This window comes from Microbacterium sp. NPDC058389, from assembly GCF_042722305.1.
In the GTDB taxonomy this organism is placed as follows: domain Bacteria; phylum Actinomycetota; class Actinomycetes; order Actinomycetales; family Microbacteriaceae; genus Microbacterium.
Map to the genome: position 1 here is coordinate 203,626 of NZ_JBHXJQ010000003.1, position 113,894 is coordinate 317,519.

Annotated in this window: 93 protein-coding genes and 1 riboswitch (1 of these 94 running past the window's edge); of the genes, 56 read left to right on the forward strand and 37 right to left on the reverse strand. The window is 72.3% G+C overall.

Annotated elements, in window-relative coordinates; translation table 11 throughout:
* Positions 1-121 precede the first annotated feature (121 nt).
* Complete coding sequence (locus tag ACFWJ8_RS06155) at positions 122-1,726, reverse strand: peptide MFS transporter (RefSeq protein ID WP_378809882.1); 1,605 nt, start codon at positions 1,724-1,726, stop codon at positions 122-124.
* Between the two features lie 115 nt (positions 1,727-1,841).
* On the opposite strand from ACFWJ8_RS06155, the gene ACFWJ8_RS06160 reads away from it, so the two are divergent.
* The gene (locus ACFWJ8_RS06160) at positions 1,842-3,104 is read left to right on the forward strand and encodes an FAD-dependent oxidoreductase (RefSeq protein ID WP_378809883.1); all 1,263 of its coding nucleotides are present in this window, start codon (positions 1,842-1,844) and stop codon (positions 3,102-3,104) included.
* Between the two features lie 121 nt (positions 3,105-3,225).
* Here the strand turns inward: ACFWJ8_RS06160 and ACFWJ8_RS06165 are convergent, their stop codons facing one another.
* A complete protein-coding gene (locus ACFWJ8_RS06165; protein ID WP_378810086.1) occupies positions 3,226-4,626 on the reverse strand; it encodes an MFS transporter in 1,401 nt (466 codons plus the stop codon).
* Positions 4,627-4,749: 123 nt separating this feature from the next.
* Between ACFWJ8_RS06165 and ACFWJ8_RS06170 the strand changes: the two genes are divergently transcribed.
* The 6 genes from ACFWJ8_RS06170 (at position 4,750) to ACFWJ8_RS06195 (ending at position 9,539) form a co-directional block, all read left to right on the forward strand.
* Entirely contained in the window at positions 4,750-5,463 is a 714-nt protein-coding gene (locus ACFWJ8_RS06170; protein ID WP_378809885.1) for a GNAT family N-acetyltransferase, read from the forward strand.
* Positions 5,464-5,565: 102 nt separating this feature from the next.
* Positions 5,566-6,495, forward strand: a complete 930-nt coding sequence (locus tag ACFWJ8_RS06175; RefSeq protein WP_378809886.1) for a cyclase family protein — start codon at positions 5,566-5,568, stop codon at positions 6,493-6,495.
* Positions 6,496-6,528: 33 nt separating this feature from the next.
* Positions 6,529-7,218 (forward strand): hypothetical protein, encoded by a 690-nt coding sequence (locus ACFWJ8_RS06180; protein ID WP_378809887.1) that lies wholly within the window; start codon positions 6,529-6,531, stop codon positions 7,216-7,218.
* A gap of 124 nt (positions 7,219-7,342) precedes the next feature.
* Complete coding sequence (locus ACFWJ8_RS06185) at positions 7,343-7,507, forward strand: hypothetical protein (protein WP_378809888.1); 165 nt, start codon at positions 7,343-7,345, stop codon at positions 7,505-7,507.
* A gap of 39 nt (positions 7,508-7,546) precedes the next feature.
* Complete coding sequence (gene menC, locus ACFWJ8_RS06190) at positions 7,547-8,680, forward strand: o-succinylbenzoate synthase (protein WP_378809889.1); 1,134 nt, start codon at positions 7,547-7,549, stop codon at positions 8,678-8,680.
* A 1-nt stretch (position 8,681) separates the two neighbouring features.
* On the forward strand, positions 8,682-9,539 hold the full coding sequence (locus ACFWJ8_RS06195) for a hypothetical protein (protein ID WP_378809891.1): 858 nt from the start codon (positions 8,682-8,684) through the stop codon (positions 9,537-9,539).
* Between the two features lie 60 nt (positions 9,540-9,599).
* Here the strand turns inward: ACFWJ8_RS06195 and ACFWJ8_RS06200 are convergent, their stop codons facing one another.
* Entirely contained in the window at positions 9,600-15,908 is a 6,309-nt protein-coding gene (locus tag ACFWJ8_RS06200; protein WP_378810088.1) for a fibronectin type III domain-containing protein, read from the reverse strand.
* Positions 15,909-16,269: 361 nt separating this feature from the next.
* On the opposite strand from ACFWJ8_RS06200, the gene ACFWJ8_RS06205 reads away from it, so the two are divergent.
* Both ACFWJ8_RS06205 and ACFWJ8_RS06210 read left to right on the forward strand, forming a co-directional pair.
* Positions 16,270-17,619 carry an alpha-hydroxy-acid oxidizing protein gene (locus ACFWJ8_RS06205; protein ID WP_378809893.1) on the forward strand — a complete coding sequence of 450 codons (1,350 nt, stop codon included), beginning with the start codon at positions 16,270-16,272 and terminating at the stop codon, positions 17,617-17,619.
* Positions 17,620-17,701: 82 nt separating this feature from the next.
* On the forward strand, positions 17,702-18,025 hold the full coding sequence (locus ACFWJ8_RS06210; RefSeq protein WP_378810089.1) for a DUF4870 domain-containing protein: 324 nt from the start codon (positions 17,702-17,704) through the stop codon (positions 18,023-18,025).
* Between the two features lie 9 nt (positions 18,026-18,034).
* Here ACFWJ8_RS06210 and ACFWJ8_RS06215 read toward each other — a convergent pair whose 3' ends face one another.
* The gene (locus ACFWJ8_RS06215) at positions 18,035-18,688 is read right to left on the reverse strand and encodes a hypothetical protein (RefSeq protein ID WP_378809894.1); all 654 of its coding nucleotides are present in this window, start codon (positions 18,686-18,688) and stop codon (positions 18,035-18,037) included.
* Positions 18,689-18,860: 172 nt separating this feature from the next.
* Here ACFWJ8_RS06215 and ACFWJ8_RS06220 point away from each other — a divergent pair, with 172 nt between their 5' ends.
* Together ACFWJ8_RS06220 and ACFWJ8_RS06225 are read left to right on the forward strand one after the other, a co-directional pair.
* Entirely contained in the window at positions 18,861-20,246 is a 1,386-nt protein-coding gene (locus ACFWJ8_RS06220) for a glycine--tRNA ligase (protein WP_378809895.1), read from the forward strand.
* Between the two features lie 111 nt (positions 20,247-20,357).
* On the forward strand, positions 20,358-21,140 hold the full coding sequence (locus ACFWJ8_RS06225) for an SDR family NAD(P)-dependent oxidoreductase (RefSeq protein WP_378809897.1): 783 nt from the start codon (positions 20,358-20,360) through the stop codon (positions 21,138-21,140).
* A gap of 78 nt (positions 21,141-21,218) precedes the next feature.
* Here ACFWJ8_RS06225 and ACFWJ8_RS06230 read toward each other — a convergent pair whose 3' ends face one another.
* The 3 genes from ACFWJ8_RS06230 to ACFWJ8_RS06240 all read right to left on the reverse strand — a co-directional run bounded on the left by ACFWJ8_RS06230 (position 21,219) and on the right by ACFWJ8_RS06240 (position 25,329).
* Positions 21,219-22,742 (reverse strand): flotillin family protein, encoded by a 1,524-nt coding sequence (locus tag ACFWJ8_RS06230; protein ID WP_378809899.1) that lies wholly within the window; start codon positions 22,740-22,742, stop codon positions 21,219-21,221.
* 53 nt (positions 22,743-22,795) lie between these two features.
* Positions 22,796-23,263: an NfeD family protein gene (locus ACFWJ8_RS06235; RefSeq protein ID WP_378809900.1), complete on the reverse strand. Its 468-nt coding sequence runs from the start codon at positions 23,261-23,263 to the stop codon at positions 22,796-22,798.
* A gap of 215 nt (positions 23,264-23,478) precedes the next feature.
* Positions 23,479-25,329, reverse strand: a complete 1,851-nt coding sequence (locus ACFWJ8_RS06240; protein WP_378809901.1) for a choice-of-anchor K domain-containing protein — start codon at positions 25,327-25,329, stop codon at positions 23,479-23,481.
* Positions 25,330-25,572: 243 nt separating this feature from the next.
* On the opposite strand from ACFWJ8_RS06240, the gene ACFWJ8_RS06245 reads away from it, so the two are divergent.
* Both ACFWJ8_RS06245 and ACFWJ8_RS06250 read left to right on the forward strand, forming a co-directional pair.
* The gene (locus ACFWJ8_RS06245; protein ID WP_378809902.1) at positions 25,573-26,589 is read left to right on the forward strand and encodes an ATP-binding cassette domain-containing protein; all 1,017 of its coding nucleotides are present in this window, start codon (positions 25,573-25,575) and stop codon (positions 26,587-26,589) included.
* A complete protein-coding gene (locus ACFWJ8_RS06250) occupies positions 26,586-27,407 on the forward strand; it encodes an ABC transporter permease (RefSeq protein ID WP_378809904.1) in 822 nt (273 codons plus the stop codon). Before ACFWJ8_RS06245 ends, ACFWJ8_RS06250 begins: the two co-directional genes overlap by 4 nt.
* 79 nt (positions 27,408-27,486) lie before the next feature.
* Here the strand turns inward: ACFWJ8_RS06250 and ACFWJ8_RS06255 are convergent, their stop codons facing one another.
* Positions 27,487-30,459, reverse strand: coding sequence for an ATP-binding protein (locus tag ACFWJ8_RS06255; RefSeq protein WP_378809906.1), 2,973 nt, complete (start codon positions 30,457-30,459; stop codon positions 27,487-27,489).
* 561 nt (positions 30,460-31,020) lie between these two features.
* Between ACFWJ8_RS06255 and ACFWJ8_RS06260 the strand changes: the two genes are divergently transcribed.
* Positions 31,021-31,308 carry a GIY-YIG nuclease family protein gene (locus ACFWJ8_RS06260; protein WP_378809908.1) on the forward strand — a complete coding sequence of 96 codons (288 nt, stop codon included), beginning with the start codon at positions 31,021-31,023 and terminating at the stop codon, positions 31,306-31,308.
* Between the two features lie 192 nt (positions 31,309-31,500).
* On the opposite strand, the gene ACFWJ8_RS06265 is transcribed toward ACFWJ8_RS06260, so the two are convergent.
* Both ACFWJ8_RS06265 and ACFWJ8_RS06270 read right to left on the reverse strand, forming a co-directional pair.
* Positions 31,501-31,923 carry a DUF1801 domain-containing protein gene (locus tag ACFWJ8_RS06265; RefSeq protein ID WP_378809909.1) on the reverse strand — a complete coding sequence of 141 codons (423 nt, stop codon included), beginning with the start codon at positions 31,921-31,923 and terminating at the stop codon, positions 31,501-31,503.
* Between the two features lie 4 nt (positions 31,924-31,927).
* Entirely contained in the window at positions 31,928-32,494 is a 567-nt protein-coding gene (locus tag ACFWJ8_RS06270) for an HhH-GPD-type base excision DNA repair protein (RefSeq protein WP_378809911.1), read from the reverse strand.
* A gap of 192 nt (positions 32,495-32,686) precedes the next feature.
* Between ACFWJ8_RS06270 and ACFWJ8_RS06275 the strand changes: the two genes are divergently transcribed.
* The 11 genes from ACFWJ8_RS06275 (at position 32,687) to ACFWJ8_RS06325 (ending at position 45,336) form a co-directional block, all read left to right on the forward strand.
* Positions 32,687-35,065, forward strand: coding sequence for an FtsX-like permease family protein (locus ACFWJ8_RS06275; RefSeq protein ID WP_378809912.1), 2,379 nt, complete (start codon positions 32,687-32,689; stop codon positions 35,063-35,065).
* Entirely contained in the window at positions 35,062-37,812 is a 2,751-nt protein-coding gene (locus ACFWJ8_RS06280) for an FtsX-like permease family protein (RefSeq protein ID WP_378809913.1), read from the forward strand. The genes ACFWJ8_RS06275 and ACFWJ8_RS06280 overlap by 4 nt, the downstream gene beginning before the upstream one ends.
* A 4-nt stretch (positions 37,813-37,816) precedes the next feature.
* The gene (locus ACFWJ8_RS06285; protein WP_378809915.1) at positions 37,817-38,923 is read left to right on the forward strand and encodes an ABC transporter ATP-binding protein; all 1,107 of its coding nucleotides are present in this window, start codon (positions 37,817-37,819) and stop codon (positions 38,921-38,923) included.
* A complete protein-coding gene (locus ACFWJ8_RS06290) occupies positions 38,920-39,705 on the forward strand; it encodes an ABC transporter ATP-binding protein (protein ID WP_378809917.1) in 786 nt (261 codons plus the stop codon). The genes ACFWJ8_RS06285 and ACFWJ8_RS06290 overlap by 4 nt, the downstream gene beginning before the upstream one ends.
* A gap of 156 nt (positions 39,706-39,861) precedes the next feature.
* Positions 39,862-41,412: a protoporphyrinogen/coproporphyrinogen oxidase gene (locus ACFWJ8_RS06295; protein WP_378809918.1), complete on the forward strand. Its 1,551-nt coding sequence runs from the start codon at positions 39,862-39,864 to the stop codon at positions 41,410-41,412.
* Positions 41,413-41,499: 87 nt separating this feature from the next.
* Entirely contained in the window at positions 41,500-41,883 is a 384-nt protein-coding gene (locus tag ACFWJ8_RS06300) for a hypothetical protein (protein ID WP_378809920.1), read from the forward strand.
* Between the two features lies 1 nt (position 41,884).
* Positions 41,885-42,289, forward strand: a complete 405-nt coding sequence (locus tag ACFWJ8_RS06305; RefSeq protein WP_378809921.1) for a phage holin family protein — start codon at positions 41,885-41,887, stop codon at positions 42,287-42,289.
* Positions 42,279-42,557, forward strand: a complete 279-nt coding sequence (locus ACFWJ8_RS06310) for a hypothetical protein (RefSeq protein WP_378809923.1) — start codon at positions 42,279-42,281, stop codon at positions 42,555-42,557. Before ACFWJ8_RS06305 ends, ACFWJ8_RS06310 begins: the two co-directional genes overlap by 11 nt.
* Before the next feature lie 179 nt (positions 42,558-42,736).
* A complete protein-coding gene (locus tag ACFWJ8_RS06315) occupies positions 42,737-43,582 on the forward strand; it encodes a uroporphyrinogen-III synthase (protein ID WP_378809925.1) in 846 nt (281 codons plus the stop codon).
* Positions 43,583-43,588: 6 nt separating this feature from the next.
* On the forward strand, positions 43,589-44,587 hold the full coding sequence (cofD, locus tag ACFWJ8_RS06320) for a 2-phospho-L-lactate transferase (protein WP_378809927.1): 999 nt from the start codon (positions 43,589-43,591) through the stop codon (positions 44,585-44,587).
* Positions 44,587-45,336: a sulfite exporter TauE/SafE family protein gene (locus ACFWJ8_RS06325; RefSeq protein ID WP_378810091.1), complete on the forward strand. Its 750-nt coding sequence runs from the start codon at positions 44,587-44,589 to the stop codon at positions 45,334-45,336. The genes cofD and ACFWJ8_RS06325 overlap by 1 nt, the downstream gene beginning before the upstream one ends.
* 7 nt (positions 45,337-45,343) lie before the next feature.
* On the opposite strand, the gene ACFWJ8_RS06330 is transcribed toward ACFWJ8_RS06325, so the two are convergent.
* Positions 45,344-45,958, reverse strand: a complete 615-nt coding sequence (locus tag ACFWJ8_RS06330; RefSeq protein WP_378809928.1) for a class I SAM-dependent methyltransferase — start codon at positions 45,956-45,958, stop codon at positions 45,344-45,346.
* The gene (locus ACFWJ8_RS06335; protein WP_378809930.1) at positions 45,949-46,380 is read right to left on the reverse strand and encodes a cupin domain-containing protein; all 432 of its coding nucleotides are present in this window, start codon (positions 46,378-46,380) and stop codon (positions 45,949-45,951) included. Before ACFWJ8_RS06335 ends, ACFWJ8_RS06330 begins: the two co-directional genes overlap by 10 nt.
* 93 nt (positions 46,381-46,473) lie before the next feature.
* On the opposite strand from ACFWJ8_RS06335, the gene ACFWJ8_RS06340 reads away from it, so the two are divergent.
* The gene (locus ACFWJ8_RS06340) at positions 46,474-46,911 is read left to right on the forward strand and encodes a hypothetical protein (RefSeq protein ID WP_378809931.1); all 438 of its coding nucleotides are present in this window, start codon (positions 46,474-46,476) and stop codon (positions 46,909-46,911) included.
* Here ACFWJ8_RS06340 and cofC read toward each other — a convergent pair whose 3' ends face one another.
* The 4 genes from cofC to cofG form a co-directional block, all read right to left on the reverse strand.
* On the reverse strand, positions 46,912-47,544 hold the full coding sequence (gene cofC / locus ACFWJ8_RS06345; protein WP_378809933.1) for a 2-phospho-L-lactate guanylyltransferase: 633 nt from the start codon (positions 47,542-47,544) through the stop codon (positions 46,912-46,914).
* A gap of 98 nt (positions 47,545-47,642) precedes the next feature.
* On the reverse strand, positions 47,643-48,653 hold the full coding sequence (gene fgd / locus ACFWJ8_RS06350; RefSeq protein ID WP_378809935.1) for a glucose-6-phosphate dehydrogenase (coenzyme-F420): 1,011 nt from the start codon (positions 48,651-48,653) through the stop codon (positions 47,643-47,645).
* On the reverse strand, positions 48,650-50,146 hold the full coding sequence (locus ACFWJ8_RS06355; RefSeq protein ID WP_378809937.1) for a flavin-containing monooxygenase: 1,497 nt from the start codon (positions 50,144-50,146) through the stop codon (positions 48,650-48,652). The genes fgd and ACFWJ8_RS06355 overlap by 4 nt, the downstream gene beginning before the upstream one ends.
* Positions 50,143-52,509 (reverse strand): 7,8-didemethyl-8-hydroxy-5-deazariboflavin synthase CofG, encoded by a 2,367-nt coding sequence (cofG, locus tag ACFWJ8_RS06360; RefSeq protein ID WP_378809939.1) that lies wholly within the window; start codon positions 52,507-52,509, stop codon positions 50,143-50,145. Before cofG ends, ACFWJ8_RS06355 begins: the two co-directional genes overlap by 4 nt.
* A 103-nt stretch (positions 52,510-52,612) precedes the next feature.
* Here cofG and ACFWJ8_RS06365 point away from each other — a divergent pair, with 103 nt between their 5' ends.
* Positions 52,613-53,077, forward strand: a complete 465-nt coding sequence (locus ACFWJ8_RS06365; protein WP_378809941.1) for a hypothetical protein — start codon at positions 52,613-52,615, stop codon at positions 53,075-53,077.
* 41 nt (positions 53,078-53,118) lie between these two features.
* On the opposite strand, the gene ACFWJ8_RS06370 is transcribed toward ACFWJ8_RS06365, so the two are convergent.
* Positions 53,119-53,949: an ABC transporter permease gene (locus ACFWJ8_RS06370; protein ID WP_378809942.1), complete on the reverse strand. Its 831-nt coding sequence runs from the start codon at positions 53,947-53,949 to the stop codon at positions 53,119-53,121.
* Entirely contained in the window at positions 53,946-56,063 is a 2,118-nt protein-coding gene (locus tag ACFWJ8_RS06375) for an ATP-binding cassette domain-containing protein (protein ID WP_378809944.1), read from the reverse strand. Before ACFWJ8_RS06375 ends, ACFWJ8_RS06370 begins: the two co-directional genes overlap by 4 nt.
* A 133-nt stretch (positions 56,064-56,196) precedes the next feature.
* Between ACFWJ8_RS06375 and ACFWJ8_RS06380 the strand changes: the two genes are divergently transcribed.
* The 7 genes from ACFWJ8_RS06380 (at position 56,197) to ACFWJ8_RS06410 (ending at position 63,879) form a co-directional block, all read left to right on the forward strand.
* The gene (locus ACFWJ8_RS06380; protein WP_378809946.1) at positions 56,197-57,264 is read left to right on the forward strand and encodes an enoyl-CoA hydratase/isomerase family protein; all 1,068 of its coding nucleotides are present in this window, start codon (positions 56,197-56,199) and stop codon (positions 57,262-57,264) included.
* Positions 57,265-57,275: 11 nt separating this feature from the next.
* On the forward strand, positions 57,276-58,094 hold the full coding sequence (locus ACFWJ8_RS06385; protein ID WP_378809948.1) for an LssY C-terminal domain-containing protein: 819 nt from the start codon (positions 57,276-57,278) through the stop codon (positions 58,092-58,094).
* Positions 58,091-58,708, forward strand: coding sequence for a hypothetical protein (locus ACFWJ8_RS06390; RefSeq protein ID WP_378809950.1), 618 nt, complete (start codon positions 58,091-58,093; stop codon positions 58,706-58,708). The genes ACFWJ8_RS06385 and ACFWJ8_RS06390 overlap by 4 nt, the downstream gene beginning before the upstream one ends.
* A 70-nt stretch (positions 58,709-58,778) precedes the next feature.
* Positions 58,779-59,705 carry a DnaJ domain-containing protein gene (locus ACFWJ8_RS06395; RefSeq protein WP_378809951.1) on the forward strand — a complete coding sequence of 309 codons (927 nt, stop codon included), beginning with the start codon at positions 58,779-58,781 and terminating at the stop codon, positions 59,703-59,705.
* Between the two features lie 99 nt (positions 59,706-59,804).
* Positions 59,805-60,662: an ABC transporter ATP-binding protein gene (locus ACFWJ8_RS06400; RefSeq protein ID WP_378809953.1), complete on the forward strand. Its 858-nt coding sequence runs from the start codon at positions 59,805-59,807 to the stop codon at positions 60,660-60,662.
* Positions 60,663-60,742: 80 nt separating this feature from the next.
* Complete coding sequence (locus ACFWJ8_RS06405) at positions 60,743-61,771, forward strand: ABC transporter substrate-binding protein (RefSeq protein ID WP_378809955.1); 1,029 nt, start codon at positions 60,743-60,745, stop codon at positions 61,769-61,771.
* Positions 61,772-61,782: 11 nt separating this feature from the next.
* Complete coding sequence (locus tag ACFWJ8_RS06410) at positions 61,783-63,879, forward strand: iron ABC transporter permease (RefSeq protein ID WP_378809956.1); 2,097 nt, start codon at positions 61,783-61,785, stop codon at positions 63,877-63,879.
* A 65-nt stretch (positions 63,880-63,944) separates the two neighbouring features.
* Here ACFWJ8_RS06410 and ACFWJ8_RS06415 read toward each other — a convergent pair whose 3' ends face one another.
* On the reverse strand, positions 63,945-64,625 hold the full coding sequence (locus ACFWJ8_RS06415) for a FadR/GntR family transcriptional regulator (RefSeq protein ID WP_378809957.1): 681 nt from the start codon (positions 64,623-64,625) through the stop codon (positions 63,945-63,947).
* Between the two features lie 37 nt (positions 64,626-64,662).
* On the opposite strand from ACFWJ8_RS06415, the gene ACFWJ8_RS06420 reads away from it, so the two are divergent.
* Entirely contained in the window at positions 64,663-65,502 is an 840-nt protein-coding gene (locus ACFWJ8_RS06420; RefSeq protein WP_378809958.1) for an amidohydrolase family protein, read from the forward strand.
* Positions 65,503-65,583: 81 nt separating this feature from the next.
* Here the strand turns inward: ACFWJ8_RS06420 and ACFWJ8_RS06425 are convergent, their stop codons facing one another.
* Both ACFWJ8_RS06425 and ACFWJ8_RS06430 read right to left on the reverse strand, forming a co-directional pair.
* On the reverse strand, positions 65,584-66,345 hold the full coding sequence (locus ACFWJ8_RS06425; RefSeq protein ID WP_378809959.1) for an SDR family NAD(P)-dependent oxidoreductase: 762 nt from the start codon (positions 66,343-66,345) through the stop codon (positions 65,584-65,586).
* Complete coding sequence (locus ACFWJ8_RS06430; protein ID WP_378809961.1) at positions 66,342-67,202, reverse strand: fumarylacetoacetate hydrolase family protein; 861 nt, start codon at positions 67,200-67,202, stop codon at positions 66,342-66,344. The genes ACFWJ8_RS06425 and ACFWJ8_RS06430 overlap by 4 nt, the downstream gene beginning before the upstream one ends.
* A 119-nt stretch (positions 67,203-67,321) precedes the next feature.
* Between ACFWJ8_RS06430 and ACFWJ8_RS06435 the strand changes: the two genes are divergently transcribed.
* The gene (locus ACFWJ8_RS06435) at positions 67,322-68,617 is read left to right on the forward strand and encodes an enolase C-terminal domain-like protein (protein WP_378809963.1); all 1,296 of its coding nucleotides are present in this window, start codon (positions 67,322-67,324) and stop codon (positions 68,615-68,617) included.
* Positions 68,604-69,566: an aldo/keto reductase gene (locus ACFWJ8_RS06440; RefSeq protein WP_378809965.1), complete on the forward strand. Its 963-nt coding sequence runs from the start codon at positions 68,604-68,606 to the stop codon at positions 69,564-69,566. The genes ACFWJ8_RS06435 and ACFWJ8_RS06440 overlap by 14 nt, the downstream gene beginning before the upstream one ends.
* Positions 69,567-69,582: 16 nt before the next feature.
* Here ACFWJ8_RS06440 and ACFWJ8_RS06445 read toward each other — a convergent pair whose 3' ends face one another.
* On the reverse strand, positions 69,583-71,298 hold the full coding sequence (locus ACFWJ8_RS06445) for a D-alanyl-D-alanine carboxypeptidase family protein (RefSeq protein ID WP_378809966.1): 1,716 nt from the start codon (positions 71,296-71,298) through the stop codon (positions 69,583-69,585).
* A 38-nt stretch (positions 71,299-71,336) separates the two neighbouring features.
* Positions 71,337-71,446, forward strand: a riboswitch (TPP riboswitch).
* Between ACFWJ8_RS06445 and ACFWJ8_RS06450 the strand changes: the two genes are divergently transcribed.
* The 3 genes from ACFWJ8_RS06450 to ACFWJ8_RS06460 all read left to right on the forward strand — a co-directional run bounded on the left by ACFWJ8_RS06450 (position 71,439) and on the right by ACFWJ8_RS06460 (position 74,372).
* Positions 71,439-72,083 carry an ECF transporter S component gene (locus tag ACFWJ8_RS06450; protein ID WP_378809968.1) on the forward strand — a complete coding sequence of 215 codons (645 nt, stop codon included), beginning with the start codon at positions 71,439-71,441 and terminating at the stop codon, positions 72,081-72,083. Its footprint overlaps the riboswitch before it by 8 nt.
* A gap of 1 nt (position 72,084) precedes the next feature.
* On the forward strand, positions 72,085-73,578 hold the full coding sequence (locus tag ACFWJ8_RS06455) for an ABC transporter ATP-binding protein (protein WP_378809969.1): 1,494 nt from the start codon (positions 72,085-72,087) through the stop codon (positions 73,576-73,578).
* Positions 73,575-74,372: an energy-coupling factor transporter transmembrane component T family protein gene (locus ACFWJ8_RS06460; protein ID WP_378809971.1), complete on the forward strand. Its 798-nt coding sequence runs from the start codon at positions 73,575-73,577 to the stop codon at positions 74,370-74,372. The genes ACFWJ8_RS06455 and ACFWJ8_RS06460 overlap by 4 nt, the downstream gene beginning before the upstream one ends.
* 22 nt (positions 74,373-74,394) lie before the next feature.
* Here the strand turns inward: ACFWJ8_RS06460 and ACFWJ8_RS06465 are convergent, their stop codons facing one another.
* The 3 genes from ACFWJ8_RS06465 to ACFWJ8_RS06475 all read right to left on the reverse strand — a co-directional run bounded on the left by ACFWJ8_RS06465 (position 74,395) and on the right by ACFWJ8_RS06475 (position 76,467).
* On the reverse strand, positions 74,395-74,901 hold the full coding sequence (locus ACFWJ8_RS06465) for an SRPBCC domain-containing protein (protein ID WP_378809973.1): 507 nt from the start codon (positions 74,899-74,901) through the stop codon (positions 74,395-74,397).
* The gene (locus ACFWJ8_RS06470) at positions 74,898-75,623 is read right to left on the reverse strand and encodes a phosphotransferase (protein WP_378809975.1); all 726 of its coding nucleotides are present in this window, start codon (positions 75,621-75,623) and stop codon (positions 74,898-74,900) included. The genes ACFWJ8_RS06465 and ACFWJ8_RS06470 overlap by 4 nt, the downstream gene beginning before the upstream one ends.
* A 493-nt stretch (positions 75,624-76,116) precedes the next feature.
* A complete protein-coding gene (locus ACFWJ8_RS06475; RefSeq protein ID WP_378809976.1) occupies positions 76,117-76,467 on the reverse strand; it encodes a DUF488 domain-containing protein in 351 nt (116 codons plus the stop codon).
* 57 nt (positions 76,468-76,524) lie between these two features.
* Here ACFWJ8_RS06475 and ACFWJ8_RS06480 point away from each other — a divergent pair, with 57 nt between their 5' ends.
* The 5 genes from ACFWJ8_RS06480 (at position 76,525) to ACFWJ8_RS06500 (ending at position 79,993) form a co-directional block, all read left to right on the forward strand.
* Complete coding sequence (locus ACFWJ8_RS06480; protein ID WP_378809977.1) at positions 76,525-77,040, forward strand: hypothetical protein; 516 nt, start codon at positions 76,525-76,527, stop codon at positions 77,038-77,040.
* A gap of 120 nt (positions 77,041-77,160) precedes the next feature.
* The gene (locus ACFWJ8_RS06485) at positions 77,161-77,922 is read left to right on the forward strand and encodes an SDR family NAD(P)-dependent oxidoreductase (RefSeq protein WP_378809979.1); all 762 of its coding nucleotides are present in this window, start codon (positions 77,161-77,163) and stop codon (positions 77,920-77,922) included.
* Positions 77,923-77,951: 29 nt separating this feature from the next.
* A complete protein-coding gene (locus ACFWJ8_RS06490; protein ID WP_378809980.1) occupies positions 77,952-78,728 on the forward strand; it encodes an enoyl-CoA hydratase/isomerase family protein in 777 nt (258 codons plus the stop codon).
* Positions 78,729-78,743: 15 nt separating this feature from the next.
* A complete protein-coding gene (locus ACFWJ8_RS06495; RefSeq protein WP_378809982.1) occupies positions 78,744-79,583 on the forward strand; it encodes an SDR family oxidoreductase in 840 nt (279 codons plus the stop codon).
* Positions 79,584-79,606: 23 nt separating this feature from the next.
* Positions 79,607-79,993, forward strand: coding sequence for a VOC family protein (locus ACFWJ8_RS06500; protein WP_378809984.1), 387 nt, complete (start codon positions 79,607-79,609; stop codon positions 79,991-79,993).
* Positions 79,994-80,001: 8 nt separating this feature from the next.
* Here ACFWJ8_RS06500 and ACFWJ8_RS06505 read toward each other — a convergent pair whose 3' ends face one another.
* The 5 genes from ACFWJ8_RS06505 to ACFWJ8_RS06525 all read right to left on the reverse strand — a co-directional run bounded on the left by ACFWJ8_RS06505 (position 80,002) and on the right by ACFWJ8_RS06525 (position 92,746).
* Positions 80,002-80,865 carry a Cof-type HAD-IIB family hydrolase gene (locus ACFWJ8_RS06505; RefSeq protein WP_378809985.1) on the reverse strand — a complete coding sequence of 288 codons (864 nt, stop codon included), beginning with the start codon at positions 80,863-80,865 and terminating at the stop codon, positions 80,002-80,004.
* A 68-nt stretch (positions 80,866-80,933) separates the two neighbouring features.
* Positions 80,934-81,572, reverse strand: coding sequence for a LysE family translocator (locus ACFWJ8_RS06510; protein ID WP_378809987.1), 639 nt, complete (start codon positions 81,570-81,572; stop codon positions 80,934-80,936).
* 55 nt (positions 81,573-81,627) lie between these two features.
* A complete protein-coding gene (locus ACFWJ8_RS06515; protein ID WP_378809988.1) occupies positions 81,628-82,137 on the reverse strand; it encodes a Pycsar system effector family protein in 510 nt (169 codons plus the stop codon).
* Positions 82,137-89,072, reverse strand: a complete 6,936-nt coding sequence (locus ACFWJ8_RS06520) for a hypothetical protein (RefSeq protein WP_378809989.1) — start codon at positions 89,070-89,072, stop codon at positions 82,137-82,139. The genes ACFWJ8_RS06515 and ACFWJ8_RS06520 overlap by 1 nt, the downstream gene beginning before the upstream one ends.
* Positions 89,073-89,083: 11 nt before the next feature.
* Positions 89,084-92,746, reverse strand: coding sequence for an AAA family ATPase (locus ACFWJ8_RS06525; protein ID WP_378809990.1), 3,663 nt, complete (start codon positions 92,744-92,746; stop codon positions 89,084-89,086).
* A 219-nt stretch (positions 92,747-92,965) separates the two neighbouring features.
* On the opposite strand from ACFWJ8_RS06525, the gene rlmN reads away from it, so the two are divergent.
* Both rlmN and ACFWJ8_RS06535 read left to right on the forward strand, forming a co-directional pair.
* On the forward strand, positions 92,966-94,210 hold the full coding sequence (gene rlmN / locus ACFWJ8_RS06530; RefSeq protein WP_378809991.1) for a 23S rRNA (adenine(2503)-C(2))-methyltransferase RlmN: 1,245 nt from the start codon (positions 92,966-92,968) through the stop codon (positions 94,208-94,210).
* A 105-nt stretch (positions 94,211-94,315) separates the two neighbouring features.
* Positions 94,316-95,950 (forward strand): DUF4407 domain-containing protein, encoded by a 1,635-nt coding sequence (locus ACFWJ8_RS06535; protein ID WP_378809992.1) that lies wholly within the window; start codon positions 94,316-94,318, stop codon positions 95,948-95,950.
* Positions 95,951-96,012: 62 nt separating this feature from the next.
* Here the strand turns inward: ACFWJ8_RS06535 and ACFWJ8_RS06540 are convergent, their stop codons facing one another.
* A complete protein-coding gene (locus ACFWJ8_RS06540; protein WP_378809993.1) occupies positions 96,013-96,495 on the reverse strand; it encodes an RrF2 family transcriptional regulator in 483 nt (160 codons plus the stop codon).
* 82 nt (positions 96,496-96,577) lie between these two features.
* On the opposite strand from ACFWJ8_RS06540, the gene ACFWJ8_RS06545 reads away from it, so the two are divergent.
* The 5 genes from ACFWJ8_RS06545 to ACFWJ8_RS06565 all read left to right on the forward strand — a co-directional run bounded on the left by ACFWJ8_RS06545 (position 96,578) and on the right by ACFWJ8_RS06565 (position 102,976).
* Entirely contained in the window at positions 96,578-97,324 is a 747-nt protein-coding gene (locus ACFWJ8_RS06545) for an SDR family oxidoreductase (protein WP_378809994.1), read from the forward strand.
* Positions 97,325-97,567: 243 nt separating this feature from the next.
* Complete coding sequence (locus ACFWJ8_RS06550; RefSeq protein WP_378809995.1) at positions 97,568-99,301, forward strand: ABC transporter ATP-binding protein; 1,734 nt, start codon at positions 97,568-97,570, stop codon at positions 99,299-99,301.
* On the forward strand, positions 99,298-101,406 hold the full coding sequence (locus ACFWJ8_RS06555; protein WP_378809996.1) for an ABC transporter ATP-binding protein: 2,109 nt from the start codon (positions 99,298-99,300) through the stop codon (positions 101,404-101,406). Before ACFWJ8_RS06550 ends, ACFWJ8_RS06555 begins: the two co-directional genes overlap by 4 nt.
* Positions 101,407-101,469: 63 nt before the next feature.
* Positions 101,470-102,483 (forward strand): aldo/keto reductase family protein, encoded by a 1,014-nt coding sequence (locus tag ACFWJ8_RS06560; protein WP_378809997.1) that lies wholly within the window; start codon positions 101,470-101,472, stop codon positions 102,481-102,483.
* 13 nt (positions 102,484-102,496) lie between these two features.
* Complete coding sequence (locus tag ACFWJ8_RS06565) at positions 102,497-102,976, forward strand: NUDIX domain-containing protein (RefSeq protein ID WP_378809999.1); 480 nt, start codon at positions 102,497-102,499, stop codon at positions 102,974-102,976.
* Positions 102,977-103,004: 28 nt separating this feature from the next.
* Here ACFWJ8_RS06565 and ACFWJ8_RS06570 read toward each other — a convergent pair whose 3' ends face one another.
* The 4 genes from ACFWJ8_RS06570 to ACFWJ8_RS06585 form a co-directional block, all read right to left on the reverse strand.
* Positions 103,005-104,732 carry a glycoside hydrolase family 9 protein gene (locus ACFWJ8_RS06570; protein ID WP_378810001.1) on the reverse strand — a complete coding sequence of 576 codons (1,728 nt, stop codon included), beginning with the start codon at positions 104,730-104,732 and terminating at the stop codon, positions 103,005-103,007.
* Between the two features lie 2 nt (positions 104,733-104,734).
* Complete coding sequence (locus tag ACFWJ8_RS06575; RefSeq protein ID WP_378810002.1) at positions 104,735-105,658, reverse strand: carbohydrate ABC transporter permease; 924 nt, start codon at positions 105,656-105,658, stop codon at positions 104,735-104,737.
* 10 nt (positions 105,659-105,668) lie between these two features.
* Positions 105,669-106,607: a carbohydrate ABC transporter permease gene (locus tag ACFWJ8_RS06580; protein ID WP_378810003.1), complete on the reverse strand. Its 939-nt coding sequence runs from the start codon at positions 106,605-106,607 to the stop codon at positions 105,669-105,671.
* Between the two features lie 67 nt (positions 106,608-106,674).
* On the reverse strand, positions 106,675-107,958 hold the full coding sequence (locus tag ACFWJ8_RS06585; protein WP_378810005.1) for an ABC transporter substrate-binding protein: 1,284 nt from the start codon (positions 107,956-107,958) through the stop codon (positions 106,675-106,677).
* Between the two features lie 164 nt (positions 107,959-108,122).
* On the opposite strand from ACFWJ8_RS06585, the gene ACFWJ8_RS06590 reads away from it, so the two are divergent.
* The 3 genes from ACFWJ8_RS06590 (at position 108,123) to ACFWJ8_RS06600 (ending at position 110,850) form a co-directional block, all read left to right on the forward strand.
* Positions 108,123-108,869: a sugar phosphate isomerase/epimerase family protein gene (locus ACFWJ8_RS06590; RefSeq protein WP_378810006.1), complete on the forward strand. Its 747-nt coding sequence runs from the start codon at positions 108,123-108,125 to the stop codon at positions 108,867-108,869.
* A 97-nt stretch (positions 108,870-108,966) separates the two neighbouring features.
* Complete coding sequence (locus tag ACFWJ8_RS06595) at positions 108,967-109,740, forward strand: GntR family transcriptional regulator (RefSeq protein ID WP_378810008.1); 774 nt, start codon at positions 108,967-108,969, stop codon at positions 109,738-109,740.
* A gap of 54 nt (positions 109,741-109,794) precedes the next feature.
* Positions 109,795-110,850, forward strand: coding sequence for a Gfo/Idh/MocA family protein (locus ACFWJ8_RS06600; RefSeq protein ID WP_378810009.1), 1,056 nt, complete (start codon positions 109,795-109,797; stop codon positions 110,848-110,850).
* Between the two features lie 57 nt (positions 110,851-110,907).
* Here the strand turns inward: ACFWJ8_RS06600 and ACFWJ8_RS06605 are convergent, their stop codons facing one another.
* Both ACFWJ8_RS06605 and ACFWJ8_RS06610 read right to left on the reverse strand, forming a co-directional pair.
* A complete protein-coding gene (locus ACFWJ8_RS06605) occupies positions 110,908-111,798 on the reverse strand; it encodes a BadF/BadG/BcrA/BcrD ATPase family protein (protein ID WP_378810011.1) in 891 nt (296 codons plus the stop codon).
* Positions 111,795-112,811: an SIS domain-containing protein gene (locus ACFWJ8_RS06610; RefSeq protein WP_378810012.1), complete on the reverse strand. Its 1,017-nt coding sequence runs from the start codon at positions 112,809-112,811 to the stop codon at positions 111,795-111,797. Before ACFWJ8_RS06610 ends, ACFWJ8_RS06605 begins: the two co-directional genes overlap by 4 nt.
* A 169-nt stretch (positions 112,812-112,980) precedes the next feature.
* Here ACFWJ8_RS06610 and ACFWJ8_RS06615 point away from each other — a divergent pair, with 169 nt between their 5' ends.
* Positions 112,981-113,894, forward strand: the 5' portion of a protein-coding gene (locus ACFWJ8_RS06615) for an ABC transporter substrate-binding protein (protein ID WP_378810014.1). 364 nt of this gene lie beyond the right edge of the window; only the first 914 of its 1,278 coding nucleotides appear in the window; the start codon lies at positions 112,981-112,983; its stop codon lies beyond the right edge, outside the window.

Here is a 113,894-nt window from a genome sequence, read left to right on the forward strand (position 1 = left end):
CGGGGGGGGGCGGGGGGGGGGGGGGGGGGGGGGGGGGGGGGGGGGGGGGGGGGGGCGGGGGGGGGGGGGGGGGGGGGGGGGGGGGGGGGGGGGGCCCCCCCCCCCCCCCCACGTCCCTCGGTCAGCGCACGCCGCGCATGAGCGCGAGCACCGGCTTCACGGCGGCCAGCAGGGCGAGGCCGAGGACGATCGCGATGCCGCCGAGGATCGTGAAGTACGGGATCTCGTTCTTCGGGTCGTAGAACTGGGCGAGCCAGCCGGCGATGGCGGTGCCGAGTGCGATCGACAGGAAGTACAGCGCCACCATCTGCGTGTGGAAGCGCTCGGGCGCCAGCTTGGTCGTCACCGACAGCCCCGGGGGAGAGATGAACAGCTCGGCCACCGTGAACACGAACAGGATCAGCACGATGGCCAGCAGCGGCGTCGAGTTGGGCGCACCGTTCGCCCACGGCAGGAACAGCAGGAACGCCAGGCCCATGATCATCGCTCCGAGCGAGAACTTCACCGGGGCGGACGGGGCGCGGTCGCCCAGCTTCGTCCAGATCACGGCGAAGACGCCCGACAGGATGATCACGAAGATCGGATTGATGGAGTTGACCCACGGGATCGGCATCTCCCAGCCGAAGATCGTCCGGTTCAGCCGCTCGTCGGAGTAGATCGTCAGCACCGTGAACTGCTGCTGGTACAGCGACCAGAAGCCGACGTTCACGATGAACAGCGGGATGAAGCCGATCACGCGCGAGCGCGCGTCGGCGCTGATCTGGCGCGAGCCGATGATGACCGCGAAGTACGCGATCGCCGCCGCCAGCGTGACGAGGATCACCACGCCGGCGAGGTTGTCGGCGCGGATGACGCCAGTCAGCACGAGCACGACGATGACGAGGAGCCCCGCGACGGCGACGCCGATCATGAGACCGCGACGGTTCGCGGGGAGCGGGTTGGCCACGACGCGGGATGCCGCCGGCAGCTGCTTGCGGCCGAACGAGTACTGGATGAGGCCGAGCGCCATTCCGACGGCCGCGGCGGCGAAGCCCCAGTGGAAGCCGAGACTGCTCTGCAGCGCGCCGGTCACGATCGGACCGAGGAACGCGCCGAGGTTGATGCCGAGATAGAACAGCGAGAAGCCGGCGTCGCGCCGGGCGTCCTTGGGCGAGTACAGCGTGCCGACCACGGCGGTCGCGTTCGCCTTGAGTCCGCCGGAGCCGACGGCCACGAGGACCAGGCCCACGCCCAGGCCCCACACGTTCGGCAGCAGTGCCAGGGCGATGTGGCCCGCCATGATGACCCAGGCGCTGAAGAACAGCACCCGCTCCGAACCGAGGAGGCGGTCGGCCACCCAGGCGCCGAGGATCGTCGACAGATAGACGGTGCCGCCGTAGGCGCCGACGATGCCGGTCGCGGTGGCCTGGTCGATGCCCAGGCCGCCTTCTGCGACCGAGTAGTACATGTAGATGAGCAGGATGCCCTGCATGCCGTAGAAGCTGAACCGCTCCCACATCTCGACGCCGAAGATGTGGGCGAGCGACCAGGGCTGACCGAAGAAGCGGGTGTCGTGGTCGGAGCCGTCGTCGGCCGCGAGCGACGTGGCGGCCGAGGCCGCGGCGGCCGAGACGGGAGCCGCGGCTGCCACCGCGCCGTCCGGCGGTCCTACCGGGTCCTGCTCGGGCAGCCTGCCCGCGGGGGAGTCGCGCTCGTCACCCTGAAATCCCTGATCACGCCCGTCCATGCGTTCGCTCCCGTCGCCCCCCGGATGAGGTCAGGCTAGCGACGACCCGCACGCGGGCGATAGCCCCCGTGCCGCGGTGGCGGCTCCGCGGCGATGCAGGCGGTACGGTGCGGGAATGCGCATCGGGATCATCGGGGGAGGGGCCGCCGGCCTCGCGACGGCCTGGCTGCTGGAGCAGCATCACGACGTCACGCTGTTCGAGAAGGACGAGCGCTTCGGCGGCCACGCGCACACGGTCGACATCGAGGTGGACGGACAGACGCTGAGCATCGACGCCGGGTTCCAGTTCTTCGCGCGCACCGCGGCGTATGCGACCTTCAACCGGCTGCTCGACGCGCTCGACGTGCCGCGCACCGTCTACCCCGCGACGCTCACCGTCGCACGCGCCGACGGCACCCGGCCTGTCGCGATGCCGCCGGTGCGAGGGTGGCGTCCGGTGTGGGCCTCGCTCACGCCGCGCGCGATCGTCGATCTGCTGCGGTTCCGGTCCTTCCTCTCGGGCATCCCCGCCTTCCTCGCCGAGCACGACACGACGACGACGATCGCGGAGTACGTGGAGCGACGCCGGCTGCCGAAGCGGTTCGTCGACGACTTCCTGTTCCCGCTGCTGCTGGCGTTCTGGTGCGTCGACCTCGACGAGTTCCGCGGGTTCGCGGCCTACAACGCGCTGTACTACCTGGGGGCCAACCTCCCGAAGGGCATCACGCCGCCCGCGCAGAGCGAGATCCCCGGCGGCCTGCGCGTCTACGTCGACGCCCTGGTCGCATCGCTGGGCCGGGCGAGCCTGCACTCCGGCGCACCGGTCGAGGCCCTCACCCGGGACGCCGACGGCTCGCTGGTGGTCGCGGCGGCCGGGGTGCGGCATCCCTTCGACCACGTCGTGCTCGCGTGCGACGCCAGCACGGCGCACCAGCTGCTCGCAGGGCTGCCCGAGACCGCCGAGATGCGGACGCAGCTCGCCCGGTTCCGCTACTTCGACACCACCATCGCCATCCACGGAGATCCCCGGCTCATGCCGCGGGACCGGGCGGCATGGTCGGTCGTGAACGTGCGCACCGACGGGGCGCACAGCCAGCTGTCGATCTGGAACCCGGCCCGCGGCATCCCGGTGTTCAAGAGCTGGGTGACGTACGACGACGAGCTTCCGCAGCCTCTGTACGCCACCGCCGCGTACCGGCACGGGCTCATCGACACGACGTACTTCGACGCGCAGCGACGGCTGCGGCCGCTGCAGGGTGCGCACGGCATCTCGCTCGCGGGCCTGTACACCGCCGACGCCGACTCGCACGAGAGCGCGATCCTCTCGGCGGTCGCGGTCGCCGAGCGCCTCGCCCCCGACGCGCCGCGGCTCCGGGCGCTGAAGCCCGCCGCCCGCTGAGCCGTCGGTCGCCGAGCCTGTCGGTCGCTGAGCCTGTCGGTCACTGAGCCCGTCGGTCGCTGAGCCTGTCGAAGCGCGCCCTTCGACAGGCTCAGGACCGGGTGCACCTGCCTGCCGAGGGCTACTCGGGGAGGGAGGGATGCCGTTCCTCCGGCGCGTGATGGCGCGGGATGAACAGCGCCACGACGAGGGCCACGATCGCCGCCGCACCGCCGAGCAGGAACGACGCGTGGAACGCGGCAGGACCCGGCACGGGCGTGCCGTCGAGGTCGATCGCGTAGGTGGCGAGCACGGCGCCGACGACGGCGGCCGCGGTGCTCGTGCCGAGCGAGCGGAACAGCGCGTTGAGGCCGTTCGAGGCGCCGGTCTCGGACTGCGGCACCGAGCGCATGATGAGCATCGGCATCGCGGCGTACCCGAAGCCGATGCCGAAGCCGATGCCGATGTTGGCGACGAGGATCTGCCACACCTCGCTCGCGAACACGAGCGTGAAGCCGTACGTGATGACGAGGGCGAAGGCGCCGAGGACGAGCAGCAGCTTGGGGCCGACGGTGCGGGCGAGCTGTCCCGAGAACGGCGAGATCACCATCATCACGAGGCCGGCGGGCATCACGATGAGGCTCGCGGCCACGAGCGACAGCCCGAAGCCGCCCGCCGCGGTCGGCTGCTCGAGCAGCTGGGGATAGACGACGTTCGACGCGAACAGCGAGAACCCGAACGCGATCGACGCGAGGTTCGTGAGCAGCACCGGCCGGCGCGCCGCGACCCGGAGGTCGAGGAGCGGATCGGTCGTGCGCAGCTCGTACCATCCCCACACCAGCAGCACGACGATGCCGCCGAGTCCGCACGCGAGCACGGCCGGAGAGTCCCAGCCCCACTCGTTGCCGCGCGAGACGGCCAGGAGCACGCCGATGAGACCGATCGCGAGGCCGGCGGTGCCGACATAGTCGAACCGGCCGCCGGTGCGCAGGGCGCTCACCGGCACGATCCACAGCACGAGCGCGAACACGATGACGCCGAGGGCCGCGGCGACCCAGAACAGCACATGCCAGTCGCTGCGCTCGGTGATGAGCGCGCTGATGGGCAGGCCGAGCGCGCCGCCGACACCGAGCGTGGCGCTGATGAGCGCGATGGCGGAGTCGATGCGGTCCTCGTGCAGCACGTCGCGCAGGATCGAGATGCCGAGCGGGATCACTCCGGTCACCGCTCCCTGCAGCGTGCGCCCGACGATGACGCCGACGATGCCGGGGGATGCCGCGGCGATGACGGACCCCGCCACCATGACCGCCAGGAGCACGAGCACGATGCGCCGCTTGCCGTACATGTCGCCGAGGCGCCCGGCGATCGGGGTCATCACCGCGGCCGCCAGCAGGGTGGACGTCACGACCCAGGCGGTGTCCTCGCGGCTGGCGTTCAGCAGCTCGGGAAGCTTCGACTGGATCGGCACGACCAGCGTGAACATGAACGACGACGCCAGGCCGGCGATCGCCAGCACCGCCACGATGGCGCCCTGGCGAGGCATCCGGGTCAGTCGTCGTCTCTCGTCGTCCTCACCGGTGCCCATCGGTTCAGGCTATCGGCGCTCGGAGACACCGGCTCCGGCGGGCGCCTCGCGAGTGGACGCAGGCGGGTGCAGACTGGGGGCATGGCCGAGACCGCCACCCCGCCCGGCATCGACATCCGCCCGCTCGACACGGTCGACGAGGTCCACCGTGCGTCGGCGGTCCTCGCCGAGGTGTGGGGCGGCGACCGTGGGGGCATGCCGCCGAACCTGCTGCGCGCGCTCGCGCACTCCGGCAACTACGCGGTGGGCCTGTACGACGGCGAGCGGATGGTCGGGGCATCCGTCGCGTTCTTCGCCGCGCCGGCCGCGCGGTCGATGCACAGCCACATCACCGGCGTGCTGCCCGACCATCAGTCGCAGGGACTCGGGCGCGTCCTCAAGCAGCACCAGCGCGAGTGGGCGCTCGCGCGCGATGTGGGGCACATCACGTGGACGTTCGACCCGCTCGTCGCACGCAATGCGCACTTCAACCTGCGGGTGCTGGGCACACGCGCGACCGAGTACCTCGTGAACCACTACGGCCCGATGGACGACGGTGTGAACCGCGGCGACGAGACCGATCGCATCATGGTGTCGTGGGCGCTCGCCGCACCGCCCGCGCCCACCCCCGACGACGCCGCGGTGGTCGCGTCGGTCGTCGTCCCGCACGACATCGAGTCGCTGCGTCGCGATTCCGCCGTGGATGCCGCCGCCTGGCGCGTGCGCGTGCGTGACGAGCTCGTGGCGCATCTGGCCGCGGGCCTTGTGATCGGCGGCTTCGACGACGAGCGCGGGTACCTGCTCGTCCGGCGCTGAACCACCCGTCGAACGGAGCGATCCTGCCGTGACGGCGGGCTCGTCTGCCATTTCGCCCGGGGCGCGGGGACCCGGTGGATGCCGCGCCCGTAGGCTCGCGGCATGCCCGACTACCGCGCCCATTTCGACTTCGACCTGCGCTTCGCGAACGGAGGCGGGCTGTCCGGCGTCGGCTTCCGGCTCGACCTGCCCTCGGCCGAGGTGTCGGAGGACGAACTCGGCCGCCTGCTCATCGCGCACCTGGGCCTCGCGCTCGTCGACGAGGTCGAGCTGCGCGGAGTGCGGATCGTCGAGGAGCCGCACCGGGGCAGCCGCGGCGTCGAGGTGACGGCATCCCCCTCCGCGACGCGGATCGTCGACCTGAGCCACCCGATCCGGGCGGGCCTCGTGACCTACCCGGGCCTGCCGGCGCCGAGCATCACGCCGCACCTGACCCGCGAGGACTCCCGTGCCCGCTACGCCCCGGGCACCGAGTTCGCGATGGATGTCATCCACATGATCGGCAACACCGGCACGTACCTCGACTCGCCGTTCCATCGCTACGCGGACGGCAGCGACCTCGCCGGCCTCGAGCTCGCCTCGCTCGTCGGGCTGCGCGCCGAGGTGTTCCACCTGGAGGACGCGTGGGATGCCGGGCGCCGCGGCATCCGTCCCGCGACGCTCGCCGACCGCGACGTGCGGGGCGCGGCCGTGCTGCTGCACACCGGGTGGGATCGCTGGTTCGGTGCGCCGGAGTACGGCACAGGCGCGCCGTTCCTCACCGGCGAGGCCGCCCAGTGGCTCATCGACGCGGGCGCCGTGCTCGTGGGCATCGACTCGCTGAACATCGACGACGCGGACCCTTCGACAGGCTCGGGGGGCGGCGAACGGCCCGCGCACTCGCTGCTGCTGGGTGCCGGCGTGCACGTCGTCGAGCACCTCACGAACCTCGGATCGCTCCCGCCGCACGGCGCGCGGTTCACGGCGGCGCCGCCTGCCGTCGAGGGCTTCGGCACCTTCCCGGTGCGCGCGTTCGCCGAGCTGCCCGCATGAGCAGAGCCCGTCGGGGACCGATAGCGTCGCGGTATGAGTGACATGCCGCCGATCGAGGTGCCCGGATTCCTCGAACGGCGGCCGCCGGTCGAGCTGGATGCCGCGACGCGGGCCGCGTTCGATCGCGAGTTCGACGAGGCCGTGGCCGCGGGACGCGCGATCGACGTCGGCCGTGCGGCGCCCGTCTGGCAGTTCCTGGCGTACATCGTGGACACGAGGGAGGTCCTCGTGCACGGCTCGTCCGACCCGGGCATCGCGGAGTTCGAGCCGCGACAGCCGGACGATACGACGCAGTTCGGCAACCAGCTGGCCGTGTACGCCGCGTCGGACGCGCTCTGGGCGATGTACTTCGCGATCCTCGACCGAGGGGGTCACCCCATGTCGCTGATCAACGCCGCGGTGCGGTTCGAGGGTCCGCACGGGCTGGGCGATCCCCACTACTTCTTCTCGATCAGCAGCGCCGCCCGCGAGGCGGACGCCTTCTCGCCGGGGACCGTCTACCTCGTGCCGCGGGACGGCTTCGTCCAGGAGCCCGCACGCGAGTTCGGCGGGAACGTCGTCCGCTCCGAGCAGTGGGCGAGCCTCACGCCGGCGCGACCGCTGACGAGGGCCGCGGTCGCCCCCACGGACTTCCCGCTGCTCGATCGCATCCGCGGGCACGACGACGAGACCACCTTCGCCCGTGCGCAGGTCGATCCCGACGGGTTCCCCTGGCTCGAGTGAGGTCGCCGCGGCTCCGACGATGTCGGACCCCCCTCGTACCGTGAAGGCATGAACACGCGGCGCAGCTCCTGAGCCGACGTATCAGGACAGGCGACCGCGGCTCTTCGGTGAGGAAGGAGGAGCCATGCACGAGCACATCGAGTCCCTGATCATCGCCGCGAGCGACGCGTTGCGGCGCGCGGAGCGGCGCCTGACCGAGAACGAGCCGCGCCGGCGCCGTCCGCGGGCCGCACGCTCGACCTACGTCCCGGTCCGCCGCGACGCCGCCACGCTGCGCCTCGCCCACTGAGCCCCGTGCCCAGCCGGCACCCGGGCGTACGCTGAGCGCATGCCCATCGCCCGGTCTGCGGCATCCGTCGCCCTCGAAGGCTTCGAGCTGCGCGTGCTGCACCTGCCGCTCGTGTCGCCGTTCACCACGTCCTTCGGCACCGAGACGGTGCGCGAGGTCATCGTCGTGCGGGCGCTGACCGCCGGCGGCGACGGGTGGGGCGAGATCGTCACGCAGGCCGACCCGCTGTACTCGAGCGAGTACACGCAGGGTGCGTGGGACGTCGCACTGCGGTTCCTCGCGCCTGCGCTGCTGGACCGGCGGACCCTCGCGCCCGAGGACGTCGCCGGCGTGCTCGAGCCGTTCAAGGGCCATCGCATGGCGAAGGCGGGGCTCGAGCTCGCCGTGCTGGACGCCGCCCTCCGCGCCGAGGGACGGCCGCTCGGCGAGTACCTCGGCGCCGTGCGCGACCGTGTGCCCAGCGGGGTGTCGGTGGGGATCCAGCGCGACCCGGCGGCGCTCGTCGACACCGTCGCGGGCTACCTCGACGAGGGGTACGTGCGCATCAAGCTCAAGATCCGGCCCGGGCGCGACGTCGGCGACACCGCCGCCGTGCGCGACGCCTTCGGCACGATTCCGCTGCAGGTCGACGCCAACTCGGCATACACGCTCGCCGACGCCGACACGCTCGCCGAGCTCGACCGGTTCGACCTGCTGCTCATCGAACAGCCGCTGCAGGAGGACGACATCGTCGACCATGCGACGCTGGCCCGGCGACTGCGCACGCCGGTGTGCCTGGACGAATCGATCGTGTCGGACAAGGCGGCGGCCGATGCGCTCGCGCTGGGTGCGGCATCCATCGTCAACATCAAGGCCGGACGCGTCGGCGGCTACCTCGAAGCGGTGCGCATCCACGACCGCTGCGCGGCGGCCGGCGTCCCGGTGTGGTGCGGCGGCATGCTCGAGACCGGCATCGGCCGCGCTGCGAACACCGCTCTGGCCGCCCTGCCGGGCTTCACGCTGCCGGGCGACGTCTCAGCATCCAGCCGCTTCTATACGCGCGACATCGTGACCGAGCCGGCGGTGCTCGAGCACGGCCACGTGCGCGTGCCGACCGGTCCGGGGCTGGGCGTCGTGATCGATCCGGTGGCGCTCGACGAGGTCACCGTCGCGCGCGAGACTCTCACCCGCTGACATGCGCACGCGAGTCGTCGTCGGTGGGGCGCTCGTGCTGCTGGCGGCTCTGTCCGGCTGCGCGGCCATGCCCGCACCGACGCCCACACTGCCGTCCCGGGTCGCGGTCGAGCTGCAGCAGCTGCGCTCGGACGTCGCCGCGCGGCAGGTGGAGGTCCACCTCACCAACGGCACGGACGCGCCGCTCACGGTGGGGGAGGTGCGCATCGACGACCCGAGGTTCGACGGCCCGTCCTCCCGGGCGATCGCCGACCGCGTGAGCACGATCCCCGCCGGTGGCACCGTCGACGTCCGCGTCCAGCTGGCCGCCGTCGACTGCGATGCCCCGCACGACGGCACGGCGACGGTGGTGCTGGAGCTGGTGGGCGACGACGGAACCACCGAGGTCGAGGCATCCGCTCCCGATCCGGTCGGATTCCTCGCGCCGCTGCACGCGCGCGAGTGCCTCCAGGAGCAGCTGACGCAGGCCGCGACCGTCGACTTCACGGGCTTCAGCGCCTCGCCTCCCGGCGAGCCCGCCTCGCTGGAGCTCACCGTCACCCCGACGGGCTCGGGATCGGCGACCGTCACCGGGATCGAGAGGACGAACCTCATCGACTTCGCGGTGCCCGGCGACGACGAGGTCTACCCGCTCGACGTCGACGTGAGCGCCGGCGACACCGAGCCCGTCGTCATCGAGGTTCCCCTCGTGCCCTTCCGGTGCGACCCGCACGCGGTGCAGGAGGACAAGCGCGGCACGATCTTCGACGTCGAGATCGCCCTCGACGGCGAGCCGGGCGAGATCGAACTGTTCGTCGGCGACGAACTCCGCGGCCGCATCCTCACGTGGGTCGGCCAGTGGTGCGGGTTCGGCGGCTGATCCGAGAAGGCCGACGGCCGGCCACCCGTAGGTGACCGGCCGCCGGCATCCGCGCTCCCGCTACTTCTTGACGGTCACCGTCATGGCCTTCGACGAGGTCGTCCCCGCCGCGTTGGCGAACTCGGCGACGTACGTATACGTGCCCGGTGCGCGTCCGGCGACGGCCGTCGCGGCCCGCTGCGCGTTCGGGGATGCCGCCACGAGCGTCTGCTCGTCGATCAGCGTCCCGTTCTCGTACAGCCGGTACGACGTGGCGTTGGTGCCCCACCACAGGTCGGCGGTGACGGTGTAGTTGCCGTCCTTGTCGTAGTTGTCGTGCGAGAGCACCGGGACGCCGGGTGCGGCATCCTTCACCTTCACCGTGACCGAGGAGGTCGCGGTCGTGCCCTTCGCGTTGATCAGCTCACCCGTGTACACGTAGGTGCCGTTGGGCTTGCCGGTCACGTCGACCGTGGCCAGCTGCGCGTTCGGCGAATTCGCGTCGAGCAGCTTCGTCGCGATCAGGGCGTCGTTCTCGTACAGCTTGTAGACGGCGCCGTTGACCCCCGACCACAGGTTCATCGACACGGTGTAGCGGCCGTCGCTGAGCCCGCTCTCCCATCCGGAGTCGGACGACAGGATGCCGCGGCCCGGCGCCTTGGCGGCGCCTTCGTCGTCGAACACCAGCAGCTGCACCGACGCCTGGGCCACCAGGCCGTCGTGGTTCACGGCGTTGACCGTGAGCGTGTGCACGCCGACCTTGTCCTTCAACGCGATCGCGGCACCGGGTGCGACGGGCTCGCCGTCGAACGCGATGTCGAGGTTGCGCACGCCCGACTCGGGGTCCTCCGCCGCCACGGCGACGGTGAACGTGCCGGTGCTCGGCAGCAGCGTGCCGTCGGCCGGGACGCCCGAGAGCACCGGGGCCGTGGCATCCACCGCTCCGTTCGGGTCGCCGGTGACGGCGATCCGCGGGGCGGCCGGCTGCGTGAACCCGTCGCCGAGGAAGAAGCTCGTCTGCGGGGGCTGGTTGTAGCCGGTGTTCTGCCATGCCACCGAGAGCCGGTAGACCGGGTCGTGCATGAGGGTGCGCAGCCGGATCGACGTCTCGTCGGTGGTGGAGTAGATCCGCAGCTCGGTCGAGTCCGCCGAACGCCACGCGATCTCTTCGCGCCAGTCGCCGAACAGATCCGCCTGCAGGTTGGGCGTGCCCTTGGTGCCGTTGTTGGAGCGGGCTCCGTCGGCCTTGAGGATCACGTCGGTCGTCTCGGTCTCCCAGTTCCACTTGCCGATCGTCGGCACGCCCTCGGACGTGTCGGCGTTCCAGTCGTGGTCGACGATCTCGCGCAGCGGGTCGCCGTCGAACCATGCCAGGAAGTTCGCCGCGGGGATCTCGGTCGAGATCAGCTCACCCGTCGACGACATCAGCTGCCCGACGGGGGAGTTCCAGGCGGCGTCGCCGCCGACGGCCCAGCCCTCGGCGCCCTCGTGGCGCGGGTCGATGTCACCGGACGCGGCGCGCCCGGTGTCGACCGTCGCCGGGATCGACCACAGGATCTTGCCCGTGCGCGCATCGCGCATGGTGGCCCCGCGGTTGCCCGAGGCGTGCATCTCCTCGTGCGCGGCGAACACCTCCAGCCCGGGGTTGGACGGCACGAGGTCCGACACGTGGATCGCGTCGCCGTGGCCGAGGCCCGTCGAATAGAGCAGCGAGCCGTCGTCGTCGACCGTGGCCGAGCCGTAGACGATCTCGTCCTTCGCGTCGCCGTCCACGTCGGCCACCGACAGGTTGTGGTTGCCCATTCCGTAGAAGCCCTCGTTGCCCTCGTCGTTCGAGTCGAGCACCCAGCGCTGGTGCAGCTTCGAGCCGTCGAAGTCGTACGCGGCCATCACCGCGCGGGTGTAGTACCCGCGGCTGAAGATCGCGCTCGGGTGCTCGCCGTCGAGGTAGGCGGTCGCCGCGAGGAACCGGTCGACCCGGTTGCCGTACGTGTCGCCCCATGCCCCGACGTCGCCGCGCGGCGGCACGTAGTCGATCGTGTCGACCGCGGCACCGGTGAGGCCGTCGAACACCGTGAGGTACTCCGGACCGCTCAGGATGTAGCCCGAGCTGTTGCGGTAGTCGGCGCTGGCGTTGCCGATCGGCTGCCCGACGCCGTCGACGGTGCCGTCGCCGGTCTTCATCATGACCTCCGCGCGGCCGTCGCCGTCGTAGTCGTACACCTGGAACTGCGTGTAATGCGCGCCGGCCCGGATGTTGACACCGAGGTCGATGCGCCACAGCCGCGTGCCGTCGAGCCGGTAGGCGTCCAGCAGCACGTTGCCGTTGTACCCCGCCTGCGAGTTGTCGTGCGAGCGGGCGTCCCACTTCACGATCAGCTCGTACTGCCCGTCGCCGTCCACGTCGCCGACGCTCGTGTCGTTCGCCGAGTACGTGTAGGGCTGGCCGTCCTTCGTGTAGCCGTCAGCGGGCTTGTCGAGCGGCACCGACAGGTAGTCGCCGTCCTGCACGCCGAAGGTGTCGGTCTCGGTGGTCTCGACCCCGTCCAGCACCTTCGTGACGAAGTAGGTGGATGCCGCCGTCCCGGTCTCGTCGAGGTAGTTCGTCGAGTCCGTGATCGGGGTCTTCGTCAGGCGCTTGCCGTCCCGGTAGACGTGGAACGCGACGCTGTCGGGGTCGGTGCCCAGCATGCGCCACGACACCAGCGTGCCGGCATCCGTCGACACCGCCGCCGGAGCCCGGTCGAGATATTCGGCCTGCCGCTGCAGCACCGTCACCGCGTCGGTCTTCAGCTGGGCGGAGGCCGCACCCGCACCGCCCGCGTTCACCGCGACGACCGTGTAGAAGTACGGGATCGTGGTGAGCACCGACGTGTCGGTGTAGCGGTTCGCGTCGGCGATGCCGACGAGGTCGCCGCGCTCGCCGCCGACCTCGGAGCGGAACACCAGGTAGTACAGCGCGTTCAACGGCTGCGCCCACGAGAGTTCGAGCGACCGCTTGTCGATGCTCTCGATGGAGAGGCCCGTAGGAGCCGCCGGCGGGGCGACCGAAGCGTCGACGAACGACACCTCGACCGTCTTGGACGGCACCGACTCGAGCTTCGTCTGGTCGACCGCGGTCACGTGGTACGCGTAATCGAGTCCGACGCGCGCCGACGTGTCGACGAACGAGGGCTCGGCGACGGATGCCACGAGCACAGGCTTCGCGTCGAACGGCGACTGGCGGTAGACGTTCCACGTCAGGCCGCTCTCGCCGTTCCACGCCAGCGACACACTGGGCGCCGCCGGGTCGGCGTTGACGTCGGTGACCTGCAGGCCCACCGGTCCGAGGAGGATCGGAGTGATCTCCAGACCGTTCAGACGCGTGCCGGCCGCGGCGCCGTACGCCTCGATGTTCAGCTGGCCGTCGGTGACGAGGTACGGGCCGCGCAGGGTCTCGTTGACAGCGCCCTTGCCGGCGTTGCCGCTGCCCGCTTCCTTGCCCTCGACGCGGAAGCTCGTCTTGGTCGACCCGATCCAGTCGCCCGAGTACGTCTTCACCGAGTACGTGCCGTCGGGCACGTCCAGGGCGAACGTCGACGTGTCGCCGGGCAGCACGAAGTCCCGCAGCAGGTCGTTCGAACCGTCGGCGGCTCCGCGATCACGTCCGGCCGACGCGGGCAGGGTGTTGGTGAAGCCGTAGCCGCGCTCTGCGGTGTACGCGGTGTCGGGGTTCACCTCGGTGTACCCCGCCATGAGCGGATTGCCCTTCAGCTGGAAGTCGTACTTGTACAGCGCCTGCTTGGTCGTGAACGTCACGACGGCACTGGGCGCAGACTCGCCGCGACCGTTCACCGCCACGACCTGGTACCGGTACCCGGTGCCCTCGGCCAGTCCCTGAACGATCGAGCTGGTCTGGGTCACCATGCCGACGAGCGCCCACGTGGGCTCGGGGTCGGCGACGGCCTGCCGGTAGATCTTGTAGATGTCGGCGGTGGGCGACGCATCCCACTGGAGCGTGGCGCCGCCGTTGCTGATGGCGCCGGCGACGACGTTCTGCGGTGCGACCGGCACGTCGGCCGGCGGCTCGACATCGGTCACCTTCGCGGCGAGCGGGTCGTCGAGCGCCTTGACGTCCTGGGCGACGAGGCGAGCCATTTGGATCGCGCCGTACTCCTGGAAGTGCGTGTCGTCGGCGATGCCGGCGGGTCGCTGCGGGAAGACGCCCGGATCGGCGTAGAGGAACACGGCCTTCGCCGCGTCGGGACCGATCTGGTCGAGGTACGCGCGGCTGGAGGCCGACAGGTCGACCAGCAGCACGTCCTCCTCGGTCGCGAGCTCCTTCATCTTGTCGACGTATTCGGGGAAGCTGACGTTGAACAGGCCCGTGTCGGCGTTGAACGAGCGGCGCGAGACCGGCGTCACGAGGATCGGGGTGGCGCCGCGCTGGCGGGCCCCCTCGACGTAGACGCGCAGGTACTCCTTGTAGTCCGCGGGGCTCGCGTAGCGGTCGTCGACGCCCTGCGTGGCGTCGTTGTGCCCGAACTGCACCATCAGGTAGTCGCCCGGGCGCACGGCGCGCAGGATGTCGTCGAGGCGGCCCTGGCTGATGAAGTTCTTCGACGAGCGGCCGCCGATCGCCTGGTTCGAGAACGCGACGTCCGACGCGAAGAAGCGATCGATCATCTGGCCCCAGCCGGCCTGCGGCGCGTAGGCGACGGGGTCGTAGGTCTGCACCGTCGAGTCGCCTGCGATGTACGCGGTGGGGATGGCGCCCGCCACGCGCGCCGGCAGGCGCGTGATCGTCAGCGCGTTGACCACCGGCACGTCGCCGCCGAAGGCCAGCGTCAGGGTGCCGTCGACGAGCGCGATCGTGAACGTCATGTCGAGGTACGAGCCCGCGGCCTGCGGATTCTCGAGCACCTTGGCGATGCTCTCGGCGGTGATCGTCGTGGTCGTCGCCGCTTGGGCGTCGCCCGAGACGAGCCGCACCGAGTAGTCGCCCGCACCGAGCGCGACCTCGAAGGTCGATCCCGCCGCCGCCACGAAGTCGCCGCGCAGCGCGTCGGCGCCGCCGCGGTCGATGTCGGGTGTCGCCGCGGTGGGCGCGGTCGAGAAGCCGTAGCCCCACTCCGCGCTGTAGGCCGTCGAGCTCGTCACCGACAGGGCGCCGTCGGCCACCTGCCCGGGACCGAAGTCGAAGGTCACGACGTCACCCGCGGGCAGCGGCGCGGGTGCTGTGTAGATCGCCGAGGTGACGGGGGCGGACGCGGCCGACGAACCGGCCTGGTTGCCGGCGATCACGCGGTAGGTCCACTGCTGCGCCGTGTCGACGGCATCCGTGTATCCGGGTGCAGTGACGGTCGCGACCGTCGAGAAGACGCCGTCGGCTCCGGCGCGCTCGACGACGTACTGGTCGCCGTTCGCGACGGCCGACCATGACAGCACGACGGCGTCGCGGGTCACCTGCGCGACCGCGAGGTCCGTCGGGGCGCCGGGTGCGACGAGCGCCGGGATCGTGCCCGAGCGCACCTCGGCCGACTGCGGAGACACGCGGTCGTACGCGTCGACCGCGGCGACGGCGTAGGCGTACGAGCCGCCCTCGGCGGTGGAGGAGTCGGTGTACGCGGCATCCGTCACGTCGGCGATCGCCGCGAACGCGCCGGTGGTGCCTCCGGTGACGTCGGCGCGCAGCACGCGGTACTTCGCGGCACCGTCGACAGCCGACCAGGCGAGGTCGACGCCGTTCCAGGCCACGCGGGTGGTGGCGAGCCCGGCGGGCGTGGCGGGCAGCGCGGGGGCGATGACCAGGCCGTTCACGTACGCGCCGAGGCCCGAGCCGGCGAAGCCGATCGTCAGCTGGCCGTCGGTCACGACGGCGGTGTACGTCGCGGTCGCGTTGACGCCCTTGCCCGAGGTCAGCCGGGTCTGTGCGACGCCTTCGAGGGTCACCGTGGCGTTGGTCCCGGATGCCGTGCTCAGCCCGTCGCCGATGGTGACGGTGACCGCGTACGAGCCCGCGGGCACGCCGTCGAGCTGGAAGCCCCAGTTCGTGCCGGCGACGAAGTCGTCCTCCATGGCGCCGGCGGGGGAGCCGTCGGTGCTGCGGTCGCGGTCGAAGAGCGTCGCGCCGTCGGGCAGCGTGATGCCCCAGCCCGTCTCGGCGGTGTAGCGCGACGACGTCAGCACCTGCTGGAAGCCCGGGGCGACCGCGCTCGTCGCGGTGCCGAAGTCGAAGCGCCAGGCTCCGTCGTCGGCGGGGGCGAGCAGCGCCGCGGCAGGGGTCGCGGTGATGAGCGCCGCGACCACGGCGGTGGCGCCGGCGATCGCGGTGAGTCGCAGCCCGCGACGGACGCGGGGTGCGGGGGCGTGTTCTGCGGGTCGCTTCGCGCCGTCGGCGCGTGCGGACACGTGGGGCACGGTTCCTCCTGTTGTCAGCATCGGCAAAGGATGACGGTGCCGTCGCCGCGGCGTCGCGGTGACGGGTTCGTCGTGAACCGGGCACGTACGGACTCGGGCCCTGTCCGGTCTTGATTTGTTGCGAACACCGCGGAAAGCGTATTCCCGTTGCGTCCGTCCGGCAGTCTGGCACGGGTGGACGTGCCTGGCAAGCATTTCTTGAAACGTTTTTGCACGCGAGCGCCGCGCGCTTGTGCGCGGTCCCAGTTCTGGTCTATCGTCGCCGGCGAACGCTTTCCCACACCCCCGTCGCCGGGCCGCATACGGACCGCGCCGGCGACGGGCCCCTCGCGCCCTCTCTAGGCTGGGCGGCATGGCTCAGAGCATCGACGCTCCCGACGACCCGGCCGCGGCCTCGCGCGGCATCTCCCGCCGCACGCAGTCCGACATCTACCGCGCCGGCATCAGCGGCACCCGCCCGCGCGTGCCGGTCGACGTCGACGCGCTCGAGACGGCGGCGCGCAAAGCACTCAGTGCCGAGGCGTTCGCCTACATCGCCGGGGGAGCGGGCGCCGAGCGCACCGTCGCCGCGAACCGGGCCGCCTTCGGCCGCTGGCAGGTGTGGCCGCGCCCGCTGCGCGACGTGTCGAGCCGCGACCTGTCGATCGAGTTCCTCGGCTCGCGGCGTCCGACGCCGCTGGTGCTCGCCCCGCTCGGCGTCATGGAGATGGCGCACGACGAGGCCGACCTGGCGGTGGCGCGGGCCGCGGCATCCCTCGGAGTCCCGTACACGCTCTCGAACCAGGCGTCGTTCGCGATGGAGGACGTGAGGGATGCCGCACCCGCCGGCTCCCGCCTGTTCCAGCTCTACTGGTCGGCGTCCGACGAGCTCAACGCGTCGCTGCTGCGCCGTGCCGAGGCTTCCGGCTGCGAGGCCGTCGTGGTGACCCTCGACACGCACCTGCTGGGCTGGCGCACGCGTGACCTCGACCTCGCCTACCTGCCGTTCACGCGCGCGATGGGCATCGCCCAGTATTCGAGCGACCCCGTCTTCCAGCAGCTCGTGCGCGAACGGGTGCGCGCGTCGACAGGCTCAGCGGTCGATGCTGCGGAGTCGGCACCTCCCGTCCGGGTGACGCCGCGGGCCGTCGCGGCCGGGCTGCGCATCGCGCGGAAGGGCGCCGCCGTGACCGGATCGTCGAGCGTGCGCGAGAACCTGCGCTCGCCGCTGCCGCGGGCGGCCGTCGAGACGTTCCTCGACGTGTTCTCGACGCCCGCCCTCACCTGGGAAGACCTCGCCAAGGCCCGGCAGTGGACGTCGCTGCCGATCATCCTCAAGGGCATCGTGCACCCGGACGACGCGATCCGCGCGCTCGACGCCGGTGTCGACGGCATCTGGATCTCGAACCACGGCGGGCGCCAGATCGACCAGTCCGTGCCGACGCTCGAGGTGCTGCCGACCATCGCGGAACGGGTCGCCGGGCGCGTGCCGATCGTCTTCGACTCGGGCGTGCGGCAGGGCTCCGACGTGTTCATCGCGCTCGCCCTCGGAGCGACCGCGGTGGCACTGGGCCGCCCCTACGCCTACGGACTCGGCGTTGCCGGCGAAGCCGGCGTCGCCGAGGTGGTGCGCAACGTCCTCGCCGAGCTCGACATCACGCTGGGACTCGCCGGTCTCACCTCGATCGCCGGCGTCGACCGTCACGCGCTGCGCGAGGCGTGAGGAGCGGCACTGCCCCTAGTCTGGGGCGGTGACCACACCCCCTCCTCCCCAGTACCCGTACGCCGCGCCGCAGCCGCAGCCGATGAGTCCCGCCGATGAGAAGCTGTGGGCGACGCTCGTCCACGTGGGCGGCCTGTTCTTCGGGCCGCTGCCCGCGCTGATCGGCTACCTCGTCCTCAAGGACCGCGGACCCTTCGTGCGCGCCCACACCGCCACGGCGCTGAACTTCCAGCTCACGCTGCTCATCGCCTACATCGTCGGCAGCATCCTCAGCATCGTGGTCATCGGCATCTTCATCCTGATCGCGGCGTACGTGCTCAACATCGTGTTCAGCATCATCGCGGCCGTGAAGGCGAACCGCGGCGAGTGGTACACCTACCCGCTGACCATCAAGTTCCTCAGCTGAGGTCGAGCCTCAGCGCGGGTGCCCGTCCTCGGTGAAGCCGAAGACGGGCACCGCGCCCGGCGGCTCGGACGCCGGGAGCGGATCGTGCGCGACCGGATCGTCCGGCCAGCCCGGGTACAGGACGGCCATCAGCTCGTCGGCGTCGCCCGCGAAGCACGTGGTCGTCGCGCGCACGCCGATCGCGTCGGCGGATGCCTCACCATCGCGGATCTCGATCGTGAGGGTCGCGATCCCGAAGCCCTCGACCGATGCGTGCACCTCGACGGTGCCCTCCGCGTCGGCGGCGGCATCCCGAGCCGTCCAGCCCCGATCGGTGAGCCAGCGTGCGACGCGATGCCCGAGGGTCGGCGCGTCGACCTGCGCGTCACCGTCGAGCGTCCACCCCTCGGGCGTGGTGCGACCCAGCTCGAAGCCGTAGCCGTCGCCGCAGGAGACGGGGGCGTCGCCGTACTCCTGCACCTGCCAGTCGCCGTCGTACAGGTGCGTCAGGACGGTGGCGACGGTCTGCCGGAACAGCAGGTTCTGCTGCCGTGCCGACGTGTACAGGGCGTCGTCCTGCGCGGCACCGCCCGTGCAGCCGGCAAGGCAGGCGACACAGACCGCGGCCGTCGCGAGCGCCGCTGCCCGCCGCCACGCCGTGCGCATGCCTCCGATCCCGCCCACGCGGCCTCCCCTCGCTGCTTCAGGCTAGGCCGGTCGGCCCGCGAGCTGAACGGGGTGTGCGATCCGCACCCGGCCGTCGGGGTGCCGGGTGGGGGCGACTAGAATCGACGGATGCCGGATTCCCCGGCGTCCGCACACTCGTGCATCCCCCTTCCCGACCATTGGAGCCACCGTGGCCGAGCAGTCTCGCCTCGACAAAGTCATCGCCCTCGCCCGTCACCGCGGGTTCGTGTTCCAAGCGGGTGAGATCTACGGCGGATCCCGGTCGGCGTGGGACTACGGGCCCCTCGGCACGGAGCTCAAGGAGAACATCCGTCGCCAGTGGTGGCAGACGTTCGTGCGCGGCCGCGGCGACATGGTCGGCCTCGACTCGTCGATCATCCTGCCCAAGCGCGTGTGGGAGGCCTCCGGGCACGTCGCGACCTTCACCGACCCGCTGGTGGAGTGCCTGCAGTGCCACAAGCGCTTCCGCGCCGACAACCTCATCGAGGACTTCGAGGCGCGCAAGGGCCGCAAGGCCGAGAACGGTCTGGCCGACGTGCCGTGCCCGAACTGCGGCACCAAGGGGCAGTACACCGAGCCCAAGGCGTTCTCGGGCCTCGTGAAGACCTATCTCGGCGTCGTCGACGACGAGTCGGGCCTGTACTACCTGCGCCCCGAGACCGCGCAGGGCATCTTCGTGAACTTCTCGAACGTGCTCACCGCCAGCCGCAAGAAGCCGCCGTTCGGCATCGGCCAGGTCGGCAAGGCGTTCCGCAACGAGATCACGCCCGGAAACTTCATCTTCCGCACGCGCGAGTTCGAGCAGATGGAGATCGAGTACTTCGTTCCTCCGGCCGACGCGCAGGAGTGGTTCGAGCACTGGGTGGACGAGTGCTGGGACTGGTTCGTGGGCCTCGGCATCGACCCCGACAACATGCGTCGGTTCGACGTGCCCGAAGAGGATCGCGCGCACTACTCGGACGGCACGATCGACGTCGAGTACCGCTTCGGGTTCGCGGGCAAGGAGTGGGGCGAACTGATGGGCGTCGCCAACCGCACCGACTACGACCTGAGCAGCCACACCGAGGCGTCCGGCCAGAGCCTCACCTACTTCGACCAGGCGTCGGGCGAGAAGTACACCCCGTATGTCATCGAGCCGTCGTTCGGTCTCACGCGCGCCATGATGGCGTTCCTCGTCGACGCGTACCACGAGGAGGAGGCGCCGAACGCGAAGGGCGGCACCGACACCCGTACGGTGCTCAAGCTCGATCCGCGCCTCGCACCGGTCAAGGCGGCCGTCCTGCCGCTCAGCCGCAACGAGCAGCTGTCGCCGATCGCCCGCGAGGTGGCCGAGAGCCTCCGCGGCGACTGGAACATCGACTTCGACGACGCCGGTGCGATCGGCCGTCGCTATCGCCGCCAGGACGAGATCGGCACGCCGTTCTGCATCACGGTCGACTTCGACTCGCTCGACGACCGTGCCGTCACCGTCCGTGACCGCGACACGATGGGCCAGGAGCGCGTGCCGCTCGAGGGCCTGCACGCCTACCTGGCGGAGCGCCTGCGCGGCGCGTGACCCCGTCGGCGCCCGACGCCTGAACGAGTGGATGCCGCGACCCCCGGGTCGCGGCATCCACTGTTCTCGGGGGGAGTTCCCGTCGCGGCGACGGGTGCCTACCCTGACCTCATGGCCAGGGACTATCGCGGCACCACCGCACTCATCACCGGCGCGAGCGCCGGACTCGGCGTCGAGTACGCGACGCAGCTCGCCCGGCGCGGAGCCGACGTCGTCCTCGTCGCCCGCCGTGAGGACCGCCTGCGCGACCTCGCGGAGAGACTGGCCCGCGAGCACGGCGTGCGTGCGACGCCCATCGCCCTCGACCTGACGCGTGCGGATGCCGCCGCCGTGCTGCGACGAGAGCTCGATGCGCGGGGAACCCGCGTGCAGAGCCTGGTCAACAACGCCGGCTTCGGCATGAAGGGCGCCTTCGCCGAGGCCGACCCCGCGAGGATCGGCGAGATGGTGCAGGTCAACGTCGCCGCGCTGGTCGCGATCACGCGGGAGCTCCTGCCGGAGATGGCCGCCGACGGGCGCGGTGTGCTCGTGGGCATCGCGAGCACCGGTGCATACCAGCCGTGCCCGAACATGGCCGTCTACGGCGCGACCAAGGCGTTCGTGCTGAGCTTCACCGAAGCGCTCGCATACGAGACGAAGGGCAGCGGGCTCGGCGTCATCGCGGTGAGCCCCGGGGCGACGCGCACCGAGTTCTTCGACATCACCGGTGCCGACGCGGCGGTCGGGCGCTTCCAGCTCCCGGCGCAGGTCGTCGAGCTCACGCTGCGCCGGCTCGACCGTGACGACGTGCCGCCGAGCGTGGTGTCGGGGCGGGCGAACGCGTTCAGCGCGTGGGCGGCGCGGGTCATGCCGCGGCGGCTGACGCTCGCGGTCAGCGGCCGGGTGCTGCGGTAGGAGCCCGGGTCGGACGCGCGGTCGAGGAACGACGGGGCGCCCGGCCCCGGGGGCCGAGCGCTCCGTCGAAGCCGCGTGTCAGCCGATTCTGCCGACCGCTGCGGCGGCGTCCTTGGCGGCGGCCTTCGCGCCCGCGCTCGCGGCGTTGAGCGCTGCAGCGGCCTCCGGCCCGGCGGACTTGATGGCGTACGCCTGCAGGATCGAGTTGAGGTCGAGGCCGGTGAGGCCCTTGACGACCTCGGTGCCCTCGCTCAGCACCTTGCCGACGGTCTTGGTCATCTCGGACGCGCCGTCGGTCGAGACGACCGTGAGCTTGTCGATCGAGGCGATCGGCTCGGCGGCCGCTCGCACGATCTCGGGCAGGCGCGAGATGATCTCCTGCGCCAGGGCGGCCTCGCCGTACTTCTGCAGCGCGAGCGCCTTGGCGTCGGTCGCGGCGGCCTCGGCCAGACCCTCGGCCTGGATCGCGGAGGCGCGTGCCTCGCCCTCGGCCTTGATACCGGCGGCCAGCGCCACCTGCTTGTCGCGCTCGGCCTCACCGGCGACGCGCACGGCCGTGGCCGACGCCTCGGCGTCCTGCACGGCGGCGACCTTGTTGGCCTCGGCGATGCGCGTGCGCTTGAACGCGTCCGCCTCCGTCGCCGCGTTGGCGGCGTCGCGCAGCGCGGTCGCCCGCTGTACCTCGGCGTAGGCCTGCGCCTCGGCCGGCTTGCGGACCTCGATGTCGAGACGCTCCTGCGTCACGAGCGCCTGCTCGGTGAGCGCCTCGCGCTCCTGCACCGCCACGAGCTTGTCCTGCTCGGCGGTCGCGAGCTGGCCCGAAGCCTGTGCCTCGGCATTGGCGCGATCGGTCTCGGCCTTGATGCCCGCCTGCTTGAGGGCGAGGGCCTTCTGGCGCTCGGCGATCTGCTCGGCTGCCTCGATGCGCGCGAACTCGCTGGCGCGGGATGCCTCGGCCTCGCTGATCTCGGCGACCTGACGGGCGCGCGCGGCCTCGGCGCGACCGAGGTTGGCGAGGTAGTCGCTGCCGGGCGTGGAGATGTCGCTGATGTTGAGCAGGTCGACCTGGAGGCCCTGCTCGACGAGGTCGGTCTTCGTCTCGGCGACCACGCGGTCCGACAGGCTCTTGCGGTCGGAGATGATCTGCTCGATCGTCATGTCGCCGACGATGGAGCGGAGCGACCCCTCGAGCGATTCCTTGATGATGTCGGTGAGCGCGCCCTGCTGCGAGAGGAAGCGCTGGGCGGCACGGCGCACGCCGTCCTCGGTGCCCGACACCTTGAAGTTGATCGACGCCTTGATCGCGATCTTGATGCGGTTCTTGTCGACGCCCTCCACGGTGATGCCGATCTGGCGCTGCTCGAGCGAGATCGAGAAGCCCTGCTGCAGGATCGGCCACACGAACGTGCGCCCGCCGATGACGACGCGCTGGCCGGAGCCGGACTCGCCGGGGGCGGGCTTGCCGGCGCCGCGGCCGACGATGACGAGAGCCTCGTTCGGGGGCACGCGGCGGATGCGGCGGGCGATGAAGGTGATGAGGCCGAGCACCGCGACGATCAGGGCGACGATCGCGATGACCTGGATGAGGGTCGAGTCGAGCATGGGTTCCTTCGTGTCTGGCAGGCGTGTGGCGGGGAGGGGGCGAGGGGATGCCGCTACTCGGCGACGACCTTGACGCGGGTGCCCGCGTGCTCGATCACGCGGACGCGGACGCCCTCGGCGATGGGTGCGTCGGAGTAGGCGAGGCGGCGCTCGACCTCGGACGGGCCGTCGAGGCTCACCTCGCCGCCGGCGGGGGTGATGTCGGAGCGCGAGACGCCCGAGAGCCCGAGGGCGGACGCCGGGACGCCGTCCGAGCTCTTGGTGAGCCGCTTCACGAACAGCACCGCGACCAGGTAGGCGACCACCGCGAGCACCGCGGCGAGCACATACGCCCACACGGTGTCGAGGCCGGCGGTGTAGGTGATGACGCCGGACGCGCCGAACACGACGGCGGCGATGCCGAGCGCGGTGCCGGAGATGGCGCCGTCGCCGATGTCGAAGTGGTCGAAGATGTCGCCGATCAGGAGCGAGATCAGCAGCACGGCGAGGCCGACGCCTCCGACGATGAGGAAAGGCAGCATGGTGTCTCCGTGTCGGGGGGACAGGGGCGGGTCCCCCCACCCTAGTGGGTGCCCGGGCCCGCCCGTCGGACGACTGTGGACAACTCGACATCCCAGGTCAGCAGGCGGAAACAGTGGATGCCGCGACCCGATGGGTCGCGGCATCCACTGTCCTTCGCAGGAAGCGGGCGCGGCCGGCTGGAATTGGGGAACGACCCCCGACCGCGCCCGCGGTCTCAGTCCTGCGCCTTGCGTCGGCGCAGCAGCAGCGCGACCAGCGCGCCCGCGGCCATGAGGCCCGCGCCGGTGAGCGCGAACGGCAGCACCGGTCCGGCTCCGGTCAGGGCGAGTCCGCCGGTCGGGCCGTCGGCCGTCGGCGGTGCCGGCGGTGTCGAGTCACCCGGCGGAGTCACGGGCGGGGTCACCGGAGGCGTGGTCTCGGTGGGCGGCGTCGGGGTCGGCGTGGGCGTCGGCGCGGGCTCGTCGCGCACGAAGCGGTTGTCGACGGTCAGCGTCGCAGCGGCGTCCGTCGTCACGACGACGGCCGCGGCCGACACCGTGTAGCCGTCCCACGCGAAGGTGTCGTCGGCGAAGTCGCCCGTCGCAGCCGAGACGTCCTCACCGGTGACCGCGCACTCGGCGCCGGCGGGCAGGCCCGTCACGGTCGCCGGCGTGCTCGTCGTGACCGGCGCGGTGCCGTGGGCGACCGTCGTGCCGTCGAGCGTGCACGCGTAGGCGATGTCGAACGAGCGCGTGTCACCGCCCGTGAACCCGGCGGCGGGGGTGCCGTCGCGCGGCGTCACGGTCTTGGCGATCACGAGGTCGCCCCGGGGGTCGTACGTGTTCGTGTACGTGCAGGTGATCGGGGCGGCTGCGGCATCCGACGCCGCCAGGTCGCCGGCGATCCGGATCTGCCCGCCCGACGTGAGAGGCAGCACGGCGCCGGTGCCGTCGACGCACACGAGGCTCGTGAACGACCACGGCCCGGCGGTCGGGTCCTCGGCGATCGTCAGGGTCTCGCCCACCACGACGTCACGCGTGACGGATGCCGCGCCCTCGGCGCCGACGCCGGTCGGGGCGAGCGCGAAGTCGTCGGTCCACGCCGAGCCCGGCGTCGCGGTGTCGGTCGTGAAGCCGAACGACGGGATCGCGTCCGGCGCCGAGTGGGCCGCGGCCGCGGCCTTGACCACGGTGAGGCTCCGGACCTGCTGGATCTCGCCGTAGAGGCATCCATAGGTCGACGTGCGCTCGACGGTCTCGAAGCGGTTGATGGCCTCGCCCGGATCGGCGAGCGTCGCGGCGCACGTGCCATCGCCCCGGGGCGACGCGAAGCCGCTCACGACGAGCGTGTAGCGGTTGCCGTCGGGACCCTCGAACGAGTGCTCGCTGACGGTGCTGACGAACTCGAGCACGTCGTTGTTCGCAGGGTTCTCCGGCGGATTCGCCTGATTCGGCGTCTCGTGCAGCTGCCACGCGTACGACAGGTCGAGGCCGAGCAGGCGCACGTCCATGTCGCCGCGGAACCACTGGTTCGTCGTGTACACGGGGTTGTTGCGGTGCACCATGCGGCCGAGGTTGAAGGCGATGCCCGTCTGGACCGAGGCGATCGATGCGGGCGAGAAGCCCACGGCGCTCTGCGACGACAGGTCGAGTTGAGTGCTGCAATCCGAGCCGCCGCGCCCGTGGGCGGAGTACGCGGTGTCGTCGTACGAGACCCACCCGGTCGCGCCGTCCGACCAGGCGGCCGCGTCGGTGCCGGCCGAGCCGCCCGGGTTGGCGATCGGGCCGGTCGTGACACCGTCGGCCGCGGAGCCGTAGCGCACGCAGTCGCCGGTGCTCGGGTTCGCGGCCGTCGAGCCGTCCCAGCCGGTGTGCGAGGTCATGCGGGTCTGCACGTCCTCCTCGAGCGGGATCGTCACCTCGGCCGCGGCGGCGGGTGCGGCGTCCATCGCGACCCCCGCGACGATGGATGCCGGAGCCACCAGCAGCACGGTGGCCAGTGCCGCCGTGAGCAGGCGCCGACCGCGGCCGGCACCGGCCCGCTCGGTAGGGGTGAAAGCGCGCGGGCGCGCGAAAGCAACGTGCATGGAACTGCCCCCAGCGGCGCCCTCGGGTAGGGGCGCCCTCGAATCGGTGCACGTCGTGGGTTTCGGGTCCGCCGACATGCGCTTACACCGTGCAGGACGCACGCTGTCCGGTTTCATGACGCGGACGCGCGAATCCCATCCGGCAGCGGCGGCCACGGCCTGACAGCGGCGTGACAGTGGGACGACAGCGGCACGGACGCCGCGACAGCGGGACGACAGCGGCTCCGGAGCACTCTGGACGACATGACCATCACCAGTTCCGCATCCCGCATCCCCGCGGTCCGCGCCGAGGGGCTCGTCAAGACCTTCGGCAGCAACCGCGCGGTCGACGGCGTCGATCTGACCGTCGAGGCCGGCACCGTCTACGGCGTGCTCGGGCCCAACGGCGCGGGCAAGACCACCACCATCAGCATGCTGTCGACACTGCTGCGACCCGACGCCGGACGTGCCGAGATCTTCGGCTACGACGTCGCACGCGACCCGCAGATCGTGCGCCAGCTGATCGGCCTCACCGGGCAGTTCGCGTCCGTCGACGAGACGCTGTCCGCTACCGAGAACCTCGTCATCTTCGCCCGCCTGCTCGGGCTCTCGCGCATCGACGCGAAGCGCAAGGCCGCCGAGCTGCTCGAGGAGTTCTCGCTCACCGAGGCCGCGACCCGGCCGCTCGCGAAGTTCTCCGGTGGCATGCGCCGCCGCCTCGACCTCGCGGCATCCCTCATCGCCCAGCCGCCGCTCATCTTCCTCGACGAGCCGACGACGGGCCTCGACCCCCGCACCCGCGGGCAGATGTGGGACACGATCCGCCGGCTCGTCGCCACCGGGTCGACGGTGGTGCTGACCACGCAGTACCTCGACGAGGCCGACCAGCTCGCCGACCGCATCGCCGTCATCGACCGCGGCACCGTGGTCGCCGAGGGCACGGCGCTCGAGCTCAAGGCCTCCGTCGGCCAGGCGTCGCTGCTGCTGCGCCTGCGCGCGGGCTCCGACATCGCCGAGGCGCAGCGCGAGATCGCCCGCGTCCTGGGCGCCGCCGCGATCGTGTCGCCCGAGGCCGCGCGCCTCACCGTGCCGATGAGCGACCCCGACCGCGTCGCCGACCTGCTCGTCGCGTTCCGCGAGGCCGACCTGCACCTCGAAGAGCTGAGCGTCCAGCAGCCGACGCTCGACGAGGTGTTCCTCACCCTGACCGGCAAAGGCGTGCCGGACGACGACGAGGCCGCCCACGCGACGGCCGACGACCTGCAAGGAGTCCGCGCATGACCGCCATCGCGACCCCCATCGTGCCGGTCTCGGACCGGCGGCTCTCGAACCGCACGAGCCTCGCGCTCACGGTGCAGAACACGCTCACCATGGCCTGGCGCGGCATCCTGAAGATCCGTCGCACACCGGAGCAGCTCATCGACGTGACGGTGCAGCCGATCATCTTCACGCTGATGTTCACGTACATCTTCGGCGGAGCGATCGCCGGCGACGTCGCGAGCTACCTGCCGATCATCATCCCCGGCATCCTCGTGCAGACGGTCATCACGACCTCGGTCGTGACCGGCGTGCAGCTGCGCGAAGACATGGACAAAGGGGTGTTCGACCGGTTCCGGTCGCTGCCGATCGCGCGCATCGCGCCGCTGTCGGGAGCACTGCTGGCCGACACCCTGCGCTACACGATCGCCACGACGATCACCTTCGTGATGGGCTTCATCATGGGCTTCCGCCCGGGCGGCGGGCTCGGCGGCGTGGTCGTGGCCGGCCTGCTCGTGATCGCGTGCTCGTGGGCGATGAGCTGGATCTTCGCGTTCTTCGGCGTCATCGCGCGCACCGCGTCGAGCGTGCAGGGCATCTCGATGCTCATCCTGTTCCCGCTCACGTTCCTGTCGAACGCCTTCGTGCCCGCCGACACCATGCCCGACTGGCTGCAGTGGTTCGTGAACGTCAACCCGGTCTCGCACCTGGTGACCGCCGTGCGCTCGCTCGTCAACGACGGCGTGGTGACCGGTGACGTCTTCGTCGCGCTGCTCGGCGCCGCGATCATCGTCGCGGTGTTCGCGCCCCTCACGGTGCGCGCCTACATGCGCAAGGCGTGACGCCCCGCCGCGACCCGCGGCACCTCCGGAGGGCCGGGGCGGATTCCGATCCGCCTCGGCCCTCCGGCGTGTGCGGGGGTCAGCCGAGCAGCGCGGTCAGCTCGGCGACGTCGGCCTCGGCGCGGGCCGCGGGATCGTCCGCGCCCACTGTGCCGGCGGCCGCGTCGGTCGCGTCAGCGGCGGCCGCGGCGGCGAAGTCGAGCGCGCTCGTGCCGAGGCGCTCCCGCAGCACCCGCAGGAAGGGCTCCTGCGCGTCGACGCCGCCGCGGATGCGTGCGGCCGCGGCGAGGGCGCGCGCTGCGTCGGCTTCGCGTCCCTCGGCCGCCAGCCAGCCTGCGAGCGAGATGGCCACATCCGACACGATGGGGTGGTCGGCGCTGTCGACGGCTGCCGGCAGCGCCGACCGGAGCGCGTCCGCGGCTTCGTCGTTCCGCCCCAGCAGCACGAGAGCCTGCGCCCGCTTGGACCGCGCCCACGCCACGAGCTGGTCGGGGAAGGACGGCACCGCGTCGGAGTCGACCTCGTCGAGGTGACGCAGGGCGGCCGCACCGTCGCCGACGGCGATCTCGATGGTCGCCGCGCTCATGTCCGCCTGCGCGATGCCCTGCGGCGACTCCTTGTCGCGCGCGAGCCGGGCGATCTGCTCGAGGCGGGTGCGAGCCTCGTCGACGCGGCCGAGCCGCAGGAGCAAGCCGATGCTCTGCGCCCGCTGCTGCACGAGGTCCGCAGTCGAGGTGAGCCCGGTCAGCGCCTCCGTCGAGGTGTCGGCCACCTCCAGCGCCTCCTCGAGGCGTCCGGCCAGCTGCAGCCACTCCGAGCGCATCTGGCTCGCGAACGCGGTGCCCCACACGTCGCCGAGCCGCAGGAAGGTCTCGAGCGCCCGCTCGCTCTCGACGCCGAGCGTGACCGTGTCACCGCTGTTCTGCGCGATCGCCGAGCGCATCATGCTGACGAACGCCCACGACCACTCGGGCGCGTCGGTGAGCCCGGTGTCGTCGATCACCGTGGTGCGGGGCCAGGGTCGGCCGGGCGGGGTGTCGCGCGCGGTCGCGGCGACGCCACGCAGCAGCGGGCCGATGACCGCCGACAGCTCGCTGCGGTGCACCGCCGCGGCCTCGATGACGGCGGGCGACTCGCGCTCGAGGAGGTCCAGGGCGGCGCGGGAGGTGCCGGTGTCCGAGATCCGGTCGCCCTGCCGCGCCTCGCCCGCCGCGGCCGGTGCGAGGCGGTCGGTCTCGCGCCGGCTGATGTCGAAGGCGCGGGCGAGCAGCCCGACGCCGCGAACCACGACGGCGGGCTCGGAGTCGAGCGCGCCGGCGACATCGAAGAACCGTGTGATGCCGCCCGCGAGCTCCTCGAACCGCTCACGCATCAGCCACGTCCACAGGCTCGCGCGGACGAGCCGCAGGCCGACGTCCTCCAGGTCCGGCTGTTCGGCGCACGTGCGCAGCGCGGCGCTGAGGTTCTCGTCGTCGGCGTCGAACCAGGCCAGTCCGTCGCGCACGGCCGGGCCGCGCAACCGGGCGTCCTCCCGGGCGGCGAGCTGCGCCATGGCACGCGCTTGGATGCCGCGGAACGCCGCCTCGCGACCTTCGACACGCAGGCGGTCGATGCCGTACTCGCGCACCGTCTCGAGCATGCGCAGGCGGCGGTCCGCGCGGTGCAGCAGCGACTTGTCGACGAGCGCCTCGAACGCTCCAGGATCGACGCCGAAGGCCGCCGCGACGACTGGCACGTCGGCGGCCCCGACGCCGTCGGGGAACACCGCGGCCGACAGCAGCGCGGTGCGCTCGGCATCCGTCAGCGTCTCCCAGCTCCAGTCGATGAGCGCGCGGAGCGTCTGATGGCGTGCCTCGATCGCACGCGGGCCGGTCGCCAGCAGCGCGAAGCGGTCGTCGAGCCCGGAGTCGATCTCGCCGATCGTCAGCGTGCGCGCCTTCGCCGCGGCGAGCTCGAGCGCGAGGGGCAGGCCGTCGAGCCGCGTCACGATGCGTGCGACCGCCTCTTCGTCCTCGGGCGCGGGCGGGGTGCCGCGCGCCGCGCGCACGCGGCGCGCGAACAGCTCGCGGGCGTCGTCGGAGGGGAGCGGGCCGAGGTCGACGAACCCCTCGCCGGCCAGCCCGAGCGGTTCGCGGCTGGTCGCGAGGATGCGCGTGCCGGGGGCTCCGCGCAGCAGCTCGAGGGCGACGACGGCGGCCTCCGCCGACACGTGCTCGCAGTTGTCGAGCACGATGAGCGCGGTGCGGCCGGTCAGCGCCTCGAGGACACGCTCGCGTGCGGTGGCCGTCATCAGCTCGCCGACGCGGATGCTGCGTCCCACGGCGCCGGCGACGGCCGCCCACACCTCGCCCGGTGCCGCCGGTGCGAGCTCGACGACGATCGATGCGGGGCGCCGGCGCGCGGTCTCGAACGCCAGCGTGGTCTTACCGGCGCCGCCCGGACCGATGAGCGTGACGAGGCGCTCGCCCTGCAGCTGTCCGTCGATCAGCGCCAGTTCGCGCTGTCGGCCGATGAGCGGCGTGAGCGCGGCGGGGACGGCGGCCACGCCGGGCGCCGGGCCGTCGCCCGACGGCGGGGGGACGGTGGATGCCAGTCGCTCGGCGTGCGCGCGATCCTCCAGCAGGTCCCGCACGACCCAGTCGAAGCCGTCGCCCGGCGTCCACGGGTCGCCGATCCACAGGTCGAGCGCGGCACGCGCATCGGCGGCCGCGGCGCCCGCGTCTTCGGCGCGGCGTGCGCGCTCGACGAGGTCGGTGAAGCGGGCGAGGTCGACGTCGTCGCGGTCGACGGCGAGCCGGTAGCCCCCGGGCACCGCCTCGAGTGCGCCGTCGGGCAGCGCGCGGCGCAGCCGCGACGCGAGCGACTGCAGCGACGCCCGCGGATCCTCTGGCGGGTCGTCGGGCCACACGTCCTCGGCCAGCGCGCGGTACGCGACGGCCGTGCCGGCGTCGAGGGCGAGCCGGAACAGCAGCGCCTCCTGCCCGCGCCCGCGCACGTCGAGGGCCCGGTCGCCGTCGGCGATCGAGAGGCCGCCGAAGAACCGCAGTCGCACGCGCTCCACCTTAGAGCGCGCCCCGTTCCGTGACCGGCTTCCGGGCCGGTCTCGTCGCCCGCGCTTCGTCTCGCCGGCGCTCGCTCAGCGTCCGGGTGATCGCGTGGATCGGGGGCGGGCCGGGCCTGGCCCGTGCACGCGCTTCGTCTCGCTGGCGCTCGCTCAGCGTCCGGGTGGTCGCGTGGGCCCCGGACGTGGCGGTGCGAAGCCGGCTCGTGCACGCGCTTCGTCTCGCTGGCGCTCGCTCAGCGTCCGGGTGGTCGCGTGGATCGGGGGTGGGCCGGGCTTGGCCCGTGCACGCGCTTCGTCTCGCTGGCGCTCGCTCTGCGTCCGGGTGGTCGTGTGGGCCCGGACGCTGAGCGAGCGAGGTACGAGCGAGACGAAGCGCGACCCGAGCGACTCGGGCTTCCGGACGCTGAGCGAGCGAGGTACGAGCGAGACGAAGCGCGACCCGGGCGACTCGGGCCTCCGGACGCTGAGCGAGCGAGGTACGAGCGAGACGAAGCGCAGCCTGTGGACAACGGAAGAGGCCTGTCGCGGGAGACGCATAGTGTCCTGCCCATGCCCTTCGTCTACATGCTCCAGTGCGCGGACGGCACGTACTACACCGGCAGCACGTTCGACCTGGAACGACGTCTCGCCCAGCATCAGGCCGGCGAAGGCGCGCAGTACACGCGCGAGCGGCTGCCTGTGGAGCTCATCTGGTGCAGCGAGTTCGAGCGGATCTCGGACGCGTTCGGCTGGGAGAAGCGGATCCAGGGCTGGAGCCGCGCGAAGAAGCAGCTGCTCATCGACGGGCGCTACGACGAGCTGCCCGGTTGGAGCGTCCGGCACCGCGGCCGAAGCTGATCGTGCACGCGCTTCGTCTCGCTGGCGCTCGCTCAGCGTCCGGGTGATCGCGTGGGCCCCGGAGGTGGCGGTGCGAAGCCGGCTCGTGCATGCGCTTCGTCTCGCTGGCGCTCGCTCAGCGTCCGGGTGATCGCCGGCTCGTGCGCGCGCTTCGTCTCGCCGGTGCGCGCTCCGCGTCCGGAGGGGGCGGCGTCAGCCCTCCGCGCCGTCGCGGGCGCGCTGCCCGAAGATGCCGGCGGTCAGGGTCGCGTACGAGGAGCGCACGACATCCTCGAGCACGGCGAGGTCGATGTCGTCGAGGTTCTTGAGGTAGAGGCATCCCACCCCCGACGTGTGCGGGCCGAGCCGCGACAGCGCGTCCGCGTGGGCCGCCGTCCCGTCGGACAGGTACACGACGGTCGCGGTCTTGCGGGGCGCGAAGCCCGCGGCGGCCGCGTCGCCCGAGCGCCCCGACGCGTACTCGTAGTGGTACCGCCCGAACCCGACCATGCCGGGATGCTGCAGCACGGGCTCCTCGCCGGTCACGCGATGCATCAGGTCCAGCAGCGTGTAGGCGTCGCGGCGTCGCAGCGCGGGGGTGACACCGGCCAGGAACTCGTCGACCTCGGCGTTCATGCCCTCAGCCCTTGGCCGCGGCCTTCATGGCGCGCTTGTGCTCGCGCACCTTCGCCAGCGAGTCCGGCGACACGATGTCGGCGACGCTGCGGAACGATCCGTCCTCGCCATAGGGGGCGGATGCCTCCCGCCAGCCCGCGCCGGTGTACCCGTACTGCTTGCCCAGCAGGGCGAGGAAGATCTTCGCCTTCTGCTCACCGAACCCGGGGAGCGCCTTCAGTCGCTTGAGCACCGTGGCGCCGTCGGGGGCGCCCTGCGTCCAGATCGCGGACGCGTCGCCTCCCCAGTCCTGCTCGACAGCGCCGCACAGCGACTGCACGCGGGCCGCCATCGATCCGGGGAAGCGGTGGACGGCGGGCGTCGCCTTGAACAGCTCGGCGAACGCGTCGGGGTCGTAGCCCGCGAGGCCGCCGGCATCCAGGGTTCCGGCGCGCTCCGAGATCTTGAGCGGACCGGCGAACGCCGTCTCCATGGCGACCTGCTGGTCGAGCAGCATGCCGATGAGGAGGGCGAGCGGGTCGTCGGTGAGCAGGGCGTCGGCGGCGGTGTCTCCGGTGATGTGAAGGGCCATGGCCCCAGTCTCCCACCGTCGACGGGCCGTACGGGAGCGCCTGGGCGCCGGAGGCCCGGGGCCTTCGAGTGCGGGAATGCGCTTGTCGGGTTAGGTTGGCAGGACGTGCGCCGGGGTCCGCCCGGTGCAGACACGTGCGACGACGACGCAGCTCACGTCGCCCACCCGACCCCCCGCGGAGGACCGAGCCTGATGCCCGATCGTTCCGCGCCCGGGTTGCCGCCCGTGGCATCGGCCGTTCGCCTTCTCCTTCGGCGGTCGTCGGCGCGTGCGGGACTGCTCGCCAGCGCGGCCGCCACCGTCGCGGTCGCCGTGGCCACCGTGTGCCTCGTGCTGGCGTGGCTCGGGCACGCCGTCGCGGTCGCCGGGGATCCGCCGCCCCCGGGCGTCGACGCCGCGGACGTGGCCGACGAGGTCGCCGCGGGAGCCGCCGCGCTCGCCTCGGCGGCGCCCGCGCTCGTCGTGCTCGTCGCGCTGCTCGCCGGCACCGCGGTCGCGCAGCTCGCCCGCCTGATCGCTGCCGCGCGCGAGCACGAGACCGCCACCATCCGGGCGCGCGGGTTCTCGCGGGCGCAGGCCTGGACGAGCGATGCCGCCGAAGGAGCCGCCGTCGCGCTCGCGGGCACCGCGGTCGGACTCTTGGTCGCCGCCGCGGCTGCCGCCCTCGTCGGCGCCGGACCGCTCGCCGGCCTCGCGCCGTGGCCGTGGGCGCTCGCGCTCGCGGTGCTGCTCACCGCCGTGTTCGCCGTCGCGCTGCGCCGCGGCGAAGGCCGCCGCCCATCGGCGCGCGCCACGCGTGCCACCACGGCCGCCGTCGTCGGCGTGCTGCTGCTCGCGACGGGTCTCGTCGTGTGGCAGCTCCCCCTCGCACGCGGCGCGGGCTTCGACCCGATCGTCGCCGTCGCCCCGGCCGTCGTGCTGTCGGCAGGTGCGGTCGTCGCGCTGGCCGTGTTCGGGGCCGGGGCCGTCGCGTGGGCGCGGCCGGCGGCATCCACCCCCGCTCTCGAACCGGGCTACCCGGCGCGCCAGGTCGCCCGCCGCCTCCCGATCTTCGCGGTCGCCGTGCTGCTGGTCGCGCTGACCGTCGCGCAGGCCGTGTTCACCGCCTCGTACGGCGCCACCTGGACCGCCATGACCACCGATTCCGCCGCCGTCCGCGCCGGCGCCGATCTGCGCGTCGACACGACGCCCCAGCCGGTCACGCCCGCCGAGGTCGCCGGCGCGGCGGCCGTGCCGGGCATCGTCGCCGCCGCCGGCGCCCTCGCGACCGACGTCGAGGTGGGAGAGCTCGACGCGCAGCTCGTCGCCGCACCGGGCACATCGCTCGACACCGTCGTGACGACGGCGGGCGGCCTCATCGACACCGCGGCGCTCGCCGCGACGGCCGACGGCACCGTCACGACCGACCCGGTGGACCTCGGGGATGCCGCGACCGGCGTGCGCGTGACGGTCGAGATCGCCGGGATCGACGGGGCGACCGTGGTCCCGGTGCAGCTCGCGGCCGTGCTGCTCGACGCGACGGGCACGCCCGCGGTCGTGAACCTGGCCGGCGACGCCGCGCCCGCGGGGCAGGGGTCCGTGACGTACACCGCGGAGGCGGACCTGCCGACCGGCACCGCGCCGTGGCGCCTGCTGGCGCTGCTGCTCGGCACTCCGCCGAGCCCGGCGCCGCCGCAGGTGTCGGCGGTCCTCACCTCTGTGGAGGCCGTCGGCGGCGCCGAGCTCGACCTCGAGGGCGGCGCCGAACTGACGGACGGCACGCGTGAAGCGGTGCTGTGGCTCGCCGACGGCGCCGACGAAGGGGCCGAGACGCCCGTGTCGGCCGCGGTGACCACCGCGCTCGCCGAGCGCCTCGGCCTCGGCGTCGGCGACCAGCTCGAGTTCCGGTACGCCGGTGCCGGCCGCCGCGGCGCCGCCGTCGTCGCCGCGCTCGTGGACGCCGTGCCCGGCACATCGGCACCGCTCGCGCTGTTCGTGCCCATGGAGACCCTCCTCACCTCGCAGCTGCAGCGCGGCACCTCGATCGTGACGCCCGACTCGGTGTGGGCGGCCGGCGACACCGACGCCGACGACGCGTTGAGCGCTGCGCTCGGGGACCGGCCCGTGGCGACCTCGGCGCCGGGCGTCACCGAGAGTGTCGTCGGCGCACTCGTCCCCGGCTGGTGGATCGCGACGGTCGGCTCGGCCGTGCTGTCGCTCGTGGCCGCCCTCGCCATCGTCCAGACCCTCGCGATCGCCCGGCGCCGCGAGCTCGGCGTGCTGCGCGCCGCCGGCGTCACCGCGCGCCGCCAGGCACGTATGCGCGCGGCCGAGCTCGGCGGCGTGTTCGGTGCCGCCGTCGTGCTCGGCGCCGCCGCAGGGGTTCTGGTCTCGGTGCTGATCGTGCCGCCGCTCGTGCACGCCGTGACCCCCGGCATCCTGTCGATCGCCGGCGGCCTCCACATCTCGTGGCTGCCACTGGGCATCGCGGTCGCGGCGCTCGTCGTCGGCCTCGCGGCGATCGTCGCCGCGGCCGCCGCGGGTGTGCGTCGCGCCGCCCGCACCGCGACGGTGGGGGAGGAGGCGCGATGACCCGCCGCGTGACCACCGGCGCCCTCGTCGCGCACCACCTGCGCTCGCGTGCGGGCGGCTCGGGCATCGTCGCGACGCTCGTGCTGGTGCTGACGGTGCTGGCGACGGCAGCGCCCATCGCTCTCGGGATCGTGGGGGATGCCGCGCTGCGCGACCGCCTCGACGGTCTGCCGCCGACCGCCCGCGACGTCGTGTCCGAGAACACGGGCTTCCCCCAGCTGCCGCAGACCGGCGCCGACATCTCGGGTGCCGAGGGGCCGTACTCGACCGACGAGGTGTGGGGCCCGTTCCGGGCGTCCGTCGAATCCATCCGCGAGAGCGCCGACGCGCCGCTGCCCGGCATCCTCGGGCCGGCGCGCATGGTCACCCTCCACAGCGACGACGACGTGCTCGAGTCGCCGCGGACGCAGGCGCTGACCCTCGCCTTCGACCCGGACTACGAGGACGAGATCCGGATCGTCGAGGGACGGATACCGGAGGCCGCGGCATCCCGGTTCCCCCGGATCGAGCCCGAACCCGGCGAAGAGCCCGCGGTGAACGTGCTCAACCGCATCGAGGTCGTGCTGTCGACCGACACGGCCGCCGAGCTGGACTGGTCGGTGGGCGACGTGCACACGATCGGACTGCCCACCAACCCGATCGAGATCGAGCTCGTGGGGGTGTTCGAACCGGTCGACGCGGACGGCGACTACTGGCAGCACGTCCCGTCCGTGCTGACCCCCAAGGTGTTCGACGACGGCAACGGCCCGCGCAAGCTGACCGGCACCGCCTACGCCCACCCGGCCTCGCTCGTGGCGACAGGACTCGACGCCGCGTACTCGACGCTCGTCTGGTACCCGACCGATGCCGATGCGATCAGCCGTGACGACGCCGAGCAGACGGTCGCCACGCTGAACCGCCTGACGGCGGTGTCGCACACCATCGCGACCTCCGACGGCGGGCCCGGCATCCTGAGCCTGCGCTTCGACGCCGACATCACCGGCGAGATCGAGCTCGCCCTCGCGCAGGAGGCCTCGACGGCCGCGGTCATCGCGATGCTCGTCGCCGGTCCGGTCGGGGTGGCGGTCGCCGTGCTGGTGCTCGGCTGCCGGCTCATCCTCGAAGGCCGCCGTCCCAGCCTGCGCCTGCTGTCGGCGCGCGGAGCCTCCACCGGGCAGCTGCGGCGGCTCCTCGCCGTCGAGGGTGCGATCGCAGGCGCCGTGCCCGCCCTGATCGGCGCCGTCGCCGTGGTCGTGCTCGGCGCGCTGCTGTTCGGCGCCGCGCCGACCGTCGCCGGCTTCGTGCCGGCGGTGCTCCTCGCCCTCGCCCCGATCGCGATCCTCGTGGCGCTCGCCCCCTCGGCCGCCGAGCGGCAGACCCGCGCCGACCTCGGCATGCGGGGGTCGCGGCTGCGGCTCATCACGGAGGGCGTCGTCACCGGACTCGCCGCCGTCGCCCTCGTGCTGCTGTTCATCCGCGGGTACAGCGACGGCGTCGACCTGCTGATCGCCGCCACGCCGCTGCTGCTCGCCCTTGTCGCGTGCCTCATCACGCTGCGGCTGTACCCGCTGCCGCTGCGCGCGGTGCTCGCCCGCGCCCGCGCGTCCGCGGGAGCCGACGCCTTCCTCGGCGCGGCGCGGGCGCTGCGCGAGCCGTCGATCGGGCTCACCCCCGTGCTCGCGCTCGTCGTGGGCGTCTCGGTGGCCGTGTCGTCCGGCATCCTCCTCTCCGCGCTGCAGAGCGGCATCACCGACGCTGCACGCGCACAGGTGGGCGCCGACGTGCGCGTCACCGGCGGCACGTTCACGCGCGAGCAGCTCGACCGCGTCGAGGCGGTCGACGGTGTCGACGCCGCGACGGGCATCTCGGGTGCCGACCCGGCGACGATCGACATCGACGGCGTCAAGCGCGCCACCTCGGTGTTCGTCGTCGACGCCGCGGACCTGCGTGAGGTGCAGGGAGACGGACCCGGGATGCTGCCTCCCGGGGTGTCGCTCGAACCCTCTGACGGACCGATGCCGATCCTCGTCGCGGCAGCCACCGCCGACCTGATCGGCGACACCGAGAAGATCGACGTCGGCGGCGTGGAAGCCCAGGTCGCGGGCGTCAGCCGAGGACCCGTGCCCACCGGCGTGCGCGAGAACTGGGTCACCATCGATTCGTCGTACGCGCAGGACGTCCTCGGTCGCGACCCCAGCGACCGCACCCTGCTCGTGCGCCTCGACGCGGGAGTGAGCCCTGTCGCCGTCGAGGACGATCTCCGCGCGATCCTGGGCGACGGGGTCCGCCTGGCCACGGCGACGGAGATCGCCGCCGACATCCAGTCCGGTCCCGCCGTCCAGGGCGTGCGCTGGGCGCTGCTGGCGGCCACCGCCATCGCGGCGCTCCTCAGCGCCCTCGCGATCGTCATGACGCTCGCGCTCGCCGCCGGCCCTCGTGCCCGCGTGCTGGCGCTGCTGCGCACCCTCGGCGCCCCGCGGCGGGCCGCGACCTCGCTCGCGCTGTGGGAGATCGGACCGCCCGCCGTCGCCGCGGTCGTCGCCGGCACGCTGTTCGGGCTCGTCGTGCCGCTCGTCGTGCTGGCGGCCGTCGACCTGCGGCCGTTCACCGGATCGTCGGTGGCGCCGGCCTACCAGGTCGACCCCGGCATCCTGCTGCTCACCCTCGGCGGGTTCCTCGCGCTCGCCGTGCTGCTCACCGCGATCGCGCTGTTCGTGTCGCGGCGCATCCGTGCCGCGGGCGCTCTGCGCACCGTGGAGGAAGGATAGGACCATGGCGGACACGCAGGCTCCCACCCCCGCGCGGGGCGGTTCCGCGGCACCTGTGCGCGTCGGCGCACCCGACGCCGACATCCTGTGCCTCGACCTCGTGCGCATCTTCAAGGTCGCCTCGGCCGGCGGCCCGGGCGTCGAGGTGCAGGCGCTGCAGGGGCTCAACCTGCGCATCGACCCGGGCGAACTGGTCGCCGTCGTCGGCGCGTCCGGTTCGGGCAAGTCCACCCTGCTCTCGATCCTGTCGAGCCTCGACCAGCCCACCGCGGGCGTCGCGTGGGTCGCGGGGCACGACCTCCTCACGATGACCGAGAAGGAGCGCGTGGTCTTCCGCCGGCACAGCGTCGGCTTCGTGTGGCAGCAGACCTCGCGCAACCTCCTGCCGTATCTGTCGGCGAGTGAGAACATCGCGGCCGCCCTCGCGATCCCGGGTCGGGTGAAGGGCGCCGCCGCGCGTCAGGCGCGCGTCGCGGACCTGCTCGACCTGCTCGAGGTGTCGCACTGTGCCGAGCGCCGCCCCGGCGAGATGTCGGGCGGCGAGCAGCAGCGCGTCGCGATCGCCGTCGGCATCGCGAACGAGCCGCGGGTGCTGCTGGCCGACGAGCCCACCGGCGAGCTCGACGACACCGCCAGCGCGCACGTCCTCGAGGCGATGCGCTCGGTCAACCGTGAGCTGGGCGTGACGACCTTGATCGTCACCCACGATCCCGGGGTGTCGGAGCACGTCGCCCGCACCGTGCAGATCCGCGACGGCCGCACCTCGACCGAGGTGCTGCGCTCGACGCGGGTCGACGAGCACGGCGCCGAGCAGCACGTCGCCGAGGAGTACGCCGTGCTCGACCGGGTGGGCCGCCTGCAGCTGCCCGACGAGTTCGTCACCGCCCTCGACCTGCGCGAACGCGTGCGCCTCGCCCTCGAACCCGACCATGTCGGCGTGTGGCCCGGCCAGCAGGCCCCCGACCCGGGTGCCGACGCGAACGCCCCGGTCGCCGACGCGAACGCCCCGGTCGCCGACGCCGAGAACCCGGTCGCTGAGCCCGTCGAAGCGCCGCACGAACCTCGGGCCGCGGCATCCGCTCCCGCACCCGACCCGGAGGACCTCGCATGACCCTCGCACTGCGCGGCGAGAAGCTCAGCCGCACGTTCTCATCGGCCGCGGGCGACGTGCACGCGTGCGTCGACATCGACATCGAGGTGGCCGCGGGCGAGCTCGTCGTGGTGCGCGGTGCCTCCGGCGCGGGCAAGACGACGCTGCTCAACCTGCTCGGCGGTCTGGACACCCCGACGTCCGGCACCGTGTGGATCGGCGACGTCGAGGCCACCGCGCTCGACGAGGACGCCCTCGCCGCCCTGCGGCGCGAACGGCTGGGCTTCGTCTTCCAGTCGTTCGGGCTCATCCCGATCCTGTCGGCGGCCGAGAACGTCGAGCTGCCGCTGCGCATCGCCAAGACGCCGCCCGCCGAGCGCGACGCGCGCGTGGCCGAGGCGCTGAAGCTCGTAGGCCTCGCCGACCACGCCGCGCAGCGGCCGACCGAGCTGTCGGGCGGCCAGCAGCAGCGCGTCGGCATCGCCCGTGCGATCGCCGCGCGCCCGCACGTGCTGATCGCCGACGAGCCGACGGGCCAGCTCGACTCGCGCACCGCCGCGACCGTCATGGACCTCATCGGCGACCTCGTGCACTCGCAGGGCCTCGCCGCTGTCGTCCCGACCCACGACCCGCTCCTCGTGCAGCGGGCCGACCGGGTCATCGAGCTGCACGACGGCCGCGTCACCTCGGTGACCGGAGGGGCGATGGATGCCGCCACCGCCGCCGTCCCGGCGACCGACGCAGACGAGCCACACGCTCCCCGCACGCGCGCCGAGGCCCGCGAGCAGCGCCAAGGCCACTGACCCCGGGTTCGAAGTTCGCGCGGTCAGGGCCGCGCACCCACGCGATCACCGGTCGCTGAGCGAGCGCCAGCGAGACGAAGCGTGTACGCGGGGGCACCGAACCCGACCTGGGTCAGGCGCCGCGACCCGGGGAGCACCCAGCACGGCGATGCGAGGATGGATGCCGTGACCGTCCCCGCCGAACCGTTCCAGGAGCTCGTCTCCCACGCCCGCGAGACCCGGGTCGTGGTCGTCGGCGGCGGCATCGCCGGGCTCGTCGCGGCCTGGGAATGCGCCAAGGTCGGCATGGCCGTCACGGTGGTGGAGGCATCCCCTCGCCTCGGCGGCATGATCGGCACGGCCGAGACGTCGGGCCTGCGGCTGGACGTGGGCGCGACCTGCTGGTCGACGCGCGGCGGAGCCGTGCGGCGCCTCGTCGACGAAGTGCTGCCGGATGCCGTCGTCGTGCGTCCGCGCGACGACAGTGCGTGGATCGCGGGGCTCCCCAAGGGCGCCGCCGCCCCGTTGCCGCACGACACGCTGCTGGGCATCCCTGCGAACCCGTGGGACGAGGGCGTCCGTCGCATCATCGGGTGGGGCGGCACCTGGCGCGCCTACCTCGACCGCCTGCGACCTCCGCTCACGATCGGCTCCGAGCGGAGCCTGGGCCGCCTCGTCGCCGGCCGCATGGGCGACAAGGTGCGCGACCGCCTGGTCGCCCCGCTCAGCGTCGACCGGTTCGGTCTGGCTCCCGACGACGTCGACGTCGAGGTCGTCGCCCCCGGCCTCAACCCCGCCCTCACGCGCACCGGCTCGCTCGGCGGCGCCGTCGCCGACCTGCTCACCGACGCCCCGGGCGCCGCCATCGAGGGACTGGACGGGGGGATGCCGCAGCTCGTCGCCGCGCTGCACGCGAGCCTCGTCGAGCGCGGCGCCGTGGTCCACACCGGCGCGTCCGTGACCGGTCTCGTGCGCGATGGCGAGGCGTGGACCGTGACTCTCGCGGTCGCTGAGCCCGTCGAAACGTCCGAGACCGCCTTTCGACAGGCGCAGGGAACGGACGGTCAGGGTGCGGGACCGCAGGCGGCCGACCCCGCGCCCACCGGGCTCGCCGCCGACGCCGTGATCGTCGCGACCGACGAGGCGGCGGCGCGCGCGGTGCTCGGCCCCGTGGTCGCAGACTCCGCGTTCGGCGCCGTCGTGCCTGCGGGCATCTCGCGAGAGGTCGTGACGCTCGTCGTGGACGCGCCCGCGCTCGACGCCGCGCCGCGCGGCGCGCATGTCCACGCCGTCCCCGGCTCGGGTCGCGCGACCGGCCTCGTGCACGAGACAGCGCGGTGGGAGTGGCTCGCCCGCGACGCCGGAACCGGGCGCCACGTGCTGCGGGTGGCCTTCGGCGGTCCGGACGCCTCGCCCGCCACCGCCGGCCTGGCCGACACCGACGCCTTCGTGCTGGCCGCGGGGGAGGCATCCACTCTTCTCGGCGTGCCCGTCGAGCGCATCGTGGCCGCGCACCGCGACCGCTTCACGCTCGTCCCGCCGGTGTCCGCCCGCGGCCAGCGGCAGCGTGCGGCCGCTGCGCGCGCCGCCGTCGCGAAGGCGCCCGGGGTGGCCGTCGTCGGCGCCTGGGTGGCAGGGAGCGGGCTCGCGCAGGTCGTCGCCGACGCGCACGCCGAGGCCGACCGCGTCCGGCGCGGCGCGCTGTGGGGCGGAGAAACCCACGCCTGACGCCCGATGTCAAGTGGATGCCGGAATCGGCATACAGGGCTACCCTGGGGAGGGTCGTCAGGTGCACACCGAGTGTGAGGAGACCCCATGAGGGGCAAAGCTGGACTCGTCATCGGACTCGCCATCGGGTATGTCCTGGGCACGCGCGCAGGGCGCGAGCGCTATGAGCAGATCAAGGCGCAGTGGCTGAAGGTGTGGAACCTCGACCCCGTGCAGGAACAGGTCGGCAAGGTCAAGGACTTCGCCAAGACCCAGGCGATGGCCCTCCCGTCGACGCTGTGGGACGCAGGCGTCAAGGTCGTGAAGGCCGCTGGTTCCCAGGGCACGCCCGGGCAGAAGCTCGACGCCGCCATCAAGGTCGGCAAGGACTCGCAGGACGACCTCGGCAAGGCCGCGCAGACCTCGGCCAAGGCTGTGAAGGACGCGGTCGACGACGCCGTAGAAGACGCCACCGGCCAGGGCGGGGCCTGACGTGGAGACGCGCAGACGCGGATTCCGCGACCGCGCGGACGACAGCCTGCTCACGCTCCTCGGCGAGGTCCCGGAGCTGATCCGCAACCTCGTCATCGCCGAGATCGACGCGGCCAAGGCCTGGCTGGCCCGCACCGCGAAGGACGGCGGCTGGGGCGCCCTGTGGGTGTTCGCGGCGCTGTTCGTGCTGTTCTGGTCGGTGCCGGTGCTCGGCACGTTCGTCATCGCCGGGCTGTCGTCGTGGTGGCCGGTGTGGCTGTCGGCTCTCGTCGTCTTCTTCGCGATGCTGATCGTGACGGCGGTGCTGGCATGGCTCGGCATCCTCCGCTTCCGCAAGATCGGCGAACGGCAGAACCCGGTCCAATCGATCGCCCAGGACGTGAAGGAGGTGCGCGATGAGCTCTGAGGCTCCCGTGCCCGTGCCCCGCACCGCCGTGCCGCTCGGCATTTCCGACCCCGTCGAGCAGGCCCGTGCCGAGCTCAAGGCCGCACTCGCCGCCATCGAGGAGAAGGCCAACGTGCCGCGCCGCGTCGGACGGGTCGTCGACGAACGCGTCGCCCAGGCGCGGGCGTTCAACCGTCGCAACCCGGCCCTGGCCGCCGTCGCGGTCGTCGTGGGCGCCGTGGCGATCGGCGCCGCCGTGTGGGGAGCGGTCCGGCTCTACACCCGCTGACGCTCCAGCGCCCTCGCCGTGGACGGCGTCCGTCCGTTCAGGAACGAGGGGTATGCTCGGAGGTCGAGGCAGTGCAATGGTGCGTATGCTGCCGTCCGCGCGAACCCGATTCGAATCGCGCGTCGGCTGCTCGAACGTCATGGGCGGCCGACTTTGCACCATCGAGAGTCGACCCCCTTATGAACACAGCCGCAGCATCGCACCAGCCCGTCAAGCCCCTGACCGGCTGGCGCGTCCTCGTGCCCCGCGGCGGACCCTGGGGTGACGGCGTGGCGGCCAACCTGCGGCGTCAGGGCGCGACCCCCGTGATCGCCCCGCTCATCAACTTCGCGCCCACGAACGATCAGGCGACGCTCGATCAGGCGCTGGCAGACCTCGCCGCCGGCGCGTTCGACTGGCTCACGGTCACCAGCGCCACGACCGTGGACGTGCTCTACGCGTACCGTGCGGTCGTGCCGCCCACCACGAAGGTCGCCGCCGTCGGTGAGACGACCGCCGCGGCACTCCTCGCCGTCGGGTACCGGGTCGACCTGGTCCCCGAGCGCGACAACTCCGCCGCCGGCATGGCCGAGCAGCTCATCGGGCTCGAGCCCGAGGCGCGCGACATCCTCACCCTCCGCAGCGAGATCGCCAAGCCGGTCCTGACGCGCATGCTGACCGACGCCGGCCACCGCGTGCGCAGCGTCGTGGCGTACCGCACGGTCGGCGTCCCGGTCACCGAGCGCATCGCGGAAGACGTGCACTCGGGCCGCATCAACGCCATCCTCGTGACGAGCGGCTCGGTCGCCCAGCAGGTGCACGAGCAGTTCCCCGAGCTCCCCGAGACCACGCTGGTCGCCGCGATCGGACCGCGCACCGCGAAGGACGCGCGCCGCGCAGGCCTCGACGTCGACATCGTCGCCGAGGCGCAGACGGTCGACGCGCTCATCGACGCCGTCGCGAAGTTCCCGCTGCCGCACTCGTCCGACGAGTTCGCGCCGAAGACCGGTGTGCTGCCGCAGCTCCACGTGAAGCCCCAGGCCTGAAGGCCCGTGACGCACGCGCCCCGCATCGTCGTGCTCGCCGGCGGCGTCGGCGGCTCCCGGTTCGTGATGGGCGTCCGCGGCGCGCTGCGCGCCCGCGGCATCGCCGACACCGCCGCCGCCCTCACGGTCGTCGTCAACACCGGCGACGACCTGTGGCTCTCGGGCGTGCGCCTGCAGCCCGACGTCGACTCGATCACGTACGCCCTCGCCGGCGTCAACGACACCGAGCGCGGCTGGGGCCGCCAGGGCGACACCGAGCGGGTCAACCACGAGCTGCAGGAGTGGGGTGCCGGCTGGCCGTGGTTCACGCTCGGCGACCTGGACCTCGGCACGCATCTCGCCCGCACCGGCTGGTTGCGCGAGGGACTCACTCCGACGCAGGTGCTCGAGCGCATGTCGCACCGCTGGCCGCTCGGCGCCCGACTGCTGCCGATGACCGACAGCGAGGTCGACACCATCGTCGTGCTGCACGACGGCACCCGTCTGCACTTCCAGGAGTGGTGGACGCGGCATCGCGCGACGCTCGCGCCCGCGGCCTTCGAGAATCCCGGGGTCGAGGCATCCACCCCCGCCCCCGGCGTCGTCGAGGCGATCGCCGCCGCCGACGTGGTGCTGCTCGCGCCGTCGAACCCCGTGGTGTCGATCGGCCCGATCCTCGCCGTGCCGGGTGTGCGCGAGGCTCTGCGTGCCACGGCCGCCCCGGTCGTGGGCGTCTCGCCGATCATCGGCGGCAGGGTCGTGCGTGGCATGGCCGACGTGTGCCTCACCGCGATCGGCGTCGAGACCTCCGCCGCGGCCGTCGCGGCACTGTACGGCGCCCGCGCGGACGGCGGCGTGCTCGACGCGTGGCTGATCGCCGAGGAGGACGAGCACCTGGCCGCAGAGGTCTCGGGTCGCGGCATCCGTTCGCTGGTCCGCCCGCTGTGGATGACGGATGCGGACCGCTCGGCGTCGCTCGCCGACGCGGCGCTCGCGGCGGCTCGACCTGAAGCACACGCACCGTGATGCTGCCCGACCTGGCGTGGTGGGCGTGGGCTCTGCTCGGTGTCGCCGCTGTCGTCGTCGGACTCTCGAAGACCGCCGTGCCCGGCGCCGGCACCATCGCCGTCGCGATCTTCGCCGCCGTGCTCCCCGCGAAGCGGTCGACCGGCGTGCTCCTGCTGCTGCTCATCGTCGCCGACATCTTCGCCGTCACGATGTACCGGCGGCACGCGGACTGGAAGACCCTCGTGCGCCTGGCGCCCGCGGTCGTCGCGGGCGTGCTGGTCGGCGTCGTGTTCCTGTGGTTCGCCGACGACCTGTGGGTCAAGCGCACGATCGGCGTGATCCTGCTGGCGGTGATCGCCCTCACCCTGTGGCGGCGACGGGTCGGCGCGCAGGTCGAAGGGGACGGCGGCTCGCACCGGGTCGCCGCCGCGACCTACGGCACGCTCGGCGGGTTCACCACGATGGTCGCGAACGCCGCCGGCCCCGTGATGTCGATGTACTTCCTCGCGGCGCGGTTCGAGGTGAAGGCGTTCCTCGGCACGGCGGCGTGGTTCTTCGCGATCGTCAACGTGTTCAAGGTGCCGTTCTCGATCGGGATCGGGATCATCACGGTGCCGGGCCTGCTCATCGACCTCGTGCTCGTGCCGCTCGTCGTCGTCGCGGCCTTCCTCGGCCGGTGGCTCGCCGACCGCATGCCGCAGTCGGTGTTCGAGAAGCTCGTCATCGGCTTCACGATCGTCGGAGCGGTCTACCTGCTGGTGGTCTGAGCCCCGGTCAGGCGGGGAGGGATGCCGCGTTCCGCGCGATCACCGTGATCCACCGTTCGACCGAGTCGGGGAGGGTCGACTCGGCCACCCGCTCGGGCGTCCAGCCCGCGGCGGTCAGGGCGGCGGTCAGGCCGGCCTCGTCCCAGTAGGTGAAATGGCGCGGGTCGTCGAGCTTGACCTGGGTCCAGGCCTCGCCCTCGCCCTTCTTGAAGCTCGCGACGAGGACGCCGCCCGGGCGGCATGCGCGGTGGGCGGTGGCGAGCACACCGGCAAGCGCGGTGCGCGGGACGTGCAGCAGCACGGCGTTCGCGAAGACGGCGTCGTACGGGCCGCCGAAGTCGTCGGCCCGCACGTCGAGCACGCGCGCCGCGTGGCCGGCGGCCCGCTGCGCCTGGACGAACGCGGCCGCCCCGTCGGTGCGGTCGACGGTGAGGCCGGCGGATTCGAGGGCCGCGGCATCTCTTCCCGGCCCGCTGCCGAGCTCGAGCACGTGCGCCCCTGCCGGGACGCGGGCCAGCAGCGCGTCGACCTCGGGAGCCGGGGCGGCTGCGGTGCGCTCGGCGTACTGCTGCGCGCCGCGCTCGTAGGCGGCGAGGGTGGCGTCCTGCGGGTTCAGCTCCACGGTGAGGGGCGCTCGGGGGCGCGGCGGCTGTCGTCGGGGAGCTCCGGCAGCTCCTCGCCGCCGGCGCGCAGGCACAGCCAGCGGAGCTGCTCCGGGCTGTCGGGCAGCGCCCGCCACGTGCGGAACACGCCCTGGCCGACGCGCACGACGGTGCCGGGGCCGACGTCGACGACGTCGTCGTCGAGACCCATCTGGCCGCGCCCGGCGAGGAACACGTAGACCTCTTCGATGCGCTCGTGCACGTGCCAGTAGCCTGCCTCCTCGCCCGGCTCGAAGGCGTTGGCGCTCATGCCGATGTACTGCATCGTCAGCTCGTGGTCGACGATGCGCCGGCCGTCACGCGACTTCTCGGGCGTGAAGCCGCCGTAGTGCCCCCGCCACTCGTCGAGGCCGCCCATCTCCAGCACCTGGTAGTCGCTCATTCCGCCAGGCTAACGGGGCTCACGGGAGCGCATCTTGTGGAGTGACAACAAAGATCTCGGGGAAGCCGTTGTGGTCACCGCTAGTCTCGCGGCATGACGACCGCTCCGCCTGCCGGCACGATCGCCGCCACCCGGCTGGGGTGGCGCTTCTGGGTGGCGCTCGTCGCCTGGACCGCCGTGGTCTCCGGCTTCGTCCTCGGCCTCATGACCTTCGGGCGGCTGTTCGCGCTGGCGCTGGGCAATGCGCTGGGCTCTGAGCCCTCCATGCATGAACAGGTCGCGGTGTGGCGGTGGTTTGTCGGCATCGCGATCAGTCTCGGGGCAGCCGCCGTCGCGGCGGCGGTCGCCCAGCGCTGGGTCGCCTTCGTGCTCGCACTCCTCATCGCCGCCGCCTGCGCATTCTTCGCCGTCGGACTGTTCACCAACGTGCGTTCCACGGTGGCTCCCGTCGCCCCGGTCGAGCACGTCGATCCAGGCCCGCCGCCGTGCGCGTGCTACAGCGGCAGCGTCTGCGACTGCCCCGGCGGCTGATCAGACCGCGGCGCTCTCCAGCAGGGCAGCCGTGCGCGGGCCGAGGCCCAGGGCGCGGGCGGCGACGAGCTGCGCGGCGGTGTCGACGTCGCGGCGGAGGGTGGAGGCATCCCGGATCTGCAGCGCCTCGCACCCGAGCGCGACATGACGCGCGAACGAGCCGTCGCCGAACGCCGACGTCCACTCCACTCCGACGCCGGCGGTGACGAGCGTCGACCCGGTGCCTTCGGCGTCGGGCACGACGGCGCGGGGGAGGGATGCCGCGGCCCGCAGCGCGTCGCCCAGATCGTCCGGACGCAGCGCGGGCAGGTCGCCGAGCAGCGCCGCACGCGGCATCCGGCCGCCTGGGTCGATCGCCGCGACCCCGGCGGCCACGGCGGCGTCGAGCCCGCGGGCGTCACCCTCGGGCACGAACCGGAGGGCGGGGATCATCGCCGCGTCGCGGGCGAGGGCCGCATCGTCGGTGACCACCACGACCTGCGCGACGTCGTCGCAGGCGGTCGCCGCCTCGAGGGTGTCGAGCGCGATCGCCCGGGCGAGGTCCTTGCGGGCCACCCCCGGTACGTCGAGGCGGGACTTGCCGTGCGCCGACGGCTTGACCGGCACCACGACGACCCAGCGCGGCGTCCGCAACTCCGCAGGATCGGCGGGCGACGCAGGCGACTCGCCGAGAGCTGCAGGTGCCGGGGCCGATCCTGAGGAGTTGCTGCCGCGGCGCCGGAACAGCGGGCTCACGCGCCGTACTTCGTACGCAGGCGCGGCAGGATCTCTTCGCCGTACATGCGCAGGAAGGTGCCCTGGTCGTGACCCGGGTCGTGGAACACCAGGTGACGGAAGCCGAGGTCGATGTACCAGCCGATGCGCTCGACGTGCTCGTCGGGGTCGTCCGACACGATGAAGCGCGAGGCGGTGCGCTCGATCGGCAGCTGCTCGCCGAGGCGCTGCATCTCGATGGGGTCGTCGACGCCCATCTTCTCCTCGGGCGTGAGCGCCAGCGGGGCCCAGAAGCCGGTCTTCTCGCGCGCCTCGTCGAGGGTGGGCGCGAGAGACACCTTCACCTCCATGAGCGTGTCGATGGCGTCAGCGGGGCGGCCGGCCTTCTCGAGCCCCTCGTGCAGCGCCGGCAGCAGCGTGTCGGTGTAGAGCTCGCGCTTCTTGCCGCTCGTGGTGATGAAGCCGTCGGCGATGCGTCCGGCCAGGCGCGTCGCAGCGGGCCCCGCGGCCCCGATGTAGATCGGCACCGGCTGCGGCAGCTTGTCGTAGATGGTGACGTTGTGCGCGTGGTAGTACGTGCCGTCGAAGGTCACGCGGTCCTCTGACCACAGCTGCCGGATGAGCCCGATCGCCTCTTTCAGCCGCTGGAACCGCTCGGGCGGGTCGGGCCACGCGATGCCGAGGTTCGCCTCGTTGAGCGCCTCGCCGGTTCCCACGCCGAGGATCACGCGCCCCGGGTACAGCACGCCGAGCGTCGCGAAGTCCTGCGCGACCACGGTGGGGTTGTAGCGGAACGTCGGCGTCAGCACCGACGTGCCGATGAGCACGCGGGACGTGCGGGCGCCGAGCGCGCCGAGCCACGGGATGGATGCCGGCGCATGGCCGCCGTCGTGCAGCCACGGCTGCAGGTGGTCCGAGATGAAGACCGAGTCGAACCCGGCCTCCTCGGCCTGGACGGCGTAGTCCAGCAGTTCGGCCGGGCCGAACTGCTCGGCCGAGGCCTTGTAACCGAAGCGCAGCGGGATCATGCGGGTCTCCCCTCGAAGGTGGATGTCAGTGCGGGCTCGGGCAGGAACTCCGACCCGTCGGCGCGCGCCAGCCGCGCGCGGAACGCGTCGACCGTGCCCGGCCACAGCAGTGTGAGGCGCCCGGACCGCTCGTCGACGTACCAGTTGCGGCATCCCCCCGTCATCCAGCGGGTGGATGCCGCGGCTCGCGCGATCTCGTCGGTGTAGGCCCGTTCCGCGGCAGGGTCGACGCGCAGCACGCGGCCGGGATGACGGCGCAGTACGCGGGCGGTGTAGCCGGCCTGCTCCTCGATCATCAGCACCGACGACGAGTGCCCGAGCGAGGCGTTGGGGCCGTTGAGGACGAAGAGGTTCGGGAACCCCGCGACGACCGTCGAGGCGAACGAGGTCATGCCGCCGGACCAGTGCGCGGCGAGCGTCTGCCCCTCTTCGCCCACGACGAGGTCGGCGTACGGCTGACGGGTCGACGCGAACCCGGTCGCCAGCACGAGCGCGTCGATCACGTGCCGTGAGCCGTCGGCGGCGACGATCGTCGGGCCGTCGACCCGATCCAGCGGCGAGGGGACGAGCGTCACGGCATCGGACGCGACGGCGGGGTAGAAGTCGTCGGACAGCAGCACCCGCTTGCAGCCGAACGCGTAGTCCGGCGTGAGCAGGGCGCGCAGCGCCGGGTCGGGGACCTGTGACTCCAGGTGCGCCCGGGCGATCGCCTCCGCCTCCGCGGCGGCGGCCGAGTCGCCCGAGCGCGACGCGAATCGGGCCTCGCCCTCGGCGTAGAGGTCGGCGCGCAGCGCTTCGAGCGCTTCAGGGTGCGCAGCGAAGCTGTCGCGGTCGGTGTCGGAGTAGACGTCGCCGCCGCGCGGCACGATCCAGGCGGGCGTCCGCTGGAACAGGGTCACGTGGGCGGCGGTCCGCGCCAGTTCGGGCACGATCTGGATCGCGCTGGCACCGGTGCCGACGACGCCGACGCGGCGGCCGGCGAGCGGCGCGTCGTGGTCCCACCGTGCCGAGTGGAACATCGGACCCGGGAAGGTCTCGAGCCCCGCGAGCTGGGGGATGGCCGGTTCGGTGAGGCGGCCGCAGGCCAGTACCAGGGCGCGCGCGGTGACCTGTCCGGCGGGGCCGCTCGCGATCGCAGTGTCGAGAAGCCACGCCCCGCGCTGAGCATCCCAGCGGGCGCCGCGCATCGCGGTGTTCAGGCGGATGCGGTCGCGCAGACCCTCGGTGTCGACGACATGCTCCAGGTAGGCGCGGATCTCGTCCCCCCGCGCGTACGTGCCCGACCACGACGGGTTCGGGTGCGCCGCGAATCCGTACAGGTGCGAAGGCACGTCGCACGCGATGCCGGGGTACGTGTTGTCGCGCCACGTGCCGCCGACGGACGGCGCCCGTTCGAGCAGCACGACGTCGTCGATGCCCGCGCGGCGCAGCGCCATCGCCATGCCGATGCCGGCGAACCCGGCTCCGACGATCGCGACATCGACGCGCGTCATCCGTGCACCTGCCCGTAGGTCGTCGTGCGCAGCCGGAACGGGCGGAACAGCCGCGCGACCATCGCCGATGCGTCGGCGACCGGCAGCTCCTGCCCGAACTCGATGCCCGCCTCGGGCTTCACCCGGCCGTCCAGCAGCGTGCCGCCGAGGTCGTCGCCACCGGACTGCAGCAGCACGACCGAGGCTTCACGGCCGACACGCGTCCACGGGATCTGCACGTGCGGGATGCTGCCCGACAGCAGCAGCCGCGACACCGCGACCATCGCCCGGTGCTCGTCCAGCGGAGCGCGCCCGGGCACGAGCGCGACGCCGCCGGCGGGACCGGGGAGCGGGATCGGCACGAACTCGGTGAACCCGCCCGTAGCCGTCTGGATCTCGCGCAGCCGCCTCAGGTGCGCGATGCGCTCGCCGGCGGTCTCGACGTGGCCGTAGAACAGCACGCTGGTCGAGCGGAACCCGGCCCGGTGCGCCGCGGCGATCCCCTCGGCCCAACGGTCGATCTCCAGGTCGTCCGGCGCCACGAGCCCGCGGACGCGTTCGCTCAGCACCTTCACGCCGGTGCCCGGCACGGTGTCGACGCCCGCCTCGCGCAGCGCCGCGAGAGCGGCGTCGAGCCCCAGCCCCGAACGGTCGGCGAAGTCCCGCACATCCTGCGGGCGGTACGCGTGGAGGTGGATGCCGGCGGCCCCGCTCTTCACGGCCCGGGCGATGTCGACGTACCCGGCAGGGTCGGCCTCGGGCGGCAGCATCCCCTGCACGCAGATCTCGGTCGCGCCCAGGTCCCACGCGTCGGCCGCGATGGCGGCGACGTCGTCGAGGGCGAACGCCGTGCCGAGGCCGGACGAGGTGAGGTTGCGGTTGACGACGAGGGTGACCGCTTCGCCGACCGTGTAGCGGCGCACGTCGTCGGCGGTCGCCGCGAGCGCATCGAGGTCCTCGCCCGAGGCTTCGAGCAGTGCGGTCCACTCGGCGTCGTCGAGTGCGAGCGGGTCGGCCGCCGCGGCTTCGGCCAGGCGACGCACGTCCTGCCCGCGTCGAGAATTCAGGAGATCAGGGGTGTGCCGATCGCCGGGGGCGCCGCCCACCGGCGTGTCTCCTGAATCCTTGACGACCTCGGCCGCCAGCCCCGTCTCAGGGTCGGCCAGTGCCGCGACCGCAGGACGCAGTCCGGGGTCGATCCACGTGTCGGCGCCCTGCACGAACTCGGGCTGGGCCGTCAGGCGCTCGCGCAGCTCGTAGCCGAGGTCGGCGGTCATACGAGCGAGGTCCGACAGGTGCGGCCACGGCCGCTCGGGGTTGACGTGGTCGGCGGTGAGGGGGGAGACGCCGCCCCAGTCGTCGGCACCGGCCCGCACCAGCAGGTCGAACTCGGCCGGGTCCGACAGGTTGGGCGGCACCTGGATGCGCATGCGCGGGCCCATCACGAGCCGCGCGACCGCGACCGCGGCGACGTACTCGAGCAGCTCGGCGTCAGGTGCTCCCTGCATCGCCGTCCGTGGCTTGGCGCGGAAGTTCTGGACGATGACCTCCTGCACGTGGCCCTGGCCGTCGACCTGGTGGCCCTCGTGCGCCTCGCGGATCGCGACGAGCGACTCGGCGCGGTCGCGCACGGTCTCGCCGATGCCGACGAGGATGCCGGTGGTGAACGGCACGTGCGCGCGGCCCGCGTCCTCGATGACCTGCAGGCGCACCGTGGGGTCCTTGTCGGGCGAGCCGAAGTGCACCTGGCCGGGCTCCTCGTACAGGCGTCGCGACGTGGTCTCGAGCATCATGCCCATCGACGGCGCGACGGGGCGCAGCAGCCGCAGCTCGTCGGCCGACATGACACCGGGGTTCGCATGCGCGAGCAGCCCGGTCTCGGCGGTGACGATTCGCGCCACATGGGCCACGTACTCGATGGTCGACGCGAAGCCGTGCTCGTCGAGCCACGCGCGTGCCTCGGGCCACCGCTCCTCGGGCCGGTCGCCGAGGGTGAGCAGCACCTCTTTGCAGCCCAGCGCCTGGCCCTGACGGACCACCGCGAGCACCTGCTCGGGCGACATGTACGCGGGCTTGTGCTTCTTCAGCAGCTGGCCGGGGGTGTCGACGAACACGCAGTAGTGGCAGCGGTCGCGGCACAGCGTGGTGAGGGGGACGAAGACCTTGCGCGAGTACGTGATCACACCGGGACGACCGGATGCCGCGAGCCCGGCATCCCGCATCTCGGACGCCAGCGCGAGCAGGCGTGCGAACTGCTCGCCCGTCGCGCCGAGCAGGGTCTCGGCGTTGGAGGCATCGAGGCGCGCACCGGTGGCGGCGCGCTCGAGCGCGAGGTCGACCTCGGCGGCCGACGGGGAGACGACGGTGGGGGACGCGACGGTCACCGGTCCAGTCTCGCACCGAGTCCGGGGGTCGGGGCCCGGGATCGTTGCCCTCCCGTAAGCAAATCAGCCTGGATCACGCCGACGGCGCTGGCAGACTAGGCACATGGTGACACTGCTGCTCGACTCGACGCAGCTCGAGGTCGTGCTGTCGGTGTCCGAGCGCGCCCTGTCATTCCACAAGGGGAATGTCGTCATCGATCGCTCGACGATCACCAAGGTCCAGCTCACCGACGACGCGTGGACCTGGCTGCGCGGCATCCCGAGCCCGGGCACGCACGTGCGCGGCGTCATCGCGATGGGCACATGGCGCTCCGCCGGCGGCGAGGACTTCGCGGTCATCCGCCGTCACCGCCCGAGCGTCGTCATCGACCTCGAGGGGCACCCCGAGTTCCAGCGGGTGATCCTCACGACGCGGCACGGGCTCGCCCTCGTGCAGGCGCTGCGCGTCGAGGTCGCCGAAGAGCCGGTCGACGTCGTCGAGATCGCGGCCGAGACCGGCAGCACGCCTGCGGTGCCCGAGAAGAAGCCCCGCAAGCGCAAGGCCCCCGCGGCCGCGCCGGCCGTCTGACCCCTTCGACAGGCTCAGCGACCGGTTCTCGCCGACCCGCGTCAGCTGACGTCGCGGCGCCAGCTGACGAGGTGCCCGAGTACCACGAACACGATCGCGTAGCCGAGCAGCACGAGGCCACCCGCCCACCACTCCAGCGCGTCGGACGACACCGTGCCGGTCGCCGCGACGGTGTACACGCTGGCGCCGACGAGCGCGTCGCTCGCCGCGCCCGGGAGGAACCGGGTGACATCCGAGAGGCCGTCCACGAACGCGGCGGCCGTGCGGCCGATCGGCTCCAGGAACTGCGTGAACACCAGCACGCCGACGATCGCGCCGACCTGGTTGCGCACGAGGGCGCCGACCCCGATGCCGATGAGCGCCCACAGCACGTAGGCCAGCAGCATCCGCCCCACCATCGCCCACGTGTCGGACGAGGTGAACTGGGTCTCGAGCCCGAAGCCCGACAGGATCGCCGCCGACACGCCGACCGACGCGACCACGCCGACCACGCCCAGGAGCGCTCCGAGCACGACGCCGACCGCGAGTTTCGCGACCAGCACGCGACCGCGCCGCGGCGTCGCGAGGAACGTGGGCGTCAGCGTCTTGTGCCGGAACTCCGCCGTCACCATGAGCGTGCCCACCAGCAGCGGGAACACGTATCCCACCGCGGTGGCGGTGCTGTACAGCGTCGCGGGCAGCACCTCCTCCGGAAGCGGCGGCGTGCTGGTCGCCTCGCCCGGCAGCGAGCCGGTGGCCGACATCGAGAACACGAAGCCGAGCGCGCCCGACGTGAAGGCCACGTACGCGAACAGCACGATCGCGAGGATCCACCAGATGCTCGTCGAGAACAGCTTCGTCGTCTCAGCGCGGGTCGCTGCCGTGAGGCTCATCGCCGGCCCCCTTCGTGGTCGTCGGAGCCGGTGTCGTCGTCCCCACCGCCGTCATCGTTGCCGGGGGAGGGGGTGGATGCCGCCTCCTGCGCATCCTCGAACGCCTCCGCCTCGGGCGGCACCCACGCCTCGGGGGCCTCGTCCGCTGCGGGTTCGGGTGCGGCGGCGGGCTCGTCCGCCCGGGCCTCCGCGGGTTCACCGGGGTCGGGCTCGATCGCGTCGTCTGCAGACGGGACGCCGTGGTCCTGCGTCGTCTCCGGATCGGCCGGCTCATCGGCTCCGCTGTCGAACGATGCGAAGAAGGCGTCGGCCTCGACGTCGGCGTCGGTCTTCACGTAGTTCTCCCACGGCCTGTCGTCGTCCTCGTCGGGCGGCTCAGGGGTCGACAGCTCGTCGTCGATCGCGCCGATCTCCTCGACGTCGGGGTCGGCGTCCTCGGGGGCGTCGGCCTCGGGGGCGTCGGCCTCGGGTTCGGGTTCGGGTTCGGCGGGCGGCACGATGTCGATCACTCCGGTGCTCGCCACCGCGAACCCCGCACCGGTCGTGACCGCGGGCTCGGCGGCAGGTTCGGGTTCGGCCCCGGTCTCGGCCGCGGGCTCAGGTTCGGGCGCTCCCGTCGCGGGCTCAGGCTGCTCGGGCTCGGGCGCCCCTTCCGCCTCGGTCGCAGCGACCGCTTCGGGCTCGACCGCGGGCTCCGGCGCTGGCACACGCTCGGGCTCAGCCTCGGGCGCACCTTCAGACTCGGGCGCAGCCACTGCTTCCGCCTCTGCCTCGGCCCCCGGCTCAGTCGGCTCCTCCGCCTCGGGGCCGCCGGCCGCCGCGGGCATCGACTCGGGCCCGGCCGCCGCAGCGGCCACCGCTTCCGGCCCGGCCTCGGACGCGACCGCCTCCGGTGTCCCGGTCTCGGGCTCGTCCGCGCGCTCCGCGGCCCAGGCCGCTCCGGCGGCCGCTCCGAGCGCCGCGGCGGCGCCGGGAGCCCCGGTCGCCTCGGCCTCGAGCTCGGCCGACGCCAGCGCCGACTCGTCCGCCTCGCGGGCTTCCCGCTCCGCCTCGCGTCCCGGCGCCGCACCACCGGCGGCGGCGAGCGCGACCCCGGCCGCGACGGGCGCCGCCTCGGGCGCCGCGGCTTCGACCGGCGCCGCGGCGGCGGGGGCGGCATCCACCCCCGCTCCTTCGCCGACGGGCGACATCGCGCCCACGCCGGGAGCCGAGGGATGCACGCGGGTGCCGTTCACGAGGTCGAGGAAGACCTCTTCGAGCGCCGGGCCCCGGCGCTGCAGCGCCGACAGCGCGACCCCGGCGGCGGCAGCGGCCGCGCCGACCGCGGTGGGATCCGCGCCGCGCACGGTGAGGCCCGAGCGCAGCACCTCGTGAGGCAGACCCGCCGCCGACAGCGCGGCGGTCAGCGCGGCACGGTCGGGCGCGTCGACGACGGTGGCGAACTCGGACGGGTCGGCGAGGTCGTCGATCGATCCCTCGAACACGAGGCGTCCGCGCGAGATGATCAGCAGCGCGTCGACGGTCTGCTGCACCTCGGCGAGCAGGTGCGACGAGACGAGCACCGTGCGCCCCTCGGCGGCGAGCTGGCGCAGAAAGCCGCGCATCCAGCGGATGCCCTCGGGATCCAGCCCGTTCGCGGGCTCGTCGAGCACCAGCACGCCCGGGTCGCCGAGCAGCGCGTAGGCGAGGCCGAGCCGCTGGCGCATGCCCAGCGAGTAGCCGCCGACCTTGCGGCCGCCGGCATCCCCGAGTCCGACGAGGCCCAGCACCTCCTCGACGCGACGCTTCGGGATCCCGGCCGCCTGCGCGTAGATGGTCAGGTGGGCAGCACCGGTGCGCCCCGGATGGAAGCTGGATGCCTCCAGCACGGCCCCCACCGTCTGCAGGGGCTTGTCGAGCTCGGCGTAGCGCCGGCCGCCGATCGTCGAGCGGCCGCTCGTCGCACGCACCAGGCCGAGGAGGATCCGCAGGGTCGTGGTCTTGCCGGCGCCGTTGGGTCCGAGGAATCCGGTGACACGTCCCGGCTCCACGCGTGCCGAGAGATCCGACACCGCGGTGACCGCGCCGAAGCGCTTGGTGACACCTGAGAACTCCAGCGACTGGCCGTCGGGCATGCCGAACCCTCTCGTCGTATGGGGCGAGAGCCGCCCCGTCGCGGCACTCCGTCCCATCCTGGCGGAAATCCAGCGTCACCGTGAGAGAAGTTGCCCTGCTCGCCGGTCCGCGTCGCCCGGTAACGTTGCGCACGTGACCGACCCCGCTGCCGACGCCGAGCCCACCGTCCTCGTCCGTGCGCGGGCAGGGCTGGGACGCCTCACCCTGAACCGGCCTCGCGCGATCAACGCGCTCGACCTCGGCATGGTGCAGCGCCTGCACGAAGCGCTCGACGCGTGGGAGCACGACCCCGACGTCGACGCCGTGCTGCTGGACGGCGCCGGGGAGCGGGGGCTGTGCGCGGGCGGCGACGTCCGCGGTCTCGCCGAGCAGGTCACGAGCGGCCGAGCCGAGGACGCGGCCGTCTTCTTCCGCGAGGAGTACGCGCTCAACGCGCGCATCGCGGAGTACCCCAAGCCGTTCGTCGCCTTCGCCGACGGCATCACGATGGGCGGCGGCATCGGCGTCGCCGGCCACGCGTCGATCCGCGTCGTGACCGAGCGCTCGCAGCTCGCGATGCCCGAGACCCGCATCGGCTTCACCCCCGACGTCGGCGGCACGTGGCTGCTCGCCCACGCGCCCGGCCGGCTCGGCGAGTACCTCGGGCTCACGGGCGCCGTCATGGACGCATCCGATGCGATCCATGCCGGGTTCGCCGACCACTTCGTGCCGCATGAGAACCTCGACGGCTTCCGTGACGCGCTCGAGACGCGCGCCGACCCGTCGCTGGCCGAGCTCGTGCTCCTCTTCGACGAGACCCCGCCGCGCTCGAAGCTCGAGGACGCCCGCGCCTGGATCGACGATGCGTTCGCCGCCGGCACCGTGGCGGAGATCGTGGAGCGGCTGCGCGCGCGCCCCGAGCCGGAGGCGACGGCGACCGCCGACCTCCTCGGCGAGCTGTCGCCGACCGGCCTCGCCGTCACGCTCGCCGCTGTCCGCAGCGCCCGCGAGCTGCCCGGCCTCCGTGCGGCGCTGGAGCAGGAGTACGGGCTCGTCATGTGGTTCGCGACGACGCAGCCCGACCTCGCCGAAGGCATCCGGGCGCAGGTGATCGACAAGGACCGCGACCCGCACTGGTCTCCCGCGACGCTGGCGGAACTGCCGCCCGAGCTGGCGGCATCCGCCCTCTCGTTCCGCCCCTCGATCCCGCTCTGGGGCTGACGGAGCCGATCGTGACCAGCCGCCGCACGTACTCGATCGGGGTCGCGGTCGACTGGTTCTTCTTCGTCTTCGCGGGCGTGGCGGCGATCTGGCTCGCCTACCTCAGCCTCACCGAGACCTTCCACGTGGGGTGGTGGGGCATCCCGTTCTTCCTCGCGTTCTGGGGGCTGCTGGCCTACCTCGTGCTGCCGCGGCTGCACCGCATCCTCACCACGATCTACGTGCCGGACTACTTCATCGGCCGCACGCGCACGAGCGACGGACTGCTGGGCGACCCGGTGAACCTCGCGTTCCAGGGGACGGGCGAGCAGATCGAGGCCGCGCTCGCCGCCGCAGGCTGGACACGGGCGGACCCGGTGACGCTCGGCTCGTCGTGGCGGATCATCTCGTCGACGATCAGGCGCCGCAGCTATGACGAGGCGCCGGTCAGCCCGCTGTTCCTGTTCGGCCGGCAGCAGGACTTCGCGTACCAGCAGGAGGTCGCCGGCAACCCCGCGCAGCGCCACCACGTCCGGTTCTGGCGGTGTCCTGACGACTGGCTGCTGCCCGGCGGTCGCCGGGTCGACTGGCTCGCTGCGGGCACCTTCGACACCCGCGTCGGACTGTCGCTGTTCACGCTGCAGGTCACGCACAAGATCGACGCCGACACCGACGTCGAGCGCGACCACATCGTGAGCACCGTCCGCAGCGCCGACCCTCGCGTGGCCGTCGACGTCATCGCCGACTTCGCCACCGGCTATCACGCCCGCAACGGCGGCGGCGACAGCATCCGCACCGACGGCGATCTCCCGATCGTCGACGTGCGCGCGGTCGACGGGGGTGCGGCATGAGCGATGAGGGGATGCCGCCGCCCGAGGGCGCGCCGGCAGACGGGGTGACCGGCGGTGCGCCGGGAGGTTCCGGGGTCGCCGGAGAGCCGCTGAAGCGCCCGGCGTACGAGCCGGCGGCGCGGCTGCTGCGGCCCGTGCACCACGACCCTGACATGCCGCGCCCGGCGTCGACGATCGCCGGCGGCGTGCTGGTGCTGCTGCGTGCGGTCGCCGGCCTTCTCGTCGGCGGAGCGATCGCCGTCGTCTGGCGCGACATCCTCGCGGACCCCGACGTGCAGCTCGTGCTGGAGGGCGTCGACGGCGCCGACGCCGACACGCGACAGGCCGCGCTGTGGGTCGTGCTCGGCATCGTGGTCGCCTCGGTCGCCCTCGACGTGCTGTTCGCGGTCTTCGTGCTGCGCGGCAGCAACTTCGCGCGCGTGGCGGTGATGATCCTGTCGGTGATGTCGATCTCGACCACCTTCTTCGCGTGGTGGGTGCAGGGCCAGGAGATCCGCGTCGACGAGACGTTCGTGCCGCTCGCGCTGGACATCCTGGTGCTGCTCGCGCTGTCGAGCCGCAGCGCCGCCGCGTACGCGCGCCGCAACGAACGGCTCCCGGACCCCGCAGCGTGACGTAGCCTGATCTGCGGAAATCCGCGCGGCCCCGTCCGGGCCGCGCCGTCGCGGTCCCAGGGGAGGATGCGTGTTCGACAGTCCGCTCTCGGCGTCGGCCTACGAGGTGCTCGTCGTCGACCCCGGCGTCGACGAGGAGACGCTCCGCAAGGCCTACCGGCTGCGCCTGCGCCAGACCCACCCCGACACCGGCGGCGACGCGGCCGTGTTCATCCAGGTGCAGCGCGCGTGGGAGCTCGTCGGCACCCCGGAGGCTCGCGCCGCGTACGATCGCGGGCACGGCTTCGGCGAGGCCGCCGCCCCCGAGTGGTCGGAATGGCGTCCGCCTGCCGCCCGCACCGACACGCGCCCGCGGGCCCGTTCGTTCGGTCAGCCCGGCGGCTGGCGGCGCGAGCGGTACCTGAACCTCATCCGGGAGTGGGCCGGCCGCGGTGTCACGCTCGCCGACCCGTACGACCCCGCCCTGGTGCGTTCGGCGCCGGTCGCGCTGCGCCGCCTGCTCGCCGACGCGCTCGCCGAGGAGGCGACCGCCCGCATCGTCGCCGACCTCGGCATGGGCTACACCGTGTGGCACGACATCGCCGCCGGCGGCCGTGGCGCCGGCTCCGACGACAAGATCGACCACATCGTGCTCGGCCCCAGCGGCCTCTACGGCGTGCTGTCCGAAGACTTCGGCGGGCCGGTGGGGCTGCGCCGCGGCGAGTTCTCGGGTCCCGGTGTGCCGGGTGCGCCGATCGCCGAGCTGCTCACGCACATGCGCACCGTCGCCCGTGCCGCCGGTGTCCGCTTCAGCGGTGCGCTCGTCGTGCTGCCCGACGAGGACGTGCCGACGGCGATCCAGGAGCTCGGCAGGATCCGCGGGGTGCACGTCGCCATCGTCGCCCGCAGCGCGCTGGCCACCGTCCTTCGCCGCGGCATCACGGGTGCACGCGACATCGGCGGCAACGAGGTCTTCGACGTCCGCACCCGCCTGCAGCACACCGTCCGCTTCGCGTAGCCCCGGGGCGGCGCAGCGGCAGGGGTGGTGGCATTCCCCGCGGCTGCGTTACGTCACGATCTTGGAGCCTGGAAGCAACATAGCTTAGGCTTCCCTAACATGACCACGGATGGCGGGCCCGCACGACCGACGGATGAGCTGCACGGCGACGCCCTGGCGCTCAGCTACGGTCGCACCCGCGTGGTCCACGACGTGTCGCTCCACCTGCGGCCCGGCATCGTCACCGCTCTGATCGGTCCGAACGGCAGCGGCAAGTCGACGGCCCTGCGGGCCCTCGCGCGCCTGCACCGGATCGACGCCGGCTCGATCCACATCGACGGCGCAGCCGGGCGGCGCGACGCGGCATCCCTCTCCTCCCGGGCGTTCGCCCGCACCGTCGCGATGCTCTCGCAGTCGCGCCCGCACCCGTCGGGACTCGAGGTGCGCGATGTGGTCGCCTACGGACGCCACCCTCACCGCGGCCGCTTCTCCGGTGTCACCGACGCCGACCGCGAAGCCATCGACCGGGCGCTCGACCTGACCGGGCTCACGGCGATGGGGCATCGCCCGGTCGATCAGCTCTCGGGCGGGGAGCTGCAGCGGGTCTGGCTCGCGACCGCGCTGGCGCAGAGCACCGGCATCCTGCTGCTCGACGAGCCCACCAACCACCTCGACCTGCGCTACCAGATCGAGACCCTCGACCTGGTGTGCGATCTCGCCGACCAGGGCACCGCGGTCGGGGTGGTGCTGCACGACCTCGACCACGCCGCTGCCGTCGCCGATGACGTCGTCCTGATGTGCCGTGGCCGGGTGCACGCCACTGGCGCGCCGCACGACGTGCTCACTGCGGAGAACCTCACCGAGGTCTACGGCTTCCGCATCGAGACGGCGGTGGATGACGCGACCGGGCGCGTGCGGGTGATCCCGCGCGGCCGTCATCACGAGCGCGTCCGCCGCGGCGCGGCACTGACGGCCTGACACACTCGCCGGCGCAGCCCGCCGGCTCCTCGACTCTGCCTGCACCCTCCCCATCCCACCAGCCCTGGAGCCTGTCCGACATGACCAAGCCCATCGCCGCCCTCGCCGTCCTCGGCGCCCTCTCGCTCGCGCTGACCGCGTGCGGCACGACCCAGGTCGCCGCCTCGCCAGACACCGACACCACGGTGTCGGCCAGTGCCGGCTGTGCAGAGGACGCCACGACGACGTCGACCGATCCGGTCGAGCTCACGGACGCGTTCGGCCGCACGGTCACGCTCGACCAGCCGGCGAAGAAGGTCGCGGTGCTCGAATGGCAGCAGATCGAGGACGTGCTGTCGCTGTGCCTCACGCCGGTGGCGGTCGCCGATGCCGACGGCTACCGCACGTGGGACACCGCCGAGGAGCTGCCGGAAAGCGTCGAGAGCGTCGGCACACGCCAGGAGCCGAACCTCGACGCGCTCTTCGCGACCGAGCCCGACCTGGTGATCGTCGAGGCCTACACCCGCGACGACGCGATCATCGCGCAGCTGGAGAAGTACGGCGTGCCGGTGCTCGCGACGCTCGGCGCGAACGCCGAGGACCCGATCGGGCAGATGCTCGACACCTTCGACCTGATCGCCGAGGCGACCGGTCGCACCGAGCGCGCCGACGTCGTGAAGGACGAATTCGAGCAGCACCTGGCCGATGCGAAGGACGAGGTCGCCGGTGCCGCGCCCGCAGTGACGGACTTCGTCTACTTCGATGGCTGGGTCGACGGCGGCAACGTCTCGCTGCGGCCGTTCGGTCAAGGCTCGCTCGTCGGCGAGCTCGGCGAGGAGCTCGGCCTCACGAACGCCTGGACCGGCGAGGTGGACGCGGCCTACGGCCTCGGCCAGACCGACATCGAGGGCATGACCACGATCGGCGACGCCAACCTCTTCTACACCGGCACGGTCGATCCCGACTCGGAGAGCTTCGTCGACGCCGCAGCCGAGAACCCCGCGTGGGCCTCGATCCCGGCCGTCGCAGAAGGCCGTATCGCCGCGTTCCCCGGGGGCATCTGGACCTTCGGCGGTCCCCGCTCGGCCGAGCAGATCATCGACGCCTACGTCGCCGCGATCACCCGGTGAGCGGTCGGTCGTTGAGCGAGCACGCCGCTCGCGCGTCGAGTGAAGCGGGAGGCGCGGCGGATGCGGCGCACCCGGCGGTGCGCGGCGGGGGCGCGGCTCCTGCCCGTGCGGCTCGCTCAACGACCGGCGCCGCCATCGGCGTCCTGCTCGCCCTCGTCGTCGCGCTCGTGCTGGTCGCGGGCTGGCATCTCACGCAGGGGACGAGCGGCGCGGTCTTCGCCGAGGCCGACGTGCTCTGGGGATCCCGCGTCCCGCGGCTCGCGGCCGGGGTCGCCGTGGGGATCGCACTGGGCGTGGCGGGTGTGCTGATGCAGTCGCTGTCGCGGAACGCGCTGGCCTCGCCCGACACGCTCGGCGTCACCGCCGGCTCGTACCTGGCCGTCACCGCGGTCGCGGCCTTCGGGATCGCGGTGCCGATCTGGGCCTCGGGATTCGTCGCGTTCGCCGGCGGGCTCGTGGCTGCCGCGCTGGTGCTCGGACTGGCCGGGGGCGCAGGCACCTCGACCACACGTCTCGTGCTCGCCGGCTCGGCCCTCGCCCTCGCCTTCCAGGCCGGCACGTCGGCGCTGCTCGTGCTGTTCTCGGAGGAGACGAAGGGGCTGCTCGCGTGGGGCAGCGGCAGCCTGTCGCAGCTCGGGCTCGAGAGCTTCCTGCGCGCGGCGCCCGTCGTGGTCGTCGCGGTCGTGCTGGCCCTCGTCCTGTCGCGCCGCCTGGACGTGCTGGCCCTCGGCGACGACACGGCGTCGTCGCTCGGCGTGCCGATCCGGTCGACGCGGATCGGCGGCATCCTCCTCGCCGTCCTCCTCACCGCCACGGCCGTGACGCTCGCCGGGCCCATCGGCTTCGTCGGCCTGTGCGCGCCCGTCCTCGCCCGGCTGCTGGCGCGCGTGGTGCCGGCGCTCGGCCGGCATCTCCTGCTGATTCCGCTCTCGGGCCTGATCGGTGCGATCGTCGTGATCCTGGCCGACGCGCTGCTGCGCGCCCTCATCGGCCCCGAAGGCGCGATCGCCGTTCCGACGGGCGTGGCCACGACCGTCTTCGGCGCGATCGTGCTGGTGGTCATGGCGCGTCGACTGCGCGACTCCGGGCCCACTCGCCGCCCGCCCACCATCCGCATCGGCGTGCGCAGCGGCCGGAGGTTCGTCATCGTCGTGGTCGTCGGCGCCGTCGCGCTCGTCGCGATCGTGCTCACCGGAATGCTCCTCGGCAGCACACGGCTCCTGACGGGAGACATCCTGCTGTGGCTTCAGGATGCTGCTCCCGCGCGCATCGCGTTCGCACTCGACGAGCGCGCACCCCGGGTCATCGCGGCCGTGGTCGCGGGGGCGGCGCTCGGCCTCGCCGGGAGCGTCACCCAGTCGGTGAGCCGCAATCCGCTGGCCGATCCCAGCCTGCTCGGCATCACCGGCGGCGCGGGGCTCGGTGCCGTGCTGGTCGTGACGAGCGCCACCGCGACCACGTTCGGGATGCTGGTCGCCGCGGTGATCGGCGGGCTCGTCGCCTTCGCGCTCGTGTACGGCCTCGCGTGGCGCGGCGGTCTCAGCGCCGACAGGTTCATCCTCATCGGCATCGGCGTCTCGTACGGCGCGGTCGCCCTGACGACCTTCGTGCTGCTGCGCTCGAACCCCTGGGACACGCCGAAGATCTACACGTGGCTGTCCGGGACGACGTACGGCCGCATCTGGGAGCAGGTGATCCCGCTCGCGATCGTGCTCGTCATCGCGCTCCCGTTCGTGTTCGCGCACCGCCGCGACCTCGACATCCTCGCGATGGATGAGGATACGCCGCGGCTCGTCGGCATCCGGCTGGAGCGGACCCGGCTGCTGCTGCTCGTCGCGGCGGCGGTGCTCGCGGCCCTGAGCGTCGTCGCGGTGGGGGTCATCGGGTTCGTCGGGCTCGTCGCGCCGCACGCCGCGCGCGCTCTCGTCGGTGCGCGCCACAGCCGCGTGATCCCGGTCGCGGTGCTGCTGGGCGCGGTGCTCGTCGGCGCGGCCGACACCCTCGGGCGGACGGTGATCGCGCCGGCCCAGCTTCCGGCGGGGCTCGTCGTCGCGCTGATCGGCGCCCCGTACTTCGTCTGGCTGCTCTGGCGCTCGCGCGACGCCTGAGCGCCGGATGCCCGCGGGCCCGGCCGTGACGCCCCGCCGGGGCGGCGGCGCCCGTTCGCGCCGATTCAGGAGCGGTCGCGGGCCTGGCGCAGCCAGCGCTCGATGCCCGCGATGTGCACCTGGGCGACCGAGGTCGCGAGGTCGATGTCGTGGTCGGCGATCGCGTCGAGGATCGCCCGGTGCTCGGCGAGCGTGCGCTCGACGGCGCCCGCCTGGGTGAGCCCGCGCCACACGCGCGCACGGACGGTCTGGCCGGTGAGGCTCTCGAGCAGGCTGGCGAGGTAGTCGTTGCCCGCGAGGCGGGCGATCCCCGCGTGGAACCGCACGTCGTGCTCGACGAGCGAGTCGATGTCCGTCTCGAGCGAGACGGCCGCGATCTCGGCTTCGAGCTCGGCGACGTCGGACTCCTCGGCCTGCTGGGCCGCGAGTCCGGTCGCATGCGATTCGAGCACGCGGCGCACGGCGAAGATCTCCAGCAGCGAGTCGTCGTCGTGCAGGTCGACGACGAACGAGATCGCCTCCAGCAGCAGCTTGGGCTCGAGGCTCGTGACGTAGGTGCCGTCGCCGCGGCGCACGTCGAGCACCCGGATGACCTCCAGAGCCTTGACCGCCTCGCGCATCGAGCTGCGCGACAGGCCGAGGCGCTCGGCGAGCTCCTTCTCGGGAGGGAGGCGCGAACCGGGAGTCAGTTCGCCGCTGACGATCATGTCTTTGATCTTCGAGATCGCTTCGTCGGTGACGGCCACGCCTCCATCGTAGACATCGGATGTCAAGATGGTGCGCATGCGCGCTGTCGATGCCCATCTGCACCTGTGGGACCCCGAAGTCCTCGAGTACGACTGGCTCGAAGGGCCGCTGCTCCGATCTTTCGGACCTGAAGAGCTGGATGCCGCCCTCGCCGGCATCCCCGACGCGCCCGGTTTCGTCTTCGTGCAGGCCGAGTGCGCGCCCGCGCAGTCGATCGCCGAGGTCGACTGGGTCGCGGCGCTGGCGTCACGGGTCGGCGTGCGCGGCATTGTCGCGCGTGCGCCGCTGGAGGACCCGGCCGAGACCGACGTCCACCTCGCCGTGTACGCGGGGCGTCCCCTTGTGGTGGGCGTGCGCCGGCTGCTGCAGTCCGAACCCGACGGCTTCGCCGTGCGACCAGGGTTCCGCGCGTCGGCGCAGGCCGTGGCATCCGCCGGCCTCACGTTCGACGCGTGCGTCCGCGCGCCCCAGCTGCCCGACGTCGTCGCGCTCGCCGACGCTGTGCCCGACCTCACGATCGTGCTCGACCACCTCGGCAAGCCCGCGGTGGGCAGCGCGGATGCCGCAGCCCCCGCTGCCGGGACGCCCTGGGCGTCGGCGCTCGCCGCCCTCGCCGAGCGCCCGAACGTGGTGTGCAAGCTGTCGGGGCTGCCCGCCGAGTCGCAGGGGGACTGGTCGGCCGCGCAGCTGCGGCCGTTCCTCGACACGGCGCTGGACGCCTTCGGCCCCGAGCGCCTGCTGTTCGGAGGGGACTGGCCGGTGTCGGGGCCCTACGGCCGCTGGCTCGACACCGTGTCGGCGTGGGCGCTGGACCGACTCGGGGTGGTGGACGGCGTCCTCGCCGCCAACGCGGAGCGGGTGTACCGGCTGGCCTGATCCCCGCACGAACGAGAAGCCGAGGGGATGCCGGCGGCCGCGGCCGCCGGCATCCCCTCGCGCTTCGCCCAGGCGGTGCGGTCAGCTGCCGGCGGGGCGCAGACGCAGCGCGGCCATGCCCCCGTCGACCTCGATGTACGTGCCAGTGGTGGAGCCGGACCGCGGGCTCACGAGGTACAGGACGGCGCCGGCGACCTCGTCGGGTGCGACCAGGCGGCCGTGCGGCTGCCGGGCCTCGAGCGCGGCGCGCTCGGCGGCGGGGTCCGGAGCCGAGTCGAGCAGGCGTCCGACCCACGGGGTGTCGGCGGTGCCGGGGTTGACGGCGTTCACGCGGATGCCCTCGCGGAGGTGGTCCGCGGCCATCGCGCGGGTCAGCGACAGCACCGCGCCCTTGGACGCGCTGTACAGGGCGCGCTGGGGGAGTCCCGCGGTCGCGGCGATCGACGACGTGTTGCAGACGGCGGCGGCCGGCGACTGTCGCAGCCATGGCAGGGCGGCGGCGGTCACGCGGGCGATGCCGGTGACGTTGATCGACAGGACGCGCGCCCATTCGTCGTCGTCGTTGGCGGCGATGTCGCCCTGCGCGCCGATGCCGGCGTTGTTGACGAGGATGTCGATGCGGCCGAACTCCTGGGCGACGGCGGCGATCGCGGCGTCCACCTCGGATCGTGACGACACGTCGGCCGCGAAGGCGGCGAAGCGCGGGTCGGCGCCCGACGGGTCGCGGTCGAGGACGGCGACCTGTGCGCCCTCGTCGGCGAGCGCATGGGCGATGGCGGCGCCGATGCCCGATGCGCCGCCGGTCACGACCGCGACGAGCCCCTGCAGCTGTGCGGAGCTCATCGCGCAGCCTCCCAGGCGACGAACTCCTGACGCTGCGCGCCGAGTCCCTCGATCTCGATGTCGACGACATCGCCCGGGGCGAGGTACGGGAACCGACCCGACAGCGCCACGCCCTGCGGAGTGCCGGTGAGCACGAGGTCGCCCGGCTCGAGCGTGAGGAACTGCGACAGATGCCACACGATGTGGTCGATGGGGAAGATCATGTCGGCGGTCGACGAGTCCTGGCGGGGCTCGCCGTTGACGTGGCTGCGCAGCCGCAGCGCCTGTGCGTCGACCTCGTCCGGGGTGACGAGCCACGGCCCGGTCGGGTTGAACCCGGGGGCGCACTTGCCCTTCGACCACTGTCCGCCCGACACCTCGAGCTGGAACGTGCGCTCGGACAGGTCGTTGGCGGTGACGAAGCCGGCGATGTGGGCGGCCGCGTCGGCGGGCGAGTCGAGGTACGACGCGCGGCGGCCGATCACGATGCCGAGCTCGACCTCCCAGTCGGTCTTCTCGCTGCCGCGGGGGATCGTCACGGTGTCGTTCGGTCCGACGACGGTATTGGGGGTCTTGAGGAACACGACCGGCACCGGGGGCGGCGCGGAGCCCGATTCGGCCGCGTGTGCGGCGTAGTTCATGCCGATGCACACGACGGCGCTCGGGCGGGCGATCGGGGCGCCGATGCGGAGGGCGCCGGCACCGTCGAGCTCGGCCAGCTCGCCCGCGGCGATCGCGGCGGCGGTGCGGCCGACGGGGTCGCCGGCGAGGAAGTCGCCGTCGATGTCGGAGGTGAGGGGGCGCAGGTCGAGGTGGCGGTCCCCGTCGAGGACGACGGGGATCTCGTGACCGGGGTCGCCGAGGCGCGCGAACTTCATTGGTCTCCAGGTGGTTCCGTGGCGGAGCGCCCGTGGGCGCAATTGACAGTATAGACGTCGGATGTTTAACTGCGAGTGGTTCGAATCTCGAACCCGACTACCGCAGGAGAACCGCTATCGTGAGCCGCATCGTCGCGTTCGAGACGACAGACATCCGATTCCCCACGTCGTTGAGCCTCGACGGCTCCGACGCGATGAACCCCGACCCCGACTACTCCGCCGCCTATCTGAGGATTGTGACGGATGCTTCAGACGGCGTCGACGGGCACGCGTTCGTCTTCACCATCGGCCGGGGCAACGACGTGCAGGTCGCCGCCCTCGACGCGCTGGCCGGGCACCTCGTCGGACGCGAGGTGGAGCCGCTGCTCGCGGACATGGGTGCCATCAACCGGGAGCTCATCGGCGACTCGCAGCTGCGATGGCTCGGCCCCGAGAAGGGCGTCATGCACATGGCCATCGGCGCCGTCGTGAACGCCCTGTGGGACCTCAAGGCCAAGCGCGCCGGCCTGCCGCTGTGGCGGCTGCTCTCGCGCATGACTCCCGAGGAGCTCGTCGATCTCGTCGACTTCCGGTACCTCACGAACGCCCTCACTCCCGAGGAGGCGCTCGCGATCCTCCGGGCCGCCGAGCCGGGCCGCGCGCAGCGCGAGCAGGAGCTGCTCGCCACCGGGTTCCCGGCCTACACGACGAGCCCCGGCTGGCTCGGCTACTCCGACGAGAAGCTCGCCCGGCTGTGCCGCGAAGCGATCGCCGACGGCTTCGGACAGATCAAGCTCAAGGTCGGCGCCGACCTCGACGACGACATCCGCCGCCTGCGCATCGCCCGTGAGACGTGCGGCGACGGGTACCCGATCGCGATCGACGCCAACCAGCGCTGGGAGCCGTCCGAGGCGATCGCGTGGGTGAACGCGCTCGCACCGTTCGACCTCGCGTGGATCGAGGAGCCCACGAGCCCCGACGACGTGCTGGGCCACGCCGAGATCGCGCGCGGGGTCGCCCCCGTGCGCGTCGCGACCGGTGAGCACGCGCAGAACCGCGTGATCTTCAAGCAGCTGCTGCAGGCGGGCGCCCTCTCGGTCATGCAGATCGACGCCGTACGGGTGGGCGGGGTCAACGAGAACATCGCCAACCTGCTGCTCGCGGCGAAGTTCGGCGTGCCGGTGTGCCCGCATGCCGGCGGCGTCGGGCTGTGCGAGGCGGTGCAGCACCTGTCGATGTTCGACTTCGTCGCCGTCAGCGCCAGCCGCGACGGGCGCATGATCGAGTACGTCGACCACCTGCACGAGCACTTCGTCGTGCCCACTGAGGTGCGCGGCGGCGTCTACGTCGCGCCACTCGCGCCCGGCGCCGGCATGGAGATGAAGGCCGCCAGCCGCACCGCCTACACGTTCGGAGCAGTGGATGCCGCAGCCTGAACTGCCCGCCCTCACCCGACTGGGGTACGGCGCCGCGAACGTCGGCAACCTGTTCCGCGAACTCACCGACGAGCAGGCCTGGGCGATCCTCGACGCGGCCTGGGACGCCGGCATCCGCTACTTCGACACCGCGCCGCACTACGGCCTCGGACTCTCGGAACGGCGCCTCGGCGCCTTCCTGCGCACGAAGCCCCGCGACGAGTTCGTCATCTCGACGAAGGCCGGGCGGCTGCTGCGCCCGAACCCCGACGACGGCGGCGGGCTCGACCTCGCCGCGGACTTCCACGTGCCGACAACGCTGCGGCGCGAGTGGGACTTCTCGGCCGCCGGCATCCGCGCGAGCCTCGACGAGTCGCTCGAGCGCCTGGGGCTCGACCGCCTCGACGTCCTGTACCTGCACGACCCCGAGCGGCACGACCTCGACCTGGCGCTGCGCGAGGCGTTCCCCGCGCTGCAGGGGCTGCGCGACGAGGGAGCGGTGGATGCCGTCGGCATCGGGTCGATGGTGTCGTCGGCGCTCGCCGCCGCCGTCGAGGGCGCCGACCTCGACCTCATCATGATCGCGGGCCGGTACACGCTGCTGGAGCAGTCCGCGGCCGACGAAGTGCTGCCGGCGTGCCACGAGCGCGGGACCGGCGTGGTCGCCGCGTCCGTGTTCAACTCCGGCCTGCTCGCCAAGGACGAGCCGTCGCGCGACGACCGCTACGAGTACGGGCGCATGCCCGACGAACTGTGGGACCGTCTGCAGCGCGTCCTCGCCGTGTGCCGCGCGCACGGCGTCCCGCTGCCGGCGGCCGCTGTGCAGTTCACGCTCCGCGACCCCGCGGTGCGCTCGGTCGTCGTGGGCGGCAGTCGCCCCGAGCAGCTGCGGCGCAACGCAGAGCTGATGGCCGTCGACATCCCGGCGGTGCTGTGGGACGACCTCGCTGCGGAGGGCCTCATCCGCTGACGGGCGCGGCGCCGCGTCAGTCGTTCAGGCCGAAGAGGTCGAGCGGGTGCGTCAGGCGCCACCACGGCGACGGGTCGGAGACGTCGCCGGCGAGCTTCAGATCGACCGTGGCGCCGTCGAGCGGCCCCGTGACCTGCAACGAGCCGACGGTGTCGCCCGAGTCGCGGGCGTCGCCGAGGGAGAACGTCGTCGCGACCGTGCCGACGCCGCCGTTCCAGAGGATCACCGACGCATCGCCCGACGAGACCACGTCGACCTTGTCGCCCCAGCGGGTCTCGACGATGCCGGCGACGGTGCCTGCCTCGACCGACGGCTTCAGCTGCAGCTCCTGCTCGAGCTGCGCGTAGATCGCGCGTGACGCCGCCAGGCGCGCGGCATCGTCGGGCTGGCCGAGCACCGAGGCGTACAGGCGGACGGTCGTGTCGCCGATCGCGATGTCCTTCGCCGACAGCAGGTTCCACGCGTCGAGCGTGCCCGTCTTGAGGCCGATGACGCCCGGGTCGGCGAGGAGGCCGTTCGTGTTCTCGACCGTTCCCGCCCCCGGCAGGTCGACTGACTTCTGCGCGACGATCTCAGCGATCACGGGGTTCGCGAGGGCCTTCTGAGCGAGCGGGATGAGCGACTCCGGGCTCGCGGTGTTGCGCTTGTCGATGCCGGTCGGCTCGTACAGGGTGATGCCGGGCACGCCGTGGGCGGCGAGCCACTTGTTCGCCGCCGACGCGTACACGGCGTCCGAGGGGAAGAGGCTCTGCGCCAGCCGGTCGGCGTAATTGCCGGCTGAGCCGATGAGCATGCCCTGCAGCAGCTGGTACTCGGTGAGCGTTCCGCCCGCGGGGACGTCGAGGGCCGACTCGCCCTGTCGCAGGTACTGCCAGTAGGCGTTGCGATCGGCGGCGGAGAAGCGGTACTCGGGGCCCTGCTCGCCCACCGCGAGCGGCATCTCGTCGAGCACCACGAGCGCGGTGACGACCTTGGTGATGCTCGCGATCGCGTCGGCGTCGGGGGTGGAGGCGAGGGTGCCGATGCCTTCGACGGCCTCGGCGGCGCTGCCTTGCGCGGGCCACACGGGCACCGCGGCGGGCGCGGCGACGGGCTGCACCTGGATCGCGGTGATCGTCGGCGCGACGGCGTTCAGCGGCCACAGCAGCGTCGTGCCCGCGTAGGCCGCGAGCACCGCGGCGATCGCGAGGGTCGGCACCACCACGCCGGCGCGCAGCGGCGAGCGATGGGGTGCGTCGGCGAGCAGGTCGGCCTCGACCGCGACGTACGGCGTCGCCGCAGCGGCGAGGTCGTCCGGCGCGGCCACGCGGCCGACGGCGGACGGGTCGACCCACGACAGCGCGGCACCGGTGGACGTGGATGCCGTCGGCCCGGGTGCGTCGTCCGGGTCGGGGCCCGGTGCGACGAACGAAGCGGGGTCGGGATCGGCGGCCGCGGTGGCTTCGGGCGTCACAGGCGCGGGCGCGGTGTCGGTGAAGCCCGCGGGTGCGGCGTCGGCGGCCGGCGCGGGGTCGAACACCGGGAGCGCCGGCGTGGCGGGTCCGCTCAACGGGGCGGCGGCGATCGACGTCGGCACGGCGGCCGTGTCGACAGGAACCGTGCTGCTGCCGCGGGAGGCGGCATCCGGTCCGGCCTCGGGGATCGTGAGCACGCCATCGGGCGACGTCGCGATCTCGCCCGTGCGCGCACGACGCTCACGGCGCGAGGGCGCAGGAACGTCGTCCGGAGTCACTTGCCAAAGATACCTTGCCTGGCCGGCGGTATACTCGTCGCCACAACCACGGGAGTCCGGTGAGCCGGGCTGAGAGGAAGCGACCCACGCTTCGACCGTCGAACCTGATCCGGATCATGCCGGCGCAGGGAGGAGAACACATGCACGCGTCCACGTCCGCATCGGCCACCGCCGCAGGGGCATCCGCGACCTCGCACCGCCTTCGCTGGCGCGTCGTCGACATCGTCGTCGCCGCCGTCCTCGGCGTCGCGATCGGCCTCGTCTTCTGGGCCTGGAACACCGTCGGCTACGCCTGGTTCACCGCGATGGACGGCCTCACGCCCGGACTCGGCGGCCTCGCCGTCGGCATCTGGCTCATCGGCGGCGTGATCGGCGGCCTCGTCATCCGCAAGCCCGGAGCTGCGCTGCTCGTCGAGGTGATCGCCGCGATCGTCTCCATGCTCATCGGCAACGTGTGGGGCGTCTCGACGCTGCTGTCCGGCCTGGTTCAGGGACTCGGTGCCGAGCTGATCTTCGCGGTGTTCCTGTACCGCCGCTTCACGCTGCCCGTCGCGATGCTCGCCGGTATCGGCGCCGCCGTCGGCGCGTGGGTGTTCGAGCTGTTCTACGGCAGCTCGCCCAACATCCTCAAGACCGTCGAGTTCAACGTGATCTACCTGGTCTCGCTCGTCGTGTCGGGGGCGCTGCTCGCGGGCCTCGTCGGCTGGTTCGCGGTGCGGGCGCTCGCCGCCACCGGTGCGCTGAACAGGTTCGCCGCCGGACGCGAAGCGCGACGCGAGGTCTGACGTGGCGGCGTCGTCGGCCCGCCCGGCCGGCCGCAGCGGACCCGCGGGCATCACGGCCGCCGACTGGGGCTGGCGCTATGCGGGGCGCCGCGCGCCGGCCGTGCACGACGTGTCGTTCACGATCGAGCCGGGCCAGCGCGTGCTGCTGCTGGGCGCATCCGGTGCGGGCAAGTCGACGCTCCTCGCGGGAATCGCGGGGCTGCTCGGCGGTGCCGACGAGGGCGACGAGACCGGCATGCTGCTCGTCGACGGCGTCCGCCCCGAGACGCAGCGCGGGCGCGTCGGGCTCGTGCTGCAGGACCCCGACTCGGGCGTCGTGCTGTCGAAGGTGGGCGACGACGTGGCCTTCGGCTGCGAGAACCTCGGCGTCGCGGCATCCGAGATCCCGTCCCGTGTCGCGGAGGCCCTCGGCGCCGTCGGGCTCGACGTGCCGCTCGGCCGGGCGACCAAGGCGCTCTCGGGCGGGCAGAAGCAGCGCCTCGCGCTCGCCGGCGTGCTCGCGATGCGGCCGGGCGTGCTGCTGCTGGACGAACCGACGGCCAACCTCGACCCCGAAGGGGTGCGCGAGGTGCGCGCGGCGGTCGAGCACGCCGTCGGGGAGAGCGGTGCGACGCTCGTCGTCATCGAGCACCGCACCGAGGTGTGGGCCGACCTCATGCACCGCGTCATCGTCGTCGGCGCCGAGGGCGGCCTCCTCGCCGACGGGCCTCCCGCAGAGGTGTTCGCACGCGTCGGCGACGAGCTCGCAGCCGCGGGCGTCTGGGTCCCGGGCCGGCCGATCGACCTGCCCGTGCTCGACACGACCGGCGGCGACGTCGAGGCGGCGGTGGCGGCATCCGGTCTGTCCGTCTCGCGGGACCGTCGCACGATCGTGCGTGCGGGGCTCGAGGTGCACGTGCCGCGAGGTGCCGCGACAGGCATCGTCGGACCCAACGGCGCAGGCAAGTCGACGCTCGCCCTGACGCTCGCCGGTCTGCTCCCCGAAGCCGCGGGAGAGGTGCTGGCCGCGCCGCAGCTCGCGGGGCGGTCGGGCCGGCGCCCCTCGCGGTGGACCTCACGGGAGCTGCTGACCCGCATCGGCACCGTGTTCCAGGAGCCCGAGCACCAGTTCCTCGCCTCGACCGTGCGCGACGAGCTGGCCATCGGCCCCCGCTCGCGCGGCATCGCTGCGGCCGACGTCGACGTGATCGTCGACGAGCTGCTCGAGCGGCTGCACCTCGCGCCGCTCGCGCTCGCGAACCCCTTCACGCTGTCGGGCGGCCAGAAGCGGCGGCTGTCGGTGGCCACCGTGCTCGCCGACGCCCCGCCGGTGATCGTGCTCGACGAGCCCACGTTCGGCCAGGACCGCCGCGGCTGGGTCGAGCTCGTCGCCCTGCTGCAGTCCGAGATCGCCGCCGGCACGACCGTCGTCGCCGTCACGCACGACGACGACGTGCTGCGCCACCTCGGCGCGCACCGCATCGACCTCGGGATGCCCGTGGGGGTGGCGTCGTGACCGTGCTCGCCGCGGATGCGCCCGCGGTCGAGACCCGGCCGGCGTGGCTCGACGGCGTGAACCCGGTCACCAAGGTCGTGCTGGCGCTGCTGCTGTCGGTGCCGCTGTTCGCCTCGATCGACATCACGAGCGCGCTCGCCGCGATCGTGCTGCAGCTCGCGTGCCTGCCGCTGACGGGGCTTCCCGTCACGACGCTGCTGAAGCGGATGCTGCCGATCCTGGTGTTCGCGCCCGTTGCCGGCCTCAGCATGCTGCTGTACGCCGAGCCCGGCGGCCGCGTGTACTGGTCGTTCGGGTACGCGACGATCAGCGACGACTCCATCGCCCTGGCTGTCGCGGTGTGCCTGCGCGTGGTCGCGCTCGCACTGCCGACGATCCTCCTGTTCGGCCGCACCGATCCGACCGAGCTCGCGGACGCGCTCGCGCAGGTTGCGAAGCTGCCGTCGCGGTTCGTGCTCGGCGTGCTCGCCGGCACCCGCACGCTCGGGCTGTTCCTCGACGACTGGCGCAGCATGGGCCTCGCCCGCCGTGCCCGCGGAGTCGGCGACACCGGCGCAGTCCGTCGCTTCTTCTCCATGGCGTTCGTGCTGCTCGTGTTCGCGGTGCGTCGCGGCACCAAGCTCGCGACCGCGATGGAGGCGCGGGGCTTCGGCTCCGGCATCCCGCGCACGTGGTCGCGCCCGTCTCGGCTGCACGTGCGCGATGCCGTGGCCCTCGGGGGCGGGGTCGCCATCATGGCTCTCGCGATCGGCGCCGCGGTGGCGGCGGGCACCTTCCGCTTCGTCTGGTCGTGACGCGCCGGCGGGGCGCCGCCGATCAGTCCGCGGCGACCAGGCGCTCGTAGGCCGGCTGCAGCGCGGGGAAGTAGTCGTCCCAGTCCACGGTGGCGACGTCGACGCCCGCGCGGGCGGCGACGAGCCGGTCGAGGTAGTACTCCCAGCCCGGGCCGATCGAGCCGACGTCGTCGCCCACGTCGAGCCGCTGCCCGAAGGTCAGCACGGTGTCGCCGGGGGAGTCCTCGGCCAGCTCGAACCACAGGTGCCAGCCGCCCGCGTCGGGGGCGGTGTCGCCGGCGAACCGCCGTGGCCGGTCGCATTCGTGGATCGTGTACTCGGCGGGCGGGGCGTCCTCGGCCTCCGCCGTCATGTAGAAGGTGACGTGCCCGCTGCGGGGGTCGCCTTCCCAGCGCCCGATCCACCGCTCCAGAAGTGCGGACTCGGTGAGCTCGCGCCACACCTCGTCGGCGGTCGCGGCGAAGCGCCGCAGGATCACGAGGTTCGCATGCCCGTCGATCTTGGTGACGGTGCCGGTGATGTCGGTCATGTCGCGTTCCACAGCTCCCGGTAGTAGGCGAGTCGCCCGCGGTCGGGCTCGACGCCGTAGGCCTCGATGAGTGCGTCCTCCCATCCCTCGCCATAGTTCCAGACGGTCGACATCGACGCCACGGCGATGTCGGCCCAGCGGTCACCGACCCCGAGCGCGCCGAGGTCCACGTGGCCGCTCCACCGGCCGTCGTCGCCGATCAGCGTGTTCGGCATGCAGGCGTCGCCGTGGCACACGACGAGCCGGTCGATCCGCGGCGCCTCGCGCAGCGCGTCGGGAACGTGGATGCCGCGGTCCGCGGCGTTCGCGATGCGCCGGGGCACCGTCCATTCGAACGGGCACTCGGCGACGGGGAGCGCGTCGTGCAGTGCGCGCAGTCCTTCGCCGACGGCTCGGACGGCGGTGGCGGCATCCCTTAGGAACGACGGGTCGACGGCCGACCGGCCGGGGAGCGAGGCGCTCACCATCCATTCGTGCGTGTCGTCGTCGCCGACCTCCAGCACGCGGGGCACCGGCGTGTAGGCGCCCGCCCATTCCAGGCGTCCGGCCTCCGCCGCGAAGGAGGTCAGCAGCGTGCGGGGTGCGTGCTTGACGTGGCGGCCGTCGTCGGTGCGGAAGGTCAGCCCGCCGTCCTCGTTGCGCCACACCGGCACGAGCGCCGCGCCGCGCGCGAGCTCGAGCACCTTCGCGGGGACGACGACGTCTTCGACCGGGATCGACATAGGCCCATCCTGCCGCGCGGGTCGTTCGGAGACACGCTTCGTCTCGCTGGCGCTCGCTCAGCGACCGGGGGTCGGGGGGCGTGGGTTGCTCGTGGACGCGCTTCGTCTCGCTGGCGCTCGCTCAGCGACCGGGTGGCTCGGTCTGCGGGTCGGCTGGGGCGTGCTGCGGAGCGGGTGCGCGGGTCGCTCGTGGACGCGCTTCGTCTCGCTGGCGCTCGCTCAGCGACCGGGGGTCGGGGGGGCGTGGGTTCCTGGGGGCGTCGTGCGTGGACGCGCTTCGTCTCGCCGGCGCTCGCTCAGCGACCGGGGGTCGGGGGGGGGCGTGGGTTCCTGGGGGCGTCGTGCGTGGACGCGCTTCGTCTCGCTGGCGCTCGCTCAGCGACCGGGGGGCGCCGAGTTGTGCTCGCTCAGCGACCGAGTGGTGGGCAACGGACGGTCGCTGAGCGAGCGAGGAACGAGCGAGACGAAGCGCAACCAGGGCCGACGGCCGGCCTCAGCCGAGCAGCGCCGCCTTCAGCACCAGAGCATGGTTCTGCACCGGGTCGTGCACCGCGTGCAGCAGCGTCACCACGTCGTGCGGGGCGAGCTCGTCGCGCAGCGCGTCGAGCGCCGGCCGCGTCGGTCCGGCGAGCTCGGCCCGGTACGCGGCCTCGAAGTCCGGCCACGACATGCCGTCGTGGTGGAAGGCCCTGCGCAGCTCGGTGGAGGGCGCGACGTCCTTCGCCCACAGGTCGAGGGCGGCGCGCTCCTTCGAGAGGCCGCGGGGCCAGAGCCGGTCCACGAGCACCCGGAATCCGTCGTCGGGCGCCGGGTCGTCGTACACGCGCGTGATGCGGAGCTCCATGCCCTCATCCAACCCCTGACCGGCGGATCGCGCCACGGAGCATGGTGGGATGGAGGCATGCCCACCACGCGTGCCACTCGGCGCCTGGGGCTCCTCACCGCCCTCGAGGGCGAGACGGCGGCCCTGGCGGTCGGAGATGCTGCCGCGCGTCACGTGCGCCTCACGACCGCCGGTCTCGCGCCGCACGTGGCGGAGGCGCCGACCGGATTCGTGCCCTGGACGCGGGTGCGCAGCCTCGCGATCGAGGCGCCGACCACGTGGTGGCCGTACCCTGCGCTCGGCGACTCGATCGGCCCCATCCTCGAAGGACTCCTCGGCGGCGGCGGCAGCATGCTGGACGCGAGCCAGACCCCGACGTTCGCGGTGCGCCTCACGACCGAGGACGGCGACCGCGTCGAGTGGCGCGCGACGCAGCACTACCTGTCGGGCTACCGGCGCGGCGACGCCCGTGCCGCCCTGCGGCTCGGCGAGTACCTCGTGGCGCGGCCCGAATCGCGCCTGCTGCTCGCACGGCCGGCGGAACTGCTCGACCGGGTGACGACGCTCGTGCGTCGCGGACCGATCGCCGAGTGACCCGGCGAGCTCGCGCGGCTAGCCTGGGACGAGCGCGCCGCTGCACGCTGGACTGATACTGAGTCCCGCGTATGCTGATACGCGGTATCGTGCAACGTCTCGGACTTCGAAGGAGAATCCATGGACCTGACGGACGCCTCGGCCCTCGTCACCGGAGGTGCGAGCGGCCTCGGCCTCGCCACCGCCCGACGCCTCGCCGCAGCCGGCGCGACGGTGACCATCGTCGACCTGGCGACGTCGGCCGGCGCCGACGTCGCGGCGGAGCTCGGCGGATCGTTCGCCCCCGCCGACGTCACCGACCCGGAGCAGGTGGCCGCCGCCGTCGCGGTGGCCGCGGCATCCCGTCCCCTGCGCGTGGTCGTCAACTGCGCGGGCATCGCGCCGCCCGCCAAGGTGCTCGACCGCGAGGGCAACCCCTCGCCGCTGGAGGGCTTCGAGCGCATCATCCGCGTCAACCTCATCGGCACGTACAACGTCATCGCACAGGCGTCGGCGGCGATCGCGAAGACCGCACCCACAGGGTCGGGGGATCGCGGCGTCATCGTCAACACCGCGAGCGTCGCAGCGTTCGACGGCCAGATCGGGCAGCCGGCGTACTCGGCCTCGAAGGGCGGCGTGCACGCCATGACGCTGCCCATCGCGCGCGAACTCGCCCGCTACGGCATCCGCGTCGTCACGATCGCCCCCGGCATCATGGAGACCCCCATGCTCGCCGGGCTCCCCGAGGCCGCTCAGGAGAGCCTCGGCCAGCAGGTGCCCTACCCGCAGCGCCTCGGCAAGCCCGACGAGTACGCGCGCCTGGTGATGTCGATCGTCGACAACGGCTACCTCAACGGCGAGACGATCCGCCTCGACGGCGCCATCCGCATGGCCCCGAAGTGAACCCCGAACCGATGACAGCGGAGAACCCCATGAGCGACCCGATCCTCGTCACCCGCGACGGCGCCCTCGCCCGTGTGACCTTCAACCGTCCGGCGTCCCTCAACGCGATGGGCTTCGAGGGCGGCGGGCTGTGGCGTGACATCGCCCACGAGCTCACGTCCGACGACTCCGTCGGCGCGGTGATCCTGGATGCCGTCGGACCGGCGTTCTGCGCCGGCGGCGACGTCATCGAGATGGCGACGTCGGGGGCCTCGGGCGCCGACGTCACGGCGATGGCGCACACGATCCACGACGGCATCCGCACGTTCGTCGAGTCGGACAAGCCGATCGTCGCGGCCGTGCAGGGCGCGGTCGCGGGCGGCGGTCTGGGGCTCATGCTGACGGCCGACTACATCGTCGCGTCCGAGAAGGCGAAGTTCGTGAGCCGCTACGCCAACATCGGGCTCACCCCCGACCTCGGCGTCTCGACTCTGCTGCCGTCGGCCGTCGGCCAGCGCCGGGCGCTCCAGCTGCTGCTGCAGGACCTCACGATCGACGCGGGCACGGCCCTCGACTGGGGCCTGGTGACCGAGGTCGTGCCGGCCGAGGACGTCGCCGCCCGCGCGGAGGCGGTCGCGCGCTTCTGGCTCGACAATGCGACGGCTGCGTTCGGGCAGGCCAAGCGCCTCGTCCGCAGCGGCGCGCACCGCCCGTTCGCCGAGAACCTCGACGACGAGGCCCGCTCGATCGGCGCCCGCTTCGACACCGACGAGGCCCGCGCACGCGTGCAGGCCTTCGCCGCGGCATCCACCAAGTCCCGTTCCTGACCCGAGGAGACCCCGATGAGCGACAAGCCCCTCGCCGGAAAGACCATCCTGATGTCGGGCGGCAGCCGCGGCATCGGCCTCGCGATCGCGCTGCGCGCGGCCCGCGACGGCGCCAACATCGCCCTGCTCGCCAAGACCGACACGCCGCACCCGAAGCTGGAGGGCACGGTGCACACGGCAGCGGAGCAGATCCGGGATGCCGGCGGCAACGCCCTCCCGATCGTCGGCGACGTCCGCAACGACGACGACATCACCGAGGCCGTGCTGAAGACCGAGGGCGAGTTCGGCGGCATCGACATCGTCGTCAACAACGCGTCGGTCATCGACCTGTCGCGCTCGCTCGACCTCGAGGCGAAGAAGTACGACCTCATGCAGGACGTCAACGTGCGCGGCACATTCATGCTCTCGCGCGCGGCGGTGCCGATCCTCAAGGAGGCCCCGAACCCGCACATCCTGTCGCTGTCGCCGCCGCTGAACCTGTCGCCGAAGTGGCTCGGCGGCCACACCGGCTACACGCTCGCGAAGTACGGCATGACCATGGCGACCCTGGGTCTCGCGGCCGAGTTCGCGAAGGACGGCATCGCCGCCAACACGCTGTGGCCGCGCACCACCATCGCGACCGCGGCCGTGCAGTTCGCGCTCGGCGGCGACCGGATGATGAAGGTCAGCCGCACGCCCGAGGTATACGCCGACGCGGCGTACGAGATCTTCACGCAGCCGGCACGCGAGTACACCGGTCAGACGCTGATCGTCGAGGACGTGCTCGAAGCGGCCGGTGTGACGGACTTCTCGGGTTATGCGGCAGTGCCCGGGACGCCCGATTCGGAGCTGTTCCCCGACATCTTCCTGGACTGAGCGCGCCGACGTAGGGTGGGGACATGGCGGTGCAGAGCCTGTTCCCCATCCTCCTGACGCGAGACCTCGCGGAGCTCGTACGGTTCTACGAGAACGCGCTCGACGCGGCCGTGGTCTACCGGTTCGGGGAGGGCGACCAGGACGACTACGTGTCGCTGCAGCTGGGCGGGACCACGCTCGGCATCGGCCGAGACCCGGACGCCCTGCCCCCGTCGGTGGGGGACCGCGCGGCGCTGTGGTTCTACGTCGACGACGTGGACGCGACGTTCACGGCGTGGCTCGCCGCAGGCGGGCACGCCGAGCAGCCGCCCGCCGACATGCCGTGGGGCGAGCGCGTGGCGCAGGTGCGGGACCCGGGCGGCAATCTCGTCAACCTGGGCGCCGAGGCCCCCGCTGCCGCCGACAGCTGAACGAGGCGTCAGACCAGGCCGAGGCGCGCGAACGCGTTCGCGATGCCGTCGTCGAGCACATCTGTGGTGACGAAGTCGGCGAGCTCCTTCAGCTCCGGGTGCGCGTTGCCCATCGCGACCGCGACACCGCACACCTGGAACATCTCGATGTCGTTCCAGCTGTCGCCGACCGCGACGGCGTCGGCGGCGTCGATGCCGAGGTGCGCCAGCAGCAGCTCGATCGCCGAGCCCTTCGTGGTGTCGGCCTCGTTGATCTCGCCGTTCGAGCCGCCGGGCAGCGGCATGCTGCCGGGCACGATGAGGAACTCGTCGCCCAGGTCGGCGCGCAGCTCGTCCATGCCCTCGGCATGGTCGCTCACGAACACCGCCTTGTCGATGCGCGTGAGATCGGCCTCGTCGGCGCTCGGGAACGTGCGCTGCGCCAGTCCCACGAGGGAGTCCTCGGGCCGCACCGCCTCGCCCGCAGCCTCGCGGGCGTCGAGGGCGGCGGCATACTCCCGCATGAGCTCGGCCATGTCGTCCGACGCGTAGACGCCGTCACGCGTCTGCAGGAAGTAGCGGATGCCGCGTCCCTTGAGCGCTGCGATCATCCGGTCGGCGGCCTCGCGCGTGAGAGGCCGGTCGACCACCACCTCGTCGCCCGAGACCACCAGCGCACCCGAGTTGGTCACCGCGCCGTCGAAGCCGATCTCGGCGACGCTCGGGTGGATGTCGGCTGCCGAACGGCCCGTGCTGAGGTACACCAGGTGCCCCGCCGCGCGCGCGGCGCGGACGGCGCCGGGCGTGCCCGGCGCCATATGCGCGCCGTGCTCGAGGATCGTTCCGTCCACGTCGAGGAAGACGATGCGCCGGCGGGCTGCGGTTGGGCCCACGCGCCCGGAGGCTCCGGTCGACGCGCCAGCGGCGGCTGGAGGGGGCGTGGGGATCATGGGATGGTCCTTCAGTGCTTGTTGCCGGTGAGGAGGAGGATGCCGCCGAGGCCGATCATGAGGCCCCCGCCCGTCGCCGACAGCGTGGCGATGCGCTTGGGCGAGCGGCCGAACCACGAGCGCGCCGCCGCCGCGACGAGCGCCCACGCGCCGTCGGACACGAGGGCGATCGCGAAGAAGACGAGGCCGAGCTCGATCATCTGCAGCGGCACCGAGCCGTTCGTCAGGTCGACGAACTGGGGGAGCACGGCGACGAAGAACGCGATGGTCTTCGGGTTGGTGACGCCGACGACGAAGCCCTCGCCGAGCTGGCGCCACGCCGAACGCGGCAGGGCGGCGGCCGTCGCGGCCGCCGCGGTGTCGTTCCGATGCCGGATCGCCTGGACGCCGAGGTACATGAGGTAGAGCGCGCCGGCGATCTTGAGGATCGTGAACAGCACGATGGACTGCGCCACGATGCCGCCGACGCCGAGCGCGACCAGGCCGATGATCGGCAGCAGCCCGAGGGCGTTGCCGAGCACGCTCAGCAGCCCCCCGATGCGGCCCAGGGCGAGCGCGCGGCCGATGGTGAAGAGCACGCTCGGGCCGGGGATGACGATGAGCACAAGCGCGGCCAGCGTGAACGCCAGCAGATTCTCGACGGGCACCACGATTCGAGCGTAGCCGGGGCCGGCGGCGCGCGGCGGCCGCGGCATCCCCTCGTCGTCAGCCGACGAGCAGGAAGCCGATGACGATCAGCGCCACGCCCACCCCGGCGAGGGTCATGGACAGGCGGATCGCCCGGTACTTGCGCTGCACGACCGCCGACAGCACGAGGAGCTGCTGGAACGTGCGCTCGGGCGGGTGGAGGCCGCGCTCGTCGAGGGCGCGCTCGACCTCGGCGGGCGAGCCGAGACCGCGGATCTGCCCCCAGTACGTGATGGCGCCCGGTCCGGGGCCGCGGCTGAGGCGCGGCCAGACGGCGGCGGCCGCCGCGACGACGGATGCCGCCGCCGCGACGACGCCGAGCCCCCACACCGTCGCGCCGAACGGGGTCAGGGTCACCGGTGTCCAGTCGCCGCCGATCATGCCGCTCAGCACGATCGAGAACGCGATGCCGAGCGAGCCGATGAGCAGCGAAGCCTTCTGGTCGGCACGGTCGATCTCGTCGCGCACCTCGGACAGCATGTCTGCGGCGAGGGCGGCGGTGTCGCGAGCCGGGGTCTCGCCCGCCATCAGCGGACCCCGAACGTGACCGTGAACGACGTGCCGTCGGCCAGGTCGATGCGGTAGGTGTACTTCTTGCCGCTCTTCAGCTTCAACGTCGGGATGGCCCCCACCCAGGTCTTCGCGGGCTTCAGGTAGGTGAAGCTGCCGATCGGGGGATAGAAGGCCTCGTTGACCCGCGCCGACGACGGCAGGTCTGCCGTCGCGACGAGCACCACTCCGGTGACGAACCTCTTCGTGCCGATCGAGTTGCCCGCGGCGTCGCACGCGCGGAACACGATCGGCACGCCCGACAGGCGGATGAAGACGCTCGATCCGTCCGTGTTCACCCCCAGCAGGGGCGAGCGGTCGAGCACGCCCCCGCACTTCGGCGGCTGCGGGACCGTGACGGTGTAGCCGGCGGTCGCCGCCGCGGTGTTGCCGGCGACGTCCGTGGCGCGGCACATGACCGTCTGCGGGCCCGTCACCGCCGTCGTCGGCGGGTCGCAGGACGCGGACGAGACGCCCGAACCGGCGTCGGTCGCGTTCGGCGTCGCCGTCGCGGTCTGGCCCACGACGACCGGGTTCGGCGACACGATCGGTGCCAGGGCGGGTGCGGTGCGGTCGACCCTCACGCGCAGGTCGACCGAGGCGGTGTTCCCGAGCACATCGGTCACCGTGCCGGTCACGGTGCGGCCGTCGGGGCCGGTGTCGTCGCCCACCACGACGGGGTCGGTGCAGGTCTTCACTCCGATCAGCGAGCCGCACGCGAACGTGACGGTGACGGCCGTCCTGCTCCACGAGCCCTCGAGGTAGGCGCCGCCGTCCGCGCCCGTCGCCGTCACGGCGATCGTCGGCTCTGGCGTGCGCTCCTCCACGAGCATCGAGGCGCTCGCCGCGTGCCCCTTGGTCTTGCCGTCGTCGGGCGTGGCGGTCACCTCGATGACATCGCCCGGCTGGGCGCCGATGTCGGCGAGGGCGAGCGTTGCTCCCGCTTGGCCGGGGATCGCGACACCGTTGCGGGTCCACGCGTACGTCGGGGTGACGGCATCCTCGTCGGCATCGGTGAGCGTGACCTCGGCGGTGAGGATGCTGGTGGCCAGAGTCGGGTCCGTGTCGGCGGTCACCGTGACCTGTGCGATGGGTGCCGTGTTCGGCGGCGGGGTCGTCAGCGCGAACGACACGGAGCTGCAGGCCCGGCTTCGGCACGCCGTGAGCACGACGGTGTACGTCCCGTACTGCGTGACCGGCTGGTCGATGAGCACCCGGGTGGAGCCGTCGGGACCGGTCTGCACAACGGCTTCCGAGGTCGCGATGACCTCGTCGTCGCCCGTGCTCTCGGTGCCGCCGCCGTCGACGACCTGGACCTTGGCCGAGAGGCTCTCGCCGGCCACCGCGTCGGTCACGTCGACGGTGCGCAGCAGGCGATCGCCGACAGCGACCGTGGCATCGGGTCCGGGGTCGCCGAGGGCGGGTGCGGCCTGAGCGGCGACGTCGAGGCGACCGCGCGCCGTGTCGACGGCGACGTTGCCCGCGGCATCCACGACCTGCAGCATCCACCGGAACGGCGTCGTGGGCACGGCCGCCCGGTAGGCGGGGCTGGTGGCGGTCGGCGGCGCGACCGTCGCCCGCTGCCATTCGGCCTGCCCCTCGGGCTGGACCAGCAGGATCACCGACGCGATGCCGCTGCCGGCGTCCGACACGGTGATCTCCATCTCGCCGCGTCCGGGCGACGGGAGCTCGACCGAGTCGATGGACGGCGGCGTGGCGTCGGTGGAGGAGGCGTCGCCGTACACGACCTGCGCCGTGAAGCTCGTGAACCGCTCGGTGCGTGCGGCGCCGCCGGGCGGTATCTCGACCCGGGCGGGTGTGAGCACGAGCAGGTCGCGTGGTCCGTCGGGTGTGTCCTGGTGCGTGATGGTGCCGAACGTCGACGGGAACGCGACCCCGGTGCGCGAGGCCGCGGCCTCGGGCACGCCGACGCTCGGCGTCGCGACCGCGGGGGTGCCCTCGGTGTCGAACTCCGACGTCAGGGCGGTGAGCACCACCCCGTGCGGAGTGAGGCCCGCGGGGGCCTGCTCCAGCGTCCGCACGATGGTCGGCAGCACCGGCTGCCCGGCGACGGCGAGCGGTGCCTGGTCGTCGACGGTCAGGTACTCGGAGCCGTCCGCAGCGCTGTGCTGCCCGAAGGCCGGGGTGAACGAGAGGGATGCCGTCGTCAGGCCGCCATCCGTCGACACCGTGAGGTCCGGGGTCTCCGGCAGCGGCATCTCCTTGGCGGGCGCATCGAACGTGTACATCGGCAAGCCGTAGTACACGGCCTCCATGAGCGCTTTCTCGTCGTAGCCGGAGTACAGGCCCAGCCCGCCGAGGTACGACTGCTTCGCGAACGCCAGCGCCGAGGCGGCCGAGACGGGCGTGCCATCGACCTGCACACCGATCCAGTCCGCGTACAGCGACAGCAGGCGCTCGCTGAGCGCGGTGGTGATGTTGTTGGCGAGCCCGTAGCCGGTGTTGCCGATGTAACCGCCCGCCTGCGAGAAGACGTCGACCCAGTCGGTGACGGCGCCGTAGTACGAGGTGGGCAGGTTGTTGCCGGCGTGGCAGCCGATCCCGAAGATCACCGAACCGGACAGCTGCGGCTGGGTCTCGTGCTCGGCTGCGAGGAACAGGTCGTCGGCGACGAACGCGCCCGCCTCGGCGCCGGGCACGCCCGGAAGCATGCGGGTCTCGTCGGCGTGGGTGTTCACCGACACGACGCCGGCGGTCTGGCCGGGTGCGGCATCCGTTCCGGGGAAGAGGGCGGCCTCGAGGGCCGACCTGTCCCAGTCGCCGGTGAGCGCGGTGCCGCCGGTCGACCGCCAGGAGAGGTCGTCGGTGACCTCCTGCGGCAGCTCGCTCCAGGCGCCGTAGCCGCCGGTCAGCGTCGAGTCGGCCGCGAGCACGCCGTCGGCGTCGACGAACCGGGCGATCGTGGCGAGCGTCGCCGCCGGCTCCTGGGCAAGGCGCCCGAGTCCGACGGTCGGCACGTACACGTGGCCGCCGAGCGAGTCGTAGGCGGTGGCGAGTCCGTAGGGGTCGTCGGTGAGGATGCGGGATGCCGCCGCCGCGGCCGACAGCGGTGTCTCGCACGGGTCGACCACGGCCCCGACGGGGCAGTCCCCGCCGGTCGGGGTGGTGGCGAGGCGCAGATCGGCCGCGTGGCTGGTCTCGGTGAACTGCGAGGTGTGCTGGGCGACCGGGGCCATCGGCACGATGTCGTCGCCGCCGACGATGACGATCGACGCGATCTGGTCACGATGATCTCCGAGGCTGCTCGCCACGAACGCGTTGATCGCGCTGGTCAGCGCTTCACGTGCCCCCATCGAGCACGGGTTGTCGTTCGACGCCGTGCGGGCGGCTGCCACCTCCGGCGAGGAGCCCGGATCGAGCACCGCGCCGTCCACCGCTCCGGACCCGACGTGACCGGTGCCGGTCAGGCTCTCCAGCGCGGCACGCACCTCGGTGGCCGCGGTCGCCCCGTAGGTGTCGCCGTAGCGCTGCTGGTCGAACAGGTACAGCGTGTTCGTCGTGTCGGTCACGGGGTCGCTGGCCCCCGGGATGCCGGGGGCCGCGGACTGCGGCGCGCTCCAGGCCGTGCACTGCCTCTCGGGCTGCTCGTCGACGTACTGCACCCGCAGCGAGTACAGCGCGGCACTGGGGTCGCCGTTGCCGCTGGTCACCCGGACGAGCAGTTTGTCGCCGGGCGCGGCATCCGTCGACGCGGCCTCGACCTCGGCGACGCTGTCGCCGCCCACGACCGCCTGGTCGAGCAGCGTCTGGCCGTCGATGACGACTCCGGCGTCGGCGCCGGCCTCGGCGGGCTGGTCGGCGGTCCCGCTCTGTTCGGTGACGAGGGTGCCGGGTGCGGGGCCGGCACTCGCCGCGCCGAGCGTCGACGAGGACCCCTGCGGCGCGTACAGCGACAGCGAGATCTGCCCATCGGTGGCGTTCGTCGACACGACGAGGCGCTCGCCGGCCTTGGGCGGCGCGACGAGGTAGTAGTCCTCGTCCTGCGCAGCGCCCTCGACCATCTCGCCTTCGTCGTTGAGGTCGCGCCAGGCGGGCGAGATCCATTCGTAGTAGACCTGGCCCTCGACCATGGGCGCCGAGAAGGACTCCCAGACGCCGTTCACGAGGTTGTGCGTGGGGTCGTCGAACGTCTGCAGCGGGGCGTCGCCGAACAGCTGCAGGGATGCCGACCGGGTCCCGCTCGTGAGTTCGCCGGTCGCCGACGACTCGCCGGGCAGGCTGGTCAGCGAGTACCACGACAGCAGGGTCATGACGGTGCCGCCGGCCGTCTCGGGCATCGGGATGCGCACCGTGGCACCGTCGCGCTGGATCGGGCCGGTGTACGGCGCCACGAGCTGGGACGTGCCGGCAGGGCCGGACCCCCAGGTGTACTCCCGGTACGACCGCGTGCCCGCGGGCGTCGTGATCGACGCGGTCGGGGCCGCGAACGTGTCGGGCTCGCCCGGACCCGGATCGAACGTGAACTGGAACTTCACATTGCGGCCGCAGTGCTGGGTGTTTCCCTCGCAGCCGGTCTCGGAGGTGCCGGTCTCGGCGAGATACGGGTCGAGCGAGCTGGCCGAGATCTGCTCCCACGGGTACGACTGCGCGTCGAGCAGTGACATGAACAGGATGCCGAGCGTCACGCTCTCGGGTGCGCCCGGGGCGAGATCGGCCACCGTCGCGGTGTCGAGGTATCCCGGCGACGGCGCCGCCAGGGTGCCGGCGACGGCGGTGGTGCCGAACAGTGCGGTGCGGGCGGACTCGGTCAGGGCCGAGGCATCGACCGAGCCGAGCGGGGTGCCGGCGAGGTACAGCTCCGACATGGGCAGATAGCCCATGAGCGTCTGATCCACGGGCAGCGACGCCAGCGAGACGTCGGCGATGCCGGAGCGCTCGATGTCGAGGCCGGCCGCGTCGAGGTCGGCCAGATACCAGTCGGACTGGATCTGGAACGGGAGGCCTTCGGCGTCCAGGATGCCCTGCGCCTTCACGAGCGCCTGCCACCGCTCGGTCGCGGTCGCGGTGCTGGCGCCCGCGATCTCCAGCGAACCGATCGGCGCCGTCCCGAGGACGTATGACGCGAGCGAGAGCGCAGACAGCGCGCTGTCGTCGAGACCGAGGTCGCCGAGGGTGAGGCTCTGGATGCGCTTCGCCGCCGCGATCTCGTCCGGGGTCGCCGTCGATCCGTCGGCCAACGCCTCCGCAGCCCAGGCGATCAGCTCGTTGAGCGTCACCGTCTGGATCAGCTCGCCGGCGAAAGGACTGCCTGCAAGCACGTCGGCCCAACCACCCGGGAAGTCCAGGTTGTGGATCGGCAGGTTGTGGATGGGCAGGTTGTGGATGGGCAGGTTGTGGATCGGGAGGTTGTGGATCGGGAGATTGTGGATCGGGAGGTTGTGGATCGGGAGATTGTGGATCGGCAGGTTATGGATCGGCAGGTTGTGGATCGGCGCGTTCGCGACCGCGGACGCGTACCCGCGCAGCGACGAGAGCGGGACCGACGCGATCTCGATCGCCGTCATGAATCCCGGGTTGACCAGCTGACCCTGGGTGCTGGTGACCGCAAGCCCGTCGTTGATGTGGGTGTCCATCGCGAAGACGGTCGACGCGGCGGAGCCTGACGCGGCGAAGGCGACCGTCCGCCCGGAGGCGGAGACGACGGGCTGGGTGCCCTCGGCGAGGTCCACCCAGTCCGGAGTGTTCGAGGGGGAGCAGTCGCCCTGGGTCGAGGCATCCCGCCAGCCGATCTCCTGCTCGCGCACCACGGGCACGGACAGCTCGGGAGCGCCGTCGGGGAGGTCGTAGTCGTAGGCAGGGACGGTCGTCTCCCAGACCACGTGGCTGCCGTCGGCCGAGATGACCGGGTCGGAGATGTACCCGACGCGGCGGTCGGCGTCGATCGTGCCGAGCGCGACGCGGTAGAAGTTGCCGTCGAGCGTGGTGGCGACGACCGCCGGCCTGTCGCTGCAGGCGATGTCGCCGATGTACGCGAAGGTGTCGCCGGTCGCGTCGATCGTCGGACTGTGGGCGTGGTTCGCGACGATGCTTCCGGTCATCGTCGGCCCCGTCGGAGTGGTGCGGTAGACATTGGTGGCATCCCCCGCTTCGTTGAAGCCCACCGTCGTGACGAGGATCGTGGCGCCGTTGCCGCTGATCCGGGCCTGCTGGGTGGTGCCCTGGAGCACTTCGTCGCTGAGCAGCCGTCGGACGGTGAGGTCGCCGAAGACGCCGTCGCCGTTCGCGTCGAGGTCGGCGACGAACGAGCTCGGGCCGCCGACGCCGCCGTCGGGCAGGATGTCGGACGCCATCGAGGTGAAGACGAGGTAGCGCCCGTCGTCGGTCATGTCGGGGTCGTACGAGTCGGCGTCGGGCTCGGTGCCGCTGTCGACCCGGAACGTGCGGTCGAGCAGCGTGTCGCGCACGTAGATGCTCGTCCGCCCCGCGGTGCCGCCGGCGGCGACGAGGTTGGTCGCCGCGCTCGTGAAGGCGACGTACCGGCCGTCGGCCGTCGCCACGGGCTCGGTGCTCGGGCCGTTCGCGCGCGTCGCGCCGACCGCGCCGTCCGGCGCGCTGACGAGCATCGCGGTCCCTGAGAACGGGTCGGCGCTGCCTTCGGCCGCGACCGAGACGAACACGTCCGACACGCCGTTCGCATCGCCGGGCACGAGGTCGCCGGCCGTCGAGGCGAAGAACACCCGCTGACCGTCGGAGGTCAGGAACGGATCGCCCGAGGCGCCGGCGGTCGTCTGCGAGACCGTGAACGTCTCGGCGCCGGAGGGCGGGGCGACCGCCGCGGTCGCCGGTGCGGCGACGAAAGCAGCGGTCAGTCCCGCGCCGATCAATGCGGCGACGGTGCCGATGGCGACGACCCGACCGGTGTTCGCGGTGACGGCGCTACGGGGGGATGCCACGATCATGGGTCCTACTCCGCTTCGGTGATGAGGGACGACGAGGAATCGAGGATCTGCGGGATGTTCACGACGCCGAGGCCGGTGAGGATGCGCTCGGCTTCGGCGCGGACGGTGTCATCGGGCCGAAGGCCGTGCAGTTGGGCGAGTGAGAGCGCGTGCTCGAGCGGAGTCGCCGAAGCGTCGTCGGCCGCGGCGACGGCGAGGGCGAGGGCCAGCCGGGTGTCGCCGTGGGCAGCCGCGAGACGCGCCCGCTGCCGGGTGAGGCGGACGTCGGACACGTCGGCGAGGCCGTCCGCGTCGGCGCCGGCCTCGACGACGGCACCCGCGTCCAGCGTCGCCTCCAGAAGGCGCACCCGGGCGTCCAGGGCGGCATCCGTCTCATCCAGGGCGGTGAACCCGTCGGCGGCCGCCCGGAACGCCTCGCGCGCACCCGCGACGTCCCCTGCCTGCTGGGCGATCCGGCCCGCGAACCCCGTGACGAACGCCACCAGGTACGGGTTGTCGGATGCCTCGAAGACGCGCAGCGCCTCCGCCACGAGGGGGCGGGCCTCATCGATGCGACCCTGGTCGATGAGGATCTCTGCGGCGTTGGCGGACTCGAGCGCCTCGCCGACGATGTCGCCTGCGGCTTCGTGCCCAGCGCGCGCCTGCTCGTACAGTGCCGCCGCCGTCGTCCAGTCGCCCCGGTAGTAGGCGCGGACGCCCAGCAGGCTCAGCACCTTGCCCTTCGACAGCTCGTCGTGAGCCTCGTCGTACAGCGCCAGCGCGCGGGGGAGGTGGACCATGCCGGCGTCGCCCTCGAGCTCGCTCGCGGCGATGTCGTGATAGCGCAGGGCGTCGGCGAGCACGCGCTTCGTGGTCGGGTCGAGCCCGTCGCCGTCGATGAGCACGATCGCTTCGTCGGCCAGCGCGCGGGCCTCGCTCCACCGCGCCTGACGCAGTCGCAACCCGGCCTCGGTGACCGCGACGGCGGCGAGCACGCGCCGTCCCTCCGTGCCCGTGCCGGTCAACGCGCGGCGTGCGGTGCGCAAAGCCCGCACCGCTTCGTCGTGCCGCCCGAGGATGTTGAGCGCGTACGCGCGCTCGTGGTCGAGGCGGGCCCGATCGGCAGCATCCGAGATCAGCTTCCGCGCGGCCGAGAACGCTTCGAGCCCTTCCTTGGCCCACCCGCCCGAGACCGACACGCGCCCCAGCGCCTCCAGCAGCCGGGGCAGATCGTCTGTGCCGTTCGAACGCCGCGCCGCCTCGACCGCGACGCGGTAGTTGCGCACGGCCTCCTCGAGCGCGAACGCGCGCTCCGCCGTCTCGGCGGCGGCCACCGCGGCCCGGTGCGCGGCCCCCCAATCGCCGGCGGCCTCGTAATGCGCCGCCAGCATGACGTTGCGCGCCGACCCGCCGAGCGCCGGATCGGCTTCGAGCGCCGCCGCAGCCGCACGGTGCAGCTCGCGCCGGGCCTGGAACGTCAGCTGGTCGTAGGCGACGTCGCGGAACAGCTCGCTGCGGAACGACACCCCGTCCGCCCCCAGTTCGAGGAACGCTCCGAGACCGCCCGAGATGAGCGGCATCCCGACGCACGTGACGTACAGTCCGAGCGGGATGCGCACGCCCAGCACGGCGGCGCGCCGGAGCGTCGTGCGTTCGGACTCGGTGAGCGCGTCGATGCGCTCGCCGATGAGCTGCTCGATGCCGAGCGCGTCCTCGCCCGAGGCGAGACCGGTAGCGAGCTCGATCGCGTACAGCGGGTTGCCGCCTGCCCGCGCCACCAGCGGGCGCGCGTCGGCGGGCAGCAGGCGACGGCCCGCGACGGCCTCGACGATGTCGCGGATGTGCTCGTCGGCGAGCCCGGAAAGAGGCAGCTCGTCGCCCAGTGGGCCGAGGCCGCCGGCATCCGCCCTTCGCGCGATGAGCACCGCATGGCGCGTGTCGCGGCCGATCAGGTCGGTGAGCACCGCCGCCGAGGCGGGGTCGATCCACTGCGCGTCGTCGATCAGCAGGCATCCCGGCGCCTCGGTGAGCGCGCCCACGAACTCGGCCACGACCTCGGCGGCGCGCTCGGCGCGGAAGGCGTCGTCCAGGGCCAGCGACTCCGGCGTCGGCTCCGCGGACGCCCCGACCGCCGGGGCCAGCAGCGGCAGCCACGGCAGCAGGTGGGCGAACCGTTCCGCCACGACGGCCGCGAGCTGCTCGCCCGCCTCGGCGGGCGCCGCGGCCGAACGGATCCCCAGCAGCGGACGCAGCAGCGTCTGCAGCGCCCGATAGGGCGAGTTCGCACCGTACGAGTCGCCGTGGGCGCGCAGCACGGCCAGCGGAGTCTCGGCCAGTGCGTGCGTCAGCAGGCGCGTCTTGCCGATACCGGCGGGGCCGGACACCGTGAGCACCGAGCCGGTCTCGGCGGCGGCATCCGTCAGCATCCGCCGCACCCGGTCGAGCTCGTCCTGCCGTCCCGTGAACGGCGTCTGCTGCGCGGCCAGCGACGTGGCTCCGCCGCGCCCGGTGACCACGGCCACAGGGATCTCGGTCGCTTTGCCCTTCACCGTGATGACGCCCGCGTCGTCGGCCTCGAACGGGCGTGCGGTGCGCTCGAGCACCGATCGTGCCACCAGCACGTCTCCGGGCTCGGCGCGGGCGGCCAGCCGTGCCGCCAGGTTCGTGGGGTCGCCCATGACCGTGTACGTCTGCCGGTACGTCGCGCCGACGAAGCCGGCGAACACGCGGCCGGAGGTGACGCCGGCGCGCAGGACGTAGTCACCGGCTCCGTCCTGCACGATGCGCAGCACGGCGGTGACCAGCCGGCCCTCCGGGTCTTCGAGCGTGGTGGGGGCGCCCGCGGTCAAGAAGTAGCGGTATCCGCCTGGCGCCGGGTCGACGTCGAGCAGGGTGGCGCCGGTATCGGCGCAGGCATCGTCCACCAGGCGCGTGAGGCGGTCGATGCGGGCGTGGTCGGCGGCATCCGGGTCGTCCGGCACTCCCGACACCTGCACGAACGCGATCGCCGCCCAGCGATGGTCGGGGTCGGCACCCAGCAGATCGGGCCGCTGGGCGAACGCGCGAGGCAGAAAGCGGTCGGCCGCCTCGCCGCGCCCGGCATGGAGGGAGAGGAGGGATGCCGCGGCCACCGATCCGCCTTTGACGAGACGCCGCGCCCCCGGCGCCGCCTCCTCCTTCGCGACCAGTGCGGCCGGCAGCAGGGCCGCCGTCTCGTCGCTGACGAGGATCCTCCCCGCCTCGGCCGCCGACTGCAGCTCCAGTACACGGCCGGTGTCACGGCCGGCGAGCACGACGCTCACCGAGCCCTCGCCGGTGAGGAAGAACGTGAACACGGCCGAGTGCACCCCGACCGACATGCGCAGTCGCGTGCGGGCGAAGGGGAGGTGGATGTCGCCGATCGCGGTCAGCACGCGGTTCATGTTCCAGGCGGCATGGGCGGCATGGCGGGCGTGGTCCGCGCCGGTGAACAGCACGAACAGGGCGTCGCCGGCGAACTTCACGACGTCGCCGCCGTCGTCGGTCGCCGGCAGCAGCACCGTGAAGATGCGCGACAGCGTGGCGATGAGCTGCTCGGTGCCTTCGCGGCCGGCGGCGGCCAGCTGCTCGGAGAGCGTCGTGAAGCCTGAGATGTCGACGAGCACCGCGGTGCCCTCGACGCGCAGCATCCGCTCCGCGGAGTCCTCCACACCGTGGAGCAGGCGCGGCGTCAGCGCCGCCGCCGTGACGTGCGCGCTCAGTTCCCGTCCCCTTCCCCAGCTTCGGGTCCGGTGCCGCCTCCCCAGGCGGCGCTCCCCAGGCGGACCGCTGGGGAAAGAATGGCACCAACGATCCCCGCGCACCAGAGGCTGTGGGCTGCAGCATCCGCCTCCCGGTTTCGTCCAGCCTGCCCGCGTACCCTGGGAGGCATGACCGAGTCCTCACCCGTGCGCTCCACCAAGCCCCGCCAGGTGCGTCCGGCGACCGAGGGCTGGACCCAGCAGAAGGACGCCGAGGGGCGCCCGCTGCTCCAGTTCGCGAGCCCCAAGCGCGGCAAGCCGCCGGTGCACCTCGCCGACCTCACTCCCGAGCAGCGCGTCGAGAAGGTCAAGGAGCTCGGCCTGCCGGGCTTCCGCGCGAAGCAGCTCGAGAAGCACTACTTCCAGCACTGGACGCACGACCCGGCCGACATGACCGACCTGCCGGCCGAGGGTCGCGAGCAGCTGGTCCACGGCATGCTGCCGCCGCTGCTCACCGAGGTGCGGCGCCTGGAGACCGACCGCGGCGACACGATCAAGTTCCTGTGGAAGCTGCACGACGGCGCGCTCGTCGAGTCCGTGCTCATGCGCTACCCGGGACGCATCACGCTGTGCGTGTCGTCGCAGGCCGGCTGCGGCATGAACTGCCCGTTCTGCGCGACCGGGCAGGCCGGTCTCACGCGCAACATGTCGGCGGCCGAGATCGTCGAGCAGATCGTGCGCGCCAACCGCCTCATCGCAGACGGCGGCCTCGGCGGCAAGAAGAAGGACGACCACTCCGCCGAGCGCGTCTCGAACATCGTGTTCATGGGCATGGGCGAGCCGCTGGCCAACTACGCCCGCGTCATGCAGGCCGTCCGCGTCATGACCGACAAGACGCACGGCCTGGGCATGAGCGCCCGCGGCATCACGGTCTCGACCGTCGGCCTCGTCCCCGCGATCACGAAGCTCGCGAACGAGGACATCCCGGTGACCTTCGCATTGTCGCTCCACGCCCCCGACGACACGCTCCGAGACGAGCTCATCCCGGTGAACTCGCGCTGGAAGGTCGACGAGGCCCTCGACGCCGCCCGTGCGTACTTCGACAAGACGGGGCGCCGCGTGTCGATCGAGTACGCGCTCATCAAGGACATGAACGACCACGCGTGGCGGGCGGACCTGCTGGCGAAGAAGCTCAACGACCGCGGCCGCGGCTGGGTGCACGTGAACCCGATCCCGCTGAACCCCACGCCCGGCTCGATCTGGACGGCCTCCGAGGTCCCCGTGCAGAACGAGTTCGTGCGCCGCCTCAACGACGCCGGCATCCCGACGACCCTCCGCGACACCCGCGGCAAGGAGATCGACGGCGCGTGCGGCCAGCTCGTCGCCACCGAGGAGGACGAGGCGGTCGCCGCCGTCACCCCGCTCGAAGTCTGAGAGGCGGGATGCCGCGGGCCGCGGCATCCACTCTCCGCCCGCTCCACCGGGCGGCGCTGGGCATTCATCCACCTCTCGTCCAGGTCGCCCTCATACGGTGTTCGGATGTCTTACTCCGCACACCGGCCGGGCAGGTTCGGCTCCGACGGCCGCATCGAGGTCGAGACAGCAGGCTCCGAACCCGAGGAGCTGTACCTCGACGACGTGCGTGCCGCGCAGGCGCGCGCCGCCCAGGACGAGGCGGCAGAGGCGCCCGACGCGCCCACCGGCTCGGACGGCCCCGAGGACCCGTACCCGGTCACGCAGGACCTGCTCGACGACGCCCTCGCGATGAACCCGACGCAGCCCGTCGCCGTCGCGGCGTCGGCCGACACGTCGCAGGACGACACCCTCGTGATGCCGGCCACCGCCGACTGGGGCGCGATCGGCGAGGCATCCGCTCCCGACGTCGAGCCCGTCGAGGCCGTCGCGCCCGTGGCCCCTGCGAAGCCGCCGAAGCAGCCGAAGCAGCCGAGGGCCAAGCGCGAGCGCGTGCCCGGATCGGGCTGGCGGCGCCTCGCGATCCTCGGCGGCGCCGACGGCGTCGTCCTCGACGAGGTGCCCAGCGAGACGCCGCGCTTCGTGCAGATGTTCTTCGTGCTCGCCGGCACGGCCCTGGTCTCGGCGATCTCGATGATGTTCGCCCTCATGACCGGTGTGCGGGCCGCGGCGTGGTTCGCGGTGCCGCTCGCGATCGTGTGGGCGCTCATCATCTTCAACCTCGACCGCTTCCTCACCTCGACGATGCGCTCGACGCGCAACATCTGGAAGCTCATCGGGATGGCGATCCCGCGCGTGATCATGGCCGCCATCATCGGCATGGTCGTCGCGGAGCCGCTCGTGCTGCAGATCTTCCACAACGACATCGCGCGCGAGGTCAACGCGACCAACCTCGTCCAGGCCCAGTCCGATCAGGACGCCGTGACCTCCGGCCCCGAGAAGAAGGCGCTGGATGCTGCGAGCGAGCGCGTCTCGGAGCTCGAGAGCCAGGCCGCCAGCGGTGTGGTGGCCGGTGCCGACACCACCTCGGCGGCGACCTCGTCGGCGCAGGCGACCGTCGACGACCTGACCGCCAAGCTCGCCGCGCAGCAGACGGTCATCGACCAGGCGCGCGCCATCTACCAGTGCGAGCTCACCGGCCAGGGGGCCGGCGAGGTCGCGGGCTGCACCGGCGTCGCGGGGGAGGGGGCGAGTTCGACGGCCGCCAAGGACCAGCTGGCCGCCGCGCAGGCGTCGTACGACGACCTGGCCGCGAAGCTCACCACCGCCCAGGCCGACCTCGCCGACGCGCAGGCGGCCGGCACCGCCGACGCCGGCGCGTCGGAGGCGACGAACAAGAAGCAGGCGAAGGACGAGCTGCCCGCGGCGCGCGAGCAGTACCAGGCCGCGCTCGCCGCGTACAACGCGCGCGCCGCCGAGATCGCCGGCGGCAACGCCGGCGCGACGGGTCTGCTCAGCCAGATCAGCGGTCTGGAGCGGCTGTCGCAGCGCGAGCCGACCCTGATGTGGGCGCACTGGCTCATCGCCGGGCTGTTCTTCATGATCGAGCTGCTGCCGGTGCTCGTGAAGGTGCTGACCAGCTACGGCGACCCGACGCTGTACGAGAAGGCCGACGCGCTGCGCAAGCAGGTCGCGCTCGACCGCGTCACCGCGCGCAGCTGGCGCGAGCGCGCCGACATCGCGCAGGGCGGCGAGGCCTGACCCGCTGACGCTCGAGAGAGGGGATGCCGCGAGCCGCGGCATCCCCTCTTTCGTCCTCCGGGTCAGCCGGCGGGGGAGACGAGCCAGCCGCGCACCCGCGACAGCACGTCGGGACCGGAGTCGCGGTCGACCGTCGCGACGAGGTCGGCGACCGTGACGCCGCGCAGCGACTGCCGCCACGCCTGCTCCGCGGCGAGCATCGCGCGATGGACGGCGCACGCCTGGAGGCACTGCTCGGGGGATGCCGCGAGCGGGCCCCGCTGGCGGACCTCGGTGCACGTGAACTGCGGTTCGGGGCCTTCGATCGCGAGCACGATGTCGAGCACCGAGATCTTCTCCGCGGGGCGCGCGAGGACGTAGCCGCCGGACTTGCCCTGCACGGAGTGGACGAGGCCCGCACGCGCGAGGGCCTGCATCTGCTTCGCGAGGTAGGTCATCGAGACGTCGTTGAGCCGGGCGAGCGTCGCCGCGGGCACCGGCTCGGTCACGCCCGTGAGGGCGACGCAGCAGTGCACCGCCCACTCGACCCCGCCCGACATCTTCATATCCGAAACACTACTTGACTCGGACAGTGGTTGTCCGAGTAGATTGAACCCGGACAATATCAATCCGGGTTTGGAGAGACTCATGAAGATCGTGGTGCTGGGTGGAACGGGGCGGATCGGCGCACGAGTGGTGGCGCTGCTGGCGGAGCGCGGCCACGAGGCCGTGGCGGCCTCGCGGTCGACCGGCGTGGACGCGGTCGCCGGGACGGGCCTGGACGCGGCCTTCGACGGGGCGGACGTCGTCGTCGACGCGACCGAGTCGTCGGCGTGGGACGAGGCCGGCGTGATCGAGTTCTTCACGGCCGCGACCGGCAACGTGCTGGCAGCCGAGGATCGGGTGGGCGTCGGCCACCATGTGGCGCTCTCGATCGTCGGGATCGACCGCAACCCCGAGGCGCGCGGGTACCTCGCGGGCAAGGTGGTGCAGGAGCGGCTCGTCGCTGAGAGCGCGGTGCCGTCCACGATCGTGCGCGCGACGCAGTTCTTCGAATTCCTCCCGCAGATCGCCGACGCGAGCACCGTCGACGGCGAGGTGCGCATCGGCACGGCGCTGATGCAGCCGGTCGCGGCGGAGGCCGTCGCGCGCGCGCTGGCCGACGCGGCGGAGGCGCGCACGGCCGGTGCCGTCGAGGTCGCCGGACCCGAGCGCGCGCCGCTCGCCGAGTTCCTCCGGCGCGACCTCTCCGACCGCGGCGACGCGCGGGCCGTCGTGGTCGACCCGGCCGCGGGCTACTTCGGCCGCGTGGTCGGCGAGACCAGCCTCGTGCCCGTGCGCGACGACGCCGTGATCGACCCCGTCGGCTACGAGGAGTGGCGCGCGGCGAGCTGAAGGACGACGGGATGCCGCCTCCCCGGGCGCACGTGGAGCCGGGGTGGGCGGCATCCGGTCTTCACATGACACGATATATCGTGTTACAGTGACCGACGGATGCCACCGGGAAAAGGCATCCCGCGTCCACCGTCCGCCCTCCGCGAACGAGCCTGCCGCGATGTCGGCGGCCCGTGCAAGGGTGGGATCACACCACCTTCTGCGCGCTCGTCCGCGTGCCCTTACGCGCCCCAGGGGAACCTCGTGCTGGCAAAACTCCTCGTCCGATATCTCAAACCGTACGGCTGGCTGCTGCTCGGCGTGCTGCTGTTCCAGTCCGCCTCCGCCATCGCCTCGCTGTACCTGCCGAGCCTCAACGCCGACATCATCGACGACGGCGTCTCGAAGGGCGACACCGACTACATCTGGCGCACCGGCATCGTCATGCTGACGGTCTCGCTCGGCCAGATCGTCGCCTCCATCATCGCGACCTGGTTCGCCGCACGCGCCGCGATGAAGCTCGGCCGCGACATCCGCGACGACATCTTCGAGCGCGTCTCGGGCTTCTCCGAGCGCGAGGTCACCGGCTTCGGCGCGGGCTCCCTCATCACCCGCAACACGAACGACGTGCAGCAGGTGCAGATGCTGGCCATGATGGGCGCGACCTTCCTGGTGACGGCGCCGCTCCTCGCGATCGGCGGGGTCGTGCTCGCGATCGAGCAGGCCGCGAGCCTCGCGTGGATCATCGCGATCGCCGTCCCCGTGCTGCTGGTCGTGGCCGGCATCGTGATCGCCCGCATGGTGCCGCTGTTCCGCAGCTACCAGGGCAAGCTCGACGGCGTGAACCGCGTGATGCGCGAGCAGCTCACCGGCACCCGCGTCATCCGCGCGTTCGTGCGCGAGCCCATCGAGGAAGAGCGCTTCCGCGAGGCCAACACCGACATCATGGTCGTCGGCCGCAAGGTCGGGTCGCTGTTCGTGGTGCTGTTCCCCGCGGTCATGCTGATCCTCAACGTCACCGTGATCGGCGTGATCTGGTTCGGCGGCATGCAGGTCGACAGCGGCGAGATCCAGATCGGCACGCTCTTCGCCTTCATGCAGTACGCCATGATCATCCTCTCCGGCGTGATGATGGCGAGCTTCATGACGCTGATGATCCCGCGCGCGGCGGTCTCCGCCGAGCGCGTCGGCGAGGTGCTCGACACGCACTCGTCGCTGGAGCGTCCTGCCGACGCGGTCTTCGAGTTCCCGGCGCCGGGCACGATCGAGTTCCGCGACGTGGCCTTCACCTACCCGGGCGCCGAGCACCCGATCCTCTCGGGCATCAGCTTCGGGGCGGCAGCCGGCGAGACCGTCGCGATCGTCGGGTCGACGGGTGCCGGCAAGACGACCCTCGTCTCGCTGATCCCGCGCCTGTTCGACGTCACCGACGGCGTCGTCGAGGTCGGCGGGGTCGATGTGCGCAAGGCCGACCTCGAAGCGCTGTGGGGCACGATCGGCCTGGTGCCGCAGCGGCCGTTCCTCTTCACGGGCACGATCGCCTCGAACCTGCGGTTCGGCCGCGAGGACGCGACCGACGCCGAGCTGTGGCGCGCACTCGAGATCGCCCAGGCGAGCGACTTCGTCAGCCAGATGGAGGCGGGGCTCGACGCGCCGATCGCGCAGGGCGGCACCAACGTGTCGGGCGGGCAGCGGCAGCGGCTCGCCATCGCGCGTGCCATCGTCCACCAGCCCAAGGTGCTCGTGTTCGACGACTCGTTCTCGGCGCTCGACCTCACCACCGACGCGCGGCTGCGGCAGGCGCTGTGGCGCGAGCTGCCCGACGTCACCAAGATCGTCGTCGCCCAGCGCGTCTCGACGATCACCGACGCCGACCGCATCGTCGTGCTCGACGACGGCGGCATCGTGGGGATCGGGACGCACGAGCAGCTGCTCGAGACGAGCCAGACCTATCGCGAGATCGTCGAATCCCAGCTCGGAGCGGAGGTCGCCCGATGAGCGACGAGAAGACCACCCGGCGCGTGCGCAAGGCCGTCGCCGAGCTGAGCGCCGAAGAGAAGGCCGAGATCGAACTCGGCGAGCAGGCACGCATCGCGGCCGACGACTGGAGCGGCGCCGTCGCACCGGGCAAGGCCGCGCACTTCTGGCCCTCGTTCCGCCGCCTCATCGGACTGCTGCGCCCGAACGCGTGGGCGTTCGTGTTCGTGTCGATCCTCGGCTCGATCGGCGTCGTGCTCGCCGTGCTGTCGCCGAAGGTGCTCGGCGAGGCGACCAACATCCTCTTCGAGGGTGTCGTCTCGGGGATGGCGCCCGCGGGCACCACGAAGGAGCAGGTCGTCCAGGGGCTCGAGGCCTCGGGGCAGCAGGATCTCGCCAACATGGTCTCCGCCATGGAGCACTTCGTCCCCGGCGCGGGGGTCGACTTCATGGCGCTCAGCCGTGTGCTGCTCATCGTGCTCGCGCTGTACTTCGCGTCGTCGCTGCTGATGTGGCTGCAGGGCTACGTCATCAACGTGATCATGGTGCGCGTCATGTGGCGTCTGCGCGAGGACGTCGAGGCGAAGATCAACCGCCTGCCGCTGCGCTACTTCGACCGTGTCCAGCGCGGCGAACTGATCTCGCGGGTCACGAACGACATCGACAACATCACGCAGATGATGCAGCAGTCGCTGTCGCAGGCGCTCACGAGCGTGCTCACCGTGATCGGCGTGCTGATCATGATGCTGACCATCTCGTGGCAGCTGACGCTGGTGGTGCTGATCAGCTTCCCGCTGATGGGCGTGCTCTTCGGCGTCATCGGCCCGCGCTCGCAGAAGGCGTTCGGCATCCAGTGGCGCAAGGTCGGCCGCCTCAACGCACGTGTCGAGGAGTCCTTCTCGGGTCACGCCCTGGTCAAGGTCTACGGCCGCGAGCAGGCCTCGCGCGAGGCGTTCCGCGACGAGAACGAGGAGCTCTACCAGGCCTCGTTCAAGGCACAGTTCCTCTCGAACATCATGATGCCGGCGATGATGTTCATCGGGAACCTCACCTACGTGGGCATCGCAGTCTTCGGCGCGCTCATGGTCGCCGGCGGCCAGCTGCGGCTCGGCGACGTGCAGGCGTTCATCCAGTACTCGCAGCAATTCACGCAGCCGCTGGCCGAGCTCGGCGGCATGGCCGCGGTCGTGCAGTCCGGCACGGCGTCGGCCGAGCGCGTGTTCGAGCTGCTCGACGAGCCCGAGCAGGAGCCCGACGCCGAGGACGCCCCGGCACCGGCCGAGGGCGACGGCACGATCGAATTCCAGGACGTCGCGTTCTCGTACTCGCCCGACCGGCCGCTCATCCACGACCTGTCGTTCCGGGTCGAACCCGGTCAGACGGTCGCGATCGTGGGCCCGACGGGCGCCGGCAAGACGACGCTCGTCAATCTGCTGATGCGCTTCTACGAGCTGGACGGCGGCCGCATCCTGCTCAACGGGCAGAACATCGCCGAGCTCACGCGCCGCGACATCCGTGCCGAGACCGGCATGGTGCTGCAGGACCCGTGGCTGTTCGCCGGAACCATCCGCGAGAACATCCGCTACGGCCGCGCCGACGCCACCGACGACGAGATCCTCGCCGCCGCGCGGGCGACGTACGTCGACCGGTTCGTGCACTCGCTGCCCGACGGGTACGACACGGTCCTCGACGAGGACGCGTCGAACATCTCCGCCGGCGAGAAGCAGCTCATCACGATCGCCCGTGCGTTCGTCGCGCAGCCTTCGGTGCTGATCCTCGACGAGGCCACGTCGTCCGTCGACACCCGCACCGAGCTGCTGCTGCAGCACGCGATGGCGGCGCTGCGCGAAGGACGCACGTCGTTCGTCATCGCGCACCGCCTGTCGACCATCCGCGACGCCGACCTCATCCTCGTGATGGAGAACGGCGGCATCGTCGAGAAGGGCACGCACGACGAGCTGATCGCGGCTCAGGGCGCGTACTACCGCCTGTACAACTCGCAGTTCGAGCAGGCCGCGACCGACCTGGACGAAGAGGCCCGCGCCCTCGCCGACGCGGCGCAGGCCGAGGAGTCGGGCGAGCCGGTCGAGGACGCGACCGAGGGCGAGACCGCTCCGGTCGTCTGATCCCGCGCGTCGAATCATTGCTACCCGCTCCGGCACACCCGCCGGGGCGGGTAGCGTTTTCTCATGGTCAACTACCGATATCTCGGCAACAGCGGTCTCAAGGTCAGTGAGATCACCTACGGCAACTGGGTCACCCATGGCTCGCAGGTCGACGACTCCGCTGCGATCGCGACCGTGCACGCGGCGCTCGACGCGGGCATCACGACCTTCGACACCGCCGACGTCTACGCGAACACCGCGGCCGAGGCCGTGCTCGGCAAGGCCCTCGCCGGTCAGCGGCGCGAGTCGCTCGAGATCTTCACGAAGGTGTACTTCCCGACCGGCCCGCAGGGTCCGAACGACACCGGCCTCAGCCGCAAGCACATCTTCGAGTCGATCAACGGGTCCCTCAAGCGCCTCGGCACCGATTACGTCGACCTCTACCAGGCGCACCGCTTCGACTACGAGACGCCCCTGGAGGAGACCTTCCAGGCCTTCGCCGACGTCGTCCGTCAGGGCAAGGCGCTCTACATCGGCGTCTCGGAGTGGACGGCCGAGCAGCTGCGCGAGGGCCACGCACTCGCCAAGAGCTACGGCGTGCAGCTCATCTCGAACCAGCCGCAGTACTCGGCGCTGTGGCGCGTCATCGAGGGCAAGGTCGTGCCGGCGTCCGAAGAGCTCGGCATCTCGCAGATCGTCTGGTCGCCGATGGCGCAGGGCGTGCTCTCGGGCAAGTACCTGCCCGGACAGCCCGTGCCCGACGGGTCGCGCGCGACCGACGAGAAGAGCGGCGCGAACTTCATCAAGTCGTTCCTGCGCGACGAGGTGCTCGAGGCCGTGCAGCGGCTGAAGCCCATCGCCGAGCAGGCCGGGCTCTCGATGCCGCAGCTCGCGATCGCGTGGGTGCTGCAGAACAAGAACGTGGCCTCGGCGCTGGTCGGGGCATCCCGTCCCGAGCAGCTCGCCGAGACAGTGAAGGCCTCGGGCGTCGTGCTCGACGCCGACACGCTCGCCGCGATCGACACCGCCCTCGGCGACGTGGTCTTCAGCGACCCCGAGAACACGTACTCGGTGTCGCCGAAGACGCGCATCGTCTGACGGTCCCCGGACCATGGTGACGACCAGCGCCGGCATCCTGATCTACCGGCTCGTGCCCGACCTCGAAGTGCTCATCGCGCACATGGGCGGGCCGTTCTGGGCGAGCAAGGACGCCGGCGCCTGGTCGATTCCCAAGGGGGAGTACGACGCCGACCGCGAGGGTGCGCTGGATGCCGCGAGACGCGAGTTCCGCGAAGAGCTCGGCATCGACCCGCCCGAGCCCCCGTACGCCGAGCTCGGCACGTTCGCGTACTCGTCCGGCAAGCGCGTCACCGTGTTCGTCGCCGACGGCGCGGACCTGTCTCTCGACGGCGTCGAGTTCGGCGAGTTCGAGCTGGAGTGGCCGCCGCGGTCGGGCCGCACGGCGCGGTTCCCCGAGGTCGACCGTGTCGAGTGGACCGCGATGGATGCCGCCCACGACCGCCTCGTGAAGGGTCAGCGTCCTGCGCTCGACGCGCTGCGGCAGCACCTCGGCGAGGCCGCCGAGCGCTGAGGCGGGGCCACGCGGCCGGTGCGCCCGGCTACCGCGTCGCGACGGCCAGCAGGAACCACGCGCTGTGCGGGATCCACTGCTCGGACCAGCGCCAGGAGTCGCCCGGCCGGTCGGGGTCGAGGAAGGCGATGCCGTGCTCGTCGTCGAACGCGCTGGTGATGCCGTTGACGATGCCGCCGGGCACGTTGGGGTAGTCGACCGAGTACTCGGCGTTGTTGCGTCCCCGTCCCTGCAGCATGCACACGTCGAACGGGTTGCGGCCGAGGATCCAGGCGACCTGGTCGTCGGCGAAGCGGTGCAGGCGTGCGCGCAGCGCGTCGTCCGTCTCGGACAAGTCCGCGACGAGCCGCGCGGCGAACGCGAGCGACGCGAGGGTGGCGTTCTCGCCCTGCCACCAGTAGCCCGTGTCGTTGTCGTGCGGGAAGAAGAACGCGTCGCGCGCGGCACCCCCGAGCGGCTGCACCCGCTGGCGCGGATAGCCGAACGGGTTGGCCACGGCGTCGGTGCGCGCGACGAGGTCCGCCATCGTCCGCACCGCGAGCGCGCGGGCGTCCGCTGCCAGCGTCGAGGACGGGAGCACGTCCGCGAACCGCAGGAGGGCGACGACGGGCAGTCCGGCCTCGACCGGGCTGAAGTAGGGGCGCCCGTCGTCCCACGCCTCGAACCATCCCGGCGCGCCGGGTGCGGCATCCCTCCGGTATCTGGCGAGCAGTGCGCGCACGCGCCGCTCGGCAGCCTCGATGACGGCGGGGCGCGGGTCCACGCCGGCGAGCTCGGCGGCCGCCAGCAGGGCGCACACGTCGTCGACCATCGACTCCGTGCTCGGCGTGAGGTCGCCCGAGGCCAGGTCGAGGCCGAAGAGGTAGTCGGCGTTGTGGCGTTCGAGGTCGTCGAACGCCCGGGTGGCCGCATCGAGGTACTCGGCCGCGCCGAACGCCCCCAGCGGCTCCGTCTCGGCCACCCGCGCGGCGCGCGCCAGCGCCGCGATGGCCACGCCGCCGCCGCCGCGGTACGAGGCCTGGTAGCGGTCCGTCCGCACGCACTCGGGCAGCGGCGCGTTGATCACGCGCTCCTCGAGGCGCTTGGTCAGGCCGTCGAAGATGCCGCTGTAGAACCAGCCTTCGGGTGAGCGGAACCGCACCAGGAAGTCGGCCCCGAACAGCCCCTCGTCGCGCAGGCGGGCCCCGACCACGCGATCGAATCGTGGATGCCGCGCCCGCAGCCGATCCCGGGCCTCGAACATCGCCCATACGCAGATCGGGATCTGCTGCGGGCTCATCGTCGGCGAGTACGTCAGGTGGCTGAGGAACTTGCTCGGGTCTCCGCTCGCGTCGAGCCATCCACCGCGCGCGTCGACCGTCGGCCCTCCGGGCCGGTCGATGAGCGACGCGTCGGCGTCCTTCGCGTCGATCTCGCCGCTGGAGCGCACGGCCTTGAAGGCGTAGAGGACATCCGACAGCGTGCTGCCCGGAATCCGATCCTCGGCGACCGTGAACGGCGCCGACGAGGCCGTCATGCCGTCCGCCGTGGCCTCGACGCGGTAGGTGCCGGCTTCGACGCGCCCGAGCTCGACCCGCGAGTACGCCCCGCCCTGCCAGGCGTCCACCGTCTCCGCCGGCGTGGCGACGAGGTCGGTGCGCACGCCGTCCGCGCTCACGAGGGTGCACGCGGGGAGGGATCCCGGCTGCAGCCCCGACACGACGACGGCGGTCGGAGCGCCGGCATCCCACCCCACGTGGGCGACGAGAACACGCATGGTCATCCCTTCAGCGCCCCCGCGAGGACGGCGTTCTCCATCTTGTCGGCGAACACCGCGTACACGAGGTAGGCCGGGATGAGCGTGATCAGGATGCCGGCGGCCAGCACGCCGTACTGCGCCGCGTTCGCGATGGAGAGGGTCGGCAGCGCGACCTGGGCCGTGCGCAGCGCCGCGTCGGGGCCGATGATCACGAGCGAGAAGAAGTACTCGTTCCAGAACGAGAGGAAGTTGAGGATCGCGACGACCGTGAGGGTGGGGATCGAGAGCGGCACGTAGATCGACCACAGCACCCGGAGGCCTCCCGCGCCGTCGAGGACGGCCGACTCCTCGAGCTCCTGGGGCACGGCGCGCATCGCCTGCGTCAGCAGGATCACCGTGAGCGGCAGCGCGGACGCGGGGAGGAAGAGGATGAGGAACTCGCGCGTGTGGAACAGGCCGATCGCGATCGCGAGCAGCACCGTCGGGACCAGCGCGGCGAACCCGGGGATGAGGAACCCGAGCGCGAACGTCCGCTCCACGACGCGGCCGAGCGTTCCCCGGGAGCGTGCCAGCCCGTACGCGGCGGGCAGGGCGAGCAGCAGCGTCAGCACCTCGGCGCCGAGTGTGACGTAGACCGAGTTCAGCATCGCCGTGCCGAGCGCGGCCTGGTCGAACGCCTTCGCGAAGTTGTCCAGCGTGAGCGGCGTGAACGGCGAGAAGGGCTGCTGGAAGATGTCGATGTTCTGCTTGAAGGCCGAGATCACCAGGTAGTACAGCGGCGCGGCGAGCAGCACGACGTACAGCCACACGCCGGCGTGGGCCAGGTACTTGAGCGGGCCGGTGCGGCCGAGCGCATCACGGCGGCCGCGGCGGCGTCGGCGCACGGGCGCGGCGGCCGCGTCGGCGAGCGTGGCGACGACGGGCTTGTCGAGGGTGGTGGACACGATGCTCCGATCAGTTCTTCTCGCGGAACACGCGACGGATGACGAGGATGCCGATGACGCCGATCACGAACAGCACCACGGCGACGGCCTGGCTGTAGCCGACCTTCGACTGGTTGAACGCGAAGTCGTAGACGAGGAACGACAGGGTGACGGTCGCGTTGCCGGGCCCGCCGCGGGTGAGCAGCAGCACGACGGCGGCGGAGGCGAACAGCGTCCACAGGAACTGCAGCATCGTCACGACGCCGATGAACTCGCGCGACATCGGCCACGCGATCGCCCACATGCGCCGCCAGTGGCCGGCGCCGTCGATCTCGGCCGCTTCGAAGACGGACTCGTCGATCGAGTTGAGGCGTGCGGCCAGCATCACCGCCGAGACCGACATGCTGCACCAGATGGTGACGATGATGATCGCCCAGAAGGCGGTCGTCCCGTCGGCGAGCCACGGGCGGGCGAGGTCGCCGAGCCCCACCGCCTTCAGGAACCCGTTGATCATGCCCTGCGGGGCGAACACGCCGACGAACACCATCGCGAGGGCGGATGCCGCCAACAGGACCGGCGTGAACATCAGGGCCCGGATGAACCGGTGCCCGCGGGGCTTGAGGGTGAGGTAGTACGCGATCATGAACGCGCCGAGCACCACAATCGGGAGCGTGATGACCAGCTGGAGGAACGTGTTCCACGCGGCGAGCCCCACGATGGGATCGGTGAACAGCTTCTCGAAGTTGGAGAGCCCGGCGGGCGTGCGCGGGGCGATGAGGCCGCGCCAGTTCACGGTCGAGAAGTAGAAGAGGCTCACCAGCGGCCCGACCGTGAAGACGAGGAACCAGATCAGCGCGGGGATCGTCGAGGTCAGCTGGAGCAGCTCGCGCCGGCGCTGCGAACGGCGCCGGCGTGCGGCTGGTGCGGTCGGCCGCGATGGCGGCGCGGAGACGTCTGCGGTGGCGGTCACGGAGGGTCCTTCGATACGGGTCGGGAGGGGACGAGGGTCCGGCCGCAGGCGGTCGGACCCTCGGGGACTACTGCGCGGCGTAGATCTCGTCCACGGTCGAGCAGATGGTCTGTGCGTCGGTGCCGGGGGTGAAGGCGATCGACGTGGCGCGGTACATCGGGTTGGACACGTCGGCCGGCACGTAGATGTCGGGCATGACCGGGAAGGCGACGCGCTCGGGGAACTCGATGAGCGACTGCGACAGCAGCGGCGAGTCGACGCCCGACGTGTCACCGCCGAAGTCGGCGACCGGGATCACGCCGCCCTCGTCGAGGATCGCCTTGAGCACGTCGTTCTCGAACATGTGGGTGATGAGCTTCTCGACCTTGTCGATCTTCTTCTCGCCGTTGGGGCTGATCCACCATCCGGCCGACGTCGAGCCGCGGTAGGCGATCGGCTGGTCGAACGCGGCGTCCTCGGGCAGCGGCAGGCCGCTGAGCACGGTGTTCGCCGCCACCTCGTCGGAGGCCGCGGGGAACGCCCACGATCCGAGCGGGGCGATCGCGGCCTGGCCGTCGAGGTAGGCCGCCTGGGCCTGGTCGGCGGTGTAGCCCTCGATGCCGTCGACGAAGACGCCGGCATCGCGCAGCTTGATGAGCAGATCGATGCCCTTCATCGCCTTGGGGTTCTCACACAGCCCGCCGTTGGCGTAGACGTCCTTGGCCTCGTCCTCGGTCATGTACGACTCGAGCAGCTGGAGGAAGATCTTCTGGCCCGACCAGTCGATGCCGCCGAAGACGACGGGATCGATGCCGGCCGCGCGCAGCTTGGTGGTCGCCTCGATCAGCTCGTCCGCGGTCACCGGGACCTCGTCGACGCCCGCCTGCGCGAGCAGGGCGGTGTTGTACCACCAGGGCCACGTGAAGCCCGAGTACGGGAAGGCGCGGAGGTTGCCCTCGCCGTCGGTCCAGTCCACGAGCGCATCGTCCGGGATGCGGTCGGCGATGCCCCAGTCCTCGATGTAGTCGTTGACGGGCACGACGGCGCCGTTGACCGCCCAGTCGAGCTGCTTCTCGAGCAGTCCCACGAGCAGCACATCGGCCTCGTCGCCCGCGAGCAGCGAGGTCTCGTACACCTGGTTCAGGTTGTCGCCGCTCTCGAGCACCTTGACCTCGATGCCGGTGTCTTCGGTGAACTGGTCGAACGCATCGAAGAGCGGCTTGTTCTGGGCCTGGCTCGAGGTCCAGTTGGTCTGCACGACGATCACGTCCTCTTCGGCGGCGCTGCCGCCGCTGCTCGCGCAGGATCCGAGCGCCACGGTGAGTGCGAGCACTCCCGAGGCGGCGAGGACGGTCTTCGGGGTCTTCCTCACAGCATTGCCTCCAGGGGGGATGCGCCGGCTTCGATGCCGGCTTGTTCCGTCATGGTACACAAAGGACTACCGTTGGTACTAACTGGTATGGCTTGCGGTAGCAATCGGGGTCGATGTCCGCCCCGCCCCTGCTCCGTCGCCGCTTCAACGACGAAGGAGGATCGGTGACCCGACTGCCTGCGCTCTCGGTGCAGACCTACACGGTGCGCGACGATCTCGGCCCGCGCACGGGCGAGACTCTGGGGCGACTGCGCGCCCTCGGCTTTGCCAACGTCGAGCCCTTCAACATCGTGAGCGACCCCGAAGGGCTCGCCCGCGACCTGGAGGCCGTCGGCCTGCGGGCGCGGACCGCGCACGCCAACATCGTGATGCTCGACCGGGAGGAGGTGGTGGCTGCCGCCCGCCGCCTCGGCGTCGAGACGGTCATCGTCCCGTGGGCCGAGCCCGACCGCTTCCGCTCGCAGGAGAGCATCCGGCAGCTGGCGGGTGAGATCAACGACGCCGCGCGCTTCGCGGCGCACCACGGGGTGTCGGTGGGGTATCACAACCACGAGTTCGAGTTCGAGACGCACGTCCGCGGGACACCGGCATGGGAGATCCTCGTCGACGAGCTCGACGACGACGTCGTGATCGAGCTCGACACGTACTGGGCGAGCGTCGGCGGGGCGGACGTCTTCGAGCTGATCCCGCGGCGCTCCACCCGAGTCCGCTACCTGCATGTGAGCGACGAGCCGCCGGAGGAGGACGATCCGCCGACGCTCGGCGTCCCCATCGCCGGTCGCATGCCCGAGGTCGTCGCGGTCGCGGCGCCCCACGTGGATCTCATCGTCGTGGAGATCGTCGTCGACGGCGACGTGTTCCCGCGGCTCGAGCGCAACGCGCGCTTCTTCCAGGGGATGCTGACGTCATGACCGTCCGTGACACCGATGCCCCCGCGGGCGCCGGCCGCCGTCGGGCGCTGATGGTACAAGTGGTATACATTTGACCGGAAATCGAGGAGGTTCGCGCGTGAGCGAGACACTCAACGGCGCGGTGGCGATCCGGCCCGACTACCCCGAAGCACTCTGGGTGCAGGCCCGCAATCTCATCGCCGAGCAGATCGCGTCCGGAACCCTTGAGGCGGGCCGGCGGTTGCCCCCCGAGCGCGAGCTCTGCCAGCAGCTGAACATCTCCCGCGTCACGCTGCGCAAGGCGCTCGCGAGCCTCGTGGAGGAGGGGCTGCTGAGCTCCTCGCACGGCCGCGGCTGGTACGTGTCGTCCGGAGTCGTGGACCGCGAGTGGCCCAACAGCCTGGAGTCGTTCACCGAGACCGCGGCCCGCATGGGGCTGACGCCGTCCTCGCGCGTGCTCCGCAACGAGATCGCGCCGGCGACCTATGACGAAGCCGAGGAGCTCGGCCTCGCGCCGGGCACGCCCCTGTTCGTGCTGGAGCGCGTGCGCCTGCTGAACGGCGTGCCGATCGCGATCGACCAGGCCCGCGTGCCCGCCGAGCTCGGCGAGGGGTTCACCGATGCCGACTACGCGTCGGACTCGCTGTACGACCGGCTCGACGCGGCGGGCGTCGACCTCGTCCGCGCCGAGGCGACGATCGAGGCCCGCGAGGCGGACGCGGTCGTGGCCGAGAGTCTGGGCCTCGCGGCGGGCGCTCCCATCCTGGTCATGCATCAGCTCGTCGTCGACGGCACCGGCCGCCGCGTCCTCGCCTCCGACATCCGCTACAGCGGCGAGCGCTACCGGCTGCGCACGGTCTTCACTCGGACGGCGGGGCACGGCCCGCGCTGAGCGGACGGCGAAATACCAGTTGTCCTAAGTGGTATTTCGTGGTTCACTGCGGGTATGTTCTCGCCTCCTCCGCTCATCCGGGTCGGCCTCATCGGCTCGGGCTTCATCAGCGACACCTACGCCGACGCCCTGCAGGACGTTCGCAACGCCGTCATCACCGCCAACTACTCGCGGGACCTCGTGCGGGCTCAGGAGTTCGCCGCCAAGTGGTGCCCCGACGCATCGCCGTACACGTCGATCGAGCAGCTGTGCGCCGACTCCGACGTGGATCTCGTGGTGATCGCGCTGCCCAACGAGGCGCACCTCGACGCCGTCCGCATCGCCGCCGCGGCCGGCAAGGGCATCGTGTGCACCAAGCCCCTCGCGCGTACGGCGGATGAGGCCCGCGAGATCCTCCGCATCGTCGAGGAGGCCGGCGTCTGGCACGGCTACGCCGAGAGCAGCGTCTTCTCGCCCAACGTCGCCAAGGCGCACCAGATGATCGAGGCGGGCGGCATCGGCGACGTGCTGTGGATGCGGGCGCGCGAGGCGCACTCGGGCCCGCACGCCGCGCACTTCTGGGACGCCGAGACCGCCGGCGGCGGCGCGCTGCTCGACATGGGATGCCACACGGTGGAGTCGGCGCGACACCTGTTCGGCAAGGACAACGAGATCGTCGAGGTCTTCGCGTGGGGAGGCACGCTCGCCCATGCCGACAAGACGACGGGGGAGGACTCCGCACTCGCGCTGCTGAAGTTCCGCGGCGGGCAGATGGCGTCGATCGAGTCGTCGTGGATCGAGAAGGGCGGCATGCAGCTGCGCCACGAGATCGTCGGGAGCGCCGGCCGCATCGTCACCGACACGTCGCAGACGCCGGTGTGGGGCTTCATCCAGAACCCCGTGGGCTACCTCGTCGAGAAGTCCGACGCCGACACCGGCTGGGTGTACCCCGTGCCCGAAGAGGCGCGCGCCTACGGCTTCTCGCAGGAGATGCGCCACTTCGTGGACAGCTTCGCCCGTGGTGAGCAGCCGATCGAGACCTTCGAGGACGGCCTGGTCGTGAACACGATCCTCGACGCCTGCTACCGCTCCATGAAGACCGGTGCGTGGGAGAAGGTCGTCTACCCCTGAACCTGCCATGTGAAGAACCCCTCGCCGCACGGCGAGGGGTTCTTCGTTGCACGGGTCTCAACCGATCCGTCGTGCGAGCTCGAGGGCGCCGTGGACGGGTGCGCGCGTGAGCAGGTGCAGGCGGAGTTCGGGATGCCGGCGCCCGAGGCGTTCGCGGAGCGCCTGCTGCAGGCGGGGCTGGGCCACGATCACGCCGCCCGCGGCGACGACGTCCTGGCCGACCGCCCCGCGTCGCAGGAGCTGGCCGACCAGCACCACGAGGTGGTCGGCGGCCGCGTCGATCACGGCCGCAGCGAGTGCCGAACCGGCGTCGGCGGCGGAGAACACGGCCGGGGCATGCGGTCCCCAGTTCGCCATGGTCGGCTCGTCGTTGACGGCACGGGCCAGGCGTTCGGCGTCTTCCACGTCGTACGAGGCGAGGAGCGCCGCGAGCAGGCCGTCGTCGCGGACGCCGTCGTCGTGGGCGCGCAGCGCGAGGCGCGTGGCGTCACGGACGATGCCTGCCGCGCCGGCCTCGTCGCCGAGCACCCAGCCCCAGCCGCCCGTGGCGAGCGGTGCACCGTCCACCGTCGTGCCGACGCCGATGGCGCCGGTCCCGGCGATGAGTCCGATGCCGTCGACGAGCCCTGCCGCAGGCACCAGGAGCGCGGCGTCGTTCACCCCGACGACGGTCGGATAGCCGAGTCCTGCGAGCTCCGTCACCACCCCGTCGACGGTCGCGGGGCTGTCGAAGCCCTGTGCGCCGACGGCCAGCACGGCGGCCGTGGCGCCGGGTGGGAGGGCGCGGCGGACGACGGCATCCAGCCAGCGTGCCCCGTACGCGTATGGCTCGGCATCCCATTCCGTCGACGCGATGACGACGTCGATCAGTGCGCCGCCGTCCACGGGCTCGGCGAGCACCGCCGCCTTCGTCCCGCCGACGTCGAGCCCGACGCGATAGGACGTCACGCCGACTCGCCGGAGGCGACCTTGGTGTCGTCGTGGTAGAAGACGAACTCCTCGATGTCGACGCCACGCTGCAGCGCGACGCCCTCGACGAGATCCTGGAGGACGACGGCCTCCAGGACGGTGCGCTGGGTGGTCGTCACGTCGGGCAGGCGGACGACGCTCACGAGGTCGGACTCGTCGGCCGGGATGTCGGTCACGAACACGACCTTATGCCCGGCGCGGCTCAGCGACTCGGCGACGCCGGCCTCGCGCTCGGAGCCGATCAGCACGTGCACGCCGTCGCCGGCGGATTCCATGGATCCGTGGAGGTACTGGCGCGTGCCGAACGCGGCAGTGGGCACCCGAGCGACTTCGCGGAACAGCAGGGCGCCGACCTCGGCGCTGCCGACCGACGGACCCGTCGCGGCGAAGTCCGCACCGGAAGCGCCGGCGAAGAAGCCCACGCTGCGGGCCACGGAGTCGGCCACCCGCGCGCGCAGGTCGGTGATCACATCGGGGATGCCGGACCAGCTGTCGTCGATCGCGCCGCCGTCCCACGCCTCGGCGACGAACGACACCGCGATCGCGGTCGCGGTGTAGCCCACGGTGGACGCGTAGCTGTCCGGGATGTCGCCGAAGTCGACGAGGACCTCGGCGACGTGGCCGATCGGGGAGTCGGCCTTGTTCACGATCGCCGCGCGCAGGTCGGGCCGCACGGACTCGAGCGCTGCGAGGGTCTCGGTGCTGCGACCGCTCTGCGAGATCCCGAAGACGAGCGACTCGCCGGCCGGAAGCGGGGTCGGGTTGTCGCCCGCGGCGAGCCGCCACGAGTCGATGCCGCGGTCGCGAAGGTGCCACACGCCGCCCGCCGCCGCAGCGAGGCTGGCGCCGATGCCCGTGAACACGGGCCCGCGTCCGCGCAGGCCGTCTGCTTCGCGCAGCGCGCCGATCTGGTCGCGGAGGTAGGGGATGGCGGTGGCCAGCCGGTCCGCCTGACTGCGTCGCGCCGTGGCGAAGCTGATGTATCCGTTCACGTGTTGCCCTGTCTTCGTGGTTGTAGACATCATAAGACCATAGTGGGTCAAATTCGGAAGAGTTAAATACCTCTTGCTACCAAACCGAATACAACATAGTCTGACCCCCACCTGCTGTTCGCCACCCGATGCACCGCAGGGATCACAGCACTGCTCAGAGAGGACAGACATGCGCACCACACCGCCCGTCATCGCCGCCTCCGCCGCCGTCGCGCTCGCACTGGGGCTCACCGGATGCGCAGCGAACGGGGGCGGTGACGACGCCGATGCCGTCACCATCACCCTCGCCACCTGGCGCACCGAGGACACCGCCATGTGGGAGGAGGAGGTCATCCCGGCCTTCGAGGCCTCGCACCCCGGCATCCACGTCGAGTACGCCCCGGTCGACACCAACGACTACAACGCGGCCATCCAGTCGCAGCTCGAAGGCGGCACGGGGCCGGACCTCATCATGTGCCGGCCGTTCGACGTCAACCGCCAGTGGATCTCGAAGGGGTACTTCGACGACCTCTCGGACCTCGACGCGATCTCGTCCTTCGACGACACCGCATTGACCGCGTGGGCCGGCGACGACGGGGCGCCGTACTGCGTGCCCGTCGCCTCGGTGCTCGCCGGGTTCTACTACAACAAGGCGATCTTCGACGAGCTGGGGCTGGAGGTGCCGACCACGCAGCAGGAGTTCATCGACGTGCTCGACGCGATCAAGGAGGACGGCACGTACGCGCCGCTCGCACTGGGATCGGCCGACGGGTGGCAGCTCGCGTACAACATGCTGTACCAGGTCGGTCCGAACTACTGGAAGGGCGAGGAGGGGCGGCTCGGTCTGATCGACGGCTCGCAGAAGCTCACCGATCCCGCCTTCGTCGAGGGCTTCACCGTCTTCGACTCGTTCAGCGACTACCTGCCGAGCGGGTTCGAGTCGATCTCGTACGAGGACATGACGCAGCTGTTCTCGCTGGGCAAGGCCGCCATCCTCCCCGACGGCTCGTGGCAGATCTCGCAGATCAACACGTCGGGCCTGGACGTCGGCGTGTTCGGCGCCCCGCCCGCGAACGAGGGCGACACGCGCTATCAGCAGGAGAT

What these genes read in the sequence shown, in the direction of transcription:
- ACFWJ8_RS06155 (WP_378809882.1), bottom strand. Translation starts at nt 1,726, where the DNA reads ATGGACGGGCGTGATCAGGGATTTCAGGGTGACGAGCGCGACTCCCCC.
- ACFWJ8_RS06160 (WP_378809883.1), top strand. Translation starts at nt 1,842, where the DNA reads ATGCGCATCGGGATCATCGGGGGAGGGGCCGCCGGCCTCGCGACGGCC.
- ACFWJ8_RS06165 (WP_378810086.1), bottom strand. Translation starts at nt 4,626, where the DNA reads ATGCCTCGCCAGGGCGCCATCGTGGCGGTGCTGGCGATCGCCGGCCTG.
- ACFWJ8_RS06170 (WP_378809885.1), top strand. Translation starts at nt 4,750, where the DNA reads ATGGCCGAGACCGCCACCCCGCCCGGCATCGACATCCGCCCGCTCGAC.
- ACFWJ8_RS06175 (WP_378809886.1), top strand. Translation starts at nt 5,566, where the DNA reads ATGCCCGACTACCGCGCCCATTTCGACTTCGACCTGCGCTTCGCGAAC.
- ACFWJ8_RS06180 (WP_378809887.1), top strand. Translation starts at nt 6,529, where the DNA reads ATGAGTGACATGCCGCCGATCGAGGTGCCCGGATTCCTCGAACGGCGG.
- ACFWJ8_RS06185 (WP_378809888.1), top strand. Translation starts at nt 7,343, where the DNA reads ATGCACGAGCACATCGAGTCCCTGATCATCGCCGCGAGCGACGCGTTG.
- menC (WP_378809889.1), top strand. Translation starts at nt 7,547, where the DNA reads ATGCCCATCGCCCGGTCTGCGGCATCCGTCGCCCTCGAAGGCTTCGAG.
- ACFWJ8_RS06195 (WP_378809891.1), top strand. Translation starts at nt 8,682, where the DNA reads ATGCGCACGCGAGTCGTCGTCGGTGGGGCGCTCGTGCTGCTGGCGGCT.
- ACFWJ8_RS06205 (WP_378809893.1), top strand. Translation starts at nt 16,270, where the DNA reads ATGGCTCAGAGCATCGACGCTCCCGACGACCCGGCCGCGGCCTCGCGC.
- ACFWJ8_RS06210 (WP_378810089.1), top strand. Translation starts at nt 17,702, where the DNA reads ATGAGTCCCGCCGATGAGAAGCTGTGGGCGACGCTCGTCCACGTGGGC.
- ACFWJ8_RS06225 (WP_378809897.1), top strand. Translation starts at nt 20,358, where the DNA reads ATGGCCAGGGACTATCGCGGCACCACCGCACTCATCACCGGCGCGAGC.
- ACFWJ8_RS06230 (WP_378809899.1), bottom strand. Translation starts at nt 22,742, where the DNA reads ATGCTCGACTCGACCCTCATCCAGGTCATCGCGATCGTCGCCCTGATC.
- ACFWJ8_RS06235 (WP_378809900.1), bottom strand. Translation starts at nt 23,263, where the DNA reads ATGCTGCCTTTCCTCATCGTCGGAGGCGTCGGCCTCGCCGTGCTGCTG.
- ACFWJ8_RS06240 (WP_378809901.1), bottom strand. Translation starts at nt 25,329, where the DNA reads ATGCACGTTGCTTTCGCGCGCCCGCGCGCTTTCACCCCTACCGAGCGG.
- ACFWJ8_RS06245 (WP_378809902.1), top strand. Translation starts at nt 25,573, where the DNA reads ATGACCATCACCAGTTCCGCATCCCGCATCCCCGCGGTCCGCGCCGAG.
- ACFWJ8_RS06250 (WP_378809904.1), top strand. Translation starts at nt 26,586, where the DNA reads ATGACCGCCATCGCGACCCCCATCGTGCCGGTCTCGGACCGGCGGCTC.
- ACFWJ8_RS06260 (WP_378809908.1), top strand. Translation starts at nt 31,021, where the DNA reads ATGCCCTTCGTCTACATGCTCCAGTGCGCGGACGGCACGTACTACACC.
- ACFWJ8_RS06265 (WP_378809909.1), bottom strand. Translation starts at nt 31,923, where the DNA reads ATGAACGCCGAGGTCGACGAGTTCCTGGCCGGTGTCACCCCCGCGCTG.
- ACFWJ8_RS06270 (WP_378809911.1), bottom strand. Translation starts at nt 32,494, where the DNA reads ATGGCCCTTCACATCACCGGAGACACCGCCGCCGACGCCCTGCTCACC.
- ACFWJ8_RS06275 (WP_378809912.1), top strand. Translation starts at nt 32,687, where the DNA reads ATGCCCGATCGTTCCGCGCCCGGGTTGCCGCCCGTGGCATCGGCCGTT.
- ACFWJ8_RS06280 (WP_378809913.1), top strand. Translation starts at nt 35,062, where the DNA reads ATGACCCGCCGCGTGACCACCGGCGCCCTCGTCGCGCACCACCTGCGC.
- ACFWJ8_RS06285 (WP_378809915.1), top strand. Translation starts at nt 37,817, where the DNA reads ATGGCGGACACGCAGGCTCCCACCCCCGCGCGGGGCGGTTCCGCGGCA.
- ACFWJ8_RS06290 (WP_378809917.1), top strand. Translation starts at nt 38,920, where the DNA reads ATGACCCTCGCACTGCGCGGCGAGAAGCTCAGCCGCACGTTCTCATCG.
- ACFWJ8_RS06295 (WP_378809918.1), top strand. Translation starts at nt 39,862, where the DNA reads ATGGATGCCGTGACCGTCCCCGCCGAACCGTTCCAGGAGCTCGTCTCC.
- ACFWJ8_RS06300 (WP_378809920.1), top strand. Translation starts at nt 41,500, where the DNA reads ATGAGGGGCAAAGCTGGACTCGTCATCGGACTCGCCATCGGGTATGTC.
- ACFWJ8_RS06310 (WP_378809923.1), top strand. Translation starts at nt 42,279, where the DNA reads ATGAGCTCTGAGGCTCCCGTGCCCGTGCCCCGCACCGCCGTGCCGCTC.
- ACFWJ8_RS06315 (WP_378809925.1), top strand. Translation starts at nt 42,737, where the DNA reads ATGAACACAGCCGCAGCATCGCACCAGCCCGTCAAGCCCCTGACCGGC.
- ACFWJ8_RS06325 (WP_378810091.1), top strand. Translation starts at nt 44,587, where the DNA reads ATGCTGCCCGACCTGGCGTGGTGGGCGTGGGCTCTGCTCGGTGTCGCC.
- ACFWJ8_RS06335 (WP_378809930.1), bottom strand. Translation starts at nt 46,380, where the DNA reads ATGAGCGACTACCAGGTGCTGGAGATGGGCGGCCTCGACGAGTGGCGG.
- ACFWJ8_RS06340 (WP_378809931.1), top strand. Translation starts at nt 46,474, where the DNA reads ATGACGACCGCTCCGCCTGCCGGCACGATCGCCGCCACCCGGCTGGGG.
- fgd (WP_378809935.1), bottom strand. Translation starts at nt 48,653, where the DNA reads ATGATCCCGCTGCGCTTCGGTTACAAGGCCTCGGCCGAGCAGTTCGGC.
- ACFWJ8_RS06355 (WP_378809937.1), bottom strand. Translation starts at nt 50,146, where the DNA reads ATGACGCGCGTCGATGTCGCGATCGTCGGAGCCGGGTTCGCCGGCATC.
- ACFWJ8_RS06365 (WP_378809941.1), top strand. Translation starts at nt 52,613, where the DNA reads ATGGTGACACTGCTGCTCGACTCGACGCAGCTCGAGGTCGTGCTGTCG.
- ACFWJ8_RS06370 (WP_378809942.1), bottom strand. Translation starts at nt 53,949, where the DNA reads ATGAGCCTCACGGCAGCGACCCGCGCTGAGACGACGAAGCTGTTCTCG.
- ACFWJ8_RS06375 (WP_378809944.1), bottom strand. Translation starts at nt 56,063, where the DNA reads ATGCCCGACGGCCAGTCGCTGGAGTTCTCAGGTGTCACCAAGCGCTTC.
- ACFWJ8_RS06390 (WP_378809950.1), top strand. Translation starts at nt 58,091, where the DNA reads ATGAGCGATGAGGGGATGCCGCCGCCCGAGGGCGCGCCGGCAGACGGG.
- ACFWJ8_RS06400 (WP_378809953.1), top strand. Translation starts at nt 59,805, where the DNA reads ATGACCACGGATGGCGGGCCCGCACGACCGACGGATGAGCTGCACGGC.
- ACFWJ8_RS06405 (WP_378809955.1), top strand. Translation starts at nt 60,743, where the DNA reads ATGACCAAGCCCATCGCCGCCCTCGCCGTCCTCGGCGCCCTCTCGCTC.
- ACFWJ8_RS06420 (WP_378809958.1), top strand. Translation starts at nt 64,663, where the DNA reads ATGCGCGCTGTCGATGCCCATCTGCACCTGTGGGACCCCGAAGTCCTC.
- ACFWJ8_RS06425 (WP_378809959.1), bottom strand. Translation starts at nt 66,345, where the DNA reads ATGAGCTCCGCACAGCTGCAGGGGCTCGTCGCGGTCGTGACCGGCGGC.
- ACFWJ8_RS06430 (WP_378809961.1), bottom strand. Translation starts at nt 67,202, where the DNA reads ATGAAGTTCGCGCGCCTCGGCGACCCCGGTCACGAGATCCCCGTCGTC.
- ACFWJ8_RS06440 (WP_378809965.1), top strand. Translation starts at nt 68,604, where the DNA reads ATGCCGCAGCCTGAACTGCCCGCCCTCACCCGACTGGGGTACGGCGCC.
- ACFWJ8_RS06450 (WP_378809968.1), top strand. Translation starts at nt 71,439, where the DNA reads ATGCACGCGTCCACGTCCGCATCGGCCACCGCCGCAGGGGCATCCGCG.
- ACFWJ8_RS06465 (WP_378809973.1), bottom strand. Translation starts at nt 74,901, where the DNA reads ATGACCGACATCACCGGCACCGTCACCAAGATCGACGGGCATGCGAAC.
- ACFWJ8_RS06470 (WP_378809975.1), bottom strand. Translation starts at nt 75,623, where the DNA reads ATGTCGATCCCGGTCGAAGACGTCGTCGTCCCCGCGAAGGTGCTCGAG.
- ACFWJ8_RS06475 (WP_378809976.1), bottom strand. Translation starts at nt 76,467, where the DNA reads ATGGAGCTCCGCATCACGCGCGTGTACGACGACCCGGCGCCCGACGAC.
- ACFWJ8_RS06480 (WP_378809977.1), top strand. Translation starts at nt 76,525, where the DNA reads ATGCCCACCACGCGTGCCACTCGGCGCCTGGGGCTCCTCACCGCCCTC.
- ACFWJ8_RS06485 (WP_378809979.1), top strand. Translation starts at nt 77,161, where the DNA reads ATGGACCTGACGGACGCCTCGGCCCTCGTCACCGGAGGTGCGAGCGGC.
- ACFWJ8_RS06490 (WP_378809980.1), top strand. Translation starts at nt 77,952, where the DNA reads ATGAGCGACCCGATCCTCGTCACCCGCGACGGCGCCCTCGCCCGTGTG.
- ACFWJ8_RS06495 (WP_378809982.1), top strand. Translation starts at nt 78,744, where the DNA reads ATGAGCGACAAGCCCCTCGCCGGAAAGACCATCCTGATGTCGGGCGGC.
- ACFWJ8_RS06500 (WP_378809984.1), top strand. Translation starts at nt 79,607, where the DNA reads ATGGCGGTGCAGAGCCTGTTCCCCATCCTCCTGACGCGAGACCTCGCG.
- ACFWJ8_RS06515 (WP_378809988.1), bottom strand. Translation starts at nt 82,137, where the DNA reads ATGGCGGGCGAGACCCCGGCTCGCGACACCGCCGCCCTCGCCGCAGAC.
- rlmN (WP_378809991.1), top strand. Translation starts at nt 92,966, where the DNA reads ATGACCGAGTCCTCACCCGTGCGCTCCACCAAGCCCCGCCAGGTGCGT.
- ACFWJ8_RS06535 (WP_378809992.1), top strand. Translation starts at nt 94,316, where the DNA reads ATGTCTTACTCCGCACACCGGCCGGGCAGGTTCGGCTCCGACGGCCGC.
- ACFWJ8_RS06540 (WP_378809993.1), bottom strand. Translation starts at nt 96,495, where the DNA reads ATGAAGATGTCGGGCGGGGTCGAGTGGGCGGTGCACTGCTGCGTCGCC.
- ACFWJ8_RS06545 (WP_378809994.1), top strand. Translation starts at nt 96,578, where the DNA reads ATGAAGATCGTGGTGCTGGGTGGAACGGGGCGGATCGGCGCACGAGTG.
- ACFWJ8_RS06555 (WP_378809996.1), top strand. Translation starts at nt 99,298, where the DNA reads ATGAGCGACGAGAAGACCACCCGGCGCGTGCGCAAGGCCGTCGCCGAG.
- ACFWJ8_RS06560 (WP_378809997.1), top strand. Translation starts at nt 101,470, where the DNA reads ATGGTCAACTACCGATATCTCGGCAACAGCGGTCTCAAGGTCAGTGAG.
- ACFWJ8_RS06565 (WP_378809999.1), top strand. Translation starts at nt 102,497, where the DNA reads ATGGTGACGACCAGCGCCGGCATCCTGATCTACCGGCTCGTGCCCGAC.
- ACFWJ8_RS06570 (WP_378810001.1), bottom strand. Translation starts at nt 104,732, where the DNA reads ATGCGTGTTCTCGTCGCCCACGTGGGGTGGGATGCCGGCGCTCCGACC.
- ACFWJ8_RS06600 (WP_378810009.1), top strand. Translation starts at nt 109,795, where the DNA reads ATGTTCTCGCCTCCTCCGCTCATCCGGGTCGGCCTCATCGGCTCGGGC.